This window comes from Citrobacter sp. GW821-FHT02E08 (genome assembly GCF_059421685.1).
The window spans coordinates 288,358-403,700 of sequence record NZ_JBWKVL010000003.1; the positions used below are offsets into that span (position 1 = coordinate 288,358).

At 54.3% G+C, this 115,343-nt stretch carries 103 protein-coding genes and 1 pseudogene (2 of these 104 only partly in view); 68 read left to right on the forward strand and 36 right to left on the reverse strand.

Features of this window, described 5'->3' with window-relative positions:
• On the reverse strand, positions 1 to 95 hold the 5' portion of the coding sequence (locus tag AC07UY_RS05700; protein WP_192614224.1) for a lysoplasmalogenase. Its footprint begins 532 nt before the window's first position; the window shows 95 of its 627 coding nt (coding positions 1-95); the start codon lies at positions 93 to 95; its stop codon lies off the left edge, out of view.
• A gap of 141 nt (positions 96 to 236) precedes the next feature.
• Here AC07UY_RS05700 and AC07UY_RS05705 point away from each other — a divergent pair, with 141 nt between their 5' ends.
• Entirely contained in the window at positions 237 to 605 is a 369-nt protein-coding gene (locus tag AC07UY_RS05705) for a DUF2500 domain-containing protein (RefSeq protein ID WP_301700399.1), read from the forward strand.
• A gap of 24 nt (positions 606 to 629) precedes the next feature.
• On the opposite strand, the gene AC07UY_RS05710 is transcribed toward AC07UY_RS05705, so the two are convergent.
• Together AC07UY_RS05710 and rsmD are read right to left on the reverse strand one after the other, a co-directional pair.
• Positions 630 to 905: a DUF1145 family protein gene (locus AC07UY_RS05710; RefSeq protein WP_192614226.1), complete on the reverse strand. Its 276-nt coding sequence runs from the start codon at positions 903 to 905 to the stop codon at positions 630 to 632.
• A 10-nt stretch (positions 906 to 915) separates the two neighbouring features.
• Positions 916 to 1,491 carry a 16S rRNA (guanine(966)-N(2))-methyltransferase gene (rsmD, locus tag AC07UY_RS05715; protein ID WP_494659699.1) on the reverse strand — a complete coding sequence of 192 codons (576 nt, stop codon included), beginning with the start codon at positions 1,489 to 1,491 and terminating at the stop codon, positions 916 to 918.
• Between the two features lie 150 nt (positions 1,492 to 1,641).
• Between rsmD and ftsY the strand changes: the two genes are divergently transcribed.
• The 6 genes from ftsY (at position 1,642) to AC07UY_RS05745 (ending at position 8,762) form a co-directional block, all read left to right on the forward strand.
• A complete protein-coding gene (gene ftsY / locus AC07UY_RS05720) occupies positions 1,642 to 3,228 on the forward strand; it encodes a signal recognition particle-docking protein FtsY (RefSeq protein ID WP_203359689.1) in 1,587 nt (528 codons plus the stop codon).
• 2 nt (positions 3,229 to 3,230) lie between these two features.
• Positions 3,231 to 3,899: a cell division ATP-binding protein FtsE gene (gene ftsE / locus AC07UY_RS05725; RefSeq protein WP_192614228.1), complete on the forward strand. Its 669-nt coding sequence runs from the start codon at positions 3,231 to 3,233 to the stop codon at positions 3,897 to 3,899.
• Positions 3,892 to 4,950 carry a permease-like cell division protein FtsX gene (ftsX, locus tag AC07UY_RS05730; RefSeq protein WP_203359690.1) on the forward strand — a complete coding sequence of 353 codons (1,059 nt, stop codon included), beginning with the start codon at positions 3,892 to 3,894 and terminating at the stop codon, positions 4,948 to 4,950. Before ftsE ends, ftsX begins: the two co-directional genes overlap by 8 nt.
• Before the next feature lie 252 nt (positions 4,951 to 5,202).
• Positions 5,203 to 6,057 carry an RNA polymerase sigma factor RpoH gene (gene rpoH / locus AC07UY_RS05735; RefSeq protein ID WP_045448525.1) on the forward strand — a complete coding sequence of 285 codons (855 nt, stop codon included), beginning with the start codon at positions 5,203 to 5,205 and terminating at the stop codon, positions 6,055 to 6,057.
• A gap of 129 nt (positions 6,058 to 6,186) precedes the next feature.
• The gene (locus AC07UY_RS05740) at positions 6,187 to 7,452 is read left to right on the forward strand and encodes a 4-aminobutyrate--2-oxoglutarate transaminase (protein WP_494659700.1); all 1,266 of its coding nucleotides are present in this window, start codon (positions 6,187 to 6,189) and stop codon (positions 7,450 to 7,452) included.
• 206 nt (positions 7,453 to 7,658) lie between these two features.
• Positions 7,659 to 8,762, forward strand: a complete 1,104-nt coding sequence (locus tag AC07UY_RS05745; RefSeq protein ID WP_494659701.1) for a branched-chain amino acid ABC transporter substrate-binding protein — start codon at positions 7,659 to 7,661, stop codon at positions 8,760 to 8,762.
• Between the two features lie 85 nt (positions 8,763 to 8,847).
• Here AC07UY_RS05745 and panM read toward each other — a convergent pair whose 3' ends face one another.
• Complete coding sequence (panM, locus tag AC07UY_RS05750; RefSeq protein WP_494659772.1) at positions 8,848 to 9,231, reverse strand: aspartate 1-decarboxylase autocleavage activator PanM; 384 nt, start codon at positions 9,229 to 9,231, stop codon at positions 8,848 to 8,850.
• A gap of 423 nt (positions 9,232 to 9,654) precedes the next feature.
• Here panM and livK point away from each other — a divergent pair, with 423 nt between their 5' ends.
• The 10 genes from livK (at position 9,655) to ugpQ (ending at position 19,721) form a co-directional block, all read left to right on the forward strand.
• Complete coding sequence (gene livK, locus AC07UY_RS05755) at positions 9,655 to 10,764, forward strand: high-affinity branched-chain amino acid ABC transporter substrate-binding protein LivK (RefSeq protein ID WP_192614233.1); 1,110 nt, start codon at positions 9,655 to 9,657, stop codon at positions 10,762 to 10,764.
• A gap of 47 nt (positions 10,765 to 10,811) precedes the next feature.
• On the forward strand, positions 10,812 to 11,738 hold the full coding sequence (gene livH, locus AC07UY_RS05760; protein ID WP_192614234.1) for a high-affinity branched-chain amino acid ABC transporter permease LivH: 927 nt from the start codon (positions 10,812 to 10,814) through the stop codon (positions 11,736 to 11,738).
• A complete protein-coding gene (livM, locus tag AC07UY_RS05765; RefSeq protein ID WP_203359694.1) occupies positions 11,735 to 13,012 on the forward strand; it encodes a branched chain amino acid ABC transporter permease LivM in 1,278 nt (425 codons plus the stop codon). The genes livH and livM overlap by 4 nt, the downstream gene beginning before the upstream one ends.
• Positions 13,009 to 13,776, forward strand: coding sequence for a high-affinity branched-chain amino acid ABC transporter ATP-binding protein LivG (gene livG / locus AC07UY_RS05770; protein WP_494700830.1), 768 nt, complete (start codon positions 13,009 to 13,011; stop codon positions 13,774 to 13,776). Before livM ends, livG begins: the two co-directional genes overlap by 4 nt.
• A 17-nt stretch (positions 13,777 to 13,793) precedes the next feature.
• Positions 13,794 to 14,507, forward strand: a complete 714-nt coding sequence (livF, locus tag AC07UY_RS05775) for a high-affinity branched-chain amino acid ABC transporter ATP-binding protein LivF (RefSeq protein ID WP_494659773.1) — start codon at positions 13,794 to 13,796, stop codon at positions 14,505 to 14,507.
• A gap of 247 nt (positions 14,508 to 14,754) precedes the next feature.
• Positions 14,755 to 16,071: a sn-glycerol-3-phosphate ABC transporter substrate-binding protein UgpB gene (ugpB, locus tag AC07UY_RS05780; RefSeq protein ID WP_494700829.1), complete on the forward strand. Its 1,317-nt coding sequence runs from the start codon at positions 14,755 to 14,757 to the stop codon at positions 16,069 to 16,071.
• A gap of 102 nt (positions 16,072 to 16,173) precedes the next feature.
• The gene (gene ugpA / locus AC07UY_RS05785; protein WP_203359696.1) at positions 16,174 to 17,061 is read left to right on the forward strand and encodes a sn-glycerol-3-phosphate ABC transporter permease UgpA; all 888 of its coding nucleotides are present in this window, start codon (positions 16,174 to 16,176) and stop codon (positions 17,059 to 17,061) included.
• Positions 17,058 to 17,903: a sn-glycerol-3-phosphate ABC transporter permease UgpE gene (gene ugpE / locus AC07UY_RS05790; RefSeq protein WP_203359697.1), complete on the forward strand. Its 846-nt coding sequence runs from the start codon at positions 17,058 to 17,060 to the stop codon at positions 17,901 to 17,903. Before ugpA ends, ugpE begins: the two co-directional genes overlap by 4 nt.
• A gap of 1 nt (position 17,904) precedes the next feature.
• On the forward strand, positions 17,905 to 18,975 hold the full coding sequence (locus tag AC07UY_RS05795; protein WP_494700828.1) for a sn-glycerol-3-phosphate import ATP-binding protein UgpC: 1,071 nt from the start codon (positions 17,905 to 17,907) through the stop codon (positions 18,973 to 18,975).
• Positions 18,972 to 19,721: a glycerophosphodiester phosphodiesterase gene (gene ugpQ, locus AC07UY_RS05800; RefSeq protein WP_301700421.1), complete on the forward strand. Its 750-nt coding sequence runs from the start codon at positions 18,972 to 18,974 to the stop codon at positions 19,719 to 19,721. Before AC07UY_RS05795 ends, ugpQ begins: the two co-directional genes overlap by 4 nt.
• On the opposite strand, the gene AC07UY_RS05805 is transcribed toward ugpQ, so the two are convergent.
• Positions 19,702 to 20,082: a DUF2756 family protein gene (locus AC07UY_RS05805; RefSeq protein WP_494659704.1), complete on the reverse strand. Its 381-nt coding sequence runs from the start codon at positions 20,080 to 20,082 to the stop codon at positions 19,702 to 19,704. The genes ugpQ and AC07UY_RS05805 overlap by 20 nt on opposite strands.
• Positions 20,083 to 20,203: 121 nt before the next feature.
• On the opposite strand from AC07UY_RS05805, the gene ggt reads away from it, so the two are divergent.
• Positions 20,204 to 21,949, forward strand: coding sequence for a gamma-glutamyltransferase (gene ggt / locus AC07UY_RS05810; protein WP_494659705.1), 1,746 nt, complete (start codon positions 20,204 to 20,206; stop codon positions 21,947 to 21,949).
• Between the two features lie 39 nt (positions 21,950 to 21,988).
• Here ggt and yhhY read toward each other — a convergent pair whose 3' ends face one another.
• Positions 21,989 to 22,477, reverse strand: coding sequence for an N-acetyltransferase (gene yhhY, locus AC07UY_RS05815; RefSeq protein WP_494659706.1), 489 nt, complete (start codon positions 22,475 to 22,477; stop codon positions 21,989 to 21,991).
• A gap of 597 nt (positions 22,478 to 23,074) precedes the next feature.
• Between yhhY and AC07UY_RS05820 the strand changes: the two genes are divergently transcribed.
• The 5 genes from AC07UY_RS05820 (at position 23,075) to gntU (ending at position 28,072) form a co-directional block, all read left to right on the forward strand.
• Positions 23,075 to 24,112 carry an oxidoreductase gene (locus tag AC07UY_RS05820; protein WP_494700827.1) on the forward strand — a complete coding sequence of 346 codons (1,038 nt, stop codon included), beginning with the start codon at positions 23,075 to 23,077 and terminating at the stop codon, positions 24,110 to 24,112.
• A gap of 123 nt (positions 24,113 to 24,235) precedes the next feature.
• Positions 24,236 to 24,931 (forward strand): quercetin 2,3-dioxygenase, encoded by a 696-nt coding sequence (gene yhhW, locus AC07UY_RS05825; protein ID WP_494700826.1) that lies wholly within the window; start codon positions 24,236 to 24,238, stop codon positions 24,929 to 24,931.
• A gap of 135 nt (positions 24,932 to 25,066) precedes the next feature.
• Positions 25,067 to 26,062 carry a gluconate operon transcriptional repressor GntR gene (gene gntR, locus AC07UY_RS05830; RefSeq protein WP_494659709.1) on the forward strand — a complete coding sequence of 332 codons (996 nt, stop codon included), beginning with the start codon at positions 25,067 to 25,069 and terminating at the stop codon, positions 26,060 to 26,062.
• A 139-nt stretch (positions 26,063 to 26,201) separates the two neighbouring features.
• Positions 26,202 to 26,732, forward strand: coding sequence for a gluconokinase (gntK, locus tag AC07UY_RS05835; RefSeq protein WP_203359706.1), 531 nt, complete (start codon positions 26,202 to 26,204; stop codon positions 26,730 to 26,732).
• Positions 26,732 to 28,072, forward strand: coding sequence for a gluconate transporter (gntU, locus tag AC07UY_RS05840; protein WP_192614253.1), 1,341 nt, complete (start codon positions 26,732 to 26,734; stop codon positions 28,070 to 28,072). Before gntK ends, gntU begins: the two co-directional genes overlap by 1 nt.
• Before the next feature lie 94 nt (positions 28,073 to 28,166).
• On the opposite strand, the gene AC07UY_RS05845 is transcribed toward gntU, so the two are convergent.
• Together AC07UY_RS05845 and yhgN are read right to left on the reverse strand one after the other, a co-directional pair.
• The gene (locus tag AC07UY_RS05845; RefSeq protein WP_494659710.1) at positions 28,167 to 28,613 is read right to left on the reverse strand and encodes a hypothetical protein; all 447 of its coding nucleotides are present in this window, start codon (positions 28,611 to 28,613) and stop codon (positions 28,167 to 28,169) included.
• Between the two features lie 501 nt (positions 28,614 to 29,114).
• Positions 29,115 to 29,708 carry an NAAT family transporter YhgN gene (yhgN, locus tag AC07UY_RS05850; protein WP_192614255.1) on the reverse strand — a complete coding sequence of 198 codons (594 nt, stop codon included), beginning with the start codon at positions 29,706 to 29,708 and terminating at the stop codon, positions 29,115 to 29,117.
• A 190-nt stretch (positions 29,709 to 29,898) separates the two neighbouring features.
• Between yhgN and asd the strand changes: the two genes are divergently transcribed.
• From asd to glgP, 6 genes are all read left to right on the forward strand, one after another.
• The gene (asd, locus tag AC07UY_RS05855) at positions 29,899 to 31,005 is read left to right on the forward strand and encodes an aspartate-semialdehyde dehydrogenase (protein ID WP_276293612.1); all 1,107 of its coding nucleotides are present in this window, start codon (positions 29,899 to 29,901) and stop codon (positions 31,003 to 31,005) included.
• A gap of 269 nt (positions 31,006 to 31,274) precedes the next feature.
• On the forward strand, positions 31,275 to 33,461 hold the full coding sequence (gene glgB / locus AC07UY_RS05860) for a 1,4-alpha-glucan branching enzyme (protein WP_203359709.1): 2,187 nt from the start codon (positions 31,275 to 31,277) through the stop codon (positions 33,459 to 33,461).
• Positions 33,458 to 35,431: a glycogen debranching protein GlgX gene (gene glgX, locus AC07UY_RS05865; RefSeq protein WP_494700825.1), complete on the forward strand. Its 1,974-nt coding sequence runs from the start codon at positions 33,458 to 33,460 to the stop codon at positions 35,429 to 35,431. Before glgB ends, glgX begins: the two co-directional genes overlap by 4 nt.
• A gap of 17 nt (positions 35,432 to 35,448) precedes the next feature.
• On the forward strand, positions 35,449 to 36,744 hold the full coding sequence (gene glgC, locus AC07UY_RS05870; RefSeq protein ID WP_494700824.1) for a glucose-1-phosphate adenylyltransferase: 1,296 nt from the start codon (positions 35,449 to 35,451) through the stop codon (positions 36,742 to 36,744).
• On the forward strand, positions 36,744 to 38,177 hold the full coding sequence (gene glgA, locus AC07UY_RS05875) for a glycogen synthase GlgA (RefSeq protein ID WP_192614260.1): 1,434 nt from the start codon (positions 36,744 to 36,746) through the stop codon (positions 38,175 to 38,177). Before glgC ends, glgA begins: the two co-directional genes overlap by 1 nt.
• Before the next feature lie 19 nt (positions 38,178 to 38,196).
• Positions 38,197 to 40,644: a glycogen phosphorylase gene (gene glgP / locus AC07UY_RS05880; protein WP_203359712.1), complete on the forward strand. Its 2,448-nt coding sequence runs from the start codon at positions 38,197 to 38,199 to the stop codon at positions 40,642 to 40,644.
• An 87-nt stretch (positions 40,645 to 40,731) separates the two neighbouring features.
• On the opposite strand, the gene glpD is transcribed toward glgP, so the two are convergent.
• Positions 40,732 to 42,240 carry a glycerol-3-phosphate dehydrogenase gene (glpD, locus tag AC07UY_RS05885; protein WP_203359713.1) on the reverse strand — a complete coding sequence of 503 codons (1,509 nt, stop codon included), beginning with the start codon at positions 42,238 to 42,240 and terminating at the stop codon, positions 40,732 to 40,734.
• Between the two features lie 188 nt (positions 42,241 to 42,428).
• On the opposite strand from glpD, the gene glpE reads away from it, so the two are divergent.
• Genes glpE through AC07UY_RS05900 form a run of 3 tightly spaced genes read left to right on the forward strand, consistent with a single transcriptional unit; the run spans position 42,429 to position 44,407 of the window.
• Positions 42,429 to 42,755, forward strand: coding sequence for a thiosulfate sulfurtransferase GlpE (gene glpE / locus AC07UY_RS05890; RefSeq protein ID WP_494659715.1), 327 nt, complete (start codon positions 42,429 to 42,431; stop codon positions 42,753 to 42,755).
• Between the two features lie 44 nt (positions 42,756 to 42,799).
• Positions 42,800 to 43,630 (forward strand): rhomboid family intramembrane serine protease GlpG, encoded by an 831-nt coding sequence (glpG, locus tag AC07UY_RS05895; protein ID WP_494700823.1) that lies wholly within the window; start codon positions 42,800 to 42,802, stop codon positions 43,628 to 43,630.
• A gap of 18 nt (positions 43,631 to 43,648) precedes the next feature.
• On the forward strand, positions 43,649 to 44,407 hold the full coding sequence (locus AC07UY_RS05900) for a DeoR/GlpR family transcriptional regulator (protein ID WP_192614265.1): 759 nt from the start codon (positions 43,649 to 43,651) through the stop codon (positions 44,405 to 44,407).
• Positions 44,408 to 44,499: 92 nt separating this feature from the next.
• Here the strand turns inward: AC07UY_RS05900 and malT are convergent, their stop codons facing one another.
• Positions 44,500 to 47,205: an HTH-type transcriptional regulator MalT gene (gene malT, locus AC07UY_RS05905; protein WP_203359716.1), complete on the reverse strand. Its 2,706-nt coding sequence runs from the start codon at positions 47,203 to 47,205 to the stop codon at positions 44,500 to 44,502.
• A gap of 631 nt (positions 47,206 to 47,836) precedes the next feature.
• Here malT and malP point away from each other — a divergent pair.
• Complete coding sequence (gene malP, locus AC07UY_RS05910) at positions 47,837 to 50,230, forward strand: maltodextrin phosphorylase (RefSeq protein WP_203359717.1); 2,394 nt, start codon at positions 47,837 to 47,839, stop codon at positions 50,228 to 50,230.
• A gap of 9 nt (positions 50,231 to 50,239) precedes the next feature.
• The gene (gene malQ, locus AC07UY_RS05915) at positions 50,240 to 52,327 is read left to right on the forward strand and encodes a 4-alpha-glucanotransferase (RefSeq protein WP_494700822.1); all 2,088 of its coding nucleotides are present in this window, start codon (positions 50,240 to 50,242) and stop codon (positions 52,325 to 52,327) included.
• A gap of 208 nt (positions 52,328 to 52,535) precedes the next feature.
• Here the strand turns inward: malQ and gntT are convergent, their stop codons facing one another.
• From gntT to gntX, 3 genes are all read right to left on the reverse strand, one after another.
• A complete protein-coding gene (gntT, locus tag AC07UY_RS05920) occupies positions 52,536 to 53,852 on the reverse strand; it encodes a gluconate transporter (protein ID WP_203359719.1) in 1,317 nt (438 codons plus the stop codon).
• A gap of 312 nt (positions 53,853 to 54,164) precedes the next feature.
• Positions 54,165 to 54,740: a Fe-S biogenesis protein NfuA gene (gene nfuA / locus AC07UY_RS05925; protein WP_192614270.1), complete on the reverse strand. Its 576-nt coding sequence runs from the start codon at positions 54,738 to 54,740 to the stop codon at positions 54,165 to 54,167.
• A gap of 58 nt (positions 54,741 to 54,798) precedes the next feature.
• Positions 54,799 to 55,482 carry a DNA utilization protein GntX gene (gene gntX / locus AC07UY_RS05930; protein WP_494700821.1) on the reverse strand — a complete coding sequence of 228 codons (684 nt, stop codon included), beginning with the start codon at positions 55,480 to 55,482 and terminating at the stop codon, positions 54,799 to 54,801.
• 37 nt (positions 55,483 to 55,519) lie between these two features.
• Between gntX and bioH the strand changes: the two genes are divergently transcribed.
• A complete protein-coding gene (bioH, locus tag AC07UY_RS05935; protein ID WP_494659720.1) occupies positions 55,520 to 56,290 on the forward strand; it encodes a pimeloyl-ACP methyl ester esterase BioH in 771 nt (256 codons plus the stop codon).
• A 51-nt stretch (positions 56,291 to 56,341) separates the two neighbouring features.
• Here bioH and feoC read toward each other — a convergent pair whose 3' ends face one another.
• The 5 genes from feoC to greB all read right to left on the reverse strand — a co-directional run bounded on the left by feoC (position 56,342) and on the right by greB (position 62,544).
• Positions 56,342 to 56,578: a [Fe-S]-dependent transcriptional repressor FeoC gene (gene feoC / locus AC07UY_RS05940; RefSeq protein WP_494659721.1), complete on the reverse strand. Its 237-nt coding sequence runs from the start codon at positions 56,576 to 56,578 to the stop codon at positions 56,342 to 56,344.
• Positions 56,579 to 56,589: 11 nt separating this feature from the next.
• Positions 56,590 to 58,908: a Fe(2+) transporter permease subunit FeoB gene (feoB, locus tag AC07UY_RS05945; protein ID WP_494659722.1), complete on the reverse strand. Its 2,319-nt coding sequence runs from the start codon at positions 58,906 to 58,908 to the stop codon at positions 56,590 to 56,592.
• A gap of 18 nt (positions 58,909 to 58,926) precedes the next feature.
• Positions 58,927 to 59,154, reverse strand: a complete 228-nt coding sequence (gene feoA, locus AC07UY_RS05950; protein WP_494700820.1) for a ferrous iron transporter A — start codon at positions 59,152 to 59,154, stop codon at positions 58,927 to 58,929.
• 485 nt (positions 59,155 to 59,639) lie between these two features.
• On the reverse strand, positions 59,640 to 61,973 hold the full coding sequence (locus AC07UY_RS05955; protein ID WP_494700819.1) for a Tex family protein: 2,334 nt from the start codon (positions 61,971 to 61,973) through the stop codon (positions 59,640 to 59,642).
• A 97-nt stretch (positions 61,974 to 62,070) separates the two neighbouring features.
• On the reverse strand, positions 62,071 to 62,544 hold the full coding sequence (gene greB / locus AC07UY_RS05960) for a transcription elongation factor GreB (RefSeq protein ID WP_192610720.1): 474 nt from the start codon (positions 62,542 to 62,544) through the stop codon (positions 62,071 to 62,073).
• Positions 62,545 to 62,771: 227 nt separating this feature from the next.
• Between greB and ompR the strand changes: the two genes are divergently transcribed.
• Entirely contained in the window at positions 62,772 to 63,491 is a 720-nt protein-coding gene (gene ompR / locus AC07UY_RS05965) for an osmolarity response regulator transcription factor OmpR (protein WP_001157751.1), read from the forward strand.
• Positions 63,488 to 64,840 carry a two-component system sensor histidine kinase EnvZ gene (gene envZ, locus AC07UY_RS05970; protein WP_276293634.1) on the forward strand — a complete coding sequence of 451 codons (1,353 nt, stop codon included), beginning with the start codon at positions 63,488 to 63,490 and terminating at the stop codon, positions 64,838 to 64,840. Before ompR ends, envZ begins: the two co-directional genes overlap by 4 nt.
• A 138-nt stretch (positions 64,841 to 64,978) precedes the next feature.
• Here envZ and pckA read toward each other — a convergent pair whose 3' ends face one another.
• From pckA to igaA, 5 genes are all read right to left on the reverse strand, one after another.
• On the reverse strand, positions 64,979 to 66,598 hold the full coding sequence (gene pckA / locus AC07UY_RS05975) for a phosphoenolpyruvate carboxykinase (ATP) (protein WP_494700818.1): 1,620 nt from the start codon (positions 66,596 to 66,598) through the stop codon (positions 64,979 to 64,981).
• Between the two features lie 401 nt (positions 66,599 to 66,999).
• Positions 67,000 to 67,878 (reverse strand): Hsp33 family molecular chaperone HslO, encoded by an 879-nt coding sequence (gene hslO / locus AC07UY_RS05980; RefSeq protein WP_490469433.1) that lies wholly within the window; start codon positions 67,876 to 67,878, stop codon positions 67,000 to 67,002.
• Positions 67,879 to 67,902: 24 nt separating this feature from the next.
• A complete protein-coding gene (hslR, locus tag AC07UY_RS05985) occupies positions 67,903 to 68,304 on the reverse strand; it encodes a ribosome-associated heat shock protein Hsp15 (RefSeq protein ID WP_276293637.1) in 402 nt (133 codons plus the stop codon).
• Positions 68,305 to 68,314: 10 nt separating this feature from the next.
• Positions 68,315 to 68,983 carry a GMP/IMP nucleotidase gene (gene yrfG, locus AC07UY_RS05990; protein WP_494659726.1) on the reverse strand — a complete coding sequence of 223 codons (669 nt, stop codon included), beginning with the start codon at positions 68,981 to 68,983 and terminating at the stop codon, positions 68,315 to 68,317.
• Positions 68,984 to 69,048: 65 nt separating this feature from the next.
• Entirely contained in the window at positions 69,049 to 71,181 is a 2,133-nt protein-coding gene (igaA, locus tag AC07UY_RS05995; protein ID WP_494659727.1) for an intracellular growth attenuator protein IgaA, read from the reverse strand.
• A gap of 322 nt (positions 71,182 to 71,503) precedes the next feature.
• Between igaA and nudE the strand changes: the two genes are divergently transcribed.
• A complete protein-coding gene (nudE, locus tag AC07UY_RS06000) occupies positions 71,504 to 72,064 on the forward strand; it encodes an ADP compounds hydrolase NudE (RefSeq protein ID WP_494659728.1) in 561 nt (186 codons plus the stop codon).
• A 61-nt stretch (positions 72,065 to 72,125) separates the two neighbouring features.
• On the opposite strand, the gene mrcA is transcribed toward nudE, so the two are convergent.
• Entirely contained in the window at positions 72,126 to 74,678 is a 2,553-nt protein-coding gene (gene mrcA / locus AC07UY_RS06005; RefSeq protein WP_494700817.1) for a peptidoglycan glycosyltransferase/peptidoglycan DD-transpeptidase MrcA, read from the reverse strand.
• A 120-nt stretch (positions 74,679 to 74,798) separates the two neighbouring features.
• Here mrcA and AC07UY_RS06010 point away from each other — a divergent pair, with 120 nt between their 5' ends.
• The 20 genes from AC07UY_RS06010 (at position 74,799) to AC07UY_RS06105 (ending at position 92,679) form a co-directional block, all read left to right on the forward strand.
• Entirely contained in the window at positions 74,799 to 75,578 is a 780-nt protein-coding gene (locus AC07UY_RS06010) for a DNA utilization protein HofM (protein ID WP_494700816.1), read from the forward strand.
• A complete protein-coding gene (locus AC07UY_RS06015) occupies positions 75,578 to 76,117 on the forward strand; it encodes a PilN domain-containing protein (protein WP_494659731.1) in 540 nt (179 codons plus the stop codon). The genes AC07UY_RS06010 and AC07UY_RS06015 overlap by 1 nt, the downstream gene beginning before the upstream one ends.
• The gene (locus tag AC07UY_RS06020; protein WP_494700815.1) at positions 76,101 to 76,571 is read left to right on the forward strand and encodes a HofO family protein; all 471 of its coding nucleotides are present in this window, start codon (positions 76,101 to 76,103) and stop codon (positions 76,569 to 76,571) included. The genes AC07UY_RS06015 and AC07UY_RS06020 overlap by 17 nt, the downstream gene beginning before the upstream one ends.
• Complete coding sequence (locus tag AC07UY_RS06025) at positions 76,561 to 76,965, forward strand: HofP DNA utilization family protein (protein ID WP_494659733.1); 405 nt, start codon at positions 76,561 to 76,563, stop codon at positions 76,963 to 76,965. Before AC07UY_RS06020 ends, AC07UY_RS06025 begins: the two co-directional genes overlap by 11 nt.
• On the forward strand, positions 76,877 to 78,115 hold the full coding sequence (gene hofQ, locus AC07UY_RS06030) for a DNA uptake porin HofQ (protein ID WP_494659734.1): 1,239 nt from the start codon (positions 76,877 to 76,879) through the stop codon (positions 78,113 to 78,115). Before AC07UY_RS06025 ends, hofQ begins: the two co-directional genes overlap by 89 nt.
• A gap of 405 nt (positions 78,116 to 78,520) precedes the next feature.
• Complete coding sequence (gene aroK, locus AC07UY_RS06035; protein ID WP_042322869.1) at positions 78,521 to 79,042, forward strand: shikimate kinase AroK; 522 nt, start codon at positions 78,521 to 78,523, stop codon at positions 79,040 to 79,042.
• A gap of 57 nt (positions 79,043 to 79,099) precedes the next feature.
• Positions 79,100 to 80,188 (forward strand): 3-dehydroquinate synthase, encoded by a 1,089-nt coding sequence (gene aroB / locus AC07UY_RS06040; RefSeq protein WP_494700814.1) that lies wholly within the window; start codon positions 79,100 to 79,102, stop codon positions 80,186 to 80,188.
• Between the two features lie 90 nt (positions 80,189 to 80,278).
• The gene (gene damX, locus AC07UY_RS06045; RefSeq protein ID WP_494700813.1) at positions 80,279 to 81,607 is read left to right on the forward strand and encodes a cell division protein DamX; all 1,329 of its coding nucleotides are present in this window, start codon (positions 80,279 to 80,281) and stop codon (positions 81,605 to 81,607) included.
• Between the two features lie 69 nt (positions 81,608 to 81,676).
• On the forward strand, positions 81,677 to 82,513 hold the full coding sequence (gene dam / locus AC07UY_RS06050) for an adenine-specific DNA-methyltransferase (RefSeq protein WP_494659736.1): 837 nt from the start codon (positions 81,677 to 81,679) through the stop codon (positions 82,511 to 82,513).
• 17 nt (positions 82,514 to 82,530) lie between these two features.
• The gene (gene rpe / locus AC07UY_RS06055) at positions 82,531 to 83,208 is read left to right on the forward strand and encodes a ribulose-phosphate 3-epimerase (RefSeq protein WP_162380530.1); all 678 of its coding nucleotides are present in this window, start codon (positions 82,531 to 82,533) and stop codon (positions 83,206 to 83,208) included.
• Positions 83,201 to 83,959: a phosphoglycolate phosphatase gene (gene gph, locus AC07UY_RS06060; protein WP_203359740.1), complete on the forward strand. Its 759-nt coding sequence runs from the start codon at positions 83,201 to 83,203 to the stop codon at positions 83,957 to 83,959. The genes rpe and gph overlap by 8 nt, the downstream gene beginning before the upstream one ends.
• Positions 83,952 to 84,956 carry a tryptophan--tRNA ligase gene (gene trpS, locus AC07UY_RS06065; protein ID WP_203359741.1) on the forward strand — a complete coding sequence of 335 codons (1,005 nt, stop codon included), beginning with the start codon at positions 83,952 to 83,954 and terminating at the stop codon, positions 84,954 to 84,956. Before gph ends, trpS begins: the two co-directional genes overlap by 8 nt.
• A gap of 163 nt (positions 84,957 to 85,119) precedes the next feature.
• Positions 85,120 to 86,025: a GntR family transcriptional regulator YhfZ gene (gene yhfZ / locus AC07UY_RS06070; RefSeq protein ID WP_494700907.1), complete on the forward strand. Its 906-nt coding sequence runs from the start codon at positions 85,120 to 85,122 to the stop codon at positions 86,023 to 86,025.
• Positions 86,026 to 86,040: 15 nt separating this feature from the next.
• Positions 86,041 to 86,403, forward strand: a complete 363-nt coding sequence (locus tag AC07UY_RS06075; protein ID WP_494700812.1) for a PRD domain-containing protein — start codon at positions 86,041 to 86,043, stop codon at positions 86,401 to 86,403.
• 83 nt (positions 86,404 to 86,486) lie between these two features.
• On the forward strand, positions 86,487 to 87,650 hold the full coding sequence (locus tag AC07UY_RS06080; protein WP_494700811.1) for a YhfX family PLP-dependent enzyme: 1,164 nt from the start codon (positions 86,487 to 86,489) through the stop codon (positions 87,648 to 87,650).
• Positions 87,650 to 88,876, forward strand: a complete 1,227-nt coding sequence (locus tag AC07UY_RS06085) for a phosphopentomutase (protein WP_494659740.1) — start codon at positions 87,650 to 87,652, stop codon at positions 88,874 to 88,876. The genes AC07UY_RS06080 and AC07UY_RS06085 overlap by 1 nt, the downstream gene beginning before the upstream one ends.
• The gene (locus AC07UY_RS06090) at positions 88,873 to 89,751 is read left to right on the forward strand and encodes a phosphotriesterase-related protein (protein ID WP_494659741.1); all 879 of its coding nucleotides are present in this window, start codon (positions 88,873 to 88,875) and stop codon (positions 89,749 to 89,751) included. The genes AC07UY_RS06085 and AC07UY_RS06090 overlap by 4 nt, the downstream gene beginning before the upstream one ends.
• 87 nt (positions 89,752 to 89,838) lie before the next feature.
• Positions 89,839 to 90,201 carry a DUF2620 domain-containing protein gene (locus AC07UY_RS06095; RefSeq protein ID WP_490469453.1) on the forward strand — a complete coding sequence of 121 codons (363 nt, stop codon included), beginning with the start codon at positions 89,839 to 89,841 and terminating at the stop codon, positions 90,199 to 90,201.
• Positions 90,202 to 90,209: 8 nt separating this feature from the next.
• A complete protein-coding gene (locus tag AC07UY_RS06100) occupies positions 90,210 to 91,568 on the forward strand; it encodes a YhfT family protein (RefSeq protein ID WP_203359747.1) in 1,359 nt (452 codons plus the stop codon).
• 16 nt (positions 91,569 to 91,584) lie between these two features.
• Positions 91,585 to 92,679 (forward strand): aminotransferase class I/II-fold pyridoxal phosphate-dependent enzyme, encoded by a 1,095-nt coding sequence (locus AC07UY_RS06105; protein ID WP_494659742.1) that lies wholly within the window; start codon positions 91,585 to 91,587, stop codon positions 92,677 to 92,679.
• Between the two features lie 52 nt (positions 92,680 to 92,731).
• Here the strand turns inward: AC07UY_RS06105 and cysG are convergent, their stop codons facing one another.
• The 5 genes from cysG to tsgA form a co-directional block, all read right to left on the reverse strand.
• Positions 92,732 to 94,105: a siroheme synthase CysG gene (cysG, locus tag AC07UY_RS06110; RefSeq protein ID WP_494659743.1), complete on the reverse strand. Its 1,374-nt coding sequence runs from the start codon at positions 94,103 to 94,105 to the stop codon at positions 92,732 to 92,734.
• Between the two features lie 11 nt (positions 94,106 to 94,116).
• On the reverse strand, positions 94,117 to 94,926 hold the full coding sequence (nirC, locus tag AC07UY_RS06115; protein ID WP_494700810.1) for a nitrite transporter NirC: 810 nt from the start codon (positions 94,924 to 94,926) through the stop codon (positions 94,117 to 94,119).
• Between the two features lie 187 nt (positions 94,927 to 95,113).
• On the reverse strand, positions 95,114 to 95,440 hold the full coding sequence (gene nirD, locus AC07UY_RS06120; RefSeq protein WP_301700493.1) for a nitrite reductase small subunit NirD: 327 nt from the start codon (positions 95,438 to 95,440) through the stop codon (positions 95,114 to 95,116).
• Positions 95,437 to 97,980 carry an NADPH-nitrite reductase large subunit gene (nirB, locus tag AC07UY_RS06125; RefSeq protein ID WP_494700809.1) on the reverse strand — a complete coding sequence of 848 codons (2,544 nt, stop codon included), beginning with the start codon at positions 97,978 to 97,980 and terminating at the stop codon, positions 95,437 to 95,439. Before nirB ends, nirD begins: the two co-directional genes overlap by 4 nt.
• Positions 97,981 to 98,264: 284 nt before the next feature.
• Complete coding sequence (gene tsgA, locus AC07UY_RS06130; RefSeq protein ID WP_203359752.1) at positions 98,265 to 99,446, reverse strand: MFS transporter TsgA; 1,182 nt, start codon at positions 99,444 to 99,446, stop codon at positions 98,265 to 98,267.
• Between the two features lie 266 nt (positions 99,447 to 99,712).
• Here tsgA and ppiA point away from each other — a divergent pair, with 266 nt between their 5' ends.
• From ppiA to argD, 5 genes are all read left to right on the forward strand, one after another.
• Entirely contained in the window at positions 99,713 to 100,285 is a 573-nt protein-coding gene (gene ppiA, locus AC07UY_RS06135; protein WP_162383502.1) for a peptidylprolyl isomerase A, read from the forward strand.
• Positions 100,286 to 100,391: 106 nt separating this feature from the next.
• The gene (gene ficA, locus AC07UY_RS06140) at positions 100,392 to 100,559 is read left to right on the forward strand and encodes a FicA/YhfG family antitoxin (protein WP_494659746.1); all 168 of its coding nucleotides are present in this window, start codon (positions 100,392 to 100,394) and stop codon (positions 100,557 to 100,559) included.
• Positions 100,549 to 101,151 carry a putative adenosine monophosphate-protein transferase Fic gene (locus tag AC07UY_RS06145; RefSeq protein ID WP_494659747.1) on the forward strand — a complete coding sequence of 201 codons (603 nt, stop codon included), beginning with the start codon at positions 100,549 to 100,551 and terminating at the stop codon, positions 101,149 to 101,151. The genes ficA and AC07UY_RS06145 overlap by 11 nt, the downstream gene beginning before the upstream one ends.
• 31 nt (positions 101,152 to 101,182) lie before the next feature.
• Positions 101,183 to 101,746, forward strand: coding sequence for an aminodeoxychorismate synthase component 2 (gene pabA / locus AC07UY_RS06150; protein ID WP_494659748.1), 564 nt, complete (start codon positions 101,183 to 101,185; stop codon positions 101,744 to 101,746).
• A gap of 85 nt (positions 101,747 to 101,831) precedes the next feature.
• Positions 101,832 to 103,052 (forward strand): bifunctional acetylornithine/succinyldiaminopimelate transaminase, encoded by a 1,221-nt coding sequence (argD, locus tag AC07UY_RS06155; RefSeq protein ID WP_494700808.1) that lies wholly within the window; start codon positions 101,832 to 101,834, stop codon positions 103,050 to 103,052.
• Here argD and AC07UY_RS06160 read toward each other — a convergent pair.
• Both AC07UY_RS06160 and crp read right to left on the reverse strand, forming a co-directional pair.
• Positions 103,042 to 105,129: a YccS/YhfK family putative transporter gene (locus AC07UY_RS06160; RefSeq protein ID WP_494700906.1), complete on the reverse strand. Its 2,088-nt coding sequence runs from the start codon at positions 105,127 to 105,129 to the stop codon at positions 103,042 to 103,044. The genes argD and AC07UY_RS06160 overlap by 11 nt on opposite strands.
• Positions 105,130 to 105,180: 51 nt before the next feature.
• On the reverse strand, positions 105,181 to 105,813 hold the full coding sequence (gene crp, locus AC07UY_RS06165; protein ID WP_000242758.1) for a cAMP-activated global transcriptional regulator CRP: 633 nt from the start codon (positions 105,811 to 105,813) through the stop codon (positions 105,181 to 105,183).
• Positions 105,814 to 106,121: 308 nt separating this feature from the next.
• Between crp and AC07UY_RS06170 the strand changes: the two genes are divergently transcribed.
• The gene (locus AC07UY_RS06170; protein ID WP_192614277.1) at positions 106,122 to 106,526 is read left to right on the forward strand and encodes an OsmC family protein; all 405 of its coding nucleotides are present in this window, start codon (positions 106,122 to 106,124) and stop codon (positions 106,524 to 106,526) included.
• A 46-nt stretch (positions 106,527 to 106,572) separates the two neighbouring features.
• On the opposite strand, the gene AC07UY_RS06175 is transcribed toward AC07UY_RS06170, so the two are convergent.
• The 4 genes and pseudogenes from AC07UY_RS06175 to AC07UY_RS06190 all read right to left on the reverse strand — a co-directional run bounded on the left by AC07UY_RS06175 (position 106,573) and on the right by AC07UY_RS06190 (position 109,534).
• Complete coding sequence (locus AC07UY_RS06175) at positions 106,573 to 107,442, reverse strand: phosphoribulokinase (protein WP_203359757.1); 870 nt, start codon at positions 107,440 to 107,442, stop codon at positions 106,573 to 106,575.
• 53 nt (positions 107,443 to 107,495) lie between these two features.
• Positions 107,496 to 107,714 carry a YheU family protein gene (locus tag AC07UY_RS06180; RefSeq protein ID WP_192610758.1) on the reverse strand — a complete coding sequence of 73 codons (219 nt, stop codon included), beginning with the start codon at positions 107,712 to 107,714 and terminating at the stop codon, positions 107,496 to 107,498.
• Positions 107,715 to 107,716: 2 nt separating this feature from the next.
• Positions 107,717 to 108,779, reverse strand: a pseudogene (locus tag AC07UY_RS06185) (hydrolase).
• Between the two features lie 35 nt (positions 108,780 to 108,814).
• The gene (locus tag AC07UY_RS06190) at positions 108,815 to 109,534 is read right to left on the reverse strand and encodes an NUDIX domain-containing protein (RefSeq protein WP_494700807.1); all 720 of its coding nucleotides are present in this window, start codon (positions 109,532 to 109,534) and stop codon (positions 108,815 to 108,817) included.
• Between the two features lie 194 nt (positions 109,535 to 109,728).
• Here AC07UY_RS06190 and prs point away from each other — a divergent pair, with 194 nt between their 5' ends.
• Together prs and AC07UY_RS06200 are read left to right on the forward strand one after the other, a co-directional pair.
• Positions 109,729 to 110,586, forward strand: a complete 858-nt coding sequence (prs, locus tag AC07UY_RS06195; RefSeq protein ID WP_494659751.1) for a ribose-phosphate diphosphokinase — start codon at positions 109,729 to 109,731, stop codon at positions 110,584 to 110,586.
• Between the two features lie 13 nt (positions 110,587 to 110,599).
• Positions 110,600 to 112,090 carry a nicotinate phosphoribosyltransferase gene (locus AC07UY_RS06200; RefSeq protein WP_494659752.1) on the forward strand — a complete coding sequence of 497 codons (1,491 nt, stop codon included), beginning with the start codon at positions 110,600 to 110,602 and terminating at the stop codon, positions 112,088 to 112,090.
• Between the two features lie 70 nt (positions 112,091 to 112,160).
• Here AC07UY_RS06200 and AC07UY_RS06205 read toward each other — a convergent pair whose 3' ends face one another.
• Positions 112,161 to 114,062 carry an ABC transporter ATP-binding protein gene (locus AC07UY_RS06205; RefSeq protein WP_494659753.1) on the reverse strand — a complete coding sequence of 634 codons (1,902 nt, stop codon included), beginning with the start codon at positions 114,060 to 114,062 and terminating at the stop codon, positions 112,161 to 112,163.
• A 128-nt stretch (positions 114,063 to 114,190) separates the two neighbouring features.
• Between AC07UY_RS06205 and kefG the strand changes: the two genes are divergently transcribed.
• Positions 114,191 to 114,742, forward strand: a complete 552-nt coding sequence (gene kefG, locus AC07UY_RS06210) for a glutathione-regulated potassium-efflux system ancillary protein KefG (protein WP_162383517.1) — start codon at positions 114,191 to 114,193, stop codon at positions 114,740 to 114,742.
• Positions 114,742 to 115,343 carry the 5' portion of a glutathione-regulated potassium-efflux system protein KefB gene (kefB, locus tag AC07UY_RS06215; protein ID WP_203359764.1) on the forward strand. 1,204 nt of this gene lie beyond the right edge of the window, so the window shows 602 of its 1,806 coding nt (coding positions 1-602); the start codon lies at positions 114,742 to 114,744; the stop codon falls past the right edge of the window. Before kefG ends, kefB begins: the two co-directional genes overlap by 1 nt.

The window sequence follows — 115,343 nt, forward strand, 5'->3', positions numbered from 1 at the left end:
GGTTTAAAGACCCAACGTTGCCACGCAGGCCCACGATAAGAAGCATCCACAAATAACCATGCGGAAAGACAGACAGCGATAAACGACCAAAGCATCTTAGTTCCTTGAATTCGTTATTTTTTCGCAAGCGATATGCTCACGGCCATAGTGTCCAGTGTAGAGGCGGGTACAGGCGGATGACAACACCATAACAGGCAAGGTATGCTTATTTCCGTATTTTCTGATGGGTTAAAAACATGAGTAAGCCACCTCTTTTTTTCATTGTTATCATTGGGTTGATTGTCGTTGCTGCGTCGTTTCGCTTTGTTCAACAGCGGCGCGAAAAAGCGGATAACGAGAGCGCGCCGTTACTGCAAAAGGCGGTGGTGGTCAGTAATAAACGCGAAAAACCGATCGATGACCGACGCTCGCGCCAGCAGCAGGTCACCCCGGCAGGCACGAGTATGCGTTATGAGGCGAGCTTTAAACCGCAGAGCGGCGGTCTGGAACACACCTTCCGTCTGGATGCGCAGCAATATCATGCGCTGACCGTGGGAGACAAAGGCACGCTGAGTTACAAAGGAACGCGCTTTGTCGATTTTGTGGGTCAGACAGAGGCCCGGTAACAGTGGCGCCACCGGGCAAAAAAATCACTTCTTCATCTGTGACTTCAGTTTTTTCTGCCAGACCAGCAGTTCAAACACACCGAACAGGAAAATGCGGATTTTTTCACCGGTAGTCATTTGCGGCCCCTCTTTCGGCAAGGTGCTTTTTAGCAACGCGAGCTGCATACCGTGCATCAACGCCATAAAGATCAGCGCGACGTTCACGAAGATATTGAGTGGCCGTGGGAAAGGTTGTACTACGTTAAGCAACAAAAATGCCCAGACGCAGAGCATCAACAACCGTCCCAGATTAATCAACATTACGTTCTCCTTATTTTTCTCTTTGATATAAACGGTATGCGACTTGCCCGGCCACTTTTTCGCGATACAGCGACCAGTTTTCCGGGACGGGCGGCAGACCGTTTTCGACTTCGCTTTCGATATAAATATAGGCTTCATCAGCCAGCCAGCCGTGCGTTTCCAGTAACGTTAGCGTCTCTTCCAGCAGTCCTTTACGAAAGGGCGGATCGACGAAGACCACGTTGTGCGGTGTTCCGGTTTGGGCAAGGTGCGCCAGGGTGTTGGCGTTGATGACCCGGGCATTGCTGGCTTTCAGCGTCGCCAGATTTTTTTGCAACTGTTGGGAAACCGCGCGATCCATCTCCAGTAGCGTCGCGCCTGCCGCATAGCGGGACAGTGCCTCCAGCCCCAGTGCGCCGCTGCCCGCAAAACAGTCCAGACACTGGGCGTCGACCATGACGGGCGCCAGCCAGTTGAACAGCGTTTCGCGGACCCGGTCCGTCGTCGGGCGCAGACCCGGGCTGTCCGGAACCGGGAGTTTACGACCTCGCCATTGTCCGCCAATAATCCGGATTTGACCGCTGCCTGAGTGATTCGGTTTTTTCATGTCAATAATGGTCCAATCCGCGGCTGATACGTAATACCAGGCGGTGATGTGAATTAAGTTAAGTGATAGACTATTTCATCATTTTTATAGCTGCTATGTACATAGCGTTGACGCTGTGCCATGAAGCAACAGCGGGGAGTATGGTCGCAAATGGCGAAAGAGAAAAAACGTGGCTTTTTTTCCTGGCTGGGCTTTGGTCAAAAAGAGCAGGCGCCGGAAAACGAGACAGAACTAAAAAGCGAAGAACAACAACAGGTTACTGATGAGGTTGTTGCGACTGAAGAGCAGCAGCACGCCCCGGAACCGCACAAAGACGCTGAATCGGAAGCGTTTGCCGCTGAAGTGGTAGAGGTCACTGAGCAAGTTGCCGAAAGTGAAAAATCGCAGCCGGAGCCAGCCATTGTTGACGCCGCGCCGGTCGAATCCGACGTTGAACCACAGCCAGAGGTCGTAGAAACGCCCGCTGCGATCGTCGAAGAACCGGTTGTTGAAACACCCGCCCCGGCCGTTGCTGTCGCCGATGTTATCGAACATGAAGTGCTGCCGTTGCCGGAAGAGGTGAAAGCCGAAGAGATTTCACCGCAAGAGTGGCAGGCGGAAGCGGAAACCGTCGAAATCATTGAGGCGGTCGAGGAAGCAGCGGAAAACGAACCCGAATTAACCGACGAAGAGCTGGAAGCGCAGGCGCTGGCCGCCGACGCGGAAGAAGAAGCGGCAGAAGAAGTCGAAGAGACAGAAGAGCCGGTTGTTGACGCCGCAGAGGTACAAGAAGAGACGCCGGTTGAAGAGAGCGCTCAGGAACAGGAAAAACCGACCAAAGAAGGTTTCTTTGCGCGCCTGAAACGCAGTCTGCTAAAAACCAAAGAAAACCTCGGTTCCGGATTTATCAGTCTGTTCCGTGGAAAGAAAATCGACGATGATCTCTTCGAAGAGCTGGAAGAGCAGTTGCTGATCGCTGACGTCGGGGTGGAAACCACCCGCAAGATTATTGCTAATCTGACCGACGGCGCGAGCCGTAAGCAACTGCGCGATGCCGAAGCGCTCTACGGGTTGCTCAAGGATGAAATGGGCGAGATCCTGGCGAAAGTCGAAGAACCGTTGAATGTAGAAGGCAAAACCCCGTTTGTTATTTTAATGGTTGGCGTGAACGGCGTGGGTAAAACCACCACTATCGGTAAACTGGCGCGTCAATTTGAACAACAAGGCAAATCCGTGATGCTGGCGGCAGGGGACACCTTCCGCGCCGCGGCGGTGGAGCAGTTGCAGGTTTGGGGGCAACGTAACAACATTCCGGTGATTGCTCAGCACACGGGCGCAGATTCCGCCTCCGTGATCTTTGATGCGATTCAGGCGGCGAAGGCGCGTAACGTTGACGTGCTGATCGCCGATACGGCAGGTCGCTTGCAGAACAAAGCGCACCTGATGGAAGAATTGAAGAAAATCGTTCGCGTCATGAAGAAACTGGATGAAGACGCGCCGCATGAAGTTATGCTGACTATCGATGCCAGCACCGGGCAGAATGCGATAAGCCAGGCCAAACTGTTCCACGAAGCGGTGGGGTTGACCGGTATCACTCTGACCAAGCTGGACGGAACGGCGAAAGGGGGAGTTATCTTCTCGGTTGCCGATCAGTTTGGCATTCCTATCCGCTATATTGGTGTGGGCGAACGTATCGAGGATTTACGTCCGTTTAAAGCGGGCGATTTTATAGAGGCACTTTTTGCCCGAGAGGATTAACAATGATTCGCTTTGAACATGTCAGCAAGGCCTATCTCGGTGGGAGACAAGCGCTGCAAGGGGTCACATTCCACATGCAGCCTGGCGAGATGGCGTTCCTGACCGGTCACTCAGGTGCGGGGAAAAGTACCCTGCTGAAGCTGATCTGTGGGATTGAGCGGCCAAGCGCCGGGAAAATCTATTTCAGCGGGCATGACATCACGCGTTTGAAAAACCGTGAAGTGCCGTTTCTGCGCCGTCAGATCGGGATGATTTTCCAGGATCACCACCTGTTGATGGACAGGACGGTCTTCGACAACGTGGCGATCCCGCTGATTATCGCGGGCGCCAGCGGAGACGACATTCGTCGTCGCGTGTCGGCGGCACTGGATAAAGTCGGCCTGTTGGACAAAGCGAAGAACTTCCCGATTCAACTTTCCGGCGGTGAACAGCAGCGTGTGGGCATCGCCCGGGCGGTGGTGAATAAACCGGCAGTGTTACTGGCGGATGAACCGACCGGGAACCTGGATGACGCGCTGTCGGAAGGGATCTTACGTCTGTTCGAAGAGTTTAACCGCGTCGGGGTGACGGTACTGATGGCAACGCACGACATTGGGCTTATTTCCCGCCGTTCGTATCGGATGCTGACCCTGAGCGATGGACATTTGCATGGAGGCGAGGCCCGTGAATAAGCGCGACGCGATTAATCAAATCAGGCAATTCGGTGGTCGACTGGACCGCTTCCGTAAATCTGGCGGTGCGTCCCCAGACGGTGGCCGCAATGCGCCAAAGCGTGCGAAGTCTGCGCCAAAACCGAACTCGCGTAAAACCAACGTCTTTAACGAACAGGTTCGCTACGCGTTCCAGGGGGCGTTACAGGATCTGAAAAGCAAACCACTGGCGACGTTTCTGACGGTGATGGTTATCGCGATCTCCCTGACCCTGCCAAGCGTGTGCTACATGGTTTACAAAAACGTGAACCATGCGGCGACACAATATTACCCTTCTCCGCAGATAACCGTATATCTGCAAAAAACGCTGGATGATGACGCAGCTGCAGGGGTGGTGGCGCAGTTGCAGGGCGAGCAGGGCGTGGAAAAAGTGAATTACCTGTCGCGAGATGACGCGCTGGGCGAGTTCCGTAACTGGTCCGGATTTGGCGGCGCGCTGGACATGCTGGAAGAGAACCCGCTGCCGGCCGTGGCGGTGGTGGTGCCGAAACTCGACTTTCAGGGAACGGACTCGTTGAATACGCTGCGCGATCGGATTTCGCAAATTAACGGTATCGACGAAGTGCGCATGGATGATAGCTGGTTTGCTCGTCTCGCCGCGCTGACTGGTCTGGTTGGCCGGGTATCGGCGATGATAGGCGTACTGATGGTGGCGGCGGTCTTCCTCGTCATCGGCAACAGCGTGCGCCTGAGCATCTTTGCCCGTCGCGACACCATTAACGTACAGAAATTGATCGGCGCGACAGACGGTTTTATTCTGCGTCCGTTCCTGTATGGCGGTGCGCTGCTGGGCTTCTCTGGCGCATTTCTCTCACTGATTTTGTCAGAAATTTTGGTGATGCGACTGTCGTCTGCCGTGACCGAAGTGGCGCAGGTTTTCGGAACGAAATTTGATATCAACGGATTATCGTTCGACGAGTGTCTGCTGTTATTGCTGGTGTGCTCAATGATTGGCTGGGTGGCAGCCTGGCTTGCCACGGTACAACATTTACGTCACTTTACTCCTGACTAAAAAAACCGTGATATAATCTTTCCCTGCAATGAATTCCCGTTCGCAGGGAAAGAGCTTCAAAAAAATCTCCTGTCCCTGCCCTCGTATTTTTCAAAACGGTGTCACATTTTGTGCGTAGTTTATTCACAGCGTTGCATTGAACTTGTGGATAGAATCACTGTCTGATAAAAATGTGAATGATATTCTCGTTGCTCATAAGCTCTGGCATGATTGTTGTTGTAACGCCGGAAGATAAAGATTGAGAGGATTTGAATGACCAAAGAAATGCAAAATTTAGCTTTAGCCCCTGTTGGTAACCTGGAGTCTTACATCCGGGCTGCGAACGCGTGGCCGATGTTGTCGGCAGACGAGGAGCGGGCACTTGCTGAAAAGCTGCATTACCAGGGCGATCTGGAGGCAGCGAAGACGCTGATTCTGTCTCACCTGCGCTTTGTTGTTCATGTTGCTCGTAACTATGCGGGCTATGGCCTGCCGCAGGCGGATCTGATTCAGGAAGGTAATATCGGCCTGATGAAAGCCGTGCGCCGTTTTAACCCGGAAGTGGGTGTGCGCCTGGTCTCCTTCGCCGTGCACTGGATCAAAGCTGAGATCCACGAATATGTTCTGCGTAACTGGCGTATCGTCAAAGTGGCGACCACCAAAGCGCAGCGTAAGCTGTTCTTCAACCTGCGTAAAACCAAGCAGCGTCTGGGCTGGTTTAATCAGGATGAAGTCGAAATGGTGGCGCGCGAGCTGGGTGTTTCCAGCAAAGACGTTCGCGAAATGGAATCCCGTATGGCGGCGCAGGACATGACGTTTGATATGTCCTCGGACGATGAATCCGACAGCCAGCCGATGGCACCGGTGCTCTATCTGCAGGACAAATCGTCTAACTTTGCCGACGGCATTGAAGACGACAACTGGGAAGAGCAGGCGGCAAACCGTTTGACCGACGCTATGCAGGGGCTGGACGAACGTAGCCAGGACATCATTCGTGCACGTTGGCTGGATGAAGACAACAAGTCTACCTTGCAGGAACTGGCCGATCGCTACGGCGTTTCCGCAGAACGTGTGCGCCAGCTTGAAAAGAACGCCATGAAAAAACTTCGCGCCGCTATCGAAGCGTAATTCCCGCGAAGTCCCCGAAAAACCCTGGATGAATATCCGGGGTTTTTGTTTTTTTAACGCCTGTTCTGGCAAATTTTCTCCCCCTGGCAAACACTTACCGATGGGTTTTGCGCATCTTAGGGGATGAAAATGAAAAATAACGAACTGAATGAACGGCGTTTACAGGCGACGCCGCGCGGTATCGGCGTAATGTGCGATTTTTATGCCGACAGAGCAGAAAACGCGACGCTGTGGGACGTGGAAGGCAATGAGGTGATTGATTTTGCCGCCGGTATTGCGGTGCTTAACACCGGTCATCGACACCCAAAAATAATCGCTGCCATTGAGAAGCAGCTTCAGTCATTCACCCATACGGCTTATCAAATCGTTCCTTATGAAAGCTACGTCCGGCTTGCGGAACGCATCAACGAACGTGTCCCCATCAACGGGCCGGTAAAAACCGCCTTTTTCTCTACCGGGGCGGAAGCGGTAGAGAACGCGGTGAAGATTGCCCGTGCCTACACAAAACGACCAGGACTTATCACCTTTGGCGGCGCCTTCCACGGGCGAACCTTTATGACCATGGCGCTGACCGGAAAGGTCGCTCCCTACAAAATTGGCTTTGGACCGTTCCCCGGGTCGGTGTATCACGCCCAGTATCCTAATGCGGTGCACGGGGTTAGCACCGCTGATGCGCTGCAAAGCCTGGAGCGCATTTTCAAAGCGGATATTGCGCCCGATCAGGTGGCGGCGGTAATCCTTGAGCCGGTACAGGGTGAAGGGGGCTTTAATGTCGCGCCGGGTGAATTTATGCACGCGCTGCGCGCACTGTGCGATACCCACGGTATTCTCCTGATTGCCGATGAGGTGCAGACCGGTTTCGCCCGTACGGGCAAACTGTTTGCGATGGAGCATTACAGCGTGCAACCCGATCTCATCACGATGGCGAAAAGTCTGGCTGGCGGGATGCCGCTGTCGGCGGTTGCCGGACGCGCCGATATTATGGATGCGCCAGCGCCAGGCGGACTCGGCGGCACCTACGCCGGAAATCCGCTGGCCGTTGCTGCCGCGCATGCCGTACTGGATGTGATTGAAGAAGAGAAGCTGTGCGCGCGTGCCGTCGCGTTGGGCCAACATCTGGTTGAGGCGCTCAACTCGGCCAAAGCGAATTGTCCGCATATTGCGGATATTCGTGCGCAGGGCTCCATGGTGGCGGTGGAGTTTAACTGCCCGTCTTCCGGTCAGCCATCTCCTGAATTTACCCGCCAGGTACAGAGTAAAGCGTTGGCGCAAGGACTCTTGCTGCTCAGTTGCGGCGTTTACGGCAATGTGATCCGCTTTCTCTACCCGCTGACTATCCCCGACGCGCAATTTCGCAAAGCGCTGGAGATTATTACGCACTCGCTGACACGATAAACCTGCGCCGCCCATTGCGGCGGCCACTTTTTTTGTCATCAACTTGTTATCTGACTGTCAAATTAGCTATTCCAAAATCGTAAAAATCGGGTATGTTTTAGCAGAGTGTGCTGAAAAAGCGCGAACTGCACACCTATAATTGAAATAAAGCGCTAAACAACAACATCACAACACACGTAATAACCACAATAATGGGGATTCTCAGGATGAATATGAAGGGTAAAGCGTTATTGGCAGGATGTATCGCCCTGTCTTTGAGCAATATGGCGTTTGCTAAGGATATTAAAGTCGCAGTCGTCGGCGCAATGTCGGGGCCGGTCGCGCAGTATGGCGATCAGGAATTTACAGGTGCGGAGCAGGCGATTGCCGATATCAACGCGAAAGGTGGCATTAAAGGCGACAAACTGGTCGTCGTGAAATATGATGATGCCTGTGACCCGAAACAAGCGGTCGCGGTCGCCAACAAAGTGGTTAACGACGGCATTAAGTACGTTATTGGTCACCTGTGCTCTTCATCCACTCAGCCTGCGTCTGACATCTATGAAGACGAAGGCATTCTGATGATCACGCCAGCGGCAACCGCGCCGGAACTGACCGCGCGTGGCTATAAATTGCTTCTGCGTACCACCGGTCTGGATTCTGACCAGGGACCGACAGCGGCGAAATACATTCTGAATAGCGTGAAACCGAAGCGCATCGCGATCATTCACGATAAACAGCAATACGGTGAAGGTCTGGCGCGCGCCGTTCAGGACGAGCTGAAAAAAGGTAACGCCGACGTCGTATTCTTTGACGGTATTACGGCTGGCGAGAAAGATTTCTCTACGCTGGTGGCGCGTCTGAAGAAAGAGAATATCGACTTTGTCTACTACGGCGGTTACCACCCGGAGATGGGGCAGATCCTGCGTCAGGCTCGCGCGGCGGGTCTGAAAACGCAGTTTATGGGACCAGAAGGGGTGGCGAACGTCTCCCTGTCTAACATTGCCGGTGAATCTGCCGAAGGGATGTTGGTAACGAAGCCGAAGAACTACGATCAGGTTCCGGCGAACAAACCGATTGTGGATGCCATCAAGGCGAAGAAGCAGGATCCGAGCGGTGCGTTCGTATGGACCACCTATGCGGCGCTGCAATCTCTGCAGGCAGGCCTGAATCAGTCTGAAGATCCGGCTGAGATCGCCAACTACCTGAAAGCGAACACCGTAGAAACCGTGATGGGTCCGCTCTCCTGGGATGAGAAAGGCGACCTGAAAGGCTTTGAGTTCGGCGTCTTTGACTGGCACGCCAACGGTACGGCGACCGACGCTAAATGACGGCATTGCCCGGTGACGCTTTGCTTACCGGGCCTACAACGTGCCATCTCCAGGCCGGGTAAGGCGCAGTCGCCACCCGGTTTTTTTACCGCTTCTCCCAGCCATTCTCCTGGGCCGTAAAGCCCAACGCCTGCATAAACGCCGCCATCACAACCCGGTCCTCAACGCCGACATCCGCCATCCACCAGGAGACGACGTTCGGGTTATCGCGCAGCACTTCTTCGACCAAATATTGCCCCACGCCACGGCGTCGTGTGACTTCGCGTATACGCAATGAATCCAGCGCGCCTTGCGTTGTCCCGAGAGTGACCCGCACTGCTCCCAGTAGACGCTCATTAAAGCGCGCGGCGTAGATCCGGTGCGTTTCATCAAGTGTTAAGGAGGAGGCTGAATATTCCGGCCAAATTTTGCCCAGATCGATGCGATCCTGGGCGCTGAAGTTTTCTAAACGAATGATGGTCAGCTTCATCAACAGCATGTCCAAATCTCAAAAGATAGGGACAGTTTACCGAAATAATTTCCCCGGAGGCTTTCTCTTTTTTCTATCATTTGTTAGGTGATTAATGTTTTGACAGCGAAAAGTACAGTTTGAAACATTAGAGAATGAAAATTAGGCAGAATAATTCCCTGAAAGGCAGTGTTTTATTCCGCCCTTTGTATCGTTATTTTATGCTGACAACGGCGTTTTTTTTTGTTTATCTATAGTGAAAAGCAGAATATTATCTTTTCTTAATCGACTGAAAAATAGAGATTTTAATCTGTATTTGCTTAAAAGGCATCGCTAAACCATTAATGGGATTGATAAAAGTAGCGAAGTTCAAAAAAAGCACAGACTGCTTTTTGACCATATAAATACAAACTATAAATCACATCACAAATGGGGTTCTCAGAAATGAAACGGAATGCGAAAACGGTCATCGCAGGGGTCATTGCATTAGCGATATCGCATGCAGCAATGGCTGAGGATATTAAAGTGGCGGTCGTGGGGGCGATGTCCGGCCCGGTGGCGCAATGGGGAGACATGGAATTTAATGGTGCGCGTCAGGCCATTAAAGACATCAACGCCAAAGGCGGCATCAAAGGCGACAAGCTGGTTGGCGTTGAGTATGACGATGCCTGCGATCCGAAACAGGCCGTGGCGGTGGCGAATAAGATCGTCAACGACGGCATTCAGTATGTTATCGGCCACCTGTGTTCTTCTTCCACCCAGCCTGCATCTGACATCTATGAAGAAGAAGGTATTCTGATGATCACCCCGGGGGCGACGAACCCGGAGCTGACGCAGCGTGGCTATGAACACATTATGCGTACGGCAGGCCTGGACTCTTCTCAGGGACCGACCGCCGCCAAATACATTCTTGAAACCGTGAAACCGCAGCGTATCGCCATCATTCACGATAAGCAGCAATACGGCGAAGGGCTGGCGCGTTCGGTGCAGGACGGCCTGAAAGCGGGCAACGCCAATATCGTCTTTTTTGATGGGATCACGGCCGGAGAGAAAGATTTCTCTGCGCTGATCGCGCGTCTGCAAAAAGACAACATCGACTTCGTCTATTACGGCGGCTACTACCCGGAAATGGGCCAGATGCTGCGCCAGGCGCGTGCTGTCAGCCTGAAAACGCAGTTTATGGGACCGGAAGGCGTGGGTAATGCGTCATTGTCGAATATCGCGGGCGAGGCGGGGGAAGGCATGCTGGTGACGATGCCGAAACGCTATGACCAGGATCCGGCGAACAAAGCCATCGTGGATGAGCTGAAGGCAGAGAAAAAAGATCCGAGCGGCCCGTACGTGTGGATCACCTACGCTGCGGTTCAGTCGCTGGCGACGGCTCTGGAGCGTAGCGGCAGCAAAGCGCCGCTGGATTTGGTGAAAGATCTGAAAGCACACGGGGCTGATACCGTGATTGGGCCGCTGAAATGGGATGAAAAAGGCGATCTAAAGGGATTTGAATTTGGTGTCTTCCAGTGGCACGCCGACGGTTCTTCCTCGGTAGCCAAATAATCATCCCACCGCCCGGCGTTACCGGGCGGAATGAGAAAGGTAGTCTTATGTCCGAGCAGTTTCTCTATTTTCTGCAGCAGATGTTTAACGGCGTCACGCTGGGAAGCACCTACGCGCTGATCGCTATCGGTTACACGATGGTGTACGGCATTATCGGCATGATCAACTTCGCCCACGGCGAGGTGTACATGATCGGCAGCTATGTCTCTTTTATGATCATTGCCGCACTAATGATGATGGGCATTGATACCGGCTGGCTGCTGGTGGCCGCCGGGTTTGTTGGCGCCATTGTGATCGCCAGCGCCTATGGCTGGAGTATCGAGCGGGTGGCCTATCGGCCCGTACGCAGCTCCAAGCGCCTGATTGCGCTGATCTCCGCCATCGGGATGTCCATCTTTCTGCAAAACTACGTCAGCCTGACCGAAGGGTCGCGCGATGTGGCGCTGCCAAGCCTGTTCAACGGCCAGTGGGTTGTCGGGTCCAGCGAGAACTTCTCTGCCAGCATCACCACCATGCAGCTGGTTATCTGGATTGTCACCTTCGTGGCGATGCTGGCATTGACGCTGTTCATCCGTTATTCCCGTATGGGCCGCGCCTGTCGCGCCTGCGCAGAAGACCTGAAAATGGCGAGTCTGCTGGGGATTAATACTGACCGTGTGATTGCGCTGACCTTTGTGATCGGCGCGGCGATGGCGGCGGTGGCGGGTGTGCTGCTCGGACAATTTTACGGCGTCATCAACCCGTACATCGGCTTTATGGCCGGGATGAAAGCCTTCACCGCGGCGGTACTGGGCGGTATCGGCAGCATTCCAGGTGCCATGATCGGCGGCCTGATCCTCGGCGTTGCCGAAGCGCTCTCCTCTGCCTACCTGAGTACAGAATACAAAGATGTGGTGTCGTTTGCCCTGCTGATTCTGGTGCTGTTGGTGATGCCGACCGGTATTCTGGGTCGTCCGGAGGTAGAGAAAGTATGAAACCGATGCATTTTGCGATGGCGCTGCTCTCTGCCGCGATGTTCTTCGTGCTGGCGAGCGTTTTTATGGGCGTCCAGTTAGAGCTGGATGGCACTAAACTGGTGGTCGACACTGCGGGCGACATCCGCTGGCAGTGGGTGTTTATCGGCACGGCGGTGGTCTTTATCTTCCAGATGCTGCGCCCGACATTACAGAAGGGGCTGAAGAGCGTCTCCGGGCCGAAATTTATTCTGCCGGCCATTGACGGTTCAACCGCCAAACAGAAGCTGTTCCTTGTGGCATTGCTGGTTATCGCCGTGGCGTGGCCGTTTATGGTGTCGCGCGGGACGGTGGATATCGCCACCCTGACCATGATTTACATCATCCTTGGTCTCGGGTTGAACGTGGTGGTCGGGCTTTCTGGCCTGCTGGTGCTGGGTTATGGCGGCTTTTACGCTATCGGCGCTTACACCTTCGCGCTGCTGAACCACTATTACGGCCTCGGCTTCTGGACCTGTTTGCCGCTGGCGGGGCTGGTTTCTGCGGCGGCGGGCTTCCTGCTCGGTTTCCCGGTGCTGCGTCTGCGCGGCGACTATCTGGCGATTGTCACCCTGGGCTTTGGTGAAATCGTCCGTATTCTGCTGCTCAACAACACCGAAGTGACCGGCGGCCCGAACGGCATCAGCCAGATCCCGAAACCGACCTTTTTTGGTCTGGAGTTCAGTCGCACCGCCCGTGAAGGTGGCTGGGACACTTTCAGTAACTTCTTCGGCATGAAGTATGACCCGTCCGACCGCGTGATTTGGCTTTATCTGGTGGCGCTGTTGCTGGTGGTGTTCTCACTGTTCGTGATTAACCGTCTGCTGCGTATGCCGCTGGGCCGCGCATGGGAAGCGCTGCGTGAAGATGAAATCGCCTGTCGTTCATTGGGGCTAAACCCGACGCGTATCAAGCTGACGGCCTTTACCATCAGCGCCGCGTTTGCCGGTTTTGCCGGAACGCTGTTCGCCGCGCGCCAGGGCTTTGTCAGTCCGGAGTCGTTCACGTTTGCCGAATCGGCGTTTGTGCTGGCGATTGTGGTTCTGGGCGGCATGGGGTCGCAGTTTGCGGTGATCCTGGCGGCTATTCTGCTGGTGGTTTCGCGCGAGCTGATGCGTGACTTCAACGAATACAGCATGTTGATGCTGGGTGGTTTGATGGTACTGATGATGATCTGGCGTCCGCAGGGCTTGCTGCCGATGACCCGTCCCCAGTTGAAACTGAAAAACGGGCAACCGAAAGGAGAGCAGGCATGAGTCAGCCATTATTATCTGTTAACGGTCTGATGATGCGCTTCGGCGGTTTGCTGGCGGTGAATAACGTCAACCTGGAGCTGCACCCGCAGGAAATCGTCTCCCTGATTGGTCCGAACGGCGCGGGCAAGACGACTGTCTTTAACTGCCTGACCGGTTTTTATAAACCCACGGGCGGCACCATCACGTTGCGTGACCAGCATCTGGAAGGGCTGCCGGGCCAGCAAATTGCCCGTATGGGCGTGGTGCGTACCTTCCAGCATGTGCGTCTGTTCCGCGAAATGACGGTGATTGAAAACCTGCTGGTAGCACAACATCAACAGCTGAAAACCGGCGTCTTTTCGGGGTTGTTCAAAACGCCATCCTTCCGCCGCGCCCAGAGCGAAGCGCTGGACCGCGCGGCGAGCTGGCTGGAGCGTATTGGTTTGCTGGAGCACGCCAACCGTCAGGCCAGTAACCTGGCGTACGGCGATCAGCGCCGTCTGGAGATCGCCCGCTGCATGGTAACGCAACCGGAGATCCTGATGCTTGACGAACCGGCGGCGGGCCTGAACCCGAAAGAGACCAAAGAGCTGGACGAGCTGATTGCCGAACTGCGTAACCATCACAACACCACGATTTTGCTGATTGAACATGATATGAAGCTGGTGATGGGCATCTCTGATCGCATTTATGTGGTGAATCAGGGAACGCCGCTGGCGCACGGGACGCCGGAGCAAATTCGTAACAACTCGGACGTGATCCGCGCCTATTTAGGTGAAGCATAATGGTGGTGACGCATAAGATGGATAAAGTCATGTTGTCCTTTGACAAGGTCAGTGCCCACTACGGCAAAATTCAGGCGTTGCACGAGGTGAGCCTGCACATCAATCAGGGTGAAATCGTCACCCTGATTGGCGCGAATGGCGCAGGGAAAACCACCTTGCTGGGGACGCTGTGCGGCGATCCGCGTGCGACCAGCGGGCGGGTTGTGTTTGACGGCAAAGATATTACCGACTGGCAAACGGCGAAGATCATGCGCGAAGCGGTGGCGATTGTTCCGGAAGGGCGTCGCGTCTTCTCACGCATGACCGTGGAAGAGAACCTGGCGATGGGCGGCTTCTTTGCCGAACGCGACCAGTTCCAGCAGCGCATCAAGTGGGTGTACGAACTGTTCCCCCGTTTGCATGAGCGCCGCATTCAGCGTGCGGGCACTATGTCCGGCGGTGAACAGCAAATGCTGGCGATTGGTCGTGCGCTGATGAGCAACCCGCGCCTGCTGCTGCTGGACGAACCCTCGCTGGGTCTTGCGCCGATCATCATTCAGCAGATCTTCGACACCATCGAACAACTGCGCGAGCAGGGGATGACCATTTTCCTCGTTGAGCAGAACGCCAACCAGGCGTTGAAGCTTGCCGATCGCGGCTATGTGCTCGAAAACGGTCATGTGGTGCTTTCCGATACTGGCGATGCACTGCTGGCGAATGAAGCGGTAAGAAGCGCCTATCTGGGCGGGTAATACCGCGATGTCATGAATTCCAGGCCGGGTAAGGTGATGCCACCACCCGGCTTTTTATTTGGCTTATACGTGCCTCAGCTCCCATTTTCCTGTCACCGTGCCTTCATCGTCTTGCCATCCCACTGACGCCTTACTATCTTTTTTTGTAATCAAAACGTTATTTTTTTGTAATTCGAGCATGTCATGTTACTTCCGCGAACATAAAACGCGTGAAATCGCGCATTCGAAACAACAAGAGAGATAATCAATGAAACCGTTACGACATACAGCCTTAGGACTGGCGCTCAGCCTGGCATTGGCTGGCCAGGCACTGGCAGTGACCTCTATTCCATTCTGGCACTCAATGGAAGGGGAGTTAGGTAAAGAAGTTGATTCTCTGGCGCAACGTTTCAATGCTGCCAATCCGGATTACAAAGTGGTTCCTGTCTACAAGGGTAACTACGAGCAAAACCTGAGTGCAGGTATTGCAGCATTCCGTACCGGTAACGCCCCGGCGATTTTGCAGGTTTATGAAGTCGGCACCGCCACCATGATGGCGTCGAAGGCGATTAAACCGGTCTATGAAGTGTTTAAAGATGCGGGCATCAGCTTTGATGAATCGCAGTTTGTGCCGACGGTTTCCGGTTACTACACCGATGGTAAAAGCGGGCACCTCCTTTCACAGCCATTCAACAGTTCGACTCCGGTGCTCTACTACAACAAAGATGCCTTCAAAAAAGCGGGCTTAGATCCGGAGCAGCCGCCGAAAACCTGGCAGGATCTGGCGGCTTATACCGAGAAGCTGAAAGCGGCGGGCATGAAGTGCGGTTACGCCAGCGGCTGGCAGGGCTGGATCCAACTGGAAAACTTCAGCGCCTGGAACGGTTTACCCTTTGCGACTAAAAACAATGGTTTTGACGGCGCGGACGCGGTGCTGGAGTTCAACAAACCGGAGCAGGTGAAACATATTGCGCTGCTGCAGGAGATGAACAAGAAGGGCGATTTCAGCTACGTGGGTCGCAAAGATGAGTCCACCGAGAAGTTCTACAACGGGGATTGCGCCATTACGACGGCCTCGTCCGGATCGCTTGCCAACATTCGTCAATATGCCAAATTCAATTACGGCGTCGGCATGATGCCATACGATGGTGATGTGAAAGGCGCGCCGCAGAACGCCATCATTGGCGGGGCGAGCCTGTGGGTGATGCAGGGTAAAGACAAAGAGACCTACGCCGGTGTGGCGAAATTCCTCAACTTCCTGGCGCAGCCGGAAAATGCGGCTGAGTGGCACCAAAAGACCGGCTATCTGCCGATCACCACCGCAGCGTATGACCTGACCCGCGAACAGGGATACTACGATAAGAACCCTGGCTCATATATCGCGACGCGTCAGATGCTGAACAAACCGCCGTTGCCGTACACCAAAGGGTTGCGTCTGGGCAATATGCCGCAAATCCGCACCATTGTGGATGAAGAGCTGGAAAGCGTGTGGACCGGCAAGAAAACCCCTCAGCAGGCGCTGGACTCCGCCGTTGAGCGCGGAAATCAGCTGTTGCGTCGTTTTGAACAGTCAACGAAATCTTAATGAGTGAAATGCCGGGTGGCGGCTTCGCCTTACCCGGCCTACACGAACCTGTAGGCCGGATAAGCGTAGCGTCATCCGGCGTTGTTCAGGAATCAACCCCTTATGTCTTCATCCCGTCCGGTGTTCCGCTCGCGTTGGTTGCCCTATTTGTTGGTCGCTCCGCAGTTGGTTATCACCCTTATTTTCTTTATCTGGCCTGCGGGTGAAGCGCTGTGGTATTCCCTACAAAGCGTCGATCCGTTTGGTTTCTCCAGCCGGTTCGTTGGGCTGGAGAACTTCGTCGCGCTGTTTCATGACAGCTACTATCTCGACTCCTTCTGGACGACGATAAAATTCAGCACCCTGGTCACCGTCAGCGGCCTGCTGGTCTCGCTGTTCTTCGCCGCGCTGGTGGAGTATATCGTGCGCGGTAGCCGTATTTATCAAACCTTGATGTTGCTGCCCTACGCTGTTGCGCCCGCAGTGGCCGCCGTGCTGTGGATCTTCCTGTTTAACCCCGGTCGCGGACTGATCACCCATTTTCTCGCCGAGTTTGGTTACGACTGGAACCACGCGCAATACAGCGGTCAGGCGATGTTCCTCGTGGTGTTCGCTTCTGTCTGGAAGCAGATTAGTTACAACTTCCTCTTCTTCTATGCCGCGCTGCAATCCATTCCTCGATCGCTTATCGAAGCGGCGGCCATTGATGGCGCAGGCCCGATTCGCCGCTTCTTTAAGCTCGCCCTGCCGCTGATTGCGCCGGTGAGTTTCTTCCTGCTGGTGGTCAATCTGGTGTACGCCTTCTTCGACACCTTCCCGGTGATCGACGCGGCCACCGCCGGGGGACCGGTGCAGGCGACGACGACGCTTATCTATAAGATCTACCGTGAAGGTTTTACCGGGCTGGATCTCTCAGCTTCCGCCGCGCAGTCGGTGGTGCTGATGTTCCTTGTCATTGTGCTGACGGTGGTGCAGTTCCGCTATGTCGAAAGTAAGGTGCGCTACCAATGATTGAGAACCGTCCGTGGCTGACAATATTCAGCCATACCATGTTGATTCTGGGGATCGCGGTGATCCTCTTCCCGCTGTATGTCGCGTTTGTGGCGGCGACGCTGGATGACCAGGCGGTGTTTGCCGCGCCGATGACGCTGATCCCCGGCAGGCATCTGTTGGAAAATATGCACACCATCTGGATCAACGGCGTCGGTGTGAACAGCGCGCCGTTCTGGCGGATGATGCTCAACAGCTTTGTGATGGCGTTCAGCATCACGGTGGGCAAAATCACGGTTTCGATGCTCTCGGCGTTCGCTATCGTCTGGTTTCGTTTTCCACTGCGTAACCTGTTCTTCTGGATGATCTTTATCACCCTGATGCTGCCGGTTGAAGTCCGTATTTTCCCGACGGTAGAAGTGATCGCCAACCTGAAAATGCTCGACAGCTACGCCGGTCTGACGCTGCCGCTGATGGCGTCGGCCACCGCGACCTTTCTGTTCCGCCAGTTCTTTATGACGTTGCCGGATGAGCTGGTGGAAGCGGCGCGCATCGACGGCGCTTCGCCGATGCGCTTCTTTCGTGACATTGTCTTCCCGTTGTCGAAAACCAACCTCGCAGCGCTGTTCGTGATCACCTTTATCTACGGCTGGAACCAGTATCTGTGGCCGCTGCTGATTATCACCGATGTTGATCTCGGCACCGCCGTGGCGGGTATTAAGGGGATGATCGCCACCGGCGAAGGCACGACTCAATGGAATCATGTGATGGCGGCGATGTTGTTAACGCTTATCCCGCCGGTGGTGGTTGTTTTAGTGATGCAGCGTGCCTTCGTACGCGGTTTAGTGGACAGTGAGAAATAAGATGGCGGGATTAACGTTACAGGCAGTAACCAAAAGCTGGGATGGCAAAACCCAGGTCATTAAACCGCTGACGCTGGAAGTGGCTGACGGTGAATTTATCGTGATGGTGGGGCCTTCCGGCTGTGGGAAATCGACGCTGCTGCGGATGGTGGCTGGGCTGGAGCGGGCGACCAGCGGCGATATCTGGATCGACGGTCAGTGTGTGACCGAACTGGAGCCGAAAGATCGCGGCATTGCGATGGTGTTCCAGAACTACGCGCTCTACCCCCATATGAGCGTGGAGGAGAACATGGCGTGGGGGCTGAAGATCCGCGGAATGGACAAAGGTCAGATTGCCGAACGCGTTAAAGAGGCCGCCCGCATTCTGGAACTGGACGGTTTGCTCAAACGCCGCCCGCGCGAGCTTTCCGGTGGACAGCGCCAGCGTGTGGCGATGGGGCGCGCCATCGTGCGTGACCCGGCGGTGTTCCTGTTTGATGAGCCGCTCTCTAACCTCGATGCCAAACTGCGCGTACAGATGCGTCTTGAACTGCAACAGTTGCACCGCCGCCTGAAAACCACCTCGCTGTATGTGACTCATGACCAGGTGGAAGCGATGACCCTCGCCCAGCGGGTGATGGTGATGAATAACGGGGTCGCCGAACAGATCGATACGCCGGTTGAGGTGTACGAGAAGCCCGCCAGTCTGTTTGTGGCGAGCTTTATCGGCAGTCCCGCGATGAATCTGCTGGCGGGGCGACTAAACAGCGAAGGCACTCACTTTGAACTGGAAGGCGGCCTCGCACTGCCGCTTAACGGCGCGCATCGCCAACATGCCGGGCGTAAAATGACCCTCGGTATCCGCCCGGAGCATATTGCGCTAAGCTCGCAGGCAGAAGGCGGCGTGCCGCTGGTGGTGGAGACGCTGGAGATGCTGGGCGCGGATAACCTTGCGCATGGTCGCTGGGGCGAGCAGAAGCTGGTGGTGCGCCTCGCGCATCAGGAGCGCCCAACCGCAGGCAACACGCTGTGGCTCCATCTGCCGGACAATCATTTGCATCTTTTTGATGGTGAAACAGGACAACGACTATGAGTAACTGGCCTTACCCCCACGTTGCAGCCCATCGCGGCGGCGGCAAACTGGCTCCGGAAAACACCCTGGCGGCCATTGACGTGGGGGCGCGTTATGGGCACACCATGATCGAATTTGACGTTAAATTGTCGAAAGACGGCGAAATCTTCCTGCTGCATGACGACAATCTCGAGCGTACCAGCAACGGCTGGGGCGTGGCGGGTGAGCTGGCGTGGCAGGACCTCTTGCGCGTGGATGCGGGCGGCTGGTTCAGCGGCGAGTTCAAAGGCGAACCGTTGCCGTTGCTTGCACAGGTGGCGGAGCGCTGTCGGAAATACGGCATGATGGCCAATATCGAAATCAAACCCACCACCGGCACCGGGCCGTTGACGGGAAAAGTGGTGGCGCTGGCAGCGCGCGCGCTGTGGGCGGATATGACGCCACCGCTACTCTCTTCGTTTGAAATTGATGCGCTGGAAGCCGCACAGCAGGCTGCGCCGGAACTACCGCGTGGCCTGTTGCTGGATGAGTGGCGTGACGACTGGCGTGAGCTGACCACGCGACTGGAGTGCGTCTCCATTCATCTTAATCATCATCTGCTGAATGAAGCGCGGGTCGAAAGTCTGCGCGAGGCGGGGCTGAAGATTCTGGTCTACACCGTCAACAAACCCCAGCGCGCCGCACAATTGCTGCGCTGGGGGGTGAACTGCATCTGCACCGATGCGATCGACGTTATTGGTCCGGACTTTACCGCTGCGAATTATTAAGCATATCGCCATTCTGACGCTGCGGCAGCATATGTTGCTGACCGCTGTCCTGAACTGTTCCGCCGTTCAGCATACCGCCGTTGGTATTCGGTAACGGTTGTTCGCGTACCTGACCTTGCTGGACTCGCTGGGTGTTATTGTTCATCTGCGTTTGCAGATGCTGTTGTTGAAGCTGAGTTTGTGTTTTCAACTGCTGGTTGAGCATCCCTTTCTGCTGGATTTGCTGCGACTGCATTTGCGTCTGCATGCGTTGCTGACTGGGTATCTGATAACCTTGCTGGTTCGGGTTATTCATGGTGTTGATGGGCTGTGCAAAAACAGCAAACGGCAGCAGCGCCGTTAAAATTAAGAACCGTTTCATCGTCTTTCCTCCTCTGGGGGGATCTCTTAAGTTTACTCCTTTCTTACCGTAACGATGGTTATTTCAGAGTTATGCACCAGGATTAGTGGGGGGCTGACCCCGGAACTTCTGGAGAATCATAATGATGAAACCGACGTTTTTTCGCCGGGTAGCGCTTGCTGCTCTGCTGTCAGGAAGCTGCTTTAGTGTTGTTGCTGCGCCGCCAGCGCCATCTCCGGTGTCATACGGCGTTGAAGAGGATGTGTTCCATCCTGTGCGGGCGACGCAGGGGATGGTGGCTTCAGTGGATGCGATGGCCACCCAGGTGGGGGTCGATATTCTTAAGCAGGGCGGTAACGCCGTGGATGCCGCAGTGGCGGTGGGCTACGCGCTGGCCGTCACCCATCCGCAGGCCGGTAATTTAGGTGGTGGCGGATTTATGCTGCTGCGCACCAAAGACGGTAATACCACGGCGATCGATTTTCGTGAAATGGCGCCTGCCGGTGCCACCCGTGACATGTTCCTCGATGATCAGGGCAATCCCGACAGCAATAAATCGCTGACCTCGCATCTGGCTTCCGGTACGCCGGGAACTGTCGCGGGCTTCTCGCTGGCGCTGGAGAAATACGGCACGATGCCGCTGAACAAAGTGGTGCGCCCGGCAATGAAACTGGCGGAAGAAGGATTCATCGTTAACGATGCGCTGGCCGACGATCTGAAAACCTACGGCAGCGAAGTGATCCCTAATCATGAGAACAGTAAAGCGATTTTCTGGAAGGACGGCGAGCCGCTGAAAAAGGGTGACAAACTGGTGCAAAAAGATCTGGCCAAAAGTCTGGAACTGATTGCGGAAAACGGCCCGGATGCCTTTTATAAAGGGGCGATAGCAGACCAGATTGCACAAGAGATGCAGAAGAACGGCGGGTTGATGACCAAAGACGATCTGGCGGCCTATAAAGCGGTGGAACGCACGCCGATCGGCGGCGACTATCGTGGCTATCAGGTCTTCTCCATGCCGCCACCATCCTCCGGCGGTATTCATATCGTGCAGATCCTTAATATCCTTGAAAACTTCGATATGAAGAAATACGGATTCGGCAGCGCGGACGCCATGCAGGTGATGGCGGAAGCCGAGAAACATGCCTATGCCGATCGCTCGGAATATCTCGGCGACCCGGATTTTGTGAAGGTGCCGTGGCAGGCATTGACGAATAAGGCGTATGCAAAATCCATTGCTGATCAGATAGATATCAATAAAGCTAAGCCGTCCAGCGAAATAAAACCGGGTAAACTTGCACCGTACGAAAGTAACCAGACCACTCACTTCTCAGTGGTGGATAAAGACGGTAACGCCGTGGCGGTGACCTACACCCTGAACACCACGTTTGGCACCGGGATTGTGGCCGGAAACAGCGGGATTCTGCTCAATAACGAGATGGACGACTTTTCTGCCAAACCGGGGGTGCCAAACGTCTACGGTCTGGTGGGCGGCGATGCCAATGCGGTGGGGCCGAAGAAACGCCCGCTGTCGTCCATGTCGCCAACCATCGTGGTGAAAGACGGCAAAACCTGGCTGGTGACCGGCAGCCCTGGCGGTAGCCGAATTATCACGACTGTGCTGCAAATGGTGGTCAACAGTGTCGATTTCGGAATGAACGTCGCTGAAGCAACCAATGCGCCGCGTTTCCATCATCAGTGGTTACCGGATGAGTTGCGCGTGGAGAAAGGGTTTAGCCCGGATACCGTCAAATTGCTGGAACAAAAGGGGCAGAAAGTCGTGCTGAAAGAGGCGATGGGCAGCACCCAGAGCATTATGGTGGGACCGGATGGCGCGTTGTATGGCGCGTCAGACCCGCGTTCAGTCGATGATTTAACGGCAGGATATTGATTTGAAATGCCCGGTGGCGCTACGCCTACCGGGCAAACATCATTTCACCCGCGCCATAAAATACGCATCCACATACTCACCATTGCGCAGACCGTATTTCTTCCCGGTGCCTTCAATCTCGAATCCCTGCTTTTTGTACACCGCGATCGCCGGGGCGTTATCGACAAACACCGTTAACTCGATGCGATCCACCCGCAGCCAGTTGTCGCACATGTCGATCATGGTACGGATCAGCGCACTGGCGACGCCGCGATTTTGCCACTGCGCACCGACGCAAATACCAAAATCGGCGACATGGCTACGGCGCGGGCGCTGGGCGACCGCAATGGAGAGATGCCCCACCACAATATCATCAATGCAGGCAACCAGTTGTTTGATGCCGGGGCGATCGGCTAGTCGCTCCTGCCACATTTCCATGGATGGATGAGGAACCTGTAGCGTGTTGTGATACACCTCTGGCTGGGCGTGGATTTGACGGATTGCGTCGTAATCTCTCGGTTCTGCATGGCGTATCACAATGTCACTCATTCCTTCGTCCTCTGTGGGGTAAATGTCCTGTTAAACATCATTGACTTTGAAATTTGAGTCAACCGTCTTTTTTTGCAAAAAGTATTGGACAAGTGCGAATGATAATGATTATTATTGCCGTGCGTTCAGGGAAACCCATGCGGAGAACCTGAAAGCACGACATTGCTCACATTGCTTCCAGTATTATTTTAGCCAGCGTATCGCTGGCTTTTTTTTTAGTGTGTTTCGGGCTAGTTTGCTTGCCAGCTTAATCCCGGGCTGTGCTCGCACAAAACGCATTGCGTTTTGAACGCACTTTAGTGCGGTCCCGAAGGGGTGAGCGAAGCGAATAATCCTCACGTACATTAAGTACGCTCCGGTTGCTGCGCGCAGGCTGTGAATAATCTGCCTGCGCCACTGACGCCCGAGGCGCGGGCATTTGTGAAAGTGGTGTGTGGGCATCTGTGTTTTGTAGGCCGGATAAGGCAACGCCGCCATCCGGCGCTGCACGGCTGTAGCCCGATGGCGCTGGCGCTTATCCGGCCTACAACGTTCAATGTTTTGTCCCTCTCCGCTTTGCGCTATGGTGTATGCAATCACCGTCAAAAGGACGCTTTCATGACCTTACACTGCGCATTCATCGGGTTCGGTAAAAGTACCACTCGCTACCACCTACCGTATGTCCTCCATCGTAAAGACCGCTGGCACGTTGCACATATCTATCGTCGCAGCGCGAAGCCGGAGGAGCAGCACCCGCAGTACTCCCACATCCATTTCACCAGTGATCTCGATGAAGTGTTTAACGATCCGCAGGTGACGTTGGTGGTCGTATGTACCCACGCTGACAGCCACTTCGATTACGCCAGGCGCGCGCTGGAAGCCGGGAAGAACGTGCTGGTTGAAAAACCGTTTACCCCGACGCTGGCGCAAGCGAAAGCGCTGTTTGAACTGGCGAAAAGCAAAGGGCTGACCGTTACCCCGTACCAGAATCGTCGCTTTGATTCTTGTTTCCTGACCGCTAAAAAAGCGATCGAAAGCGGCAAACTGGGCGACATCGTGGAAGTCGAAAGTCACTTTGACTATTACCGCCCGGTGGCGGAAACCAAACCCGGTTTACCGCAGGATGGCGCTTTTTACGGTCTTGGCGTGCATACCCTGGACCAAATCATCTCGCTGTTTGGCCGACCAAATCATGTGGCCTACGACATCCGTAGCGTGCGCAACTGCGCTAACCCGGATGACACCTTTGAAGCGCAGCTCTTTTACGGCAACCTCAAAGCCATCGTCAAAACCAGTCATCTGGTGAAAATCGAGTATCCGAAGTTTATCGTCCACGGGACGAAAGGCTCGTTTGTGAAATATGGTATCGACCAGCAGGAAACCAGCCTGAAGGCCAATATCATGCCCGGCGAACCCGGATTTGCGGCTGACGATTCGGTTGGTCGGCTGGAGTATGTGAACGAAGACGGAATCACCGTAAGAGAAGAGATGACGCCAGAGTTCGGTGACTATGGACGCGTCTATGATGCGTTGTATGAGACGTTAACCACCGGCAAACCGAACTACGTCAAGGAATCTGACGTTCTCACTAACCTGGAAATCCTCGAACGCGCATTCGAGCAGGCTTCTCCAGCGACGATTACCCTCGCCAGATAAGTAAAATCGCCTCCTCTGTATTTGTTCATAATTTTTGAACAGAGGAGTCAATTTTCACCCTCTATGATCACAGAAGGATTGGGTCCACACTGAGTCCATCGAAAACATCTGGGGGTGAATACAATGATCTACTTACGTAAAGCAAACGACCGTGGCCACGCCAATCATGGTTGGCTGGATTCCTGGCACACCTTCTCGTTTGCCAACTATTACGACGAGAACTTTATGGGATTCTCGGCGCTGCGTGTCATCAACGATGACGTGATTGAAGCCGGTCAGGGCTTTGGAACTCACCCCCATAAAGACATGGAAATCCTGACGTATGTTCTGGAAGGCGCGGTTGAGCATCAGGACAGTATGGGCAATAAAGAGCAGGTTCCAGCGGGCGAATTTCAGATCATGAGCGCCGGGACGGGGATCCGTCACTCGGAGTACAACCCGAGCGACACTGAGAAGCTGCATCTGTATCAGATCTGGATCATGCCGCAGGAAAACGGGATTACGCCACGCTACGAACAGCGTCGCTTTGACGCCGTACAGGGCAAACAACTGGTCCTGTCGCCGGATGCGCGTGACGGTTCGCTGAAGGTGTATCAGGATATGGAACTGTATCGCTGGGCGTTGCTGAAAGATGAGCAGTCAGTGCATCAGATCTCCGCAGAGCGTCGCGTCTGGATCCAGGTGGTGAAAGGTAATGTCACCATTAATGGCACCAAAGCGTCGACCAGCGACGGTCTGGCAATCTGGGATGAGCAGGCAATCTCTATTCATGCCGACAGCGACAGCGAAGTGTTGTTGTTTGATCTGCCGCCAGTATAAAAATACACGTCATCACTTTACCTGGGCCGGATAAGACGCGTGAGCGTTGCCATCCGGCCTTCATCGTTTGTCATTAATTTTGCAAGTCCGTGATAAACTCGGGGGAATGATCCCCTTTTTGTACCTTTCAGGACGATGAAAAAGAAAAGACCCGTACTTCAGGATGTGGCCGACCGCGTGGGCGTGACCAAAATGACGGTCAGCCGTTTTTTGCGTAATCCAGAGCAGGTCTCTGTTGCGCTGCGGGGCAAAATTGCTGCTGCACTTGATGAACTGGGTTATATTCCCAATCGTGCTCCTGATATCCTTTCTAACGCCACCAGCCGTGCAATCGGCGTGCTGTTACCCTCTCTCACCAACCAGGTTTTTGCTGAAGTATTACGCGGAATTGAAAGCGTTACTGATGCTCACGGTTATCAGACAATGCTGGCGCACTATGGCTATAAACCTGAGATGGAACAGGAGCGTCTGGAATCGATGCTGTCGTGGAACATCGATGGCCTGATCCTCACTGAGCGTACCCACACGGCGCGTACCCTGAAGATGATTGAGGTGGCGGGTATTCCGGTTGTCGAACTGATGGACAGCCAGTCTCCGTGCCTGGACATTGCGGTGGGTTTTGACAACTTTGAAGCCGGGCGCCAGATGACTGCCGCGATTATCGCGCGGGGGCATCGCCATATCGCCTATCTGGGGGCGCGTCTCGACGAACGTACTATCATCAAACAGAAGGGCTACGAACAGGCGATGCTGGATGCTGGTCTGGTGCCTTACAGCGTGATGGTGGAACAGTCTTCCTCTTACTCTGCCGGTATTGAGCTGATTCGTCAGGCAAGACGCGAATATCCGCAACTGGATGGCGTGTTCTGTACCAACGATGACCTGGCTGTCGGTGCGGCGTTTGAGTGCCAGCGTTTAGGCCTCAAAATTCCTGATGATATAGCGATCGCCGGTTTCCACGGACATGATATCGGTCAGGTGATGGAACCCCGTCTGGCCAGCGTACTCACGCCACGTGAGCGAATGGGCAGCATTGGTGCAGAACGTCTGCTGGCGCGCATTCGTGGCGAAACAGTGACACCTAAAATGTTAGATTTAGGTTTCACCTTGTCACCGGGCGGATCTATTTAGCCCAACAAGTTTGAAGTAGCTCACACTTATTCACTTCTGGCACGAATGGATATTGCTTCTCTATTTGTCCGGCCGGACAATGTTACCGATAACAGTTACCCGTAACAATTCTCTGAACCTTGTACTGTGGGGGCCCACTTTGAGCACGACTAACCATGATCACCACGTTTACGTTCTGATGGGCGTATCAGGCAGCGGCAAATCCGCTGTCGCCAGCGAAGTGGCGCATCAACTGAATGCCGCGTTTCTTGATGGCGATTTTCTCCATCCGCGCTGCAACATCACGAAAATGGCGTCCGGCGAGCCGCTGAATGACGACGACCGTAAACCGTGGTTACAGGCGCTGAATGATGCTGCGTTCGCGATGCAGCGCACCAACAAGGTTTCGCTGATCGTCTGTTCCGCCTTGAAAAAACATTACCGTGACCTGCTGCGCGACGGTAACCCGAACCTCTCTTTCATCTATCTGAAAGGGGACTTTGAAGTGATCGAAAACCGCCTGAAGGCGCGTAAAGGCCACTTCTTTAAAACGCAGATGTTGGTGACCCAGTTTGAAACACTGGAAGAACCGGGCGCTGACGAGAGCGATGTCCTGGTGGTAAATATCGATCAGCCACTGGAAGGTGTTGTCGCAAGCACCGTTGAGGTTATTAACAAAGGCAGTAAGTAGTGAGTACATTAACGCTTGTTTTAACAGCAGTAGGGTCTGTTTTACTGCTGTTGTTTTTAGTGATGAAGGCGCGTATGCACGCCTTCGTTGCTTTGATGGTGGTGTCTATTGGTGCAGGTCTCTTTTCCGGAATGCCGCTCGACAAAATCGCAGCGACGATGGAAAAGGGAATGGGGGGAACCCTGGGCTTCCTGGCGATTGTGGTCGCCCTGGGAGCCATGTTCGGCAAGATTTTGCATGAGACGGGGGCGGTCGATCAGATCGCCGTCAAAATGCTCAAATCTTTCGGCCACAGCCGGGCGCATTATGCGATTGGTCTGGCGGGTCTGATTTGCGCGCTGCCGCTATTCTTTGAGGTGGCGATCGTCCTGCTGATTAGCGTCGCGTTCTCTATGGCGCGTCACACCGGCACCAACCTCGTGAAGCTGGTGATCCCGCTGTTTGCGGGTGTGGCTGCCGCCGCCGCATTTCTGTTGCCGGGGCCTGCGCCGATGCTGCTGGCTTCTCAAATGCACGCCGATTTTGGCTGGATGATCCTGATTGGCCTGTGCGCGGCAATCCCAGGCATGATTATCGCCGGGCCGCTGTGGGGCAATTTCATCAGCCGTTATGTCGAGCTGAATATTCCTGATGACATTACCGAACCGCATCTGGGCGAGGGCAAAATGCCGTCCTTTGGCTTTAGCCTGTCGCTGATCCTGCTGCCGCTGGTACTGGTCGGGTTTAAAACCATCGCGGCACGCTTTGTGCCGGTCGGGTCTGACGCTTACCAATGGTTTGAATTTATTGGTCATCCGTTCACCGCGATTCTGGTGGCGTGTCTGGTGGCGATTTATGGCCTGGCAATGCGTCAGGGCATGCCGAAAGACAAAGTGATGGAAATTTGCGGCCATGCGCTGCAACCGGCGGGGATTATCCTGCTGGTGATTGGTGCAGGCGGCGTGTTCAAACAGGTACTGGTCGATTCTGGCGTGGGTCCTGCTTTGGGCGAAGCGTTGACCGGTATGGGCTTACCGATTGCCATTACCTGCTTCGTGCTGGCGGCGGCGGTCCGTATCATTCAGGGTTCTGCTACCGTAGCCTGCCTAACGGCGGTGGGTCTGGTGATGCCGGTGATTGAACAACTGAATTTCTCTGGTGCGCAGATGGCGGCTCTGTCTATCTGCATCGCGGGTGGTTCAATCGTGGTCAGTCACGTTAACGACGCCGGTTTCTGGCTGTTCGGTAAGTTTACCGGTGCGACCGAAGCACAAACGTTGAAGACCTGGACGATGATGGAAACCATCCTCGGCACCGTCGGCGCGATTGTCGGTATGATTGCGTTCCAGCTTCTGAGCTGAGTCCGATGCCCGGTGGCGCTTGCGCTTACCGGGCCTGGATTCGTGCATATATTCAGACCGTAAGCCGGGTAAGCGCGAGCGCCACCCGGCTTTTTTACAGCATCACCACACCATTCTCGGTTTTCAACCAACGCGGCGCTTTCAGCGTATCGGCGAAATACCCCACCAGATCCTGTAGCAAATCACCTGCAACCCGTTCCATATCATCAGAAAGCGTTTTGCTCATCAGTAAGAGAGTTAATAACTGGCAGTAACGTCCCATTTGATCGGGTTCAGGCTCGAATAGGGGAGAACGGGTCGGTAATGTTTCCACCGTCAGGCTGGCTTGCAGGTGTTGCGGTACGGGTTCCGTCAGCGTCGGTTGCAATAACGCGAGACAGGCCGACAGACGCGCGCAAATCGCCAGTTTTTCAACCGGGTCATGACATTCTACAAGCCCTTCGACAAAACGCTCGCAGTTATCCGCCAGCTCGGTGAAATCCGTGGCATGGCTAAAGGGCAGGGTAAATAAAGCGTGTGAAAAGAGAGGGGTAGTAGCCATAAGGCAGCCTCCAGTATGTTTTATTTAAACCACCACCGGAGAGGCTAATCTCGCGGGTGGCGGAACCGAGCGGAGTTAGCCTTACCGGTCATACTGGATACCGGCGCGTCTTACGACGCCCCCGCCCGGTCCGCCATTGAGACGAAACCGGTCGCACGACATAGGAGTATATGTCGCCAGTATGATTTTCAGAAGGCTAATTCTGGCACCTGATTTTGCAGGTGCAGCGAGAAGATAATGCTTATCCGCGAGGCTGACAAGAGGGCATTCCGGAAGGCGTTTCGCAGAAATGAAAATACGTTTTTTCAGCGACTTAAATGCTTGAGGTGTTTCTTAAAAACACATTCATGGTGTTGATTGCCCGGTGGCGCTACGCTTACCGGGCCTACATTCGGGCACCTATTCAGGCCGTTGCCCGGTGGCGCTTGCGCTTACCGGGCCTGGATCCGCGCACCTATTCAGACCGCAGGCCGGGTAAGCGTAGCGCCACCCGGCACAATGTTACCCCTTCATCCACATCCGAACGCCATCCAGGAACATCTGGGTCGCCATCATCACCAGAATCAGCCCCATCAGACGCTCCAGCGCGTTAACCCCTTTCTCGCCCAGCAGGCGCAAAAACAGTGACGATTGCAGCAAAATCACAAATGTTCCGCCCCAGGCGATCAGCAGGGCAATCACCAGATGCCCCATCTGATTCGGGTATTGGTGCGATAACAGCATCAACGATGCCAGGATAGTTGGGCCTGCAACCAGCGGGATCGCCAGCGGTACGATAAACGGCTCTTCACCCGCCGGAAGCCCGGCGCTATTCCCGGTGGCGCTGGGGAAAATCATCTTGATGGCGATCAGGAACAGAATGATACCGCCGGAGATCGACACGGTTTCTGCACGCAGGTTAAGAAATGCCAGAATTTTCTCGCCCGCAAACAGGAATATCAGCATCACCAACAGCGCAATGAACAGCTCGCGAACCATAATTGCGCGTCGGCGTTTGGGTTCGGTATGTTTCAGTACGGACATGAAAATGGGCAGATTTCCGAGTGGATCCATAATCAAGATCAACAAAACTGCCGCCGAAATGATTTCATTCATAAGTCAAATTCCCAGATAATCAATACGGACTTTCTGCTTGTTTGCGCAGCGGGATAAGTCGCATTACTGATGGCTTCGCTATCATTGATTAATTTCACTTGCGACTTTGGCTGCTTTTTGTATGGTGAAGGATGTGCCCCAGGATACTGGCACACATACACAGCACACATCTCTGCAGGAAAAAAACGCTATGAAAAATGTTGGTTTTATCGGCTGGCGCGGTATGGTCGGCTCTGTACTCATGCAACGCATGGTTGAAGAGCGCGACTTCGACGCCATTCGCCCTGTTTTCTTTTCTACTTCCCAGCTCGGGCAGGCGGCACCGACGTTTGGTGCGACCTCCACCGGCATGCTTCAGGACGCGTTTGATCTGGAAGCGCTGAAGGCGCTCGACATCATTGTGACCTGTCAGGGCGGCGATTATACCAACGAAATCTATCCAAAGCTTCGTGAAAGCGGTTGGCAGGGTTACTGGATTGATGCCGCTTCCTCACTGCGTATGAAAGACGACGCCATCATCATTCTCGACCCGGTTAACCAGGATGTCATCACCGACGGCTTAAACAAAGGCATTAAGACCTTCGTCGGCGGTAACTGCACCGTGAGTCTGATGCTGATGTCGCTTGGCGGCCTGTTCGCCAACGATCTGGTTGACTGGGTTTCTGTCGCGACCTACCAGGCCGCTTCCGGTGGCGGTGCGCGTCATATGCGCGAACTGCTGAGCCAGATGGGCCATTTGTATGGTCATGTGGCCGAGGAACTGGCGACCCCTTCTTCTGCGATTCTCGATATCGAACGTAAAGTCACCACCCTGAGCCGTAGCGGCGATCTGCCGGTGGATAACTTTGGCGTACCGCTGGCGGGCAGCCTGATCCCGTGGATCGACAAACAGCTTGATAACGGCCAGAGCCGTGAAGAGTGGAAGGGACAAGCGGAAACCAACAAGATCCTCAACACCGCTTCTGTGATCCCGGTTGATGGCCTGTGCGTGCGCGTAGGCGCGCTGCGCTGCCACAGCCAGGCGTTCACCATTAAACTTAAAAAAGATGTGTCTATTCCGACCGTGGAAGAACTGCTGGCGGCTCATAACCCGTGGGCGAAAGTGGTACCCAACGATCGTGAAATTACCATGCGTGAGTTAACCCCGGCGGCCGTTACCGGCACGCTAACCACGCCAGTAGGGCGTCTGCGTAAGCTGAATATGGGACCCGAGTTCCTGTCAGCCTTTACCGTCGGCGATCAACTGCTTTGGGGCGCTGCAGAACCGCTGCGCAGAATGCTGCGTCAGTTGGCCTAACAGTGTGTTAAATATACAGGGGTGCTGAGTCACCCCTTTTTTGCGTAATACAGGAGTAAACGCGATGTTTCATTATTTACCAGGAGTTAGATAAAGCATTGGCTATTCTTTAAGGGTGGCTAAATACGGTGCGTATTTAGACCTTGCCTGGAGGTAGGACGGAGCAGAAAGGATGCACATTGTGCTGCGCCGTTCAGGTCAAAGAAGTGTCGCTACCTGATGTCGAAGATCAGTTGGAAGGGGCGACACCATAAAACAGGATGACAACCATGTCCGTTCGTATCGATAGAGACGTGATTAATGCGCTTATTGCAGGCCACTTTGCGGATCCTTTTTCCGTACTCGGTATGCATCAAACTGACGCTGGCCTTGAGGTCCGGGCCCTATTACCTGACGCCACCGAAGTGTGGGTGATTGAACCTAAAACCGGGCGTAAAGTCGGCAATCTGGAATGCCTCGACTCACGTGGTTTTTTCTGCGGCGTAATGCCCCGGCGTAAAAATGTCTTCCGCTATCAACTCGCTGTTGTCTGGCATGGGCAACAGAATCTGATTGATGATCCTTATCGCTTTGGCCCTTTGATCCAGGAAATGGATGCCTGGTTATTATCTGAAGGCACCCATCTGCGTCCGTATGAAACTCTGGGGGCGCATGCGGATACGATGGACGGTGTTACCGGTACGCGTTTCTCCGTCTGGGCACCAAACGCCCGGCGCGTCTCGGTGGTCGGGCAGTTCAACTACTGGGACGGTCGTCGCCACCCAATGCGGCTGCGCAAAGAGAGCGGCATCTGGGAGCTGTTTATCCCCGGCGCGCAAAATGGCCAGCTGTATAAATATGAAATGATCGACGCACATGGCCGCCTGCGCGTTAAAGCCGACCCCTATGCGTTTGAGGCGCAAATGCGCCCGGAGACGGCATCGCTCATTTGCGGTTTGCCGGAAAAGGTCGTCCAGAGCGAGGCACGCAAACAGGCCAATCAGTTCGACGCGCCGATCTCCATTTATGAGGTGCATCTCGGCTCCTGGCGTCGTCACACCGACAATAATTTCTGGCTCAGCTATCGTGAGCTGGCAGACCAGTTGATTCCTTACGTGAAGTGGATGGGCTTCACGCACATTGAGTTACTGCCGATTAATGAACACCCGTTTGACGGCAGTTGGGGCTACCAGCCTACCGGCCTGTATGCGCCGACGCGTCGTTTTGGTACGCGCGACGACTTCCGTTACTTCGTCAATGCCGCACATCAGGCGGGGCTGAACGTCATTCTCGACTGGGTCCCGGGGCATTTTCCGTCAGACGACTTTGGCCTGGCGGAGTTTGACGGCACCGACCTTTACGAACACAGCGACCCACGCGAAGGCTACCATCAGGACTGGAACACGCTGATCTACAACTACGGTCGCCGCGAAGTCAGTAACTATCTGGTCGGTAACGCCCTGTACTGGATTGAACGTTTCGGGATTGATGCGCTGCGCGTGGACGCCGTCGCGTCGATGATTTATCGCGATTACAGCCGCAAAGAAGGTGAGTGGATCCCCAATGAGTATGGCGGTCGCGAAAACCTCGAAGCGATCGAATTTTTACGCAATACCAACCGTATTCTGGGCGAACAGGTGCCCGGCGCGGTCAGTATGGCGGAAGAGTCTACGGATTTTCCAGGGGTTTCTCGTCCGCAGGACATGGGGGGGCTGGGCTTCTGGTTCAAATGGAACCTCGGCTGGATGCATGACACGCTGGACTATATGAAGCTGGATCCGGTCCATCGTCAGTATCATCACGATAAGCTGACCTTCGGCATGCTGTACAACTACACCGAAAACTTTGTTCTGCCGCTGTCGCATGACGAAGTGGTCCACGGCAAAAAATCCATTCTTGATCGCATGCCCGGCGACGCCTGGCAGAAATTTGCCAACCTGCGTGCCTATTACGGCTGGATGTGGGCTTTCCCTGGTAAGAAGTTACTGTTTATGGGCAACGAGTTTGCCCAGGGACGCGAATGGAACCACGACGCCAGCCTTGACTGGCATCTGCTGGAAGGCGGCGACAACTGGCACCACGGCGTCCAGCGCCTGGTCCGCGATCTGAACCACACCTACCGTCACCATAAAGCGCTGCATGAGGTTGATTTTGATGGGTATGGATTCGAATGGCTGGTGGTGGACGACAACGAACGTTCGGTGCTGATTTTTGCCCGTCGGGACAAAGCCGGTAACGAAATTATTGTCGCCAGCAACTTTACGCCGGTCCCACGTCCTGGCTATCGCTTCGGCATTAATCAGCCGGGGAAATGGCGCGAGATAGTGAATACCGACTCCATGCACTATCACGGCAGTAATACCGGCAATGGCGGAGCCGTACAAAGCGATGAAATTGCCAGTCACGGTCGCCAGCACTCACTGAGCCTAACCTTGCCGCCGTTAGCCACCATCTGGCTGATGCGGGAGGGGGAATGAGCCAACTGGCCATCGGTAACGCCACGCCGCATGGTGCAACTTACGATGGTCGTGGCGTTAACTTTACGCTCTTTTCGGTGAATGCCGCGCGCGTGGAACTGTGTGTTTTCGATGCGCAGGGGGGCGAGCAGCGGTATGAGCTACTGGGGCGGAGCGGCGATGTCTGGCATGGTTATCTGGCCGATGCCAGACCCGGTCTGCGTTACGGTTATCGTGTGTATGGTCCGTGGAAACCTGAGCAGGGGTTGCTTTTCAATCCGGCGAAATTGCTGATTGACCCTTATGCCCGCCGGGTGGAAGGCGATCTGAAAGATCATCCCGAGTTGCATGGCGGATATGACGCACCGGATCGCCGTGACAGCGCCGCCTTCGCGCCAAAATGCGTGGTGGTGGCCGACCATTATGACTGGGAAGACGATGCCCCGCCGCGCACGCCGTGGGGCAATTCGGTGATCTACGAGGCGCACGTGAAGGGGCTGACGTATTTGCATCCGGGGATCCCGGAGGAGATACGCGGCACCTACAAGGCGCTCGGTCATCCGGTGATGGTGGCGTATTTCAAACAGTTGGGAATCACCGCGCTGGAATTGTTGCCAGTGGTGCATTTCGCCAGTGAACCGCGTTTACAACGGCTGGGGCTGTCGAACTACTGGGGCTATAACCCCATGGCGATGTTCTCGCTTCATCCGGCATATGCCTGCTCCCCGGAGACTGCGCTCGATGAATTTCGCGACGCGGTGAAAGCGCTGCATAAAGCCGGTATTGAAGTCATTCTCGACATTGTTCTCAATCATAGTGCGGAGTTGGATCTCGACGGTCCGTTCTTCTCTCTGCGCGGAATCGACAACCGTAGCTATTATTGGATTAAGGAGGATGGCGATTACCACAACTGGACCGGCTGTGGTAATACGCTCAATTTAAGCCATCCCGGCGTGGTGGAGTATGCGTGCGAGTGCCTGCGCTACTGGGTTGAGACGTGCCATGTTGATGGTTTTCGTTTTGATCTGGCCTCCGTCATGGGGCGTACGCCTGCGTTTCGTCAGGATGCGCCGCTGTTTAACGCCATCAAAAACTGCCCGTTGCTTTCTAATATTAAGCTGATTGCTGAGCCATGGGATATTGGTGAAGGGGGATATCAGGTCGGTAATTTCCCGCCACCGTTTGCCGAGTGGAACGATCATTTCCGCGACGCGGCCCGGCGTTTTTGGTTGCAACGCAATTTGTCTCCGGGTGATTTTGCGCAGCGTTTTGCCGCCTCCAGCGATGTATTTAAACGCAATGGCCGTAAACCCAGCGCAACAGTAAATCTGGTTACTGCCCATGACGGATTTACGATCAGAGACTGTGTTTGTTTCAATCAGAAACATAATGAGGCAAACGGTGAGGAAAATCGCGACGGCACCAACAACAATTATAGTAACAATCATGGTAAAGAAGGATTAGGCGGTACGTTAGACCTGATTGAACGGCGGCGCGACAGTATTCATGCCCTGTTGACGACGTTACTGCTCTCTCAGGGGACGCCGATGTTGCTTGCGGGCGATGAGCATGGTCACAGCCAGCATGGCAATAACAACGCTTACTGCCAGGATAATGCCTTAACCTGGCTGGACTGGCAGCAAGCGAACAGTGGGTTAACCCTGTTCACTGCCGCGTTGATTCATCTTCGCCAGAAGATCCCTGCATTAACCCGGGATAACTGGTGGGAAGAGAACGACGGCAATGTTCAGTGGCTTAATCAGTACGCACAACCCTTGAGTGCGGATGAGTGGCAAAACGGACCGAAACAGATGCAAATCTTGCTGTCGGGTCGTTTTCTGATCGCAATAAACGCCACGCTTGAGGTAACAGATATCGTTTTACCTGAAGGGGAATGGCGCGCTATTCCTCCATTTGCTGGAGAGGATAATCCAGTGATTACGGCTGTCTGGCAGGGACCTGCGCACGGACTGTGTGTGTTCCAAAGATGATAAAAAAGGAGTTAGTCATGGTGAGTTTAGATAAAAACGATCGTTTAATGTTGGCGCGCCAGCTGCCATTGAAATCTGTTGCCCTGATCCTGGCCGGTGGCCGTGGTACCCGTCTAAAAGACTTAACCAACAAACGCGCCAAGCCAGCCGTTCACTTTGGCGGCAAGTTCCGCATTATCGATTTTGCGTTATCCAATTGCATTAACTCTGGGATCCGCCGTATCGGCGTCATCACGCAGTATCAGTCCCATACCCTGGTGCAGCATATTCAACGCGGCTGGTCATTCTTCAGTGAAGAGATGAATGAGTTTGTTGACTTGCTGCCCGCCCAGCAAAGGATGCAGGGCGAAAACTGGTATCGCGGCACCGCAGATGCCGTCACCCAAAACCTGGACATCATTCGTCGCTATAAAGCGGAATATGTGGTGATCCTCGCGGGCGATCACATCTATAAGCAAGATTACTCTCGCATGCTGATAGACCATGTTGAGAAAGGGGCGCGTTGTACCGTGGCATGTATGCCGGTGCCTATCGAAGAAGCCAGCGCGTTTGGCGTGATGGCTGTTGATGAGACCGACAAAATTATCGAGTTCGTGGAAAAACCGGCAAACCCGCCAGCAATGCCAAACGATCCGACGAAGTCCCTCGCCAGTATGGGCATCTATGTTTTTGATGCTGATTACCTCTACGAACTGCTGGCAGACGATGATGAGAATGACGCGTCCAGCCATGACTTCGGCAAAGATATTATTCCGAAAATTACCGAAGCTGGTCTGGCTTATGCGCATCCATTCCCATTGTCCTGCGTGCAGTCTGACGCGGATGCCGAGCCGTACTGGCGCGATGTCGGAACCCTGGAAGCGTACTGGAAAGCCAACCTCGATCTGGCCTCTGTCACGCCTGAGCTTGATATGTACGACCAGGAATGGCCAATCCGTACGCATATGGAACCGTTGCCGCCCGCGAAATTTGTGCAGGACCGCTCCGGCAGCCACGGGATGACGCTCAACTCGCTGGTTTCCGGCGGCTGTATTATTTCCGGTTCGGTGGTGGTGCAGTCGGTTCTGTTCCCACGGGTAAGGGTGAATTCGTTCTGTAACATTGATTCGGCAGTCTTGTTGCCAGAAGTTTGGGTCGGGCGTTCCTGCCGTTTGCGCCGTTGCATCGTCGATCGCGCTTGTGTGATCCCGGAAGGCATGGTGATTGGTGAAAACGCGGAAGAGGATGCGCGTCGTTTTTACCGTTCAGAAGAAGGCATTGTGCTGGTCACGCGTGAGATGCTGCGCAAACTGCAGGTCAACCAGGAGCGATAATGCAGGTTATACATGTATGTTCAGAGATGTTCCCTCTGTTGAAAACCGGGGGGCTGGCGGATGTGATTGGCGCATTGCCGGCGGCACAAATTGCGGATGGCGTGGATGCCCGTGTATTGCTTCCTGCATTTCCTGACATTCGTCGGGGGGTAACCGATGCAAAGGTGGTTACCCGACGCGACACCTTCGCAGGAAGGATCACGCTGTTGTTCGGTCATTACAACGGTGTCGGTATCTACCTGATTGATGCTCCCCATTTGTATGACCGTCCGGGTAGCCCGTATCACGACACCAACTTATTTGCGTACACCGATAACGTGCTGCGTTTTGCGTTGCTGGGGTGGGTCGGATGTGAAATGGCCTGCGGCCTTGATCCATTCTGGCGCCCGGATGTGGTGCATGCGCACGACTGGCATGCAGGTCTGGCACCGGCCTATCTGGCGGCGCGCGGCCATCCGGCGAAATCGGTGTTCACCGTACACAACCTGGCATATCAAGGCATGTTTTATGCAAAGCATATGGATGACATCCAATTGCCATGGTCGTTCTTTAATGTGCACGGACTGGAGTTTAACGGACAGATTTCATTCCTGAAGGCGGGGCTGTACTACGCCGACCATATCACGGCGGTCAGCCCGACCTATGCGCGTGAAATCACGGAAGCGCAGTTTGCCTACGGGATGGAAGGTTTGCTGCAGCAACGGCACCGTGAAGGACGTCTTTCCGGCGTGCTGAACGGTGTGGACGAAAATATCTGGAGCCCGGAAACCGATCTCCTGCTGGCGTCACGCTACACGCGTGATTCGCTGGAAGAGAAAGCGGAAAACAAACGGCAGTTGCAGATAGCGATGGGCTTAAAGGTCAATGACAAAGCCCCGTTGTTTGCGGTCGTCAGCCGCCTGACCAGCCAGAAAGGGCTGGATCTGGTGCTGGAAGCCTTACCGGGTTTGTTAGAGCAGGGCGGGCAACTGGCGTTACTCGGCGCAGGTGACCCCATCTTGCAGGAAGGGTTTCTTGCCGCCGCTGCAGAGCACCCGGGTCAGGTCGGCGTGCAGATCGGCTATCACGAGGCGTTCTCACATCGCATTATGGGTGGCGCGGATGTGATTTTGGTGCCCAGCCGCTTTGAACCTTGCGGCTTAACGCAATTATATGGACTGAAGTACGGCACGCTGCCGCTAGTGCGGCGCACCGGTGGGCTGGCTGATACGGTGTCTGATAGTTCGCTGGAAAACCTGGCGGACGGTATCGCCAGTGGGTTTGTATTTGAAGATAGTAACGCCTGGTCGCTATTAAGAGCGATTAGACGGGCTTTCGTGTTGTGGTCCCGGCCTTCGCTCTGGCGTTTTGTCCAACGACAGGCAATGGCTATGGATTTTAGCTGGCACGTCGCGGCGAAGTCGTACCGCGAGCTTTACTATCGTTTGAAATAGTTATCCAGGAATCACTTATATGAATGCTCCATTTTCTTATGCATCGCCCACACTCAGCGTAGAGGCCCTTAAGCATTCTATTGCCTATAAGCTGATGTTTACGATTGGCAAAGATCCGGTCATTGCCAACAAACATGAGTGGCTGAACGCCACATTGTTCGCGGTGCGCGATCGTCTCGTGGAGCGCTGGCTGCGTTCTAACCGTGCTCAACTGTCACAGGAAACCCGTCAGGTGTACTACCTGTCGATGGAGTTTCTGATTGGCCGCACCCTTTCCAATGCGCTGTTATCGTTAGGTATTTATGACGATGTCAAAGGTGCGCTGGAAGGCATGGGGCTAGACCTTGAGGAATTGATTGATGAAGAGAACGACCCGGGCCTCGGTAACGGCGGTCTGGGGCGTCTGGCGGCGTGTTTCCTCGACTCGCTGGCAACGTTAGGTCTGCCGGGTCGTGGGTACGGTATCCGCTACGACTACGGCATGTTCCGGCAGAATATTGTCGACGGGCGGCAGAAAGAGTCTCCGGACTACTGGCTGGAGTACGGTAACCCGTGGGAGTTCAAACGCCATAACAAACGCTATAAAGTGCGTTTTGGCGGACGTATTCAGCAGGAAGGCAAGAAGACGCGCTGGATTGAAACTGAAGAGATTCTGGCCGTCGCCTATGACCAGATCATTCCGGGTTACGACACCGATGCCACCAACACGTTACGTTTGTGGAATGCGCAGGCCAGCAGTGAAATCAACCTCGGTAAATTTAACCAGGGTGACTACTTCGCGGCAGTGGAAGACAAAAACCATTCCGAGAACGTTTCCCGCGTCCTCTATCCGGACGATTCGACTTACTCGGGGCGTGAGCTGCGTTTGCGCCAGGAGTACTTCCTGGTCTCTTCGACGATACAGGACATCCTGAGTCGCCACTACCAACTGCACAAAACCTACGACAATCTGGCGGATAAAATTGCTATCCACCTCAACGACACCCACCCGGTGCTGTCGATTCCTGAAATGATGCGTCTGCTTATCGACGACCATAAGTTCAGTTGGGATGATGCGTTTGAAGTGTGCTGCCAGGTCTTCTCCTACACCAACCACACGTTGATGAGTGAGGCGCTGGAAACCTGGCCGGTCGATATGCTGGGTAAAATTCTGCCGCGTCATTTGCAGATAATCTTTGAGATCAACGACTACTTCCTGAAAACCTTGCAGGAACAGTACCCCAACGATACTGCGCTGCTGGGACGCGCGTCGATCATTGACGAGTCCAACGGTCGTCGCGTGCGCATGGCGTGGCTGGCGGTAGTGGTGAGCCACAAAGTTAACGGCGTCTCCGAACTGCACTCCAACCTGATGGTACAGTCGCTGTTTGCCGATTTTGCGAAGATCTTCCCGACGCGATTCTGCAACGTCACTAACGGTGTGACGCCGCGCCGCTGGCTGGCGCTGGCGAACCCGCCGCTCTCCGACGTGCTGGATGAGAACATTGGCCGCACCTGGCGTACCGATCTCAGCCAGTTGAGCGAGCTTGAACAGCACTGCGATTTCCCGCTGGTCAACCATGCGGTGCGTCAGGCGAAGCTGGAGAATAAAAAACGTCTGGCACTGCTTATCGCTCAGAACCTGAATGTGGTGGTGAATCCGAAAGCGCTGTTTGATGTGCAGATTAAACGTATTCACGAGTACAAACGTCAGTTGATGAACGTGCTGCATGTGATCACCCGTTACAACCGTATCAAGGCCGAGCCTGATGCCGAGTGGGTGCCGCGTGTGAATATTTTCGCCGGGAAAGCGGCTTCCGCTTACTACATGGCGAAACACATCATTCACCTGATCAACGACGTCGCGAAAGTGATCAACAACGATCCGCAGATTGGTGACAAGCTGAAGGTAGTCTTTATCCCTAACTACAGCGTCAGCCTGGCGCAGGTGATCGTTCCTGCCGCCGACCTGTCTGAGCAGATTTCACTGGCAGGAACAGAAGCGTCCGGCACCAGTAATATGAAATTTGCCCTCAACGGCGCGCTGACGATCGGTACGCTGGACGGCGCCAACGTCGAGATGCTGGAGCATGTGGGTGCGGAAAATATCTTTATCTTTGGTAATACGGCAGAAGAGGTCGAGGCGCTGCGCAGTAAGGGCTACAAACCTCGCGAATATTACGAGAAAGACGAAGAGCTGCATCAGGTGCTGACGCAAATTGGCAGCGGCGTGTTCAGTCCGGACGAACCAGGCCGTTATCGTGACCTGGTGGACTCGCTGATCAACTTTGGCGACCACTATCAGGTGTTGGCGGATTACCGCAGCTATGTTGACTGTCAGGATAAGGTCGACGAACTGTATCTGCGTCCGGAAGAGTGGACCGCGAAGACCATGCTCAACATCGCCAATATGGGGTATTTCTCCTCCGACAGGACGATCAAAGAGTATGCCGACACCATCTGGCATATTGATTCGGTGCGGTTGTAATGAAGAAAGGCCCGGTAGTTTTACCGGGCCTGCGGGTTAATGCCGTTCTGTAGGCCGGAAAAGCGAAGTCGCCATCCGGCCTTTTTATTAAGACGCTAACGACAGTTGGCGTTTATCCAGGTATTCCGCCAGCCAGTGGGTGATGCGGGACTGCTGTTCAGCGTTGAGCCACATCCCTTCTTTGGTGCGACGCCACAGCGCATCGTCTGCTCGGCGTACCCACTCGTGCTCGACCAGATACTTCAGCTCCGCTTCGTAGAATTCGTGACCAAAATCTTCACCTAAGTCCGCAATCGACGTGGCTTCACCCAGGATCCATTCCGTGTTGCTGCCGTAGGTGCGCGAGTAGTGGCGCGCCAGCGATTCCGTCAGGAAAGGGTAGCGACGGCGCAGTTTTGCCGCATAATCTTCACGATCATTGCCAATTTCGCCGCCTGGCAGGATGCACTCTTTGGTCCAGGCCGGGCCAATACCCTGATAGTAAGACGACAGTTTTTCCACTGCGTGTTCGGCCAGCTTGCGGTAGGTGGTCAGCTTGCCGCCAAACACAGACAGCAGCGGGGCTTTGCCGTTTTCGTCGTGAATATCCAGCGTGTAGTCACGCGTGATGGCCTGCGGCGAATCGGATTCGTCATCACACAGCGGGCGTACGCCAGAGTAGGTCCAGACGATATCGTCGCGTCCCAGTTGTTTCTTAAAGTGCGCGTTGTAAACCTTCAGCAGGTAATTGATTTCACTTTCGTCAATTTTCACCGCTTTCGGGTCGCCATTATATTCAACGTCGGTGGTGCCGATTATTGAGAACTCATCCATCCACGGGATCACAAACACAATGCGCTTGTCTTCGTTTTGCAGGATGTAAGCCTGCTTCTGCGTGTGGACGCGTGGCACCACGATATGGCTGCCTTTGATCAGGCGGATACCGTACGGTGAAGGCAGATGCATACCGTCGTCGAAGAACTGTTTCACCCACGGGCCCGTCGCGTTGACCAGACCACGCGCCTGCCAGCTGTATTTTTTGCCGGTATCGATGTCTTCCGCTTCCACTATCCACAGGCCGTTTTCACGGCGGGCGGAGGTCGCGCGGGTACGGGTTAACACTTCTCCCCCTTTGCGAACCACCATTTGGGCGTTTGCCAGAACCAGTCGCGCATCGTCTACCCAGCAGTCAGAATATTCGAAACCGCGCACAATCTCGGGTTTCAGCACAGAATCTGCGCCAAAACGCAAACCGGTTGAACCAGGTAAACTGGTGCGTTTGCCCAGGTGATCGTACATAAAAAGACCTACACGAATCATCCATGCCGGACGCAGGTGCGGGCGGTGAGGTAGACGAAAACGCATCGGGAAGGCGATATGTGGCGCCATTTTCAACAGCACTTCACGCTCGGCCAGCGCTTCGCTGACCAGGCGGAATTCGTAGTGTTCCAGGTAGCGCAAGCCACCGTGGATGAGTTTAGAACTTGCAGAGGAGGTGGCGCAGGCTAAATCCTGCGCTTCCAGCATCAGCACGGATAAACCACGTCCAGCGGCGTCTGCCGCGATACCGGCACCGTTAATGCCCCCGCCTATCACAATCAGATCTTTGGTTTCCATGCTGCCCTCTTGCGCTTTCGTTATAGCTCATAAATGTTCGTTATCGAACATAATAGCAAAGAAACGCGCCATTGGTAACATCGAAAAAACATTTTAGAGTGATACATATAACATTATGGTGTTTACCTGCCGTCTGAACGTACACTGGGCGTTACTATGGCTTACCGGCAATAAAAGAAAGAGAGTCTATGGATCAGTTTGAATGTATTAACGTAGAAGAAGCTCACCAGAAACTGCATCACGGAAAAGCGGTACTGGTCGATATCCGCGATCCGCAAAGCTATGCAATGGGGCATGCGCCGCAAGCGTTTCATTTGACCAATGACACGCTGGGAACGTTTATGCGCGAACATGACTTCGATAGCGTGGTGATGGTGATGTGCTACCACGGAAATAGCAGCAAAGGGGCGGCGCAGTATCTTCTCCAGCAAGGCTATGACGCGGTCTACAGTATTGATGGCGGCTTTGATGCATGGCACCGCCATTTCCCCTCAGAGGTGGCATACGGCTCGTAAGCCTTTATACTGTTCTCTTTTGTGTGGACTAAGCGACAGCAACGATGTTGATGATTACCTCTTTTGCTAACCCCCGCGTGGCGCAGGCATTTGTTGATTATATGGCGACGCAGGGCGTTATCCTGACGATCCAACAACATAACCAAAGCGACGTCTGGCTGGCGGATGAATCCCAGGCCGAGCGCGTCCAGGCGGAGCTGGCACGATTCCTCGAAAACCCGGGCGATCCGCGTTATCTGGCGGCGAGCTGGCAGTCCGGTCATACCGACAGCGGACTCCACTACCGCCGTTTCCCGTTTATTGCCACGCTGCGTGAACGGGCAGGTCCCGTTACCTGGCTTATCATGGCGGCATGCATCCTGGTGTTTCTCGCGATGAACATCATGGGCGATCAGAACGTGATGCTTTGGCTGGCCTGGCCGTTTGATCCGTCTCTGAAATATGAGTTCTGGCGCTATTTTACCCATGCGTTTATGCACTTCTCGCTGATGCACATACTCTTTAACCTGCTGTGGTGGTGGTACCTTGGCGGGGCGGTCGAAAAGCGTCTGGGCAGCGGCAAACTGGTCGTCATTACGGTGATCAGCGCACTGCTGAGTGGCTATGTGCAGCAGAAATTTAGCGGTCCGTGGTTTGGCGGGCTTTCGGGTGTTGTTTACGCATTGATGGGTTATGTCTGGCTGCGCGGTGAACGCGATCCGCAAAGTGGCATATACCTTCAGCGTGGTTTGATTATTTTTGCGTTGATTTGGATAGTAGCCGGCTGGTTTGACGTGTTTGGGATGTCGATGGCGAATGGCGCACACATCGCCGGGCTGGCGGTAGGTTTGGCAATGGCATTGGCTGATACGGTTAATGTGCGAAAACGAACATAGAAATTCCAGGGAATCAGAATGAAACAAACACAACGACATGACGCGATCATTGAACTGGTAAAAAAACAGGGATACGTCAGCACCGAGGAGTTGGTGGAGCATTTCTCCGTCAGCCCGCAGACGATTCGCCGCGATCTCAACGAACTGGCCGATCAGAACATGATTCTGCGCCACCACGGTGGTGCGGCGCTGCCTTCCAGTTCCGTGAACACGCCGTGGCACGATCGAAAAGCAACGCAGACGGCGGAAAAAGAGCGTATTGCGCGTAAAGTCGCCACGCAAATACCGAATGGCTCCACGCTGTTTATCGATATCGGTACAACGCCGGAAGCGGTCGCGCATGCGCTGCTGGACCACAGCAATCTTCGCATTGTGACCAACAACCTCAACGTGGCGAACACGCTGATGGTGAAAGAGGATTTTCGCATTATTCTGGCCGGCGGTGAGCTTCGCAGCCGTGATGGCGGGATCATTGGCGAAGCAACGCTCGATTTTATCTCCCAGTTCCGCCTCGACTTTGGCATTTTGGGGATCAGCGGCATCGATAGCGACGGCTCATTGCTGGAGTTTGATTATCATGAAGTGCGCACCAAGCGCGCGATCATTGAAAATTCACGCCACGTTATGCTGGTGGTGGATCACTCGAAGTTTGGTCGTAATGCGATGGTGAACATGGGCAGCATTAGTCTGGTCGATGCGGTCTATACCGATACCATGCCGCCCGCTGGCGTGATGCAGGTGATTGCCGAGCACCATATTCAACTGGAGCTGTGCTAATGACGTTTGCCGGATGACGGCTAAAGCCGAATCCGGCCTACAAAATCACCCGTCCTCGTAGGCCCGGTAAGCGTTAGCGCCACCGGGCGAAATCACACCCCATAACCCATCATCTTCAACAATTGCTGCGCGTGCTGCACCGCATCCTGCCGGTGTGCGACGCCAAGTTTCTGATACAGGTTGCGAATGTGCGTTTTGATGGTGGTTGCGGCGACCGCCAGCTCCCCCGCGATCTGTTCATTGCTGTAACCGGAATAGATAAGCCCCAGAACCTGCCATTCGCGTTGCGTGAGCGGGCTGGTGCGGATCAGTTCCGGCACTTCCGGGTGCGTGAGCAGACGCTCAACGAAACCCTCGTCAAAATGGGCGAACTTATGTCGGTGGTGCTGGTTAATCTCCCGCAGGATACGCTGTGCCCGGTGTTGATCGAGTTCCGGTAACGTGTTGAGCTGAAGCAGTTGGCGAAGTTGCTGCGCCATCGCTTCCCCTTCAATCACAAAGTGGCTGATGAAACCGGTACGATTCGCCAGTTGCAGCGCCTCAAGCAGCACGCGCTGGGCATCGTTTTTACGTCCTGCCTGCCAGTACAGTTGATTGAGCAGCAGCAGGTTGCGGTTCAGGTCGCTCATCAGACGTAGACTACGTGCATTTTCGTTCAGCTCTTCCAGCACAATTTCTGCGGGTTCGAACTCGCCTAACAGGATCTGCACCCTGGCGATGTTGCGCCACTGGCTTTGCAGGAAGTGGTTGTTGGCAAACGCCGGTTTTGGTGTGTGTCGCAGCCAGTGAGCGGCCGATTTTTTATCGCCGGTCATCTGCCAGTAAATCACCCGGACTTTATCCGCATTGGAGATCCAGTCACTGTGATATTGGCCGTTGCCCAGCAGGTTTTCCAGCCGGTTCAACTGGCTACGGGCATTATCCAGATCGCCACGCGCCAGCGAGCATTGCACGAGGAGCGCCAGACACTGCAATTGCTGTTGCGGCTGGAAGCCAGAGAGCACATCAATCCCACTACGGGCTGAGGCTTCAGCCTCATCCAGACGCGCCCACGCCCACAGGAGCTGCGCGCGAATGCGTACCAGGAATTCGTGCATTGGTAACTGTTCCAGGTGCTGATCTTTGATCAACTGGAACGCTTTCTCTTGCGTTTCCCAGGCCGCTTGCAGGAAGCCCTGGGCAAACAGAATTTCGCTTTGTTGGATAAGGCTCCACAGCGCGTAGTGCCAGACATCATGGTGACGCGCCATTTGCTCCGTTTGCTGCATCAATGACAGCGATTGGGCAAGATCGCCTTTACAGTGCAGAACTTCACCGTGTACGGAAGTGGCGACAATCCGGCTATAGAACCAGGCAATCGGCAGTTCGTCCAGCGCCAGTTTTGCCAGCCGCTCCGCTTCATCCGGGTTGCCGTCGTTGATCGCCACCTGCGCGCGCAATGCGTTAAATTCCGCATGCAGTGTTCCGTCCATCACGCCGTTGATCTCTTGCTCGGCGCGCGCCAGCAGGGTGTTGACCTCGCTGTAACGGTGTTGGCTCTGCATCAGCCAGGCTTGCAGCAGCACCAGTCGTGGATTTTCCAGCAGGCTTTCCCACGGCAGCGCTTTCAGTGACTCTTCCAGCAACGCCAGTTCGCTGTGGTTGAACAGACCCCACGCATGATTAAGCAGAATGTCGCGCAGCATATGTGCGTCGCCAGCCGCCAGCGCATGGTGAATGGCCTCGCTGGGGAACCCTTGCGCCATCCAGCTTTCGGCGGCGGCGCGGTGAATTTCCGGCAGTTCGGTTGCCAGTTCCCACTGGCAACGCTGACGTAAAAAGTTGCCGAACAGCGGGTGATAACTAAACCATTCGCCGGTGTCATCCATCCGTTGCAGGAACAGACCCTGGCGCTCAATCTCTTCGAGGCGCATTTGACCGTTTTCTTCGCCGGTAACACGGGCGATGAGAGCGTCGTTCATGGAGCGTAATACGGCGCTTTTTAACAGGAAGTGACGGGTGGCGACATCGACGCTGTCCAGCACTTCATCCACCAGATAATCAGACAAGTGGCTGGCGTTGATCCCTGCCAGGCGGCGTGCCGACTGGTGAGCGGGGCTATTGTTCTGGCGGGCGGAAAGGGCGATAAGCTGTAGCGCCGTTGCCCAGCCTGCAACGTCGTCACACATCCGACTGCTTTCAGCGGCTTCAATCGGGGAGGATAAACGACGGTCAAAAAACTGTTTGGCTTCCTGGTGGTTGAAGGCTAATTGCTGACTGCCTATTTCCAGGAGCTGATCGCGTACGCGCAGATTAGCGATGCCCAACTGCGGTAAGTTGCGCGACAGAACCACCAGCGTGAGGTTTTCTGGTTGATGGCGCAGGAAGAAGCGCATCGACTCATGGATAACCGGGTTGGAGATGAGATGGTAATCGTCAATGACCAGATACAGCGGACGATGCCACTCTGCCAGTTCAATAAACAGCTGGGCAAACAGTGACGTCAGGCTGGCGTATTGGCGCTTTTGCACCATCACTTCACTGGTCGAGCAATGCCCGCCAGTGGCTTGCTGGATGGCGGCAATCAGATAGCTGGCAAATCGCTCTTGCTGATTGTCACCTTCATCCAGTGAGAACCAACCTAACTCATTTTTTCCGGCTGCCCATTGTGAAATGAGCGTGGTTTTCCCGTAACCAGCAGGACTTGTGATTAGGGCTAACCTGAAATTGTTCGCGCCGGAAAGTTTAGCCAACAGGCGCTCACGAACCACTGTATGGTCGAGTCGAACCGGACGACTTAATTTAGACGGAATCAACATAGTTAATCACTTCACTGTGAGGAAATGGGGGAAAACGATTTTTTTTGCGCTTCGTAATTAATAGATATAAGGTCGGACAGAAACCGGTTTAATGCAAGTTAAGCGGACTTTTTGTGCTTCTGAATTTGCACTCTGTCACAAATATAAATATATCTGGTTGGAAACTCACTTTTATCGCCTGAATGTGCGTGGGGACTGGATTGGCACCTCATTCTGGCTGTTTCAGAGCATGTCATAAGCGCTGTATGGCGACTGCGGTTTTAATGAAAATCGTCATTTTCCCTGCATGAAAAATAAACATTTACGAAAGAGTGATAAACCAGGGGGTTATTTTAGGTTAGAAACTATTTCCGTATTTACATGTTCTTTCTAAATGATATTCCACAATTTTTCCTGGCCTCTGTTTATTCCCTTCGATAATGCGTAAAACAATATATGGCTTGCAGGGATCTGTGTGGTCATTCTGAGCATTGACGGGTCATCGCACTATCGTTAAGTGGTGGCGATCACACTTTTATGCTCATCCCCACTACTCCTCCCCGCCTAATCCCCGGTGGGAGGAGGAAGGTCAACAACGAGCCAGGCAAACTAGCAATAACGTTGTTTTATTACCTGAGGACCCGGAATTCCTATGTCACAGCCTACCTTTAATAAAGAGCAATTTCAGGCTGCCCTGACGCGTCAGTGGCAGCGTTTCGGTTTACTGTCGGCTGCCGAGATGACCTCTCGTCAATGGTGGCAGGCTGTTAGCGGCGCACTGGCTGAGTTACTCAGCGCGCAACCCGCGGCAAAACCGGCGAAAAATCAGCGCCACGTTAACTACATCTCGATGGAGTTTCTGATTGGCCGTCTGACAGGTAACAACCTGCTTAACCTGGGCTGGTATCAGGAGGTGGGCGACGCGTTGAAAGCGCACGACATCAACCTGAGCGACCTGCTGGAAGAAGAAGTCGATCCGGCGCTGGGTAACGGCGGTCTGGGACGTCTGGCTGCATGCTTCCTTGACTCGATGGCCACCGTGGGGCAGTCCGCGACAGGCTATGGCCTGAATTACCAGTACGGCCTGTTCCGTCAGTCTTTTGCCGATGGGCAGCAAATGGAAGCGCCAGATGACTGGCATCGCGGCAGCTACCCGTGGTTTCGCCATAACGAAGCACTGGATGTCCAGGTCGGCATTGGCGGCAAGGTGAGTAAAGACGGCCACTGGGAACCGGGCTTTGTGATCACCGGTCAGGCGTGGGATCTGCCGGTGCTTGGCTATCGCAATGGGATGGCGCAACCGCTACGTCTGTGGCAGGCGACCCATGCACATCCGTTCAATCTGACCAAATTTAACGATGGCGATTTCTTGCGGGCGGAACAGCAGGGCATCGACGCGGAAAAACTGACGAAAGTGCTGTATCCGAATGACAACCACACCGCAGGCAAAAAGCTGCGCCTGATGCAGCAATACTTCCAGTGTGCGTGCTCGGTGGCTGACATTCTGCGTCGCCATCACCTGGCGGGTCGCAAGCTGCATGAGCTGGCCGATTTCGAAGTGATTCAACTGAACGACACCCACCCGACTATCGCCATTCCTGAACTGCTGCGCGTGCTGCTCGACGAGCACCAGATGAGCTGGGACGAGGCGTGGGCGATCACCAGCAAAACCTTCGCTTACACCAACCACACGCTGATGCCGGAAGCGCTCGAGTGCTGGGATGAAAAACTGGTGAAAGCGCTGCTGCCGCGCCATATGCAGATCATCAAAGAGATTAACGACCGCTTTAAGACGCTGGTGGATAAGACCTGGCCGGGCGACAAAGCGGTGTGGGCGAAGCTGGCGGTGGTCCACGACAAACAAGTGCGCATGGCGAACATGTGTGTGGTGAGTGGCTTTGCGGTCAACGGCGTGGCCGCGCTGCACTCGGATCTGGTAGTGAAAGATCTCTTCCCGGAATATCACCAGCTGTGGCCGAATAAATTCCATAACGTGACCAACGGTATTACGCCGCGTCGCTGGATCAAACAGTGCAACCCTCAACTTGCCGCGCTGCTCGACAAGTCGCTGAAGAAAGAGTGGGCCAACGATCTCGATCAACTGATCAATCTGGAGAAATTTGCCGACGACGCAAAATTCCGTCAGACGTATCGCGAGATTAAACAGGCGAACAAAGACCGTCTGGCCGAGTTTGTGAAGGCGCGTACCGGGATTGAAATTAACCCGCAGGCGATTTTTGATATCCAGATTAAGCGTCTGCACGAATACAAACGCCAGCATCTGAACCTGCTGCATATTCTGGCCCTCTACAAAGAGATCCGCGAGAACCCGAAAGCAGACCGCGTACCGCGCGTGTTCCTGTTTGGCGCGAAAGCGGCGCCGGGTTATTACCTGGCGAAGAACATTATCTTTGCGATCAACAAGGTGGCGGAAGCCGTCAATAACGATCCGAAAGTGGGTGACAAACTGAAAGTGGTCTTCCTGCCGGATTACTGTGTCTCGGCGGCGGAAATGCTGATCCCGGCGGCGGATATCTCCGAGCAGATCTCGACGGCCGGTAAGGAAGCGTCTGGCACCGGTAATATGAAGCTGGCGCTGAACGGTGCGCTGACCGTTGGTACGCTGGACGGGGCAAACGTCGAAATCGCCGAGAAAGTGGGCGATGAGAACATCTTTATTTTTGGTCATACCGTGGAAGAGGTGAAAGCGCTGAAAGCCAAAGGTTACGACCCGGTGAAATGGCGTAAAAAAGACAAAGTGCTGGATGCGGTACTCAAAGAGCTGGAAAGCGGGAAGTACAGCGGTGGTGATAAACACGCGTTTGACCAGATGCTGCACAGCATGGGCAAGCAGGGTGGTGACCCGTATCTGGTAATGGCGGACTTTGCTGCCTACGTTGAGGCGCAAAAGCAGGTCGATGTGCTGTATCGCGACCAGGAAGCCTGGACCCGTGCGGCGATTCTGAATACGGCGCGTTGCGGCATGTTCAGCTCGGATCGTTCCATCCGTGATTATCAGACCCGTATCTGGCAGGCAAAGCGCTAAGGAAACGCGATGGAAAGCAAACGTCTGGATAATGCCGCGTTAGCGGCGGGGATCAGCCCCAATTATATCAATGCCCACGGTAAACCGCAGTCGATTGGCGCCGAAACCAAACGGCGTTTGCTTGACGCCATGCATCGCACCACCGCCGCCACGAAGGTGGCGGTGACACCCGTGCCAAATGTGATGGTGTATACCGCAGGCAAAAAGATGCCGCTGGCGGTCGAAGGGAGTGGGGAGTTTACCTGGATACTGACCACCGAAGAGGGGGCGCAGCACAAAGGGCACGCTACGGGCGGCAAAGCATTTCATCTTCCGGCAAAGCTGCCGGAGGGCTATCACACGCTGACATTAACCCAGGGCGAACAGCGTTCGCACTGCCGGATCATTGTGGCGCCGAAGCGCTGCTACGAACCGCAGGCGCTGCTGACGGGCCAAAAGCTGTGGGGTGCATGTGTACAGCTCTACACCCTGCGTTCAGAGCTTAACTGGGGGATTGGCGATTTTGGCGATCTCAAGGCCATGCTGGTAGACGTGGCGAAACGCGGTGGTTCCTTCATTGGATTGAATCCCATTCATGCGCTCTATCCTGCGAATCCCGAGAGCGCCAGTCCGTACAGCCCTTCTTCACGCCGCTGGCTGAATGTTATTTACATTGATGTGAACGCAGTAGAAGACTTCCGCCAGAGCGAAGAGGCGCAGGCATGGTGGCAGAAGCCCGCTACGCAGAAAGCGCTGAAACAGGCGCGGGACGCCGAATGGGTGGATTACACAACTGTGACGGCGCTGAAAATGACGGCGCTGCGTATGGCATGGCGTGGTTTCGCCGTTCGTGATGACGAGCAGATGGCTGAGTTTCGTCACTTTGTCGAACAGGAAGGCGAAAGCCTGTACTGGCAGGCCGCGTTCGACGCGCTGCATGCTTATCAGGTGAAAGAGGACGCATTGCGCTGGGGCTGGCCGGTGTGGCCGAAGGCATATCAGTCGGTGGATTCTCCACAGGTCAAACAGTTCTGCGAACAGCATCAGGATGAGGTGGATTTCTATCTCTGGCTACAGTGGCTGGCGTATACCCAATTCGCCGCCTGTTGGCAAACCAGTCAGGGATTCGACATGCCGATCGGTCTGTATCGTGATCTGGCTGTGGGCGTCGCACAAGGCGGTGCGGAAACCTGGTGTGACCGGGAGCTGTATTGCCTGAAAGCCTCTGTCGGCGCGCCGCCGGATATCCTCGGCCCGCTCGGTCAGAACTGGGGATTGCCGCCAATGGATCCCCACATTATCACCGCGCGTGCCTATGAGCCGTTTATCGAGCTACTGCGCGCCAATATGCAAAACTGCGGCGCGCTGCGTATCGACCATGTGATGTCGATGCTGCGTTTGTGGTGGATCCCCTACGGTGAAACGGCGGATCATGGCGCTTATGTCCATTATCCGGTGGACGATCTGCTCTCCATTCTGGCGCTGGAAAGTCAACGTAATCACTGTATGGTGATTGGCGAAGATTTGGGTACCGTGCCGGTGGAGATCGTCAGCAAACTGCGTAATAGCGGCGTCTATTCTTACAAAGTCCTCTATTTTGAAAATGACCATGAGAAGACCTTCCGTGCACCGAAAGCGTACCCGGAACAATCAATGGCTGTCGCGACGACGCATGACCTTCCTACGCTGCGTGGCTATTGGGACAGCGGCGATCTGACGCTCGGTAAAACGCTGGGACTTTACCCGGATGAGGCGGTCCTGCGTGAGTTGTATCAGGATCGCGAGCAGGCGAAACAAGGTCTGCTGGATGCGTTGCACAAGTATGGCTGCTTGCCAAAACGCGCAGGGCATAAGGCATCGCTGATGTCGATGACGTCGACGCTTAATCGCGGCCTTCAGCGTTATATTGCAGACAGTAATAGCGCTTTACTGGGGTTACAGCCGGAAGACTGGCTGGACATGGCGGAGCCGGTCAATATTCCGGGCACCAGCGAACAGTACAAGAACTGGCGGCGTAAACTGGCTATCCCTCTTGAACAGATGTTTGCTGATGATGAGGTGAACAAGCTGATTAAGGATCTGGATAAGCGGCGAAAAGCGGCAACGAAGAAGAAGTAACAACCAAAACGCCGGGGCTTACCCCGGCGTTTTCTTATCTGTAGCGCGGGCCGATCGACATCGTTGTAGGCCGGATAAGGCAAAGCCGCCATCCGGCAATGTTCCGTATCACGTCTGATGGTGCTTCGTTTATCAGGCCTATACGGTGAACGCTAAGCATAAAAAAAGCCGGGGATTTCCCCGGCTTTTTAGTCTGGAATGTGCGGTGTTAAACCACCATACCCAGCAGCAGACACCCTACCAGGCCGCAGACAGAGATAATGGTTTCCAGCATTGACCATGATTTGATGGTCTCACCGATGGTCAGGTTGAAATACTCTTTGAACAGCCAGAAGCCCGGATCGTTCACGTGGGAGAAAATCACGCTACCAGAACCTACGGCAATAACCATCAGCTCAGGGCTTACGCCAGTGGTGGCAATCAGCGGTGCCACGATACCACCCGCGGTAATGGCGGCAACTGTCGCTGAACCCAGCGCGATACGCAGGACGGCGGCGATAGACCATGCCATCAGAATCGGGGAGATGTTGGTTTCGTGCATCATAGAGGCGATGTACTTATCAACGCCGCTATCAACCAGAACCTGTTTGAACGCACCGCCACCGCCGATGATCAACAGCATCATGGCAATGATTTTGATGGAAGAGGACAGGGTCTCGTTAATCTGATCCATTGAACGACCACGGTTCAGACCGAAGGTGAACATCGCAATCAGGACCGCAATCAGCGTCGCCATGACCGGGTCGCCGAGGAATTCTGCGACAGCCAGGAAAGGGTGACCTTTCGGCAGGCTCATCTCTGCAACGGCGCGGAACGCCATCAGGATCACCGGTACCAGGGACGTCCAGACGCTGACGCCAAAGCCAGGCATCTCTTCTTCAGTAAAGGTTTTGGCGCTGTACAGACCTTCCGGAATTGGTTTGTCGATACCTTTCAGGCAGCGAGCAAAAACAGGACCGGCCAGAATAACGGTTGGGATTGCCAGAATGGTACCGAACAGCAGGGTTTTACCCATATCTGCATGGAAAATGGTCGCAATGGCAGTTGGGCCCGGGTGCGGCGGCAGGAAGCCGTGGGTCACGGAAAGCGCGGCCGCCATCGGTACACCGACAAACAGCAGCGGGATATTGGCAGCAGCAGCGATGGTGAACACCAGCGGCAGCATCAGCACGAAGCCCACTTCGTAGAACAGGGCAAAACCCACGGTGAAGCCGGTTAACACGACAGCCCACTGGATGTGTTTTTTACCAAATTTGGCAATCAACGTGGTGGCGATACGCTGCGCGCCGCCACAATCTGCCAGCATTTTGCCCAACATGGCGCCGAAACCCATAATCAGGGCGAGGCTGCCCAGGGTTCCACCAACACCAGCCTTGATGGAGCTAATCACTTTAACCAACGGCATGCCTTGCATCAGACCGACTGCAAGCGCTACCAGGACGAGAGCGATAAATCCGTTCATTTTGAAGCGGATCATCAGAAGAAGTAACAAGATGACACCGATAGCAACGATGACTAATGGCATGATTTACCTGGCCTTTACTTTGTTATGGGTAACGTCAGTGTTTAGATGACAAAATCCGGTTTTCCCAACGGGGAACAGAACCGTAGCGGCACCAGTACTGAGTGCCTTCGAAACTCTTTAGTTTAGTCGGCTGTTATGGGGTGGTTAGGTGCCCATACGAATGATACGGGTAACATGTATGAGTTGAGAATCACCCAGGCAGGCAAAATTTGAATTATGAGACGCAGGTCATGTTATGAGGTCGGATCTTTCAGGAAGGAGAAGGCAAATACAGGCCCGGTGAGCATGGCGTCACCGGGCAAAGGCAGGCTCTTAGTAGTAAGAGTGCTCGCCGCGCTGGTGTTCGGTCAGGTCGCGAACGCCTTTCAGTTCAGGGAACTCGTTCAGCAGCTGTTTTTCGATGCCTTCTTTCAGGGTGACATCGACCATAGAACAGCCGTTACAGCCGCCGCCAAACTGCAGAATGGCGTAGCCTTCGTCGGTTATCTCCATCAGCGTCACGCGACCGCCGTGGCCCGCCAGCTGTGGGTTGATCTGCGACTGGATTGCGTATTCCACGCGCTCCATCAGCGGCGCATCATCAGCAACTTTACGCATTTTCGCGTTTGGCGCTTTCAGCGTCAGTTGAGAACCTAACTGGTCGGTCACAAAATCAATTTCGGCATCTTCCAGATACGGCGCGCTCAGCTCATCGACATAGGCGGTGAGCAGGTCAAATTTGATGGGCGTGTCGGTTGCTTCCACGGCGTCCGGCGGACAATAAGAAACGCCACATTCAGCGTTAGGCGTACCGGGATTGATCACAAATACGCGGATTTGTGTCCCTTCTTCCTGATTTGCCAGCAGTTTGGCAAAGTGCGCTTGTGCAGCCTCGGAAATATGGATCATAGTAATGGCCTAATAGTTGACTATTTTAGTTGGTTATAATACGCCCATCATCGAGGCTCTACAAGGTTCGACACAGGCACCATACCTGGACAGTCGCTGCGCCGTTGCGTAAAAGCAGTTGCGCGATCTCCGCGACGGTACTTCCGGTAGTGACGACATCATCCACAATAACCATATGGAGTCCCCGCACCGGCAATTCAAGGCGAAATGCGTTTTTCAGGTTACGTTTGCGTAATCTGGCGCTGAGATGGTGCTGGGTGGCCGTCGCCCGGACCCTCGTCACGGACTGACTATCCCAGGAGCATCCCAGCCAGCGCGCCAGCGGGCGGCATAAGAGATCGCTTTGGTTAAATCCCCTGCGCCAGTGGCGGCGCTGCCAAAGCGGTACGCTGACTATCCGGTCAGGTAACCGGAGACCAGTGGCGCGGCGAGCCAGTAATACCTCTTGCAATAGCAGTCGCGAAAGGGCGAGGGCGATTTCACAGCGGCGGGAAAATTTAAGCTGGTGGATGAGCGAACTCAGCGGCGGGGTATAGTCGCTAACGGTGACCAGTCGTTGCCAGGGGGGCGATTTTTGCAGACAACGTCCGCAGGGGAGAGTGGCATGTGTGGCCGGTAAACCGCACTGCGGACACAGGCAAACGCGGCAGCGTACCGACTGCGCGCATACCGAACAAATTCCCCAATGACCGAGCGCCAGCGGCATTCGGCATAGCCAGCATAAACCCGGTACTGTTAGCATATGCGCATCCTTGTTGGCTAAAAGAGAACAGTAACTGATGAATGACATCTGGTGGCAGACCGAAGGTCAGGGAAATTGTCATCTTGTGCTGCTGCACGGATGGGGATTGAACGCAGAAGTCTGGCATTGCATAAGCGCGGAACTGGCTTCGCATTTCACCCTGCATCTCGTTGACTTACCGGGTTTTGGCCGGAGTCAGGGATTTGGCGCAATGACGCTCGAGGCGATGGCGGAATGCGTACTGAAACAGGCGCCGGATAAAGCCGTTTGGCTCGGTTGGAGTCTGGGCGGGCTGGTCGCCAGTCAGGTGGCGCTAACGCATCCTGAACGCGTTCAGGCGTTGGTCACCGTGGCCTCATCACCACGCTTTAGCGCCCATGAAGAGTGGCCGGGCATCAAACCGGAAATTTTAGCCGGTTTTCAACAGCAACTGAGTGAAGACTTCCAGCGTACGGTGGAACGTTTTCTGGCGCTGCAAACGCTGGGAACGGAGACGGCGCGTCAGGATGCGCGGGCATTGAAAAAAGCCGTACTGGCGCTGCCGATGCCGGAGGTCGAAGTGCTGAACGGCGGTCTGGAAATCCTCAAAACTGCCGATCTCCGTGAGCCACTAAAAGCACTGACCATGCCGTTTTTGCGTCTGTACGGTTATCTGGATGGTCTGGTGCCGCGTAAAGTGGTGCCGATGCTGGATGCGTTATGGCCGGAAAGTGAGTCTGAAGTTTTTGCGAAAGCGGCACATGCGCCGTTTATCTCGCATCCTGATGCGTTTTGTCAGGTGCTAATCGCCGTGAAGGATAAGCTGTAACAGCGGCGTGCCGCCCGGCGATGTGATTTTCGCCGGGCCGTGTGCGGTGAACTACCGTAACGTCCACCACTCGCGCAGGCACGCTTTCCCCTCCGGGCAGCTCTTACAACTTCCGGAGAGACACCCGTCGGTGTCCTCCTGAATGCGCACGGCTTTACCCATGTTCTCTAGCTGACTCAGCATCGCATCAATCATAGGCTGCGGAGTATGAAGTGTGTGGCTAATTTGTTTAGCCTCCATCCGTCCCCGCAGCGCCAGTAAATCACGAACCTGAATAAGTGAAGCCATTATTCGCAGCCTTAGTGGCAGTCGCCCGTTGAGCTGGCGCAGCAGGAACTTGCCGTTTTACGCGTGGCCAGCAATTCGATATCCACGCGGCTACGGGCGCGACGCAGCAGACCCAGAACCACAATGTTGAACAGGATGACGGCCAGAATGCAGACCAGACTGTAGGTCGGGTGCTGGCTGTAGCTGGCCACCTGATAAAACAACGTCGACAGTGAGTAGGCGATGTTCAGACCCCACAGAATGGAGAAGCCCATCCAGCCGCGACTGGATTCACGAGAAATAGCGCCCATCACCGAGATGCACGGTACATACAGCAGGACGAAAATCAGATAGCTGTAGGCTGCCGCCGCGCTACCGAATTTGGCACCCATCACGCCCATTGCGCCTGTCGCCATTTCGCCGTCGCCTTTGCTGGCTTCAATCGGGTTCGCCAGTACGCTGAGGCTGAAGGTATCTTTCAGGCTCTGCCAGGTTTCGTCTACCGCGCCCATCAACTCGTCACCGAGGTTGAACTCTGCGGGGTTGAACTCCTCTTCCTGGATGTTTTCTGCGGTATAGAGCGTGTTGAGCGTACCGACCACGACCTCTTTCGCCATTGCACCGGTAAACAGCCCTACCGTTGCCTGCCAGTTATCTTCATGAACGCCAATCGGTTTAAAGATGGGGGTGATCACGCGGCTCACGGAGGCGAGGGCAGAGTCGTTGATGTTGTCGACGATTTTCCCGCTCAGGGAGAAGCTGTTAAAGGCACTGAGGAAAATACTGACGATGATGATCACTTTACCGGCGCGCAGGACGAAGCCTTTCAGGCGCTGCCAGGTTTGAATGACCAGACTCTTAATGTGCGGAACATGATAGACCGGCAGTTCCATAACAAACGGAGAGGCTTCGCCACGCATGATGGTGTGTTTGAGCATCAGACCGGTCAACACCGCCATCACAATACCGAGCACGTAAAGTGAGAAGACCGCCAGCGCACCATTCTGCCCAAAGAAGGCAGCAGCAAACACCGCAAAAATCGCCAGGCGTGCGCCGCAGGACATAAACGGCGCCATCATGATGGTCATCAGACGTTCACGTGGTGCATCCAGAGTACGCGCGCCCATCACCGAGGGGACGTTGCAACCAAAGCCCACAATCAGCGGCACGAATGACTTACCCGGCAGCCCCAGTGCTTGCATCAACCGGTCCATCACAAACGCTGCGCGCGCCATGTAACCGGAGTCTTCAAGGAAGGAGAGGAACAAGTACATCATCCCGATCTGCGGCACCAGCGGCAGAACGGTGTTGATCCCACCGCCAAGGCCCTGGGCCAGGAAAATAGTTAACCACTCCGGGAAGTGAAGGGTGTAGCCAATCCACTGGATACCATGCACAAACAGTGCGACCGAGCCGACGTCAAACAGCGGCTGTAAAGCACCACCGATGTTAATGGCAAGCAGGAACATCAGGTACATGACGAACAGGAAAATCGGCAGACCGAGGAAGCGGTTAAGGATGATTTTATCCACTGCCGTGGTGAAACGGCTGGGTTCGGCGGTCAGCGTATTGCTCACCACGTCGCAGATGGCGGCGATACACTGGTAACGCGCGTCGGCGATGTGCAGCGCCGGATCATCCATCGTCTCGCTTAAGCGCGCTATTGAGGCGTCAAGACGTTGCGCGGCGTCACCGGCATACGCGCGGCTATAGATATCGCCTTCCAACATTTGCAGACCAAGCCAGCGGCGCTGTTGCAACGGCATATCCGTAGACATCGCGTCAGCCAGCGAATGGGCTTCACGTAAAAGCGGCTGGGCATAATGCACCAGCTCAACGCTGTCATTTGCCTGATGGCGGTCGATGGCTAATTTCAGCGCTTCAATCCCACGACCCCGTGTGGAAACCAGCGGGACCACAGGACAGCCAAGGCGTGCGGACAGGGCATCAATATCAATACGGATCTGCTGTTTTTCAGCAATATCCAGCATGTTGAGTGCGACAATGCAGGGAATGCCTAATTCAAGCAGTTGTAACGTCAGGTAGAGGTTACGCTCAAGGTTAGAGGCATCGACCACGTTGATCAGCAGGTCTGCGTCGCCGCTCAGAATGTAATGGCAGGCAATTTGCTCATCAAGCGAGGTTTGCGACGAAATGGTGGTTAGCGAATAGGTGCCGGGTAAATCGACCAGCGTGACCTGATTATCGGTCGTGGCGAACTGACCCTCTTTACGTTCGACGGTAACGCCAGCCCAGTTGCCCACACGCTGACGCGCACCGGTGAGCTGGTTAAATAAGGTTGTCTTGCCGGAATTTGGATTGCCAATTAAACCAATGGTTAATTTTTTCATTTTTATAGACTCACTGTATTAACAGGAAACCGCTTCCACTTCTAATAAGGCCAGATCTTTTTTACGCAATACCAGGCTAACACGACGCGTTTCGATATGAATGGGGTCGCCTAAGGGCGCAACGCGCACCACATTAAAAGAAGAGCCGGGCAGCATGCCGAGGGAAAGCAGTTTCTGACGGTACGCCGGACTGATTTCACGGGCAAAACCGGTAATTTTCCACGTAGTGTCTGGAGTAAATTGCATAGGGCCTACTTTGTTTCTCGCTAACTGGATGTTTACCTCATGCGGTGCGCAGAGCGGAGGGCATGAGACCAGATGATTAGCCAACGAAGGAAAGATTAAATAATCAACAGTACAATGATAATGAGAATGGTTTCTATCATCAATACTTAAAATGTGACCGAATGTGGTTTTGTATAATAAATTGAACCAATCTTGATATGGCTCAACATTTATTCCCCTTACGGACAGGTAATGCCATTCGCAATAATTAACCCTCTTAATGTTTAATTAACGTTTTATATGTTAACGATGTGATAATTAATAGTGTCATCCTCACCTGATGAAATTAATTAACAGATTCATTCTGCAGACGTTAATTGTTAAACCGTAAATGGATTTGCTTGTCGGGAAGAAAGGGGGAAAAGCTTGGGGATCCAAAAAAAACGGAAGGCTGCTTCTGGCACGAGAGCCGTGCCAGAAGCAGGAAGACGCAAACAAAACCGGCGTTAGCGTTTTTTACCCATCGCTGCGGCCAGTGCGTCCATCATGGCGCTGTTACCGGCAGGTTGAGCGTCGCGACCGCGTGGTTTTGCCGCTTTTGCCGCCGGGCGATTGCCCTGGGCACGTTCGTTACTGCCGCTACTGCGACGGGCGTTCGTTTCACCGGGCTGTTCGTCCAGACGCATGGTCAGGGCAATACGCTTACGTTGCAGATCCACTTCCAGCACCTTCACTTTAACGATGTCGCCCGCTTTCACCACGGTATGAGGATCTTCGACGAACTTGTTCGACAGGGAAGAGATATGCACCAGTCCGTCCTGATGGACGCCGATATCCACAAACGCGCCAAAGTTGGTCACGTTGGTGACTGCGCCTTCCAGGATCATGCCAGGCAGCAGATCGTTCATGGTCTCTACACCATCGGCAAACTGAGCGGTTTTAAACTCCGGACGCGGGTCGCGACCCGGTTTTTCCAGCTCTTTGATGATATCGGTGACGGTCGGCACCCCGAAGCGTTCGTCAGTAAAGTCAGACGCTTTCAGGTTACGTAACTCGCTGCTGTTGCCCATCAGGTCGCGCAAGGACTGTTCGGTGGCCGCCAGAATGCGTTCAACGATAGGGTACGCTTCCGGGTGAACCGTGGACGCATCCAGCGGGTTGTCACCATGGTTGATACGCAGGAAGCCCGCGCACTGTTCAAAGGCTTTTGGCCCCAGACGGCTTACCTTCAGCAACTGCTGGCGGTTCTGGAATTGGCCGTTCTCATCACGCCAGCTCACGATATTCTGCGCCATCATCCGGGTCAGACCCGCCACGCGGGTTAACAGTGGCACGGATGCTGTGTTTAGATCGACACCGACGGCGTTTACGCAGTCTTCGACTACGGCGTCCAGTTTACGGGCGAGTTGAGTCTGGCTGACGTCATGCTGGTACTGGCCCACACCGATGGATTTCGGATCGATTTTTACCAGCTCGGCCAGCGGATCTTGCAGGCGTCGGGCGATAGAAACCGCGCCGCGCAGCGAAACGTCGAGATCCGGGAATTCCAGAGCAGCCAGTTCGGAAGCCGAGTAAACGGATGCACCGGCTTCGCTGACGATCACCTTTTGTGCGGTCACTTTCGGGAACTGTTTCTGTACGTCGAGAAAGAAACGCTCCGTTTCACGTGATGCGGTGCCGTTGCCGATGGCGACCAGTTCGACGTTGTATTTTTCGCACAGCGCGGCAACCGCGACGGCGGCTTTCGCTGCCTGACCGGTATGCGGGTAAATGGTGTCGGTGGCGACCAGTTTGCCGGTACCGTCGACAACAGCGACCTTCACGCCGGTACGCAGACCCGGATCGAGACCCATAGTGGCGCGCAGACCGGCAGGCGCTGCCATCAGCAGATCGTGCAGGTTACGGGCGAAGACGTTAATCGCTTCATCCTCCGCGCGCTCGCGCACGGTTCCCATCAGCTCGGTTTCGAGGTGCATCAGCACTTTAATACGCCATGTCCAGCTCACTACGCCTTTACGCCAGCTGTCCGCCGGGGCGTTGTTCAGGCGCAGGCCGAGGTGGTCCTGGATAATCTGTTCGCCGTGGCTCTCTTTCGGCGGCTCATCGAACTGCGGATCGGCATTCAGCGAGAGCTGTAATACGCCTTCGTTACGACCGCGGAACATTGCCAACGCGCGGTGAGACGGAACGGAGGAGATCGGTTCGTGATGGTCGAAGTAGTCGCGGAATTTCGCGCCTTCTTCCTCTTTGCCTGCCACCACGGTCGCCACGATGTGGGCGTTTTTCCACAGATAATCACGTACTTTCGCCAGCAGAGCGGCGTCTTCGGCAAAACGCTCCATCAGGATGTAGCGCGCTCCGTCGAGTGCCGCTTTGGTGTCAGCCACGCCTTTTTCGGCGTCGATGTATTTGGCGGCTTCTGCTTCCGGGTCGTTGGACGGGTCGGTCCACAGCAGATCGGCCAGCGGCTCAAGGCCTGCTTCGATGGCTATTTGTCCACGGGTACGGCGCTTCGGTTTATAAGGCAGGTAGAGATCTTCGAGTTCGGTCTTACTTAACGTACCGTTGATGGCATTTGCCAGCTCATCGGTCAGTTTGCCTTGCTCGGAAATAGATTTGAGGATCGACTGACGTCTGTCTTCCAGTTCGCGTAAATACCCCAGACGCGTTTCCAGGTTACGCAGTTGCGTATCATCCAGACCGCCGGTGATTTCCTTACGATAACGTGCGATAAACGGCACGGTGTTCCCTTCGTCAAGCAGGCGAACGGCAGCTTCTACCTGTTCGGCGCGTGCCTGAATTTCGCCCGCAATAATGCGGCAGAAAGAATCATTCATCATGGATTGGCTTCATCTACTGAGTAAAAATCAGGGAATAGTTATACGGACTGACTGGCAAAAATGCCAGTCATCCACAGGGGCTTCGGATTGTTCCTGCTCATTTTACGTATTCGATCGTATTAACGTACCAGCTCGCTTCTCCCGCAGGCGTGTTCACCACGGCGAGATCGCCCACTTCTTTTTTCAACAACGCGCGCGCCATCGGCGAGTCGATAGAGATGTAATCCTTACGGCCGAAAATTTCATCATAACCGACGATACGAAAGCGACGGGTATCACCGTCGTCGTTTTCGATTTCCACCCATGCGCCGAAGAACACTTTGCCTTCCTGCTGCGGGGAGTAGTCGACAATTTTGAGATTTTCCATGCATTTGGTGAGATAACGGACGCGGCGGTCGATCTCACGCAGTCGCTTTTTATTATACTGGTAGTCGGCATTCTCGCTGCGGTCGCCAAGACTTGCGGCCCAGGTCACTTTTTTTGTGACTTCAGGGCGCTCTTCACGCCAGAGATAATTTAGCTCTTGTTTGAGTTTTTCGTACCCTTCCCGGGTAATCAGGGGCGTTTTCATCTTATTGATTTACCTTCGACGCTGTGATTATGCGCACAATTAGTATTACGCGACGTAATCAACAGAATAAATAATGTGCCGCAAGTTTCATTGTATACTTAAGCTGCTGTTAAATATGCTTTGTAACAATTTAGCCTGGAATTCATACCAGAATTCACTGGTGACGAACGTGAGCTTTCTTAAGAATACACACTTACAATTGTTGCGAACCTTTGGGAGTACAAACAATGCAAGAGAATTATAAGATTCTGGTGGTAGATGACGACATGCGTTTGCGCGCGCTTCTGGAGCGTTATCTGACCGAGCAGGGCTTCCAGGTTCGAAGCGTCGCCAACGCTGAGCAGATGGATCGTCTGCTAACCCGCGAATCCTTCCATCTCATGGTACTGGATTTAATGTTGCCAGGTGAAGATGGCCTGTCAATTTGCCGTCGTCTGCGTAGCCAGAGCAACCCGATGCCGATCATCATGGTGACCGCCAAAGGTGAGGAAGTTGACCGCATTGTGGGGCTGGAAATCGGTGCTGACGACTATATTCCTAAACCGTTTAACCCGCGTGAACTGCTGGCGCGTATTCGCGCAGTGCTGCGTCGTCAGGCGAACGAGTTGCCTGGCGCCCCTTCTCAGGAAGAAGCGGTCATTGCTTTCGGTAAGTTCAAACTGAATCTGGGCACCCGCGAAATGTTCCGCGAAGATGAGCCGATGCCGCTGACCAGCGGTGAGTTTGCGGTTCTTAAGGCGCTGGTGAGCCACCCGCGTGAGCCGCTGTCGCGCGACAAACTGATGAACCTGGCGCGTGGTCGTGAATACTCCGCAATGGAACGTTCCATCGATGTGCAGATTTCGCGTTTGCGTCGCATGGTGGAAGAAGATCCGGCGCACCCACGTTATATTCAGACCGTTTGGGGTCTGGGCTATGTCTTTGTGCCGGACGGTTCTAAAGCATGAGGCGAATGCGCTTCTCGCCACGAAGTTCATTTGCCCGCACGTTGCTACTCATCGTCACTTTGCTGTTTGTCAGCCTGGTGACGACCTATCTGGTGGTGCTGAACTTTGCGATTCTGCCGAGCCTCCAGCAGTTTAATAAGGTCCTGGCCTACGAAGTTCGTATGCTGATGACGGATAAACTGCAACTGGAGGACGGCACGCAGCTCGTTGTGCCTCCCGCGTTCCGCCGGGAAATTTACCGTGAGCTGGGCATTTCTCTTTACTCCAACGAAGCCGCCGAAGAGGCTGGCCTTCGTTGGGCGCAACACTATGAATTCTTAAGCCATCAGATGGCGCAGCAGTTGGGTGGCCCCACGGAAGTACGCGTCGAGGTCAACAAAAGCTCGCCCGTCGTTTGGCTAAAAACCTGGCTATCGCCCAACATTTGGGTTCGTGTGCCGCTGACTGAAATCCATCAGGGCGATTTCTCCCCACTGTTTCGCTATACGCTGGCGATAATGCTCATGGCGATAGGTGGCGCATGGCTGTTTATTCGTATCCAGAACCGACCGCTGGTGGATCTCGAACATGCGGCGTTGCAGGTCGGGAAGGGCATTATTCCACCGCCGCTGCGTGAGTATGGCGCGTCGGAGGTGCGCTCCGTGACCCGAGCCTTTAACCATATGGCGGCGGGCGTGAAGCAACTGGCCGATGACCGCACGTTGCTGATGGCGGGGGTGAGTCACGATCTGCGTACACCGCTGACGCGTATTCGTCTGGCCACTGAGATGATGGGCGAAGAGGACGGTTACCTCGCGGAGTCCATCAACAAAGATATCGAAGAGTGCAACGCCATTATCGAGCAGTTTATCGACTACCTGCGTACCGGGCAGGAAATGCCGATGGAGATGGCCGATCTTAATGCCGTGCTGGGCGAAGTCATTGCCGCGGAAAGCGGTTACGAGCGCGAAATCGACACTGGGTTACAGCCAGGCACTATTCTGGTGAAGATGCATCCGCTGTCGATTAAGCGTGCGGTCGCCAATATGGTGGTCAACGCGGCACGCTATGGTAATGGCTGGATTAAAGTCAGTAGCGGGACGGAACCTCATCGCGCCTGGTTCCAGGTTGAGGATGACGGTCCGGGGATTAAGCCGGAGCAGCGCAAACACCTGTTCCAGCCGTTTGTACGCGGCGATAGCGCCCGCAGCACCAGCGGTACCGGGTTGGGTCTGGCGATTGTGCAGCGTATCGTTGATAACCATAACGGCATGCTGGAGATTGGCACCAGTGAGCGGGGCGGACTCTCTATTCGCGCCTGGCTGCCGGTTCCGATGGCTCGCATTCCGGCGTCAATCAAGGACGTGTAGAACTGACGTGTAAAAAAGGGAGGCTAAATGCCTCCCTTCGTTTTTCTGAATAGCCTGCTGGCGCTGTGCTTATCAGGCCTACGTTCGTGTTGTGGTAAGCCGGATAAGGTATTTATGCCGCCATCCGGCACATTCGACTTACAGCTTCGGACCGGCGCTCACCAGCGCTGCGCCTGCTGGGGTATCGGTGTATTTCTCGAAGTTCTCAATGAACAGTTTTGCCAGCGCGGATGCTTTTTCCTGCCACTGTTCTGGTGACGCGTAGGTATTACGTGGATCAAGAATGCGCGTGTCCACGCCCGGCAGTTCGGTAGGGATTGCCAGGTCAAACATCGGCAGACTGAAGGTTTCCGCGTCGTCCAGGGAACCATTCAGGATGGCATCGATGATGGCGCGAGTATCTTTGATGGAGATACGTTTACCAGTACCGTTCCAGCCGGTGTTCACCAGGTATGCCTGCGCGCCTGAGGCTTGCATACGTTTCACCAGCACTTCTGCGTACTGTGTCGGGTGCAGCGACAGGAATGCTGCGCCGAAGCAGGCGGAGAAGGTCGGCGTAGGTTCAGTGACGCCGCGCTCAGTCCCTGCCAGCTTAGCGGTAAAGCCAGACAGGAAGTGGTACTGCGTCTGGTTTGCAGTCAGACGGGAAACCGGCGGCAGCACGCCGAACGCATCAGCGGTCAGGAAGATAACTTTAGTGGCATGACCCGCTTTGGAGATTGGCTTGACGATGTTATCGATGTGATAGATCGGGTAAGAAACGCGGGTGTTCTCGGTTTTGGAACCATCATCAAAATCAATGGTGCCGTCGTTGCGGACCGTCACGTTTTCCAGCAGCGCATCACGGCGGATTGCGTTATAGATCTCCGGTTCAGCGTCTTTAGACAGCTTGATGGTCTTCGCGTAGCAACCGCCTTCAAAGTTAAACACGCCGTCGTCATCCCAGCCGTGTTCGTCATCGCCAATCAGACGACGTTTCGGGTCGGTAGAGAGGGTGGTTTTGCCAGTGCCGGAAAGACCAAAGAAGACCGCGACATCGCCTTTCTCGCCCACGTTGGCGGAGCAGTGCATGGACGCAATGCCTTTCAGCGGCAGCAGGTAGTTCATCACTGAGAACATCCCTTTCTTCATTTCACCGCCGTACCAGGTACCGCCAATCAACTGAATGCGTTCGGTCAGGTTGAATGCCACGAAGTTCTCAGAGTTTAATCCCTGTTCTTTCCATTGCGGGTTGGTGCATTTCGCGCCGTTCATCACGATAAAGTCAGGTTTGAAGCTGACCAGTTCTTCATCGCTCGGGCGGATAAACATGTTTTTGACGAAGTGAGCCTGCCAGGCAACTTCCGTAATAAAGCGCACAGAAAGGCGGGTATCGGCGTTGGCACCGCAGAAGGCATCAACGATGAACAGACGCTTGCCAGAGAGTTGTTGGGTCACCAGACCTTTCAGATGCTGCCAGGTTTCCTGAGCGAGCGGTTTGTTGTCGTTCTTCCCTTTGCCTTTGTCGGACCACCAGAGCGTATCACGCGTGGTGTCATCACGAACAATGTACTTATCCTTTGGCGAACGTCCGGTAAAGATACCGGTATCAACAGCAACGGCGCCGAGGTTCGTTAGCACACCACGCTCATAGCCTTCCAGGGAAGGGTCGAGCTCTTCCTGGTAAAGCGTTTCGTAGCTTGGGTTGTAAACGATATCCTGAACGTCATTGATACCATAAGCCTTGAGATCTTGCGGGGTTAAACTGTTCACACGCATTTCACTGCTCCTTAGCCAAGATGTATTACCTGAAATATTAAGGTTTTTTAGGGTTTATTTAACGCGACAAGGCTCATAGATTTACGCATCTGGAAAAAATCACGAGTGACTGAAAACGCTGCAACTCCTGTCACGAAGCGGCGATTATTATGGCAGGAAACACTTTTTTGTTGTGGAAAATGTTCTTAAAACGTTAAACAGAAGTGTATTTGGCGGGAATATTGTGACTGTAATCGCATTCATAGAAGAAAATTACGTAACAACAAAATTTAAATTATCGATTCACGTCGAAATAATAGGTGAGAGGCAGCGAGAAAAATGTGAGGAATGCCGGGCGATGTTACCGCACACCCGGCCTTTAAGAGACTCTGTCGCGTCGCCAACCGGCGTTTTACACGCGATTAATGGACTTGCGGATCGGCAGGAGAGGCGTTGTTGCGGATCTCAGTAATGTCCATCGCGTTGAACAGATAGTGGCTGCCGCAATAATCGCAGTGCATATCGATCTCGCCTTCTTCAGAAATGATGCTGTCGACCTCTTCATCCGGCAGTGTTCTCAGCGCGCCCGCACAACGTTCACGTGAACAGGTGCATTTGAACTCAACGTCCTGCGGATCGTAGAGCGTGACCTCTTCTTCGTGATACAGACGCCACAGTATTTCGGTTGCAGGCAGCGTCAATAACTCTTCAGTTTTGATGGTTTCCGTCAGCGTCGCCAGATGATCAAAATCAGTCGTTTGGGCATTCTGTGCTGGCATCACCTGCAACAGCATACCGCCCGCCGCCGGTTTACCTTCGATGTCGCCCGTGCGAATAAACAGGCGTGTGGGTAACTGCTCCGAGCGCTGGAAATAGTCTTCCAGGCATGCCGCCAGCGTGTCGCCTTCCAGACCAACCACGCCCTGGTAACGTTCGCCTTCTTCTGGCGTGATGGTGATGACCAGATAACCGTTGCCGACCAATGTTTTCAGATCAGCATTTTCAGGAATGTCGCCCTGAATGCGGGCGACGCCACGCATCTGTTGGTTGTTGTTTCCGTTGATCACCGCCAGGCTCATCGGACCGTCACCCTGCAGTTGCACGGTGATATCACCTGCAAATTTCAGCGTTGCGGTGAGCAGGCTGGTCGCAACCAGCAGTTCGGCCAGCACGGTTTTCACCGGCTGCGGATAACTATGATTCTCGAGGATCTGTTGCAGGGTTTCCGATACGGTCACCAGCTCGCCGCGTACGGCAAAGTTTTCAAACAGATAACGGTGTAATTGGTCATGTTGCGGCATAATCATCTCTCTTGCAGGTGACAGTTACTCACTGTCGCCGTGTTTAAATCGTAACAGGTCGCGGCGTTCTTTTTTATCCGGGCGCCTGTCCGGGTGCGGCATGGTCAACGCATTAAGCTTACGCGCCAGCGCGACTTTTTCGCGTTTTTCTACGCTTTCTGCCGTCTCTTCGTACAGCGCGACGGCTTCGCTTGCCGGGCGGCGTTGCTCGGTAATCGCTTTGATGATGACCGTGCGCGCGTCATTACCCTGGCGCAGCGTCAGGGTGGCATTCAGCTCGACAATTTTACTCGGCTTACTGCGCTGCCCGTTATAGTGCACCTTACCGCCTTCCACCATTTCACGAGCGATGGCGCGGGTTTTATAAAAACGGGCAGCCCACAGCCATTTATCCAGCCTGACCTCAACAGAGGGCTTCTCTTTCATGGCGACTCCTTCACATCAGCGAGGGGATCAATCGGCGGTAGTCATTCAGTGACGGATGGCGAGTATACTGCTTTTCCGCGATGCCGGAGTCGGGATTGGTCACACCGAGGCAGTAACGAATGCCAAATTGGGCGGCGGCGTCGAGAATCGGCTCGCTGTCATCGATAAACAACGTTTTCTCCGCGTTCATTCCCGTCTCTTCAGCCACAGCGTGCCATAACCGCTGATCCTCTTTGGGATAACCAAATGTGTGGGTGGAAAGTAATAAATCAAGGTGTGAGGCCAGACCGGTATGCTCAAGCTTCACCGCCAGGTTGTGTGGATGCGCATTGGTGAGCAAAATACGGCGTTTACCGCTTGCTTTTAACGCATCCAAAAACGGAACGGTATCATCGCGCAGAACGGCGCGCGGTCCCTGTTCCGTCGTCATGGCGCAGATATCCAGCCCCAGCCGTTCGCTCCAGTAATCCAGGCAGTACCAGTTTAACGTATGCTGTACGTCTTGATACTGCTGGCGAATAAATTGCTGGGCTTCTTGTGGAGAGATTCCGTGCTGTGCGCCGTAGGTTTCCGGCACCAGTTTTTGCCAGAAATAGTTATCGAACGCGAGATCAAGCAGCGTGCCGTCCATATCCAACAAAACGGTGTCCACGTCCTGCCAGGCGATATCAATGTGCATGGGTTCTCTCCTGAGTGAAGCAATTTGCGCGACAGGGTAGCATACCCTGCCGCACGGGCGTGTTATCAGATGAGGCTTTCAGGGGAAGCGATCAGTTTCGGGTTCAGGCAGCTTTCGTAGTATTGCTGAATTTCGGTCATGCGGGTGCGATTACGCTGATAGCGTCTGAATGCCTGTATGCCGTTGTATATCGCGCTGCCCAGCATACCCAGCATCAGCAGCGTCGTACCGAGGTAGCGCCACAGGCCTGAACGGTCTGGAATACGGTGCAGGCTGATGTGCTTCGTTCCGTTGGCGTCGGTATAAATACTGGTGACAATCCCTTCAGCGCTAAACGGCGTTTGCATGAGCATTTGGGCCAACCGCTGGAAGGCACCCCATTGCTCCTGAGCCGGGTGGTCATACAGTGAAACGGCGGGGTAAGTCTGGTCGACCAGATCGCTACCTTCGTCACTGATAATCAGGAATCCTCCCGGCGCGGGGCTGTTTAGCGACTGGGCAGCACGCGCGGTTTCACGCGAAATAAACGGCGCTGTCGAGGTGGTCACCAGATTATCCAGCGACTCTGCGCTGACAGGGCGCAGCAGAACATTGACTCCATTGAGCTTACCGGCGTTGGCGCGTTTAACCAGCGCATTCCAGTCTTTGCTATTGCCGAGGTTCACCAGGGCATTTTTAAGGCGTATGCACTCATCATCAGCAGAGCACAGGTCAGCCGTTTTCAGCACGATGTCACCGAAGTCATCCAATAATACCATGCCAGATTTTTGAATCGCCGAGCGTAACGAGGCGCTGACACGCGAATCATCTTCGGGTTTGGGGTGCAATTGCCGGCTGATGGCTTGATTTAGCGCTGTCGCTTTATTGACAAGTTCGGACTCTGGCAGCGGCAGAGCCTTGGCGTCATTCCAGATAATTTGCGAGCAATCAAAGGGCATGAACGGGGAACCCGGCTGCGCGGTCCAGCTTCCGGGCGTATGGATATTACACATGCCTTTACCGCTCAGATGCAGGGTATCACCAACGCGAACCCCGGCTTCTTCGAGTTTTTTCACACTGGTGGCTTCAATGGTTTGGGCGCCTTTCATCCATGACAGCGTGAATTTGATGGGCATATCCAGCGGGATCCAAAACAGCAGCATCAGCAGTACCAGCAGGGAACCTCCGGAGATGATCATACTGCGCAACCAGTGCTGTAGCGGGAAGTTTTTGACTTCGTCATGCAGGGATAAAAAGCGGCCCTGGCGTACAACGTGGCGATCCAGATAGATATCAATATCGGTTTGCTGACCGAGATCCTGCGCGATGTAAGGCTGCCAGTGAGCAGGGTAAATCAGGTCAATGATCCCCAGCGAGATGTTGTTGATTTGCTCCTGGTTATTTTCACCGAACAGCCCCCAGCGACGCGGGGTGCCTCTCAGGCAGTGGATTTCCCGTAACGCGGTTTTCGATGGCGGCGCAAGCAATCCCCAGAGCCCCGCGGCCGACAACAAAATAGCCCCACCGGCCATCCAGGGAACAAAGACATCTGGCGTTATCAGGCAGAAGAAAAACAACAGGAAAGAGGCGACAATCAGCAATGCCTCACGAAGACCTGCAGGACGGCTCAACGCATATTCTTCATGCGTTTCCTGACGAATGTTGAGCAATTCAATTTGTTCACTCTCTTCACCGCGGATCGATGCCTGAGTGGAGGCGGTGTGCTGCAATGCATAGCCACGCGTCTCTTGCATATACTCCTGCAGCGTGTGACCGTTCAGTGAGATAACCAAAGGCAGCTTGTCGGTATGGATCAGTTCAACGTTATTTTCGTCATTGATGTACTGTTCCCAGAAAGGCGGCAGATGAACCTCAACCGAGTCGAGATAGTATCGCCATTTGTTGGGATCGTCGGTGGTAATGCCGTAACGCGTAATCGAATGCGTCAAAACGATAACGTTGTTGCTCTCAGCATTGAGTGTGAGCGACACAGGCGCGGCGCTGGCGCCAGTGGGTCCTGGCACTTGTTGGATTTGGCTGAGATTGTCGAGATAGTTCTCAACGGCGCTGCGCTCTTCGGGCGTCAGCTTACGCGTGGCTGCCTCCGGGAAAGCATTGATCCAGGGCAGGCTTCGCCGCCTGGCGCGTGTCCTGAGTAGCCATCCTGCCAGTAGACAGCAGGCCAGCAAAGCAGCTACAAAAATCAAAATGGTGCTCATGCTTTCCCCATCTTACTAAGTCTGTCAGGCGTGGTCAGTCGCACCCTGTCCAATAAACGTGATTTTGTGGTTGGCTATCGGCAAGTGTGGAGTTGAACTTGAGCATTTTTAAGCGCATCCCATTGAATGCAAATCATAGCAAAACCACCAAATGCGGAATATCAGCAAATTCCTGGAGTTATTTCAACCTATTGACTTTTAATTTGAAATAAGAATTAATTTTAAGTGCGTTGCATAAATGTAAATAAATGGCAATTCACATTGCCGAAACCGTGCTGCATATCGCACAATGGCGTCAGATTTCACTGCAAAGACTCTCACGATGAGCAAATCATTACAAAAACCCACCATTTTGAAAGTAGAAACTGTCGCACAATCGCGCCTGTTCAACGTTGAAAGCGTGGACCTTGAGTTCAGCAATGGTGTGCGACGTGTCTATGAGCGTATGCGTCCGTCCACCCGCGAAGCGGTAATGATTGTACCTATCGTTGACGATCACCTGATTCTTATCCGTGAATATGCGGTGGGAACGGAGTCCTACGAACTGGGTTTTTCCAAAGGGCTGATCGATCCCGGAGAGAGTGTGTTTGAGGCAGCGAACCGCGAATTAAAAGAAGAGGTTGGCTTTGGTGCGCAGGATCTGACGTTTTTAAAGAAACTGAGCATGGCGCCTTCCTATTTTTCAAGCAAAATGAACATCGTGGTGGCTGAAGGCCTCTATCCGGAATCGCTGGAAGGCGACGAGCCCGAACCCCTGCCGCAGGTACGCTGGCCGCTGCTGTATTTGATGGACCTGCTGGAAGAGCCAGACTTTAATGAGGCGCGTAACGTGAGCGCTTTGTTTCTGGTACGCGAGTGGCTGAAAGGGCAGGGACGACTGTAGGTCATAACCCGGCAGCGCAACGCAGTAAAAACAAAAAAGGCGCCGAAGCGCCTTTTTTTGATCAGAACAGTTCCTGCGACTCACCATTGTCGATAATGGTTGTTCCCACCTCATGCACCGCGTGCTGTGTTGGCTGGGTGCCTTCGATGAAATACTCTTCGCGACTGTTACCGCCACTGGCCAGTTGACCGGTACTGCGATCGATATTGACCGTCACAATCCCTGGCGGCGGCGTCAGCGGTTGCTCAGGTACGCCTTCCAGAACGGACTTCATATACGCGTCCCATGCCGGTTGCGCACTCTTCGCTCCGCCTTCATAGCCGGAGACCTGATCTTTGATCGCCCCGGATGCCGTCGTGCGTCCCAGATCGCGGCGGTGATCGTCAAAACCAATCCACACCGACGTTACCACGCCAGGACCGTATCCGGAGAACCAGGCATCTTTCGAGCTGTTAGTGGTACCGGTTTTACCGCCGATGTCCCGACGCTGCAGGTCGCGGCCCGCTCGCCAACCAGTACCCATCCAGCCGGGTTCGCCGAAGATATTGGTGTTCAGCGCGCTTTTCATCAGGAACGCCAGCGGCGTGTTAATCACGTGCGGGGCATACTCCTGTGTACCGCTTTGGGCAACCAGCGCCTGGTTTGCCTGTTCAAGCTGTGGCATCGGCACAGTGGCGTTTTGCTGCTCCTGAGAAATGGCGACATCTTCGACGTTGCTGTTCTCCAGGACGTTCGATTTTTGCGTATCGCCATAAATGACCGGAATATCACACTCCGGGCAGGCAATTTTCGGCTTCGCTTCAAATATGACGCCGCCCTGGTCGGTTTCAATCTTACTGATGAACCAGGGATCGACCAGGAAGCCGCCGTTTGCCATAACGGCATAGCCCCGCGCTACCTGCATCGGCGTGAAGGATGCGGAACCCAGCGCCAGCGATTCGGTATGCACGATGTTTTGCGCCGGGAAGCCAAAGCGCTGCAGATATTCTGCTGCGTAATCGACGCCCATTGCGCGCATGGCACGCACCATAACCACGTTCTTCGACTGACCGAGACCCTGACGTAAACGGATCGGACCGGCGTACTGCGGCGGTGAGTTTTTGGGGCGCCAGTCAGAACCGGCACCGGCATCCCAGCGTGAAATGGGCACGTCGTTCAACATGCTCGCCAGGGTTAAACCTTTATCCATCGCGGCGGTATAGAGGAACGGCTTGATATTCGATCCCACCTGACGCAGCGCCTGGGTGGCACGGTTAAATTTGCTCTGATTGAAGTCAAAACCACCGACCAGCGCCATTACCGCACCATTTTGCGGATTAATGGAAACCAGCGCGGAGTTAACGTCCGGCACCTGCGCCAGCCACCAGGCATCGCCCACCTGACGAACCCAGACTTGCTGACCGGCTTGTACGGCATCAGTCACTTTACGCGGCGTGGGGCCCTGTTGTGTATCTGAGCGGTACGGACGCGCCCAGCGAATCCCGTCCATACGCAGTGATACCGACGTTCCATCCGCCAGTGTTGCCGTGGCTTCTTGCGGTGTGGCGCTGGTGATCGCGGCCGGGAGCAATGGCCCGTAGGTAGGCAGCGCTTTCAGCGTGTCGGTAATTTTTTTGCTGTCCCAGGCGGTTTCACCCACTTTCCACAAGACATTCGCCGGGCCGCGATAGCCGTGGCGCATGTCGTAGTCCAGAACGTTGTTGCGAACGGCTTGTTGAGCCGCCTGTTGGACTTTGCGGGTGATGGTGGTGTAAATGCGATAGCCATCTTCATAGGCATTTTCACCGTACCGGCTGTACATTTCCTGGCGCACCATTTCTGACAAATAGGGGGCAGAAAACGCGATTTCCGGCGCATGGTAATTCGCATCAATGGCTTCGTTACGCGCCTGATCGTACTGATTCTGGGTGATATACCCTTCGCTCAACATACGCGACAGAACCACGTTACGTCGCGCTGTGGCGCGATCCATGGAATAAAGCGGGTTAAACGTAGAAGGGGCTTTTGGCAGGCCGGCAATGACCGCCATTTCACTCAGACTAAGCTGGTCAACGGTTTTACCAAAATAGACCTGTGCTGCGGCACCTACGCCGTAGGCACGGTAACCGAGGTAGATTTTGTTCAGATAGAGTTCGAGGATTTCGTCTTTACTCAGAAGTTGCTCAATGCGGATGGCAAGGAACACTTCCTTGATTTTACGCATTAGCGTCCGTTCCGGACTGAGGAAGAAGTTTCTCGCCAACTGCTGAGTAATGGTGCTCGCCCCCTGCGACGCATGGCCAGAGAACAGCGCGACGCTTGCTGCACGGAAGATCCCGACAGGGTCCACACCGTGGTGCTCGTAAAAGCGGCTGTCTTCCGTAGCGATGAAGGCTTTCACCATGACGGGCGGCATTTGGTTGAGCGTGACCGGAATTCGACGTTTCTCGCCATACTGCGCGATCAGTTCACCCTCCGCGCTATAAACCTGCATCGGAATCTGCAAACGCACGTCTTTTAACGTCGCGACGTCAGGTAGTTGCGGCTCAATATAGCGATAGAGACCATAAATCGAGCCTGCTCCCAGCAGGATGCAACATACTGCAAGGATCAATAAATACTTTACGAACTTCACTGGAGATTTCCCATTTAGTGTCATTTGGGCAGTTTATAAACAAACGCGCGGTAGTATAAAGGCAAGCCAGACGCATTGATATACCCGTTAGAGTGACGGGTGATAAGGAGATCATCAGCTATGGCTTTCCGGTTCTGGCAAATAGGCCTTCATATTCAACCGTATGAGGTACTGGCGGTTGCCGTTGTTCGCGGCGCATCGGGCTGGCTTTTACAGCGCTGGTGGCGTATGCCGCTCGACCAGCTAGTCCTCAAAGAGGGTTACATTTGCAATCCTGAACAGCTTGCTGCGGTACTTCAACCGTGGAGCCGGGAGCTTCCTCATCAGCACGCCATCCACCTTTCATTTCCCTCCAGCAGAACACTGCAAAGACGCTTTCCGCGCCCTGCGATGGCGCTGCGGGAACGCGAACAGACAGCATGGTTAACCGGTTCGATGGCGCGTGATCTGGACATGGATCCCGACTCCCTACGTTTTGACTATAGCGAGGATACGTTAAGTTCGTCGTTCAATGTGACTGCCGCGCAAAGCAAGGAGGTCTCGACGTTGCTGACACTCATGCAAACGCTAAAGGTGCGGGTGACGGCTGTCACGCCGGATGCCTGTGCATTACAACGATTTATTCCGTATTTAGCCTCGGGCCAGCAGTGTCTGGTGTGGCGCGATGACGTGCAGTGGTTGTGGGCGACACGTTATGCCTGGGGGCGTAAAACCGCCGAAGAAATTAGCCGTCTTGATGATCTCGCTGCGGCCTTGTCCATGCCTCCCGACACGCTGGTGATGTGCGGCGAAGATGGCTTTGATCCCTGGGAAGCCGTTTCCGTGCGCCAGCCCCCTATTCCGCCGCAAGGGCATGCTTTTGCGATCGCCCTCGGTCTTGCGATGGGGGAGATACGTTGATGAGCCCACCAATCAATTTTATGCCCTGGCGTTGTTCACGACGGATGGCGTGCCTGCGATGTTGGGCTGTTATGTTTGGCGGTTCACTGTTCTTATTCATCGTTATTGCGCTGAGTGTTTGCAGTGTTACGGGGCAGGAAGCCCGAACCAACACGGTTCTGCTGGAGGCTGAACAAACAAGGGCCGCCGCGCTGATGGCGAGAAAACGGGGGCTGGAACAACAGCACCAGCAGCGCCAGCAAGCGTTGCAGAGACAAATGCTGCGTGCCCAGATGCGTCGCTGGCAGTCGGTGCTGGACGTGATTTCGCACCAGATGCCTGATCAGGCATGGTTCACCAGGATGGCCTACCAACAGGAGACGCTTGAACTGGAAGGAAATGCGCTGAGCTTTACCGCGTTACGTTCGCTGGAAGCGATGTTGCGTCATTTGCCGATGTTCGAGCTAAGCAACACCGGCGCAACCCGGCAGGACGCAGAGGGGCGCTGGCAGTTTCACTATCAGTTAAAAAAGAGCGTGATGCATGAACGCCCTCTTTGATATCTGGTGCGCGTTAACGCCCCGAACCCGAATTCTCTGCTGGAGTGCCGGAAACGTCTGTCTGGGGATCCTGCTCCTTATTTGTCTGTTTTATCTGGGCGGGCCAGCGCTTCGCGTACAGCGAGAAGCATTGGTTGTGCAGCGGGCAACCGTGCAGCAGCAGTGGCGTGCGCAGTACCGGCTGATGGTATCGGCCGGTGAAGCCCACATTGCTCCAGATGAAAAGCGTCTTCCCTTTTCTCCGCTGGAATTTCAGACGTCACATCGACGTCTTGTTCACTGGTTGCCTTCTGCCGAAGGCGGTGAGATGGCGTTGGCCTCGGTCTGGGAGGCAGTTCCTGACGTCTTTGTTCGACTGGCGGCATGTGGGATGAACGTACGTCGGTTTTCACTGAGCGTGGAAATGTCGGCGTTACTCCTGACGCTGGAACTGGAGCGTCTGAATGAGGGGTAAACGCTGGCTGTTGGTTTGTTTTTCTCTGTTGACGCTGACCGGTATGCGCGATCCTTTCAAACCACCAGAAGATCGCTGCAAGACAGGCGAGCTCTTGCAATGGCGCTTTCAGGGGGCGGTAAGTCGGGGCGAAAAGCTGATCGGCATCGTCAAAGATAGTCAGCAGAAATGGCGTCGGGTGGAACCTCTCGAGCCACTGGATAACGGGTGGAGAGTCGCCCAACTGACCACGCAAACGTTAACGCTCGAGCTCGGTGAAAACTGTGAGCCATTACAGTGGCAGTGGCAACGACAAGGAGAAAAGGATGAAGCTATGGATAGCCGCGACGCTGATGATTATCATGCAGACAGCGCAGGCGGGAAAAGCGCAAAACGTCACGCTAATGGTGGATGACGTTCCGGTGGCTCAGGTATTGCAGGCGCTTGCTGAACAGGAGCGGAAAAATATGGTGATCTCACCGGATGTGAGTGGCTCGGTGTCACTCCATCTGACGGATGTACCGTGGATGCTAGCTCTGCAAACCGTTGCGAAAAGCGCCGGACTGGTATTACGCCAGGAAGGGGCGATTTTGCATGTTCAGACGGCGGCCTGGCAGCAAGAAATGATGACGCGTCAGGAGGCTGAACGGGCGCAGCAGCAGGCAACAATGCCACTGGAAAACCGCAATATTTCTTTGCAATACGCCGATGCGGCAGAGTTGGCGAAAGTCGGTGAAAAACTGCTGAGTGCAAAAGGCAGCATCACGGTGGATAAGCGTACCAACAGGCTATTGCTTCGCGATAACACTGTTGCGTTGGCCACGTTAGAGAAATGGGTGGAACAGATGGACTTGCCCGTCGCGCAGGTTGAACTGGCTGCGCATATTGTCACCATTAACGAAAAAAGTTTACGTGAGCTGGGCGTTAAATGGACGCTTGCGGATGCCCAGCAGGCAGGAGGCGTGGGAGATGTGACCACGATGACCACCGATCTCTCCGTTGCCACGGCGACGACGCGCGTGGGATTTAACATCGGACGCATTAACGGGCGACTGTTGGATCTTGAGCTTTCGGCGCTGGAGCAAAAACAGCAACTCGATATTATCGCCAGCCCACGTCTGCTCGCTTCGCATTTACAACCGGCCAGTATCAAGCAGGGGAGTGAGATCCCCTATCAGGTTTCCAGCGGTGAAAGCGGCGCGACCTCTGTGGAATTTAAAGAAGCGGTGTTGGGGATGGAGGTAACGCCGACGGTGTTACAGAAAGGGCGCATTCGTTTGAAGTTACGGATTAGTCAGAATATGCCCGGCCAGGTGTTGCAACAGGCGGATGGCGAAGTGTTGGCTATCGATAAGCAGGAGATCGAAACCCAGGTCGAGGTGAAAAACGGTGAAACGTTGGCGCTGGGCGGTATTTTTTCTCAAAAGAAAAAATCAGGCAAGGATAGTGTCCCGCTGCTAGGGGATATTCCCTGGCTCGGCCATTTTTTTAGCCACGATGGTAAAGAAGATGAGCGACGTGAACTGGTGGTGTTCATCACGCCCAGGCTGGTATCGACAGAGTGATTTATGCATAAAATACCGTTGTTTTTACGCTGAACACGTTTCAGGGATTTGACGTGGGGGTGTATTTAGCATACAAGGAGTACCGATTTGAGAGTCAGTACTTTTCGTTGCTTACGCACCCGTGATTACTCTTCGCCTTTCAAGCGGCAAAATAGTTGGCTGGTTTCGTGTTATCTGACTTCGCGATGCGTCGCTGGGTCTGGTGTTTATGAGACTGCTGGTTTGTCGCGACCGGAAATGCACGGGGTTTGGTAATTTATTCAGTTGCCAAACCTGCTTGAGTATTGAGATAATTTTCAACCTGACTCTCGCAATATCTTATGAGGTTTCAGTTCATGTCCTGCTGCGCTGGGTATCTGCGAAGCGGGTTTATCATTAACGAATAGTCTTAGTAGTACCGAAAAAATGGCAGAGAAACGCAATATCTTTCTGGTTGGGCCTATGGGTGCCGGAAAAAGCACTATTGGGCGCCAGTTAGCTCAACAACTCAATATGGAATTTTACGATTCTGATCAAGAGATTGAGAAACGAACCGGAGCTGATGTGGGCTGGGTCTTCGATGTAGAAGGTGAAGACGGCTTCCGCGATCGTGAAGAGAAAGTCATCAACGAGTTGACGGAAAAGCAGGGTATTGTGCTGGCAACCGGCGGTGGCTCTGTAAAATCACGTGAAACCCGTAATCGTCTCTCCGCGCGTGGCGTCGTGGTCTATCTTGAAACGACGATCGAAAAACAACTTGCGCGTACGCAGCGCGATAAAAAACGTCCGCTGTTGCAGGTCGAAGCTCCGCCTCGTGAAGTTCTGGAAGCGTTGGCCGACGAACGCAATCCTCTGTATGAAGAGATTGCAGACGTGACCATTCGTACCGACGATCAGAGCGCCAAAGTCGTAGCAAACCAGATTATTCACATGCTGGAAAGCAACTGATTCTGGCTTAATACACACTTGCCTGCGGGTACAAGCCATTAAGGTGGATATCGCGTCATGGAGAGGATTACAGTCACTCTCGGGGAACGTAGTTACCCTATCACCATCGCGGCTGGTTTGTTTAACGAACCAGCTTCATTCTTACCGCTGAAATCGGGCGAGCAGGTTATGTTGGTGACCAACGAAACCCTGGCTCCTCTTTATCTTGATAAGATTCGCGACGTACTTGAACAGGCGGGTGTTAACGTTGATAGCGTTATTCTTCCCGATGGCGAGCAGTATAAAAGCCAGACGGTGCTTGATACGGTCTTTACGGCCCTGCTGCAAAAACCGCACGGTCGCGATACCACGCTTGTAGCCCTCGGTGGCGGCGTGATTGGCGATCTGACCGGTTTTGCGGCGGCGAGCTATCAGCGCGGCGTTCGTTTTATCCAGGTTCCAACAACCCTGTTGTCTCAGGTTGACTCCTCCGTTGGCGGGAAAACCGCTGTAAACCATCCCCTAGGTAAAAACATGATTGGCGCGTTCTACCAGCCTGCTTCCGTGGTGGTGGATCTCGACTGTCTGAAAACGCTTCCTGCGCGTGAGCTGGCTTCGGGTCTGGCGGAAGTGATCAAATACGGCATCATTCTGGATGGGGCGTTCTTTACCTGGCTGGAGGATAATCTGGATGCGCTGTTGCGTCTGGATGGCGCAGCGATGGCGTACTGTATTCGCCGTTGTTGTGAGCTGAAAGCAGAAGTTGTTGCCGCAGACGAGCGAGAAATGGGCTTACGTGCTTTACTGAATCTGGGGCACACGTTTGGCCATGCTATCGAAGCCGAAATGGGTTATGGCAATTGGTTACACGGTGAAGCAGTCGCTGCAGGTATGGTGATGGCTGCTCGCACGTCAGAACGTCTGGGTCAGTTTAATGCAACTGACACACAGCGTATTATTACGCTGCTTGCGCGTGCTGGCTTACCTGTTAACGGACCCCGCGAGATGTCCGCGCAGGCTTATTTGCCGCACATGCTGCGTGATAAAAAAGTGTTGGCGGGTGAAATGCGTTTAATTCTCCCGCTGGCAATAGGGAAGAGTGAAGTTCGCGGCGGAGTGTCGCACGAGGTGGTTCTTAGCGCGATTGCTGATTGTCAGCAGGCGTAACAACAAGAAAGGTCAGACCGCAATTATTGGGTCTTTTAGCTTCAGGTTAACTGCAACGTTGTAAGCATTAACCTTTGAGTGGGGTGTTAAATGGATGAATTCAAACCAGAAGACGAGCTGAAACCCGATCCCAGCGATCGTCGTACTGGTCGTTCTCGTCAATCTTCTGAACGTGGTGAGCCGCAGATCAACTTTGATGATGTTGATCTGGATGCGGACGATCATCGCCCGACACGTGCGCGTAAAGACCGCAATGAGGAGCAAGATGTCGAGCCTGAAGAAGATTACGAATCCGATGATGATGCGGTGGATGATGACGAAGAACGTGTAGAGCGTCGTCCGCGCAAGCGCAAAAAAGCGGTCAGTAAACCGGCTTCCCGTCAGTACATGATGATGGGTGTTGGTGTTCTTGTCCTGCTGCTGCTGATTATCGGAATCGGCTCCGCGCTGAAGGCACCTTCAACCTCCTCTTCAAGCGAGCAAACTGCTTCTGGCGAGAAGAGTATCGATCTTTCTGGCAATACCGCCGATCAAGCGAATGCAACCCAGCCTGCGCCGGGGGCAACATCTGCTGAGCAAACCGCCGGTACTGCACCGCAGCAAGAAGTTTCCTTGCCGCCAATTTCGTCCACGCCGACCGAAGGACAAACGCCTGCAGCGACTGAAGGCCAGCAGCGTGTTGAAGTTCAGGGCGACCTGAACAATGCGCTCTCGCAGCCGCAAAACCAGAGCCAGGTTAACAATGTGGTGGTTAACTCCACACTGCCGACTGAACCGGCCACGGTTGCGCCAATCCGTAACGGCAATGCGTCGCGTCAGGAGACAAAGGAACCTGCGGCTCCTGCCACAACCACTCGTCCGGAACGCAAACAGGCCGTGATTGAGCCGAAGAAACCGCAGACGACAGCTAAAGCGACGGTAACTGAACCGAAACCTGTCGCTCAGGCAAAACGTACGGAACCAACGGCTCCGGCGACAACCGCGAAAGCCCCTGCAGCAACATCTGCACCGACAACAACGGTAGCCCCGAAAGCAACCGCCAGCACGACGTCTGCGCCTGCTCAAACGACACAGCCTGCGCAAACTGCGCCGACGGCTGCAGCGACACCAAGCGCGGCCGGTGGGAAAAGTGCAGGCAACGTTGGGTCGTTAAAATCTGCACCGGGCAGCCATTACACCCTGCAGCTCAGCAGTTCTTCTAACTACGACAACCTGAACAGTTGGGCGAAGAAAGAGAACCTGAAAAACTTTGTTGTGTATCAGACGACGCGTAACGGCCAACCGTGGTATGTTCTGGTCACGGGTGTGTATGCCTCGAAAGACGATGCGAAACGTGCGGTGTCTACGCTGCCAGCCGATGTGCAGGCGAAAAACCCGTGGGCAAAACCGTTGCATCAGGTTCAGGCCGATCTGAAGTAATGTTATTAAAGCGCAGGATGCTGTCGGAGCTTTCTCCACAGCCGGAGAAGGTGTAATTAGTTAGTCAGCATGAAAAAAAATCGCGCTTTTTTGAAGTGGGCAGGGGGAAAATACCCCCTGCTTGAAGATATAAAACGGCATTTGCCACCGGGTGAGTGTCTGGTTGAACCCTTCGTGGGTGCCGGGTCGGTGTTTCTCAACACCGACTTTTCTCGTTATATCCTCGCCGATATCAACAGCGACCTCATCAGTCTCTATAACATCGTGAAGTCACGTACCGATGCGTATGTGCAGGCTTCCCGTGAGCTGTTTACCCCTGAGACAAATCAGGCTGAGGTTTACTATCAGTTCCGCGAGGAATTCAACGCGTGTCAGGATCCGTTCCGCCGTGCGGTACTGTTTTTGTATCTGAACCGTTTTGGCTACAACGGACTGTGCCGCTATAACCTGCGCGGGGAATTTAACGTGCCGTTTGGCCGTTACAAAAAGCCCTACTTCCCGGAAGCGGAGTTGTATCACTTTGCCGAAAAAGCGCAGAATGCAGAGTTCCACTGCCTCTCATATGAAGAGTGTATGGATCGTGCGGATGCAGACTCTGTGGTCTATTGTGACCCGCCTTATGCGCCGCTTTCTGCGACGGCGAATTTTACCGCTTATCATACCAACAGCTTCAGCCCCAGAGAGCAGGCGCATCTGGCAGAGATGGCAGAAAAGCTGGTCAGTAAGCGGATCCCAGTGTTAATTTCGAACCATGACACGCCCGATACCCGTGAGTGGTACAAAGCGGCGAAACATTTTCAGGTTAAAGTGCGGCGCAGTATAAGCAGCAACGGCGGCACACGAAAAAAGGTGGACGAACTGCTGGCTCTGTACCAACCAGGAGTCGTTTCGCCCGCGAAAAAATAATTCTCAAGGAGAAGCGGATGAAACAGTATTTGATTGCCCCCTCAATTCTGTCGGCTGATTTTGCTCGCCTGGGTGAGGACACCGCGAAAGCACTGACTGCTGGTGCTGATGTCGTGCATTTTGACGTCATGGACAACCACTATGTGCCGAACCTGACGATCGGACCCATGGTGCTGAAATCCCTGCGTAAATACGGTATTACCGCACCTATCGACGTGCATCTGATGGTGAAGCCGGTTGACCGTATTGTGCCGGATTTCGCCGCCGCAGGCGCCAACATCATTACTTTTCATCCGGAAGCCTCCGAACACGTCGACCGCACCTTGCAACTGATTAAAGAGCACGGCTGCAAAGCCGGCCTGGTATTCAACCCGGCCACACCGCTCAGCTATCTGGACTATGTGATGGACAAGCTGGATGTGATCCTGTTGATGTCCGTTAACCCGGGCTTCGGTGGTCAGTCCTTCATTCCACAGACGCTTGAGAAACTGCGCGAAGTGCGTCGTCGTATCGATGAATCCGGCTACGACATCCGTCTGGAAGTGGATGGCGGCGTTAAGGTGGACAACATCGGTGAAATCGCGTCGGCTGGCGCGGATATGTTTGTGGCAGGCTCCGCCATCTTTGACCAGCCAGACTACAAAAAAGTGATAGATGAAATGCGCCGTGAACTGGCGAAGGTAAGTCATGGATAAATTGCAGAATATTCGGGGCGTTGCATTTGACCTCGACGGGACGCTGGTCGACAGCGCACCGGGACTAACCGCTGCGGTGGATATGGCGTTGTATGCGCTGGAACTGCCGACGGCAGGCGAAGAGCGTGTTATTACCTGGATTGGTAACGGTGCAGATGTGCTGATGGAACGCGCACTGACCTGGTCTCGCCAGGAACGTGCGATGCAGCGTAAAACAATGGGCAAACCGCCTGTTGATGACGACATCCCTGCTGAAGAACAGGTGCGTATTTTGCGTAAGCTGTTCGACCGTTATTATGCGGATGTGGCGCAAGAGGGGACGTTCCTGTTCCCCAACGTAGTGGATACGCTGGGTGCGCTGCACGCTAACGGGTTGCCGTTAGGTCTGGTCACCAACAAGCCGACGCCGTTTGTTGCTCCTCTGCTGGAAGCGCTGGATATCGCCAAATATTTTAGCGTGGTCATCGGTGGTGACGACGTGCAGAACAAAAAACCGCATCCGGACCCGCTACTGCTTGTCGCGAGCCGCATGGGTATTGCGCCTGAGCAGATGCTTTTCGTGGGTGATTCACGAAATGACATTCAGGCCGCGGTTGCCGCAGGCTGTCCGTCTGTGGGACTTACCTATGGCTATAACTACGGTGAAGCGATTGACCTTAGCCAGCCAGACGTTGTTTACGACAGTATTAATGACCTTCTGCCCGCTCTCGGGCTTTTGCAAAGCGAAAATCAGGAATTGAAAAATGACTAAGCCCATCGTTTTTAGTGGCGCACAGCCCTCAGGTGAATTGACCATTGGCAACTACATGGGTGCGCTGCGTCAGTGGGTGAACATGCAAGATGATTTCCACTGCATCTACTGCATCGTTGACCAGCATGCCATCACCGTGCGTCAGGATGCGCAGCAGTTGCGTAAAGCGACGCTGGATACGCTGGCGCTCTACCTTGCGTGCGGTATCGATCCTGAGAAAAGCACCATCTTCGTTCAGTCCCACGTGCCGGAACATGCACAACTGGGTTGGGCATTGAACTGCTACACCTATTTCGGCGAACTGAGCCGTATGACGCAGTTCAAAGATAAATCTGCGCGTTATGCAGAAAACATTAACGCCGGTCTTTTTGATTATCCGGTTCTGATGGCGGCGGACATTCTGCTGTACCAAACCAACCAGGTTCCGGTCGGTGAAGATCAGAAACAGCACCTGGAGCTGAGCCGCGACATCGCGCAGCGTTTTAACGCCATCTACGGCGATATCTTCAAAGTGCCAGAGCCGTTCATTCCGAAATCTGGCGCGCGCGTGATGTCGCTGCTGGAGCCGACCAAAAAGATGTCTAAGTCGGACGACAACCGCAACAATGTGATCGGCCTGCTGGAAGACCCGAAATCCGTCGTGAAGAAAATCAAACGCGCGATGACCGACTCCGAAGAGCCGCCGGTTGTGCGTTACGATGTGAAAGAAAAAGCGGGCGTGTCCAACCTGCTGGATATCCTCTCTGCAGTGACCGGCGAGAGCATTCCTGAACTGGAACAACGCTTTGAAGGCAAAATGTACGGTCATCTGAAAGGTGAAGTAGCGGACGCGGTTTCCGGCATGCTGACCGAGTTGCAGGAGCGTTATCACCGTTACCGCAATGATGAAGCATTCCTGCAGAAAGTGATGAAAGAGGGTGCCGAAAAAGCCAGCGCCCGCGCTTCTGTCACCCTGAAAGCGGTGTACGAAGCGATCGGCTTTGTCGCGAAACCGTAATTCAACGATGTCGCTAAAAACCGGGTAAATCCCGGTTTTTTTTCGCCTGTCTTTTATGTGACCAATAAAAAGTGTGAAGCGCCTCGCCGTTTGCACATCTCGCCATTGCGCTATATATTCAATTTAATGAAGATATAAATATTCAATTTACTGAAAATATATGATGCGTCGGACATTTATCAAGAAAGAAGGGGTTGTCTTAACAACTCTGGCCCGTTACCTGTTGGGTGAAAAGTGTGGTAACCGTTTGAAAACCATAGATGAACTGGCAAGTGAATGCCACTCATCTGTCGGATTAACGCAGGCCGCGCTGAAAACGCTGGAATCCTCAGGGGCAATCCGCATTGAGCGTCGCGGGCGTAATGGTAGTTTCCTGGTAGAAATGGATAACAAAACGCTGTTGACGCATGTGGATATCAACAACGTGGTATGTGCCATGCCGTTGCCTTATACCCGTCTGTACGAAGGGTTGGCGAGCGGTCTGAAAGCGCAATTTGAGGGGATCCCCTTTTATTACGCGCACATGCGTGGGGCAGATATTCGTGTGGAATGTTTACTGAACGGCGTCTATGACATGGCGGTGGTCTCCCGTCTGGCGGCAGACAGTTATCTGGCGCAGAACGGGTTGCGCATCGCGCTGGAGCTGGGGCCACATACTTATGTGGGCGAGCATCAGCTCATTTGTCGCAAAGGTGAGGCTGAAAATGTGAAACGCGTGGGTCTGGATAACCGCTCGGCGGATCAGAAAATCATGACGGAAGCCTGTTTTGGCGACAGCGACGTGGAGTTGGTAGACCTTTCCTACCACGAAAGCCTTCAGCGTATTGTGAAAGGGGACGTGGATGCGGTGATCTGGAACGTCGTGGCGGATGCTGAACTGGCGATGCTGGGATTAGAAGCGACCCCGCTCACCCGCGATCCCCGATTCTTACAGGCAACGGAAGCCGTCGTACTGACGCGCGCGGATGATTATCCGATGCAGCAATTACTGCGTGCGGTGGTGGACAAACAGGCGCTGCTCGCCCATCAGCAACGGGTGGTTAACGGTGAGCAGGAACCCAGCTATTAAGTTAAGGGCGTTTTGATGGAATACCGACTGAACCTGCTATGTGAAGCGGGTGTGATTGATAAGGATATCTGCAGCGGCATGCTGCAGGTTGTTGAACGGTTGAGCAATGAGTGGCATCTGCCGGTTCACTCCGAGCAAGGGACGATGGCGATGACGCACATGGCGAGCGCGTTAATGCGCAGCCGCCGTGGGGAAGTGATTGGGCCGCTGGACGACGAGTTACTGGCTGAAATGGCGCAATCAAACCACTGGCCAACCATTTTGCTGGTACACCAGACATTGCTGAAAGAGTTTGCGGTGACGCTTCATGCAAATGAAGAGGGGTATCTGCTGGCGAACCTGTACGGATTGTGGATGGCGGCAGAAGAAGGCGTTTGAAAGAGATGGAATAGCAATGTCCTTCACCTTAAATATTCAAAAAAATGAATATTTAAATCAGGGATTGGAAACGAGGCTAAAAGATGTTTATACACGCACTGAAACGGCAGAACCCTGCGCTTATTACCGCCGCGCTTCGGTTATGGCAACAGGGGAAGATTGTCCCCGATAGCTGGGTGATTGATGTTGACCAGGTTCTGGAAAATGGTAAGCGGCTGATTGAGGTCGCGCAGCAACACGGCATCACGTTGTATCTGATGACCAAGCAGGTTGGGAGAAATCCCTGGCTGGCGGAAAAGCTGTTGGCGCTGGGTTATGCCGGGATTGTCGTGGTGGACTATAAAGAGGGCCGAACCCTGCGCCGCGCCGGATTACCGATTGCGCATCAGGGTCATTTGGTGCAGATCCCGTCTCGACTCGTTGATGCAGCAGTAGAACAAAATACGGATGTCATCACGCTGTTTTCGTTAGAGAAAGCGCGGGAAGTTTCTGCGGCCGCAGTGAAAGCCGGGCAGACGCAGGCGGTGATGCTCAAGGTGTATGGCGAAAACGACTTTCTTTATCCCGGGCAGGAAAGCGGCTTCCCACTGGCCGATCTGGATGAGGTTGTCGCACAGGTTCAACGGTTACCGGGTCTGCATCTGAGCGGATTAACGCATTTTCCTTGTCTGCTCTGGGATGAGGCGGCAGGTGAAACCGTTCCGACGCCTAACCTGCACACGCTGGTCGATGCGCGACGCCAACTTGAAGCGTCGGGTGTCGCTATCGAACAGCTGAATGCCCCTTCTGCGACCAGCTGCGCCTCTTTGCCGCTGCTGGCAAAGTACGGCGTCACTCACGCTGAGCCTGGCCATGCGTTGACGGGCACGATTCCTTCTAATCAACAGGGCGACCAACCAGAGCGCATTGCAATGCTTTGGCTGAGCGAGATCTCTCACCATTTTCGTGGCGACAGCTATTGCTATGGCGGCGGTTATTACCGTCGCGGGCATGCGCGTAATGCGCTGGTGTTTACCCATGAAAATGACGCGCCGATTGAGACGCAACTGAAACCTGTCGATGACAGCAGTATTGATTATTACCTGCCGCTTGCAGGGGAATTCCCGGTAAGCAGTGCCGTTGTGCTCTGTTTTCGCACGCAAATCTTTGTGACGCGCAGTGACGTTGTGCTGGTGTCCGGTATTCAGCGCGGCGCGCCTGAGATTGTCGCCCGTTATGACAGCCTCGGAAACCTTCTGGAGGACTAATGGCTCGTTTCGTGGTGGTAGTGATCGATAGCTTCGGCGTCGGGGCAATGAAGGATGTCGCGCAGATCCGACCGCAGGATGCTGGCGCGAATACCTGCGGGCATATCCTGAGTCAGCAGCCGCAGCTGCGTTTGCCAACGCTGGAAAAGCTGGGGTTGATGAATGCGCTGGGGTACACGCCGGGCGTGATGAAACCGTCCGCATCAGCGGTATGGGGCGTCGCGGAATTGCAACATGAAGGGGGCGATACCTTCATGGGGCATCAGGAAATTTTAGGCTCGCGACCCCAGGCGCCGCTACGCATGCCGTTTAGCGAGGTGATTGGGCGCGTTGAACAGGCGCTGAAAGCCGCAGGTTTGCAGGTGGAGCGGCGTGGCGATGGGCTGGCGTTTCTGTGGGTGAATCAGGCGGTCGCCATTGGCGATAACCTCGAAGCGGATTTGGGGCAGGTCTACAACATTACCGCCAACCTTTCCGTCATTGACTTCGATGAGGTGGTGAAAATTGGCCGCATCGTGCGTGAGCATGCGCAGGTTGGGCGGGTCATTGCTTTTGGCGGCACGCTGAAAGACAGCCAACAGATTCTGGATGCCGTTGAGACAAAAGCGGAACGCTTCATCGGCATCAATGCGCCGCGCTCGGGGGCGTATGAAAACGGTTTTCAGGTGGTTCACATGGGCTATGGCGTTGATGCGCAGGTTCAGGTTCCGCAGAAGCTGCATGAGGTCGGCGTGCCAACCGTACTGGTCGGAAAAGTAGCTGATATTGTCAGCAACCCACATGGTCGCAGCTGGCAAAACCTGGTCGATAGCCAGCGCATTATGGATATCACTCGAGATGAATTTAACGCCGAACGGACCGTGTTTATTTGCGCCAACATCCAGGAAACCGATCTCGCTGGTCATGCCGAGGATGTCGCACGTTATGCGGAACGCCTGCAGGTCGTCGACAGTAATCTAACGCGCCTTCTTTCTGATATGGGTCCGGATGATTACCTGGTCGTCATGGCCGATCACGGCAACGACCCCACGATTGGTCACAGTCACCACACCCGTGAAGTGGTGCCGGTGCTGGTATATCGACAGGGGCTGGAACCCGCTCAGTTAGGCGTTCGCGCCACGCTGTCAGATGTGGGCGCCACAGTATGCGAATTCTTTGGCGCTGCAGCCCCGCAAAACGGCACCTCTTTTCTTTCGGCATTACGGCTCACAGGAGACGCGTTATGAGCATTGATACTTCAGGCTACACCTACGCCCACGAGCATCTGCATATCGATCTCTCCGGGTTCAAAAACAACCTCGACTGCCGGTTCGATCAGTACGATCTCATCTGCCAGGAGATGAACGTTCTGATGGCGTTGGGCGTGCGCAACATCATTGAGATGACCAACCGTTACATGGGGCGTAACCCACAATTTATGCTCGATCTAATGCGTGATACGGGAATGAATGTGGTGGCCTGCACGGGGTATTACCAGAATCAGTTTTTCCCGGAACATGTCGCGACCCGCAGCGTGGAGCAACTGGCCCAGGAGATGGTCGATGAAATTGTCGGCGGAATCGATGGCACTGAACTGAAAGCCGGGATCATCGCTGAAATCGGCTCCAGCGAAGGCGTAATCACGCCGCTGGAAGAAAAGGTCTTTATTGCTGCCGCACGTGCCCACAATGAAACCGGGCGCCCGATCTCGACGCACACCTCGTTCGGCACCATGGGCCTGGAACAGTTGGCCTTACTGAAAACGCAGGGCGTCTCCCTCTCGCGAGTGGTGATTGGTCACTGCGATCTCAAAGATAATCTCGACAATATCTTGCGCATGATCGATCTCGGCGCGTATGTGCAGTTCGATACTATCGGTAAAAACAGCTACTACCCGGACGAGAAACGTATTGGGATGCTGCATATGCTTCGCGATCGCGGTTTGCTCAACCGCGTGATGCTCTCAATGGATATTACCCGCCGGTCACATTTGAAAGCGAACGGCGGTAATGGCTACGACTACCTGTTAACCACCTTTGTCCCACAACTGCGCCAGTCAGGGTTCAGTCAGGTCGATGTGGACATGATGCTGCGTGATAACCCTGCTCGTTTCTTCCAGTAGGTCGGTTTGATTGAGACAGCGCGCGTTGAGGGTAGGCGTTTTTAATAACGTATTAGCGATAGAAATAAATCAATAAGGAAACAGACAATGAAAATCGTGATTGGTGGTCAGATTGAGAAAGACAAAATAGCTGAAACAGTCCGCCGTGAAGCGGGCGATCGTGCCACCTCAGTCACTGTCATGGGGGACATTGAAGCGGCCATGGCATTAAAAAGCGGAGCGGCAGACTACTATTTCGGCGCGTGCAATACCGGTGGCGGCGGGGCGCTGGCAATGGCGATTGCGATTGCGGGGGCCAGCCAATGTATTACCGTCGGCATGCCGGGAAAAATTCTGTCAAATGAAGAGATTATTGCAGGCGTAAACGCAGGGAAAAAAGCCTTCGGTTTCACGGGGCAGGACACTGAAATCGTTGTCCCGGTAATTATCAAGGCAATCCTGGGCGCATAGGAGGAAAAATGGAACATGAGTTTCTGATGCGCCTGTTAACCATCGATCCCATGAAGGCAGGATTAATCGCGCTCATTGGCGGGCTGTCTGCCATGATGGCCAACCGGGGGATTGCGGTTTTTCATGATGGCCTGCGCCCATTAATGCCTGAATATCTCGAAGGGAGAATGGATCACAAAACGCTGGCGGCGACCAGCTTTGCACTGAGTTTCGGGTTGGTCATTGGATTTGGGCTGCCATTTTCACTGACCGCGCCGATTATTCTGGTGCATAGCCTGCTGCTGGGAACTGATGTGGTGGGCACATGGTGTAACAATAGCCGCCGTGGCTTCCTGCTCTCCGGCGTCATTGGTGCCCTTTATGGTGTGGCGCTGATGGTTGGACTGCGTTCAGTGGTTGATCTGTTCAACATGATGCCCGTAAATTTTATGAATAACCTCAGCCAGGTGGGAGACCCGATTATTGTCTGTTTCGCCCTCTTTCCTGCATTGGTTGTCGGTTATCAGTACGGATACAAAAAAGGGATGTGGGTGCTGGTCGCGACACTGGTGGGGTATCTGGTCGCGCACTCTTTTGGCAGCATCAGTTTCGGCGGGCGCATTGAAAAACCCGTCAAGCTTGACCCGAACGGTATTGCGCTATTGCTCGCGATGATCGCGATGTTCTATTTCACCATGCAAGAGCGTCCTGCGACGTCAGAAAATGCGGATGGGGTAAAGACGAAAGGCGCGAATGAGATGCTGGTGGGCCTCTTTTCGGCACGTATAGAACGCATTCAGAAAAACAAATGGCTGTTGGTGTTCAGCGGCGGCTTATGCGCGATGGCCGGTTCGATGTCATTCAGTTTACTGGCAGAAGGCCCCGTTTCGCTACAACTGATGGCGCAGGGAGAGCAAACCAGCGCTATGCTGGTTGCACTGGCGCGAGCGATCAGCTTTATCCCTCTGGTCGGTATGACGGCAATTGCAACAGGTGTCTACAGCCCGGAAGGCATGAAGTTTGTTTTTGTTGCAGGCCTGGCGACCAATAACCCTTTGATAGCGTTCATTGCGGGCGGCGTCATTATGTTCCTGGAGATTAGACTGCTCGCCAGAACGGCGATCTGGCTGGACAAATATCCTGGCGTCAAAGCGTGTGGTGATCATATCCGTACCGCGATCACACGAATGCTGGAAGTGTCGCTGCTGGTGGGTGGGATGATTGCGTCTAACGCCATTTTGCCGGGTATGGGATTCATGATCGTCGCAGGAATTTATCTGCTTAACCGAACCTCCCGTAGACCGCTGGTGGAGATGTCTATTGGCCCGGTTGCCACGATTGCCGTCGGGATACTGGCTAACCTCTTCTACTTTATCGGGATTGTGTAACCCTAAGGTCATCGCCATGGAAACCTATCCATTACAAAGCCTGACGCTGATGGAGGCTCAGGAGAAGCAATTTGCGCTGGTGGACACACTGTGCCGCCATTTTCCCGGTGCTGATTTTTTGGCGGGCGGCGATTTAGGGCTTGTGCCGGGGCTAAACCAGCCCCGGGTAACGCAGCGTGTCGAGCAGGTCCTGGCCGATGCGTTTCACGCCGAGGCGGCCGTGTTGGTGCAGGGCGCGGGTACCGGTGCTATTCGCGCAGGGTTGTGCGCGTTGCTCAAACCCGGTCAGCGGCTACTGGTACATGATGCGCCGGTGTATCCGACCACTGCGTGCATCATAGAACAGATGGGCGTTGAACTCATTCGCGCCGATTTCAATACTCCCGGCGCGATAACGCAGGCCATTGAACAGCACCGTCCTCAGGCGGCGCTGGTTCAGCACACACGCCAGCAGCCCCGGGACAGCTACTCGCTGACGGTGGTGCTGGAGGAAATCGCGCACAGCGGGGTTCCTACGCTGACTGATGACAACTATGCGGTCATGAAAGTGGGCAGCATCGGGTGTGAATGCGGGGCCACGCTCTCTACGTTCTCCTGCTTTAAACTCTTCGGGCCTGAAGGTGTGGGGGCGGTTGTTGGGGAGGCCGACGCTATCGCTAAAATCCGGTCTACTCTGTATTCCGGCGGTAGCCAGATCCAGGGCGCGCAAGCGCTGGAAGTGCTGCGTGGACTGGTTTTTGCGCCCGTGATGCATGCCGTGCAGGCTGGGGTATCCGAGCGTATACTCGCGCGGCTCAATGGAGGGAGTCTGCCGGAGGTGAAGCAGGCGGTGATTGCCAACGCGCAGTCGAAAGTATTGATCGTGGAGTTCAATCACCCGATTGCCGGGAGAGTGCTGGAAGAAGCGCACAAACGCGGGGCGCTGCCTTACCCGGTGGGGGCGGAATCAAAATATGAGATCCCACCTCTGTTTTATCGCCTCTCCGGGACGTTTCGCGAAGCCGCTCCGGGTCTGGAACAGTACGCGATCCGTATTAATCCAAACCGTAGCGGCGAGGAGACGGTGCTGCGTATATTGCAGGAAAGCATCGGGCAGGTCATGGCTGGCTAGCGCCCGGCGACGACAGGCATAAAAAAACCGGGAAATTCCCGGTTTTTTTACATTAATGGTTCGAGAACCAGTTCAGCTTATCGCGCAGAGCAACCACTCTACCGACAATAATTAACGCCGGGCTCTCAACACGCTGCGCCAGGTCGCCTAACTGCGACAGCTCCCCGTTAACCACGCGTTGTTTCACGGCAGTTCCATTCTCAACCAGCGCAACCGGCATATCAGCCTGCATGCCGAACTCAATCAGTTTTTCCTGGATAGTCGCCGCCTGATTCAGCCCCATGTAGAACACCAGCGTCTGCTTCTCGGCCGCCAGGTTCTCCCAGTCAAGCTCGCCACCGGTTTTCAAATGCCCGGTGACCAGACGGACGCTTTGCGCGTAGTCGCGGTGGGTCAGTGGGATCCCGGAGTACGCTGAACAGCCTGAAGCCGCCGTAATCCCCGGCACCACCGAGAAGGGGATCCCTGCGTGGCATAAGGTTTCCAGCTCCTCGCCGCCGCGACCAAAAATAAACGGATCGCCGCCTTTCAGACGCACGACGCGTTTACCCTGCTGGGCTTCACGCAGCAGGATCTGGTTAATCTCTTCCTGTGGTACGCAGTGATATCCCGCCCGTTTGCCCACAAAAACGCGGTCAGCATCGCGGCGGACCAGGTTCATGATGTCGTCGGAAACCAGGCGGTCATACACCACCACATCGGCCTGTTGAATTTGCTGCAATCCTTTCAGGGTGAGCAGACCGGCGTCGCCAGGTCCGGCACCAACCAGCACCACTTCACCACGGTGATCCAGCGGTTCGCTGAGCATTTGTTCCGTGGTTTGTTCAATGGCCTGGCGATCGTCGTTGGCGAGCGACTGCGCCAGACGGTCGTTGACAAAGAGTTTCTCCCAGAAACGACGGCGTTCGCCCATCGTGGCGAATTGTTGTTTCACCCGGGAACGAAGTTGTCCGGCGTACTGCGCAACCTGGCCTAAATGCTGGGGCAACATCGCCTCAAGCTTCTCACGCAGTAAGCGTGCGAGAACCGGCGATGTGCCGCCCGAGGAGACGGCTACCATCAGCGGCGAACGGTCAATAATCGAGGGCATAATAAAGCTGGCGGCTTTCGGCGCATCGACCACATTGCAGAAAATGCGGCGAGTTTCGGCAGCGCGGCTAACGCGTTGATTCACTTCATCGTCATCGGTTGCCGCGATGGCCAGCCAGCAGGGGTCGAGGAGCGCTTCGTCGAACGGCCCCTCCACCAGGGTCAACATGCCTTCATTTGCCCATACGGTAAACTGTGGAATAAACGCCAGTGCGTTGACCGTGAGTCTGGCTCCGGCTTCCAGCAGTAACCGCGCTTTGCGTTCTGCGACATCACCCCCGCCGACGATCAGGCAGTCGCGGTCACGTAGTTGACAAAATATAGGCAAATGATCCACGACATTACCCCTTAATTATTGGCAGCAGCCTCAGTTTGGTTGATTTTTGCCGGAGCCGGACGCTCCGATTTCGGCGTAGCATACCAATAACCCCATCCCATGAACACGACACCGGACAAAGTATTACCTAGTGTTACCCACAACAAATTGTGACCGATCCCGGACAATGTATAGGCATCACTGTGATGGCCAAACCAGGAGAGGGCAAACAGGGTCATGTTGGCAACGGAGTGCTCATAGCCCGAGGCGATAAACGCCAGCAGACACCACCAGATGGCGATGAACTTCGCGGCGCCTTCGGTACGGATTGCCATCCAGATTGCCAGACAAACCAGCCAGTTACACAGCGCGCCTTTGAAAAAGAGCACGGTGGCCGGGGCGGCCGTTTTGGCGAGGGCAACCGAGTGCACAATGCTGGTATCGACCGGCAGCAGGCTACCGCCGCCCCAGCTATACAGCAGCGCGACGAACACCGACCCCACCAGGTTGCCCAGCCAGGTTTGCGGCAGAATGGCCCACATTTGCCCGTGGCTGATGGTACCTGCTTTGACGCCGAGCGTCAGAAACATGGTGTGGCCCGTGAAGAGTTCAGAACCGGCAATAATCACCAGCGTCAACGCAATACCAAAGGTTGCACCCATTACCAGCGGGCGGATAGAAGGATCGAGCAGATTCCCGAGGGTGAAAATAAGGATAATACCGAGACCGACATAGGCCCCCGCCATTGCAGAACTAACCCAGAAGCCGAGCGGGTTTTTCGCCGACAGGCGTGCGATGCGCGCAGCGTTAGCCGCACACTTGTTAATAGTGTCTGTGAACATGTGTTTGATTACCCTTGAAATATAAATAATAAAAAAACAATCGTACGTAGGCCGGATAAGGCATTTATGCCGCCATCCGGCAATGTGCTTATGCCATTTGCCTGATGGCGCTACGCTTATCAGGCCTACGAAAAAAGGCCTACCAAATACGTCAAATAAGGAAGGCGTTGCACCTCCCGTTCATGCATTAACCGCGCAGTTGTACGATGCCGTCTTTGACACGGGCTTCGTAGTGCGCCACGGAGTGACTTTCGTCCTCCATGCACAGGCCATCGCGCAGGCGGAAGCGCTGTTTTTTCAGCGGGCTGGCGACCCACAACTCCCCCTGGTGCTCTGCAATCAACCCGCGAGACAACACGCTGGATTCGAAAAAGGGATCGATGTTGCTGATCGCAAAGACCTGGTCGCTATGGTAAGGACGGAAAATAGCGACCTGCTCTTCGCCTAACAGCGCACAGACGCCGGTTGCAGGCAGAATGTCATCGATTTTGCAGATGTTTTTCCACTGGCTCATGCGTTCTCCTCCACCAGAGTTACCGGAATGCGTTCGTACGGTGTTGCCGGACGATGCTGCTCACGTTCAGGAACGACCTGGACGTTCGGGTCGCGTTTATCGCTGTTGATAAAGTGTCTGAAGCGGACCTGCGCAGACGGCGTGTTGACGGTTTCTGTCCACTCGCAGATGACGGCTTCGCGCAGACGCGCCATCTCTTCTTCCAGGTGTTCGTTCAGACCCAGTTTGTCGTCGATGATGACGGACTTCAGGTATTCAATACCGCCTTCCAGGCTATCTAACCACGGTGCGGTACGCGTCAGTTTGTCTGCCGTACGGATGTAGAACATCATGAAACGATCGAGATATTTGAGCAGCGTTTCGCTGTCGATATCTGCTGCCAGCAGATCGGCGTGGCGCGGTTTCATCCCGCCGTTGCCGCAGACGTACAGGTTCCAGCCTTTTTCCGTCGCAATAATACCGACATCTTTACCCTGGGCTTCTGCACACTCACGGGTACAGCCGGAAACGCCGAATTTCATTTTGTGCGGGGTGCGGATGCCTTTGTAGCGGTTTTCCAGTTCAACGCCGAAGCCGACGCTGTCGCCCACGCCGTAACGACACCAGGTGCTGCCGACGCAGGTTTTCGCCATACGTAGTGCTTTCGCGTACGCATGACCGGTTTCGAAGCCCGCGTCAATCAGCTGACGCCAGATCTCCGGCAGGTCGTCTTTCTGCGCGCCAAACAGGCCAATACGCTGAGACCCGGTGATCTTGGTATACAGATTGAATTCACGGGCGATACGGCCCACCGCCACCAGGCCTTCCGGGGTAATTTCACCGCCTGCGGAACGCGGGATCACGGAGTAGGTGCCGTCTTTCTGAATATTGGCCAGGAAGTTGTCGTTGGTATCCTGTAGCGGTGTGTGCTGTGGCTTCAGAATGTATTCATTCCAGCAGGAGGCCAGCAGGGAGCCAACGGTGGGTTTACACACTTCGCAACCGTAGCCTTTACCGTGTTTCGCCAGCAGTTCTTCAAAGGTTTTGATGCCTTCCACCCGAATGAGATGGAACAGCTCCTGGCGAGAGTACGGGAAGTGCTCGCACAGGTTGTTGTTCACTTCAATACCCTGTTTCGCCAGTTCGGCATTCAGTACCTGAGTGACCAGCGGAATACAACCCCCGCAGCCGGTACCTGCTTTGGTTTCCGCTTTCAGGGCGGCAACGGTGTGGCAACCTTTGTTGATGGCGGCGACCAGCATACCTTTCGTGACGTCGAAGCAGGAGCAAATCTGCGCGCTGTCCGGCAGTTTATCTACGCCGATGGACGGCTTGCCGCTGCCCGCGTGTGCTGGCAGGATCAGTGAATCCGGGTTCTCCGGCAGTTCGATGGCGTTCAGCACCAGTTGCAGCAGGTTGCCGTAATCGCTGGTGTCACCGACCAGAACCGCACCGAGCAGCGTTTTGTTGTCTTTACTGACGATCAGGCGTTTGTAGACTTCTTTGCTTTCATCAAGATAGACATAGCTACGTGCGCCAGGCGTGCGGCCATGCGCATCGCCGATACCGCCTACGTCGACGCCCAGCAGTTTCAGCTTGGCGCTCAGATCCGCGCCTTCAAAGGCGTTTTCATTTTTGAGAATATGGTCAACGGCGACCTGCGCCATTTTGTAGCCTGGTGCGACCAGACCGTATACGCGGTCGTTCCAGCTGGCGCATTCGCCAATCGCGTAGATATCCGGGTCAGAGGTCTGGCAGGTGTCGTTAATCACGATGCCGCCGCGCTGAGCGACGTCCAGACCACACTGGGTAGCCAGCTTGTCACGGGGGCGAATACCGGTGGAGAAGACGATAAAATCCACTTCCAGTTCGCTACCGTCGGCAAAACGCATAGTTTTGCGCGCTTCAGTTCCTTCCTGAACGATCTCTTTGGTGTTTTTGCTGGTGTGCACGCGCACGCCCATGCTTTCAATTTTGCGGCGTAACTGCTCGCCACCCATGTGATCCAGCTGTTCAGCCATCAACATCGGGGCAAATTCGATCACATGCGTTTCGACGCCGAGGTTTTTCAGGGCGCCAGCGGCTTCCAGACCCAGCAGACCACCGCCAACAACGGCCCCACGTTTGCTGCGACGGGCGCAGGACTCAATGGCGTTGAGGTCTTCAATGGTGCGGTAAACAAAGCAATCCTGAGTTTCGGAACCTTTAATCGGCGGGATCCACGGATAGGAACCGGTCGCCATGACGAGCTTATCGTAATAGACCGTACGCCCGGCGCTGGAGTGGATGACCTTCTCCTGGCGGTTAATGGTGATGGCGCGCTCGCCCACCAGAACTTTCACACCGTGCTTTTCATAAAACCCTTCACGCACCAACGACAGCTCTTCAGCCGTGTGGTGGGAGAAGTAAGAAGACAGGTGGACACGGTCGTATGCTTTGCGGGGTTCTTCACAGAAGACGGTAATATCAAACTGGGTCGCGTCAGCTTTATCAAGAAGATCCTCAATAAAGCGGTGGCCGACCATACCATTACCGATAATAGCGAGTCTGACTTTGCTCATTTTTGCCTCGATTTCTTTTCTATTACTGCCTACCTTAACGATTCAGCAACCCCGCTTATTGATGTAAATCAAATTCACCTTTATATACTCCTTTAGAGGTATATTGCTGATTTGTCAGCATTTTTATAAGTCACGGAATTGTCTGGCTTTTCGTGTTTGTACAAATAACATACAAATTGAAGGGTTTTAGGGAGTTAGCAGCTACCACAGGCGATTTTGAGATTTACGCCTTCAGGAGGAGGGGAGAAGAAGCCCCTTTTCAGGACGAAAAGGGGCAGGAGAACTTAGTGGGCTGCCGGGACGTTATGTTGACGATGACGGGTGACGAATCCGAGGATAAAACACATCGCAAAGACGACCGCATACAGACCATTCGCGGTGATCAGCGCCGCCTGCGGGCCGCTGTGCGCCACAATTGGCCCCGTAACCACAAAGGTCAACATCGTGCCGATAGTGCCGCAGGTCAGAATAAAGTTAACCAGCTTTGGCGAGGCGACTTTGGTCTGCTGTGAACCGAGTGTGATGATGGTGGTATAAATGGCGCTGGAGAAGAAGCCCAGCGTCAATATAAACCACGGCATATGTTCTGGCGTGCCGGTAATAAACAGGTACATCAGCACGGTTGCCAGACCTGCCAGCACCGTCAGAATGCGCTGCAGGTCAAAGAAACGCAGAATGAAGCTGAATCCCCACATCCCGAACATGTACGACATCCAGAAATCGCTGACCAGCGTACCGGCATCATTCAGGCTCATGCCCAGGCTTTTGGCGTATTCCGGCACCCAGGAGATAAAACACAACTGACCAAGGATATAGCACAGGGCTGCAATGGCCAGGAACAGCACGCCGATGCCCCATTTTTCTTTCGCCACAGGGGTTTCGGTTTGCTGTGCATGTTTACCCAGCGCCGGGAATTCACACCCGAAGGTCAGAATGAAAATGGCCGCATAGACCAGACCGATGCAGGCATAAACCCAGTACCACTCAATGCTGCGTGCCAGCAGGTAGGCGGCGACCATCGGGAAAATCATTCCCGCCATGCTAAAGAAAGAGTCGGTAAACAACAGTCGTGAACCACGTTGACGACCTTCGTACATCTGCGTGATCAGGAACGTACCGATCGACATGGTGATGCCGCTGACCAGCCCCAGAACAAACATGGCGGCAGAAAACAGCGCCAGACTATGGCCGAACATCAGTCCGGCAACCGCCAGTAGCATCAGGATAAATCCAAAACGCAGCTGTGTTTTCAGCGGGACAATTTCCATCAGCCAGGCATTGAGGAAGATAGAGATCAAAATACCGGCATTGAGGAAGGTGAAAGTGTTGCTCATACTGGAAACAGGCAGATGGAAGTAATCTGCAATGTTTCCCATCACCATACCGGTGACAATTACCAACGCCCCTGTCAGGGCGTAGGAGAGAAAGCTAATCCATGTGAGCTTGATACGATTGCTGTTAGTCATGACTGGCCTGTGTATAGAGGTGTAAAGCGCGTTGACAGCGCAATGGGCGGGCAGATTTTAGGCGTTTTAGTGACGCATTTAAATATTTATTAGTAATTGATTCAGCTGTTGCATTTTTTAAAGTGACATTTGTCACAAAAAATTAGGTGGCCTGACATGACAGGGGGATTCGATACGTAAAATTAAGTAAAGGGATGGCCTTGTCATGGAAGGCTCTTTAGAATCAATCCACTTGCTTTTGTTTCTGCTCCCGTTAAGGAAATCTCATGCTCAAATCGACTCTGGCGGCTGTTGCAGCTGTTCTCGCTCTTTCCGCTCTCTCTCCTGCAGCGCTGGCAGCGAAAGGTGATCCACACGTTCTGCTGACAACCTCTGCCGGTAATATTGAGCTGGAGCTGAATAGCCAGAAAGCGCCTGTTTCAGTGCAAAATTTTGTCGATTATGTAAACAGTGGTTTCTACAATAACACCACGTTTCACCGTGTGATCCCCGGCTTTATGGTCCAGGGCGGCGGTTTTAACGAACAAATGCAGCAGAAGAAACCTAACCCGCCAATCAAAAATGAAGCGGATAACGGTTTACGTAACACCCGTGGCACCATTGCGATGGCGCGTACGGCCGACAAAGACAGCGCCACCAGCCAGTTCTTTATCAACATCGCGGACAATGCTTTCCTCGATCACGGCCAGCGTGACTTCGGCTATGCCGTTTTCGGTAAAGTCGTGAAAGGCATGGATGTGGCGGACAAAATCTCTCAGGTCCAGACCCACGACGTGGGCCCTTATCAAAATGTTCCGTCAAAACCGGTTGTTATCCTTTCCGCGAAAGTTCTGCCGTAATCGCATTTTGCGCGGGTTGTTGATACCCGCGCTATTCCCGACCTCTGCGTAACCCGAAATTGCTGCTTATACTTGTGGCAAGTGAAGGCGCATTCAGGGAGGTCACGTGAAAAAGCTCACCGATAAACAAAAATCTCGTCTCTGGAAACATCTGCGAAACGCCAATTTCCAGGCCAGTCGCCGTCTTGAAGGTGTTGAAATCCCCCTGGTTACTCTGACCGCAGAGGAAGCTCTTGTACGTCTTGAGGCGTTGAGGAGGCACTATGAGCGATAAATTCGGTGAAGGACGCGACCCCTATCTTTACGACGGTCTCGATGTCATGCGTAACCGTTTAGGCATCCACCAGGTTCAGCGTCTGGAGCAGGCGGCATATGAACTGACGGCGTTACGCGCCGCGACCATCGAACTGGGGCCGCGGGTCCGTGGTTTACCCTACCTGTGTGCTATTCATCGCCAACTTTATCAGGACATTTTCGACTGGGCGGGAAAGTTACGTGAAGTGGATATCTATCAGGGGGACACGCCTTTTTGCCATTTTGCCTGGATCGAAAAAGAGGGCAATGCCCTGATGCAGGATCTGGAAGAAGAAGGGTATCTGTCCGGATTGCCAAAAGAGAAATTCGTCGTCAGGCTCGCGCATTACTATTGCGAGATCAATATGCTGCATCCGTTTCGTATTGGCAGTGGTCTGGCTCAGCGCATCTTCTTTGAACAACTGGCGATTCATGCTGGTTACACGCTGACCTGGGACGGTATTCAGGTGGATGAATGGAATCAGGCCAACCAGAGTGGCGCCATGGGCGACCTTTCGGCATTGCAGGCAATATTTCGTAAAGTGGTGAGCGAAGCTGAGGAAACTGAGTAGAATAGCGCGGTTCTAACGTACCGGAGCCGCCATGATCCTGCTAATCGACAACTACGATTCTTTCACCTGGAACCTCTACCAGTATTTTTGCGAGCTTGGCGCTGACGTGCTGGTCAAACGGAATGACGAGTTGACGCTGGCACAAATCGACGCACTCAATCCGCAAAAGATCGTGATTTCTCCTGGCCCTTGTACGCCCAACGAGGCCGGAATTTCGCTGGATGTGATTCGCCATTATGCCGGACGGCTGCCCATCCTGGGCGTGTGTCTGGGCCACCAGGCCATGGCGCAGGCGTTTGGCGCGACCATCGTTCGGGCAGCGAAAGTCATTCATGGTAAAACCTCGCCGATAACCCATACCGGTCAGGGGGTTTTCCTGGGGTTGCCGACGCCATTGTGTGTGACGCGTTACCATTCTCTGGTGATTGACCCGGCCACGCTACCCGCCTGTTTTGACGTCACCGCCTGGAGTGAAACCCGGGAAATTATGGGCATTCGCCATCGGGAATGGGATCTGGAAGGTGTCCAGTTTCATCCAGAAAGCATTCTCAGCGAGCAGGGGCATCAGCTACTGGCAAATTTCCTCCAGCGCTGATTTGTGGTTGCTATCTAATGATTTTTTATGCATATTTTGTGATTATAATTTCACGTTAATTTCTGCATAACTGGGTGGTCATAAGATGGCAACTGAACAAACTGCAATTACACGCGCGACTTTTGATGAGGTTATTCTGCCGATTTATGCACCGGCGGAGTTTATTCCGGTAAAAGGCAAAGGCAGCCGCGTTTGGGATCAACAAGGAAAGGAATACGTTGATTTTGCTGGCGGGATTGCAGTAACAGCGTTGGGGCATTGTCACCCGGCGCTGGTTGAGGCGCTGAAAACCCAGGGCGATACGTTGTGGCACACCAGTAACGTCTTCACGAATGAACCGGCGCTACGACTGGGGCGTAAGCTTATCGACGCGACGTTTGCAGAACGCGTGCTGTTCATGAACTCGGGTACAGAAGCGAATGAGACGGCCTTCAAACTGGCGCGTCACTACGCCTGCGTGCGTCACAGTCCGTTCAAAACCAAAATCATCGCCTTCCATAACGCGTTTCACGGTCGCTCACTGTTCACCGTAACGGTTGGCGGCCAGCCGAAGTATTCCGATGGTTTTGGACCGAAACCGGCCGACATCGTCCATGTTCCCTTTAACGATCTCCATGCGGTGAAAGCTGTGATGGATGACCATACCTGCGCGGTGGTGGTGGAGCCCATCCAGGGGGAAGGGGGATTAACGGCGGCAACCCCCGAGTTCCTGAAAGGTCTGCGCGAATTGTGCGACCAGCATCAGGCATTGCTGGTCTTTGATGAGGTGCAGTGCGGTATGGGGCGCACAGGCTCCCTGTTTGCGTATATGTACTATGGCGTGACGCCGGATATTCTGACCAGCGCCAAGGCGCTTGGCGGCGGGTTCCCGGTGAGCGCCATGCTGACCACGCAGGAGATTGCCTCTGCGTTTCACGTCGGTTCCCATGGTTCCACCTACGGTGGTAACCCGCTGGCCTGCGCGGTTGCTGGCGCAGCGTTCGATATTATTAACACGCCAGACGTGCTGGACGGCATTCAGACGAAACGGCAGAAATTTGTTCAGCATTTGCAGAAAATTGACGAGCAGTACGACGTTTTCAGCGACATTCGCGGGATGGGATTGCTGATTGGGGCAGAGTTGAAGCCGCAATATCAGGGACGAGCGCGTGAGTTTCTTTATGCGGGCGCGAATGAAGGTGTGATGGTGCTGAATGCCGGTCCGGATGTGATGCGCTTCGCCCCTTCGCTGGTGGTGGAAGAGGCGGATATCGACGAGGGAATGCAGCGTTTCGCGCAGGCCGTCGCGAAAGTCGTTAGCTCTTAATATCCCGTAACCGACGGCTGAGCCAGATCCCGTGGTGAGGCCGTTGACGCCAGGCGACCGAAGAAATGGTGTGCATGGTGTTCAGGTGGCCCAGTATGCGCTGCAGGTGTTGTTCCAGGGTACTTAATGGCCCATGGGAGAGCATCTCTGGCGCTTCCAGAATATTCACATCGCCAGAGCCGCCCGGTCCGTCATACTCCAGACGCTGCTGGCAGCGCTGGAGCGCAATTTCACACGATTCCAGATAGCGTTGCGCAAGGTCTGGCGACAGCATCGTATGTTCCCGCGCCAGCGTTGTCATCGCATTGATGTGCTCGACAATAAACTGGCTGTGCGTTACCCACAGTTTCATATCTGCCAGATAGTGCGCGTTAAATCCGGGTTCCTGCATGGACTGATTCAGCGAGTTGTACAGCGTGTTGTGCGCCTGATTGACACGCATACGCTGATACGCGAGCGGTGTTGCCTGTGGATTGCTGCTGAGGATCAGGCGGATGGCTTCCTGGTCGGCTTCCAGCGCATCGTGGGCGTTTTTGCGCAACAGACCGCTCTGCCACTGCGGCCAGAGCCAGACCGTTCCACCAAACGCGATCAGGCAGCCAATCACCGTATCAATAAACCGCGGCACAATGTACTGCTCGCCATTTAACGTCAGCAATTGCAGGGTATACACCGCAGTGACCGTAAACCCGACCGTTGCCCAGCCGTAGTTTTTGCGAATGATCAGATAGCTCACCAGCGTAATGACCAGCATGCCCGCCAGCGTGAAGCCTTCAGGGATGTGGAAGTGTAGCGTCACACCCGCAATCACCAGTCCAACCAGCGTACCCACCGAACGGTGCAATATGCGAACCCGCGTCGCGCCGTAGCCGTTTTGCGTCACAAACAGCACCGTCATCAGGATCCAGTACGGTTTCGGCAGATGTAATGCGCTGCCCATCAGGCTGGCGATACTCAGCATGACGCTGATGCGCCCGGCATTTCGCAAAGCGGGCGATTTGAAGGACAGATAGTTTTTTAGGGCCGGGATCAGCGGGAGTCGGCGTTGTTTATCCGCCATCAGGTCGCGGGCATAGAGTGGGCGCTGGGTCCGCAATACACGGGCAATGCGGCTAAAGTGCCAGTAACAGAACTGGCCCACCGGGTTATCGGGATGCTGGTTGGCGATTTTCTCCAGCGCGCCAATCTGCTTTTCCATGCTAAAGCGGGTCGGCAGGCGGTGATACAGAATATCATCGGCCAGGATGCGTAAGCGTGTGGCGACCGTTTGCGCGTTCCAGCGAATCACCTGCTCCGCATGGCTGCGTTCGACCAGCTTTTGCACCTCTTCTGGCTGATGCAGACTGACGGAGATGTGTTCCTGTAAGTCCAGCGCTTCCTGGAATGCCCGCAGCAGGCGTTTATATTCATTGTTGTGATGCGCCGACAGCATGTGCATTTGCTGGTAACACTGGGTGATGAGATCTACCGCTTTCTGTTGGCGCACCAACAAGGGTGGCAGCGCTTTTTCAGGATCCGCGTGCTGGGTGAGCAGACTGTATTTGGCTTCGCAGTAGTCGGCCAGCTCGCGGTACAACAAACTGAGTGACTCGCGTAGCGGTTGTTCACGCCAGAGCCAGAACCAAAACCAGTTAAAAAGCCCGTACCACAGGGTGCCCAGGGCATAGATCAGCAACGGCTCCCAGACGGGCATGTTACCAGCCAGGCTTAGCGTGAAAATAGCGGCGATAAGCGAGGCAGGCAGGAGTCGGGCATGCAAGGCGCTGAGTTCCGCCGTCACGCCAAGAATCAGCGTTAAACCCGTCAGAATCAGCGGCAGCGGTATTGCTTGCGCGAGCAGCAGTTGCATTGCCAGGCTGCATCCGGCAAACAGCGATGCGCCAATGACTAAGCGTTTGAAAAAGCGTTTGTGGGGGGTATCAAGCCCGGCAATGTTGCAGCAGGCGGGAACGAGAGAAAAGAGCAATCCCAGATGCAACTGGCCAATGATAAGGCCGATCGCCACAGGCAAACACAGCACCAGCGTTTGCCGCAGTGCGTAGTTGATTTCAGGGTGATAAATCAGTCTTCGCCACATCGGTGCCAACAAAAATGGCGCATTACAGGGTAATACGCCATTTCGACGGGGTTAACGAGTGCCGTAGACGACGATGGTCTTACCGTGCGCGGAGATCAGGTTCTGATCTTCCAGCATTTTCAGAATACGACCAACGGTTTCGCGAGAACAGCCAACGATCTGACCGATCTCCTGACGGGTGATTTTGATTTGCATGCCGTCCGGGTGAGTCATCGCATCGGGTTGTTTCGCCAGGTTCAGCAGAGTCTGAGCGATACGACCAGTTACGTCGAGGAAGGCAAGGTTGCCGACTTTTTCGGACGTAACTTGCAGGCGACGAGCCATCTGGGAAGACAGGCGCATCAGAATATCCGGGTTCACCTGGATCAGTTGGCGAAATTTTTTGTAGGAGATTTCAGCGACTTCACAGGCCGTTTTTGCACGTACCCATGCACTGCGTTCCTGGCCTTCTTCAAACAGGCCCAATTCGCCAATGAAATCGCCCTGATTCAGATAAGAAAGGATCATCTCTTTCCCTTCTTCGTCTTTAATCAGCACTGCCACTGAGCCTTTAACGATGTAGTACAACGTTTCTGCTTTTTCACCCTGGTGAATCAGCGTGCTCTTCGACGGGTACTTATGAATGTGGCAATGAGACAAGAACCATTCGAGAGTCGGGTCTGTTTGCGGTTTGCCAAGCACCATGCGCGGTTATCCTCTGTTATAAGCTGTCTCCAGAGCCAGAAAACGACGCTGTCTCTGGGGTTGCCAAAATATGCTTCCCGCTGCCAGGGAAGGGGGCTGCTAAAAATGTACTGCAGCCTGTAATGTGATGTCCTCTGCATACATGCAGTACGTCAATGTATTACTGTAGCATCCTGACTGTTTTAGCATAGCTTTCGCCGTGTGTCTCCTGGTGTCTCGCTTCAGCATGATGCAGGTCGCCTTCCATTGCGAGATTTGTTATGTCCGCGTAATCTGTCAGGAAAATTGAAACATTGGAGTTACGAAATATGCAAGCGCGTGTGAAATGGGTCGAAGGGCTAACCTTCCTGGGAGAGTCTGCTTCCGGCCACCAAATTTTGATGGATGGTAACTCCGGTGATAAAGCGCCGAGTCCGATGGAAATGGTGTTAATGGCCGCGGGTGGCTGCAGTGCGATTGATGTGGTGTCTATTCTGCAAAAGGGACGCCAGGATGTGACCAACTGCGAAGTGAAGCTCACTTCCGAGCGTCGTGAAGAGGCGCCGCGCCTGTTCACCCATATCAATCTGCATTTCATTGTGACTGGCAATGATCTGAAAGACGCCGCCGTTTCGCGCGCTGTTGATCTTTCTGCAGAAAAATATTGTTCTGTTGCGTTGATGCTGGAAAAAGCAGTGAATATCACGCACTCATACGAAGTGATTGCCGCGTGATCTCAGGTTGCCGGAGGGCGTGACGCTTATCCGGCAACGCTGCGCATTATTCGATTTTTTTGCCTTCCATCAGTCGCTGAACCAGCGGCAGCATAATCAACTCCATCGCCAGTCCCATTTTGCCGCCCGGCACGACTAATGTATTGATATGAGAAATAAATGAACCCTGAAGCATCGCCAGCAACCAGGGAAAATCGATCCCTTCCAGATTACGAAAATGAATAACGACAAAGCTCTCGTCTAATGACGGGATGCCTTTTGCCGCAAAGGGATTCGAGGTGTCTACCGTGGGTACACGCTGGAAGTTAATATGCGTACGGGAGAACTGCGGGGTGATGTAGTTGATGTAATCATCCATTGAGCGAACCACCGAATCCATCACCGCCTCGCGGGAGTGTCCGCGCTCGCTGGTGTCGCGGATCAGTTTTTGTATCCACTCCAGGTTCACGATCGGTACTACGCCAACCAGTAAATCCACATGGCGCGCCACGTTATGGTGCGGCGTCACTACGCCGCCGTGCAGCCCTTCATAGAACAGGACGTCGGTCGGTTCAGGCAAGGGTTGCCACGGCGTGAAGGTTCCCGGCACCTGATTCCACGGTACTGCTTCATCGTAGGTATGCAGATATTTCCGCGACTGGCCTTTGCCCACTTGTCCGTACTCGCTGAACGTTTGTTCCAGCAGACCAAAATCATTGGCTTCGGGGCCGAAATAACTGATATGCCGCCCGGCGTCCCGCGCTTTGCGGATCGCCATGTCCATTTCCGGGCGGGTATAGCGGTGAAAACTGTCGCCTTCCACCTCGGCGGCGCGTAGATTTAACTGTGAAAAAATTTTACGGAACGCGAGGCTGGTGGTGGTGGTCCCCGCGCCGCTGGACCCTGTTACCGCAATCACTGGATGTTTGGCAGACATAACAACTCCATGAATAAACACTCGTTTTAGTATAGTCGGCCCTCAGCGGGGGATTACTCGTGCAACTGCTTTTTGGGCATGATATTGACCGTTTCGTGGAGTTCAGACCACACCAGAACGGCTTCGCCACACTGTAGCTGACGTTTGACGTCGGCGACTTTTTGCGCAAGCGAACGTTCATGTTCACCATAATCGGTGCCTTCGCGCAATACAAAGCTTTCAATCAGGTTATCCAGCGTTTCAGCGGACAACTCCTGCCAGGGGATCATCATGATTATGCTTCCAGATACGTGGTGAGCCAGTCAGGGATGCGCGATTCGAGCCACATTTCCGGGCGGCGCAGCGTCCCACCGATAAAGCCGACATGCCCGCCATGCTCGGTTAATTGATACTCTACCTGCGGCGGCAGATTCTCGGGGTTCGGGATCACATGACTGTCCATAAACGGATCGTCTTTCGCGTGAATAATCAGCGTGGGTTTGGCGATCTGATTGAGCAACGGCATGGCGCTACATTGACGATAATAGTCTATCGCATCAGCAAAACCGTGAATTTTGGCAGTAATAAGATCATCAAAATCACGGATACGCCGTACCGCTTTTAGCTGCGCCAGATTGACAGGGAGCGTGCCGGGATAGGCCGCCAGCTTGCGTGACGCGTTGGCTTTGAGCAGATTGAGCAGATAGCGCTGGTAAACGCGCGAAAACCCTTTTTCCATGTGATAACTGCAGGCTTCAAGCACGAAAGGCGCGGAGACAATCACTGCCGCATCGACAGGAATACCCCGGCCTTCTTTCGCCAGCAGGCAGGCCAGCATATTGCCGCCGAGTGAATAGCCAACCGCAGCGGTGGGAACACGACCAAACTCGCGTTGTAACCACTGTAAAAACCAGGTGCCGTCTTCCGTCTCCCCGGAGTGATAAATGCGATTCAGGCGATTGGGTTCGCCGCTGCAACCGCGAAAGTGCATCACGACACCCAGCCATCCACGCTTTTGCGCGGCCTCTATGAGTCCGTGGGCATACGGGCTGTTCAGACTACCTTCAAGACCATGAAACACCACCAGACGCGGTTTGTGTTTCGCCTGATGCGGATCTTCACTCCATGCCAGATCGACAAAATCGCCGTCGGGTAATTCCAGGCGTTGCCAGTGTGGGCTGAACTGCACTTTACGGCGGATCAGTCGTGGGAGCATCGTTTGTAGATGGCGATTGCTGATGCCGCGCATCGGGCGGAACTCATACGAATCAGCGTCGGTCGGGGTCATTTCTGTGGGGGTGATTTCAACCATAGCACCAGAGCAATTAATCATCGGGAAGAATAACTATACCGCGCACACGGCTGGCAGGTTAGCCAATATGTGATTTTACGCTTAGTCAGTCAGGAGGTTACGTGAGAAAAGATGGATGTCCACCCCGGGTTTACGCCGCCAGAGACGGGCTTTACGCGTGCCTGTTGCCGCACTTTCCCCTGTCTCTTCAAACATGCCCGACGCCTCAAAACGGCGAATCAGACTTTTACGCTGAATGGCCTGACCCAGAATGATTTCGGTCGCCTCCTGCAACTGACCCTGGGTAAACGACGCCGGCAGACAATAAACGGGCAGTAACGAGTACATCGTTTTTTGCCGTAGGCGATGCAGCGCTGAGGTAATGATTTTCTCGTGGTCGAACGCCAGAGGATATTCGGCAAGCTTGTCGAGCGGCACCCAGCGGGCGTCGCTAACGCTGGCGATATGCGGCGCACAATCGGCCCAGGCGATCAGCGCGAACCAGGAGACGGTCAGGCTCCAGCCACGCGGGTCGCGGTCCGGTCCGGAGACGGTATCCAGTTGCTCCAGCCATGAAGGGGAAACCCCTGTTTTTTCTGTCAGCTTACGTAACGCCGTCGCGCGGGTGGAATCATCGCGTGCCATATCAATAAAACCGCCAGGCAATCCCCAGCGCCCTTTCTGCGGCTGCTTTGCCCGTTCGACCAGCAGGACACACAGCGTTTGTTCATGCAGGGTGAACAACACGCTATCCACTGTGACCAGGGGAGAAGGAAAGCGGCTGGCATCGTACTGGTTCAGATAGTCGGCTTCGGTTGTCATAAGGCACTCACGGTGATGTGGAACGTTCACAAGTGTACCAGCACGACATCAGGCGGCAAGGCGCGTTTTTTTCCATTACTTATCAGCTGATTAACTTCTCTGCGAAAAATTAATCAATTTTGCGCTTGCTTAATATGTGTCTTAAGGACATTATTAATTGTGTCGAAGGGACACAATTAAGGGCGGGATGAGATATGAGCGAAAAATTGACATTAACGCTGGATGAGCAGGTCTACGCCATTGCCAGCGGTGTTTTTCCGGATGGCGCTGTCTGGCTGAAGGTGACGGAGACGTTACCGCCCTCCGCTCGTCTGATGCGCATTCGCGCAGCGGCGATGCGTGATATGAACGATTTCATGCTGCTGGCGCAACTGGTTGAGGCGGTACGTCATCAGACGGATGTGTTGGTGAGTCATCTTGAACTTCCCTGGCTGCCGTGGGCGCGTCAGGACCGCCATATGGTTACCGGTGACAGCTTTGCACTGAAAGTCTTTGCCCGTCAGCTCAACACGCTGAAGTTCGACAAGGTGAAAGTGCTCGACCCGCATAGCGACGCTGCAGCGGCGGCGATAGATAACATGATCGCTGTGCCACAGGAAGCCTGCCTGATGCAAAGCGCGACTCTGCGCCGTCAGTTTCAACAACATGCGCTGATGCTGGTGGCGCCGGACGCCGGGTCACTGAAGAAAATCGATGCTGTGGCCAGAGTCGCAGGGGCAGCGGAGTACGCCATCCTGAGTAAAAAACGCGATGTGGCGAGCGGCAATCTGACCGGCTTTTCGCTGGTGGCGGGGGACGTGAAGGACCGGGATGTGCTGATTGTCGACGACCTGTGCGACGCAGGCGGCACCTTCATTGGTTCGGCGCAGGTATTACGTGATGCCGGAGCGCGCAGTGTCAGTCTGTACGTGACGCATGGCATCTTCTCGAAAGGTGTGGAACACCTGTTTGCCAATGGCATTGATGCCCTCTACACGACCACCTCGTTGGCTGCACCGACGCTGGCGCATCCGCAGTTTGAACTTATCGACATTGACGCGATTTACCGCTGAGGGAGACAACATAATGAAAATGAATCCAATTCTGGCTATCGACGGCTATAAAGTCTCCCACCGCGTGCAGTATCCGCAGGGAACCACCCGGGTGTATTCCAACTTCACACCGCGCAGCGATCGCTATTTTCAGTCGCCGCTGCCGGACGGCAAGTTGGTGTTCTTTGGTCTGCAGGGCTTTTTACAGTGGTTCCTGGTCGATCTGTTTAACGAGGCCTTCTTTGTCCGTCCGGAAGACGAGGTGGTCAACGAATATAAGCAGGTGATGGACAGTTATCTCGGTCGCGATGCCGTCGCGGTCGATCATATTCGCGCGCTGCATCAGTTGGGCTACTTGCCGTTGCATATTAAGGCGCTGGATGAAGGCACTAAAGTGCCAATGGCGGTACCGGTTCTCACCATTATCAACACCAAACCCGAGTTTTTCTGGTTGGTGAATTACCTGGAAACCGTACTGTCGGCGGAACTCTGGAAAGCCTCAACGAACGCCACCATTGCTCACCATTACCGCAAAATTTGTGAGAGTTGGGCACAGAAAACCTGTAGCGACCTGACGCACCTCGACTTTCAATGCCATGATTTTTCGTTTCGCGGCATGGCCGGTCTTCAGGACACCATGCAGGCGGGCAGTGGACATCTGTTGAGTTTTAAAGGCACGGATAGCATTCCGTCGCTGTTGTATGCCCGTGATTACTACACCGACGGCGACGCGTATTTTATCGGCGCCAGTATTCCGGCGACCGAACACAGTGTGATGTGCATGGGCGAGCGTGAACATGAGATTGAAACGTTCCGTCGGTTGATTGTCGATCTTTACCCGCAGGGTTTTGTGTCGATAGTGTCTGATACCTGGGACTACTGGCAGGTGCTGACGGAGTATACCCGTGAACTCAAAAATACCATTCTGGCGCGGGAAGGGCGGGTGGTCTTTCGCCCCGACAGCGGTGATCCGGTGGAGATCCTTTGCGGCACCGGAATGGACGAGAATGATCGCGCTGACCGCAGCCCACAAGAGAAAGGATCGGTGGAAGTGCTGTGGGAGATTTTCGGCGGCACAATCAATGAGAAAGGTTATAAGGTGCTCGACCCGCACGTCGGGTTGATTTATGGCGACTCCATCACCCTTGAACGGGCGAATGAGATCCTGCGGCGGCTGGAGGCGAAAGGGTTTGCCAGTTCAAATGTGGTCTTCGGAGTCGGTTCTTTCACCTATCAGTACAACACGCGCGACACCTTTGGTTTTGCGATGAAAGCGACCTGGGGAGAGGTCTACGGCAACGGCCGTACGATCTTTAAAGCGCCGAAAACCGATAATGGACTGAAACGCTCTGCCCGCGGTTTGCTGCGCGTTGCGCGTGATGAGCAGGGCGAATTACGTCTGCACGATGAACAAAGCTGGGTTCAGGAGCAGGAGGGTGAACTGAAGACGCGTTTCCTCGATGGGGCACTGTTCAACCGCGAACATTTTGAACAAATCCGCCAGCGGCTGGCGACGCAACGCTGATTCACCTCACCCGGTTTTCAGGTAGCAGACCGGATGGCGACGCTTCAACGTCGCTATCCGGCAATCACGGCTACTCGGCCAGCATCTGTTCGAGCTGTTCCTGTATTTCAAGCCAGGCCATTTCACACTCTTCCAGCCCTGATTTGGCGCTGGCTTGCTGTTGCAGACAGGCTGTCAGCTCGGCTTTTCTGCTCTGATCGTACAATTCGCTGTCGCCCAGTTTTTCTTCCGCCTGAGCCAGTTGCGCGTTCAGTTTCTCCATCTCTTTTTCCAGTCGCGCAATTTCTTTACGCAGTGGCTGAGTTTGCGTGCGTAGCTCCGCTTCACGGCGTTTCTGATCTTTACGCGCTTGCGCGCTATTGGCGTTGTCTTTCGGCGCGTCATCAGGCTGACTTTCCTGCTTCTGCACGTCGCTCAGCCATTGTTGATAATCTTCCAGATCGCCATCGAACGGCTCGACTTTACGGTCATGAACCAGATAGAGATCGTCAGTGGTTGAGCGCAGCAGGTGACGGTCGTGCGAAACGACAACCAGGGCCCCTTCAAAGTCGATCAAGGCTTCGGTCAGTGCCTGACGCATATCCAGATCCAGGTGGTTGGTCGGTTCATCGAGCAGCAGCAGGTTCGGACGCTGCCAGACGATCAGCGCCAGCACCAGACGGGCCTTTTCACCGCCGGAGAAACGCTGGGTTTCTTCGGTGACTTTATCGCCCTGGAAACCAAAGCCGCCGAGATAATCCCGCAGCTTCTGTTCCAGTTCCTGTGGCGCCATTCGTGTCAGATGCTGCAACGGTGATTCGTCTGCGCGCAGGAACTCCAGCTGATGCTGAGCGAAATACCCCAGTTTGATGCCTTTTGCCAGACCGATCTCCCCGCTGACAGGGTCGAGTTCGCCCGCCAGCAATTTGATCAGCGTCGATTTCCCTGCGCCGTTGCGTCCTAACAGTCCGATACGTGAGCCGGGAACCAGATTGAGTTTGATGGAGTCGAGAATAACGCGCTCGCCATATCCGGCGCTCACTTTCTCCATTTTCAACAGCGGGTTGGGCAGGCTTTCTGGCGCCCGGAAGCTGAAGTGGAACGGGTTGTCGACGTGTGCCGGAGCGATAAGCTCCATGCGTTCCAGCATCTTGATGCGGCTCTGTGCTTGTTTCGCTTTGGTCGCTTTGGCGCGGAAACGGTCGATATAGCTTTGCAAGTGCGCGACACGCTCCTGCTGGCTTTCGTACATCGATTGTTGCTGCGCCAGGCGTGTGGCTCGCTGAATTTCAAACGCGCTGTAGTTGCCGGTGTACTCGAACATCGTTTGTTGTTCGATATGAATAATTTTATCGACCACCGGATCGAGGAAGTCGCGGTCGTGGGAGATAAGGATCAGTGTCCCCTGATAGCTCTTCAGCCATTTCTCCAGCCAGATGACGGCGTCCAGATCAAGGTGGTTGGTGGGTTCATCGAGCAGCAGCAAATCTGAGCGGCAGATCAGCGCCTGGGCCAGGTTAAGACGCATGCGCCAGCCGCCGGAGAAGTCGCTGACCGGGCGCTCAAGTTGCTCATTGGAGAAACCGAGACCGTGGAGCAGACTGGCGGCGCGGGACCGTACGGTCCAGGCGTCGATGGCGTCCAGTTTGCCATGCACGGTGGCAATCGCGTGTCCGTCGTTACGTTCGTTGGCGTCGTTCAACTGCGCTTCCAACTGGCGATACTCACGGTCGCCGTCAATAACGTATTCCAGCGCAGGCTGCGGAAGCGCAGGCGTTTCCTGATTCACCCACGCCAGTTGCCAGTTGCCGGGGAAGGAATAATTGCCGCCATCGGCGCTGATTTCATTTTTTAGCAATGCCAGCAGGGTAGATTTTCCGCAGCCATTTTTACCCACCAGACCGACTTTCTGACCAGGATTGATGGTCGCTGTAGCATTGTCCAGCAAGACGCGTACGCCGCGGCGAATTTGTAACGAGGAGAAAACAATCATAAGGCGCCGTATGTTCAGACTATGTTAATTTATCATTATGATAATGTAGTGTGTGTGGGCGTACTGCCGCACTGGAGCGCAATGGTAGCCCAAAACAACGACTATACACAAAAACCGGGAGGGGGATGATGTCCCAGCCAGCGAAAGTTTTGCTGCTGTATGCCCATCCGGAATCTCAGGACTCGGTCGCCAATCGGGTTCTGCTTAAGCCGGCCATGCAGCTCAGTAATGTGACAGTGCACGATCTTTACGCGCACTACCCTGATTTTTTTATCGATATTCCGCATGAGCAGGCGCTATTGCGTGAACACGATGTGATTGTTTTTCAGCACCCTTTGTATACCTACAGTTGCCCGGCACTGCTCAAAGAGTGGTTCGACCGGGTGTTGAGCCGCGGTTTTGCCAGCGGTCCCGGAGGAAATCAACTGGCGGGAAAGTACTGGCGAAGCGTGATCACTACCGGCGAGCCGGAAAGTGCTTATCGCTATGACGCGCTGAACCGTTATCCGATGAGCGACGTGTTGCGCCCCTTTGAACTGACGGCGGCGATGTGTCGTATGCATTGGATGAGTCCGATCATTATTTACTGGGCCAGGCGACAAAGTGCGCAGGAATTAGCCAGTCATGCCAGGGCGTATGGTGAGTGGCTGGCAAACCCTGTTGTTGCGGGAGGTCGCTGATGGAAGGTTCCGATTTAATGCTGGCAGGCGTGTTGTTTCTCTTCGCGGCAGTGGTTGCGGTGCCGTTGGCTGCACGGCTGGGTATCGGCGCGGTCCTGGGCTACCTGCTGGCCGGGATCGCTATCGGTCCGTGGGGGCTGGGGTTTATCAGCGACGTTGATGAGATCCTGCATTTCTCTGAGTTGGGCGTTGTCTTCCTGATGTTTATCATTGGCCTGGAGCTGAATCCCGCAAAACTCTGGCAGTTACGGCGTTCTATTTTTGGCGTCGGGGCAGCGCAGGTGATGTTAAGCGCGGCGGTGCTGGCGGGGTTACTGATGCTGACCCGCTTCTCGTGGCAGGCGGCAGTGGTCGGGGGGATCGGTCTGGCGATGTCGTCGACCGCCATGGCATTGCAGCTGATGCGTGAAAAAGGGATGAATCGCAGTGAATCCGGGCAACTGGGTTTTTCTGTGCTGCTGTTTCAGGATCTGGCGGTGATCCCGGCGCTGGCGCTGGTGCCGCTGCTGGCGGGTTCCGCAGATGAACATTTTGACTGGATCAAAGTGGGCATGAAGGTGCTGGCATTTGCGGGCATGCTGATTGGCGGACGTTATCTGCT

Bases quoted from the DNA above. Each gene is read 5' to 3' on its own strand.
- ugpQ (WP_301700421.1), top strand. From the start codon at position 18,972: ATGAGTAACTGGCCTTACCCCCACGTTGCAGCCCATCGCGGCGGCGGC.
- AC07UY_RS05955 (WP_494700819.1), bottom strand. From the start codon at position 61,973: ATGATGAATGATTCTTTCTGCCGCATTATTGCGGGCGAAATTCAGGCA.
- glgA (WP_192614260.1), top strand. From the start codon at position 36,744: ATGCAGGTTATACATGTATGTTCAGAGATGTTCCCTCTGTTGAAAACC.
- hofQ (WP_494659734.1), top strand. From the start codon at position 76,877: ATGAAGCTATGGATAGCCGCGACGCTGATGATTATCATGCAGACAGCG.
- AC07UY_RS06095 (WP_490469453.1), top strand. From the start codon at position 89,839: ATGAAAATCGTGATTGGTGGTCAGATTGAGAAAGACAAAATAGCTGAA.
- trpS (WP_203359741.1), top strand. From the start codon at position 83,952: ATGACTAAGCCCATCGTTTTTAGTGGCGCACAGCCCTCAGGTGAATTG.
- gntR (WP_494659709.1), top strand. From the start codon at position 25,067: ATGAAAAAGAAAAGACCCGTACTTCAGGATGTGGCCGACCGCGTGGGC.
- feoB (WP_494659722.1), bottom strand. From the start codon at position 58,908: ATGAAAAAATTAACCATTGGTTTAATTGGCAATCCAAATTCCGGCAAG.
- ggt (WP_494659705.1), top strand. From the start codon at position 20,204: ATGATGAAACCGACGTTTTTTCGCCGGGTAGCGCTTGCTGCTCTGCTG.
- glgB (WP_203359709.1), top strand. From the start codon at position 31,275: ATGTCCGTTCGTATCGATAGAGACGTGATTAATGCGCTTATTGCAGGC.
- AC07UY_RS05820 (WP_494700827.1), top strand. From the start codon at position 23,075: ATGACCTTACACTGCGCATTCATCGGGTTCGGTAAAAGTACCACTCGC.
- tsgA (WP_203359752.1), bottom strand. From the start codon at position 99,446: ATGACTAACAGCAATCGTATCAAGCTCACATGGATTAGCTTTCTCTCC.
- bioH (WP_494659720.1), top strand. From the start codon at position 55,520: ATGAATGACATCTGGTGGCAGACCGAAGGTCAGGGAAATTGTCATCTT.
- AC07UY_RS05745 (WP_494659701.1), top strand. From the start codon at position 7,659: ATGAATATGAAGGGTAAAGCGTTATTGGCAGGATGTATCGCCCTGTCT.
- nudE (WP_494659728.1), top strand. From the start codon at position 71,504: ATGAGCAAATCATTACAAAAACCCACCATTTTGAAAGTAGAAACTGTC.
- ftsE (WP_192614228.1), top strand. From the start codon at position 3,231: ATGATTCGCTTTGAACATGTCAGCAAGGCCTATCTCGGTGGGAGACAA.
- AC07UY_RS05805 (WP_494659704.1), bottom strand. From the start codon at position 20,082: ATGAAACGGTTCTTAATTTTAACGGCGCTGCTGCCGTTTGCTGTTTTT.
- ftsY (WP_203359689.1), top strand. From the start codon at position 1,642: ATGGCGAAAGAGAAAAAACGTGGCTTTTTTTCCTGGCTGGGCTTTGGT.
- AC07UY_RS06075 (WP_494700812.1), top strand. From the start codon at position 86,041: ATGGAATACCGACTGAACCTGCTATGTGAAGCGGGTGTGATTGATAAG.
- yhgN (WP_192614255.1), bottom strand. From the start codon at position 29,708: ATGAATGAAATCATTTCGGCGGCAGTTTTGTTGATCTTGATTATGGAT.
- yhhY (WP_494659706.1), bottom strand. From the start codon at position 22,477: ATGAGTGACATTGTGATACGCCATGCAGAACCGAGAGATTACGACGCA.
- glgP (WP_203359712.1), top strand. From the start codon at position 38,197: ATGAATGCTCCATTTTCTTATGCATCGCCCACACTCAGCGTAGAGGCC.
- nirB (WP_494700809.1), bottom strand. From the start codon at position 97,980: ATGAGCAAAGTCAGACTCGCTATTATCGGTAATGGTATGGTCGGCCAC.
- aroK (WP_042322869.1), top strand. From the start codon at position 78,521: ATGGCAGAGAAACGCAATATCTTTCTGGTTGGGCCTATGGGTGCCGGA.
- ugpA (WP_203359696.1), top strand. From the start codon at position 16,174: ATGTCTTCATCCCGTCCGGTGTTCCGCTCGCGTTGGTTGCCCTATTTG.
- AC07UY_RS06200 (WP_494659752.1), top strand. From the start codon at position 110,600: ATGAAAATGAATCCAATTCTGGCTATCGACGGCTATAAAGTCTCCCAC.
- nfuA (WP_192614270.1), bottom strand. From the start codon at position 54,740: ATGATCCATATTTCCGAGGCTGCACAAGCGCACTTTGCCAAACTGCTG.
- gntT (WP_203359719.1), bottom strand. From the start codon at position 53,852: ATGCCATTAGTCATCGTTGCTATCGGTGTCATCTTGTTACTTCTTCTG.
- AC07UY_RS06015 (WP_494659731.1), top strand. From the start codon at position 75,578: ATGAGCCCACCAATCAATTTTATGCCCTGGCGTTGTTCACGACGGATG.
- AC07UY_RS05795 (WP_494700828.1), top strand. From the start codon at position 17,905: ATGGCGGGATTAACGTTACAGGCAGTAACCAAAAGCTGGGATGGCAAA.
- AC07UY_RS06205 (WP_494659753.1), bottom strand. From the start codon at position 114,062: ATGATTGTTTTCTCCTCGTTACAAATTCGCCGCGGCGTACGCGTCTTG.
- livH (WP_192614234.1), top strand. From the start codon at position 10,812: ATGTCCGAGCAGTTTCTCTATTTTCTGCAGCAGATGTTTAACGGCGTC.
- livK (WP_192614233.1), top strand. From the start codon at position 9,655: ATGAAACGGAATGCGAAAACGGTCATCGCAGGGGTCATTGCATTAGCG.
- livG (WP_494700830.1), top strand. From the start codon at position 13,009: ATGAGTCAGCCATTATTATCTGTTAACGGTCTGATGATGCGCTTCGGC.
- feoA (WP_494700820.1), bottom strand. From the start codon at position 59,154: ATGCAATTTACTCCAGACACTACGTGGAAAATTACCGGTTTTGCCCGT.
- AC07UY_RS06090 (WP_494659741.1), top strand. From the start codon at position 88,873: ATGAGCATTGATACTTCAGGCTACACCTACGCCCACGAGCATCTGCAT.
- AC07UY_RS06010 (WP_494700816.1), top strand. From the start codon at position 74,799: ATGGCTTTCCGGTTCTGGCAAATAGGCCTTCATATTCAACCGTATGAG.
- aroB (WP_494700814.1), top strand. From the start codon at position 79,100: ATGGAGAGGATTACAGTCACTCTCGGGGAACGTAGTTACCCTATCACC.
- glpG (WP_494700823.1), top strand. From the start codon at position 42,800: ATGTTGATGATTACCTCTTTTGCTAACCCCCGCGTGGCGCAGGCATTT.
- glgC (WP_494700824.1), top strand. From the start codon at position 35,449: ATGGTGAGTTTAGATAAAAACGATCGTTTAATGTTGGCGCGCCAGCTG.
- AC07UY_RS06020 (WP_494700815.1), top strand. From the start codon at position 76,101: ATGAACGCCCTCTTTGATATCTGGTGCGCGTTAACGCCCCGAACCCGA.
- AC07UY_RS06160 (WP_494700906.1), bottom strand. From the start codon at position 105,129: ATGTGGCGAAGACTGATTTATCACCCTGAAATCAACTACGCACTGCGG.
- ugpB (WP_494700829.1), top strand. From the start codon at position 14,755: ATGAAACCGTTACGACATACAGCCTTAGGACTGGCGCTCAGCCTGGCA.
- yrfG (WP_494659726.1), bottom strand. From the start codon at position 68,983: ATGCACATTGATATCGCCTGGCAGGACGTGGACACCGTTTTGTTGGAT.
- dam (WP_494659736.1), top strand. From the start codon at position 81,677: ATGAAAAAAAATCGCGCTTTTTTGAAGTGGGCAGGGGGAAAATACCCC.
- ompR (WP_001157751.1), top strand. From the start codon at position 62,772: ATGCAAGAGAATTATAAGATTCTGGTGGTAGATGACGACATGCGTTTG.
- gph (WP_203359740.1), top strand. From the start codon at position 83,201: ATGGATAAATTGCAGAATATTCGGGGCGTTGCATTTGACCTCGACGGG.
- nirD (WP_301700493.1), bottom strand. From the start codon at position 95,440: ATGAGCCAGTGGAAAAACATCTGCAAAATCGATGACATTCTGCCTGCA.
- AC07UY_RS06175 (WP_203359757.1), bottom strand. From the start codon at position 107,442: ATGTCTGCCAAACATCCAGTGATTGCGGTAACAGGGTCCAGCGGCGCG.
- argD (WP_494700808.1), top strand. From the start codon at position 101,832: ATGGCAACTGAACAAACTGCAATTACACGCGCGACTTTTGATGAGGTT.
- glpD (WP_203359713.1), bottom strand. From the start codon at position 42,240: ATGGAAACCAAAGATCTGATTGTGATAGGCGGGGGCATTAACGGTGCC.
- asd (WP_276293612.1), top strand. From the start codon at position 29,899: ATGAAAAATGTTGGTTTTATCGGCTGGCGCGGTATGGTCGGCTCTGTA.
- rpoH (WP_045448525.1), top strand. From the start codon at position 5,203: ATGACCAAAGAAATGCAAAATTTAGCTTTAGCCCCTGTTGGTAACCTG.
- AC07UY_RS05845 (WP_494659710.1), bottom strand. From the start codon at position 28,613: ATGGCTACTACCCCTCTCTTTTCACACGCTTTATTTACCCTGCCCTTT.
- AC07UY_RS06025 (WP_494659733.1), top strand. From the start codon at position 76,561: ATGAGGGGTAAACGCTGGCTGTTGGTTTGTTTTTCTCTGTTGACGCTG.
- malP (WP_203359717.1), top strand. From the start codon at position 47,837: ATGTCACAGCCTACCTTTAATAAAGAGCAATTTCAGGCTGCCCTGACG.
- AC07UY_RS05900 (WP_192614265.1), top strand. From the start codon at position 43,649: ATGAAACAAACACAACGACATGACGCGATCATTGAACTGGTAAAAAAA.
- AC07UY_RS05710 (WP_192614226.1), bottom strand. From the start codon at position 905: ATGTTGATTAATCTGGGACGGTTGTTGATGCTCTGCGTCTGGGCATTT.
- AC07UY_RS06190 (WP_494700807.1), bottom strand. From the start codon at position 109,534: ATGACAACCGAAGCCGACTATCTGAACCAGTACGATGCCAGCCGCTTT.
- hslO (WP_490469433.1), bottom strand. From the start codon at position 67,878: ATGCCGCAACATGACCAATTACACCGTTATCTGTTTGAAAACTTTGCC.
- ppiA (WP_162383502.1), top strand. From the start codon at position 99,713: ATGCTCAAATCGACTCTGGCGGCTGTTGCAGCTGTTCTCGCTCTTTCC.
- livF (WP_494659773.1), top strand. From the start codon at position 13,794: ATGGATAAAGTCATGTTGTCCTTTGACAAGGTCAGTGCCCACTACGGC.
- AC07UY_RS06105 (WP_494659742.1), top strand. From the start codon at position 91,585: ATGGAAACCTATCCATTACAAAGCCTGACGCTGATGGAGGCTCAGGAG.
- AC07UY_RS06170 (WP_192614277.1), top strand. From the start codon at position 106,122: ATGCAAGCGCGTGTGAAATGGGTCGAAGGGCTAACCTTCCTGGGAGAG.
- greB (WP_192610720.1), bottom strand. From the start codon at position 62,544: ATGAAAACGCCCCTGATTACCCGGGAAGGGTACGAAAAACTCAAACAA.
- AC07UY_RS06180 (WP_192610758.1), bottom strand. From the start codon at position 107,714: ATGATGATCCCCTGGCAGGAGTTGTCCGCTGAAACGCTGGATAACCTG.
- crp (WP_000242758.1), bottom strand. From the start codon at position 105,813: ATGGTGCTTGGCAAACCGCAAACAGACCCGACTCTCGAATGGTTCTTG.
- AC07UY_RS06145 (WP_494659747.1), top strand. From the start codon at position 100,549: ATGAGCGATAAATTCGGTGAAGGACGCGACCCCTATCTTTACGACGGT.
- envZ (WP_276293634.1), top strand. From the start codon at position 63,488: ATGAGGCGAATGCGCTTCTCGCCACGAAGTTCATTTGCCCGCACGTTG.
- kefG (WP_162383517.1), top strand. From the start codon at position 114,191: ATGTCCCAGCCAGCGAAAGTTTTGCTGCTGTATGCCCATCCGGAATCT.
- pabA (WP_494659748.1), top strand. From the start codon at position 101,183: ATGATCCTGCTAATCGACAACTACGATTCTTTCACCTGGAACCTCTAC.
- igaA (WP_494659727.1), bottom strand. From the start codon at position 71,181: ATGAGCACCATTTTGATTTTTGTAGCTGCTTTGCTGGCCTGCTGTCTA.
- malT (WP_203359716.1), bottom strand. From the start codon at position 47,205: ATGTTGATTCCGTCTAAATTAAGTCGTCCGGTTCGACTCGACCATACA.
- livM (WP_203359694.1), top strand. From the start codon at position 11,735: ATGAAACCGATGCATTTTGCGATGGCGCTGCTCTCTGCCGCGATGTTC.
- glgX (WP_494700825.1), top strand. From the start codon at position 33,458: ATGAGCCAACTGGCCATCGGTAACGCCACGCCGCATGGTGCAACTTAC.
- AC07UY_RS05740 (WP_494659700.1), top strand. From the start codon at position 6,187: ATGAAAAATAACGAACTGAATGAACGGCGTTTACAGGCGACGCCGCGC.
- hslR (WP_276293637.1), bottom strand. From the start codon at position 68,304: ATGAAAGAGAAGCCCTCTGTTGAGGTCAGGCTGGATAAATGGCTGTGG.
- AC07UY_RS06085 (WP_494659740.1), top strand. From the start codon at position 87,650: ATGGCTCGTTTCGTGGTGGTAGTGATCGATAGCTTCGGCGTCGGGGCA.
- AC07UY_RS06080 (WP_494700811.1), top strand. From the start codon at position 86,487: ATGTTTATACACGCACTGAAACGGCAGAACCCTGCGCTTATTACCGCC.
- prs (WP_494659751.1), top strand. From the start codon at position 109,729: ATGAGCGAAAAATTGACATTAACGCTGGATGAGCAGGTCTACGCCATT.
- nirC (WP_494700810.1), bottom strand. From the start codon at position 94,926: ATGTTCACAGACACTATTAACAAGTGTGCGGCTAACGCTGCGCGCATC.
- pckA (WP_494700818.1), bottom strand. From the start codon at position 66,598: ATGCGTGTGAACAGTTTAACCCCGCAAGATCTCAAGGCTTATGGTATC.
- glpE (WP_494659715.1), top strand. From the start codon at position 42,429: ATGGATCAGTTTGAATGTATTAACGTAGAAGAAGCTCACCAGAAACTG.
- yhhW (WP_494700826.1), top strand. From the start codon at position 24,236: ATGATCTACTTACGTAAAGCAAACGACCGTGGCCACGCCAATCATGGT.
- malQ (WP_494700822.1), top strand. From the start codon at position 50,240: ATGGAAAGCAAACGTCTGGATAATGCCGCGTTAGCGGCGGGGATCAGC.
- AC07UY_RS05705 (WP_301700399.1), top strand. From the start codon at position 237: ATGAGTAAGCCACCTCTTTTTTTCATTGTTATCATTGGGTTGATTGTC.
- AC07UY_RS06100 (WP_203359747.1), top strand. From the start codon at position 90,210: ATGGAACATGAGTTTCTGATGCGCCTGTTAACCATCGATCCCATGAAG.
- rsmD (WP_494659699.1), bottom strand. From the start codon at position 1,491: ATGAAAAAACCGAATCACTCAGGCAGCGGTCAAATCCGGATTATTGGC.
- feoC (WP_494659721.1), bottom strand. From the start codon at position 56,578: ATGGCTTCACTTATTCAGGTTCGTGATTTACTGGCGCTGCGGGGACGG.
- damX (WP_494700813.1), top strand. From the start codon at position 80,279: ATGGATGAATTCAAACCAGAAGACGAGCTGAAACCCGATCCCAGCGAT.
- yhfZ (WP_494700907.1), top strand. From the start codon at position 85,120: ATGCGTCGGACATTTATCAAGAAAGAAGGGGTTGTCTTAACAACTCTG.
- gntX (WP_494700821.1), bottom strand. From the start codon at position 55,482: ATGCTAACAGTACCGGGTTTATGCTGGCTATGCCGAATGCCGCTGGCG.
- rpe (WP_162380530.1), top strand. From the start codon at position 82,531: ATGAAACAGTATTTGATTGCCCCCTCAATTCTGTCGGCTGATTTTGCT.
- panM (WP_494659772.1), bottom strand. From the start codon at position 9,231: ATGAAGCTGACCATCATTCGTTTAGAAAACTTCAGCGCCCAGGATCGC.
- ugpE (WP_203359697.1), top strand. From the start codon at position 17,058: ATGATTGAGAACCGTCCGTGGCTGACAATATTCAGCCATACCATGTTG.